The 113230-nt window shown below is 70.5% G+C and carries 103 protein-coding genes and 2 pseudogenes (1 of these 105 cut by a window edge); 40 read left to right on the forward strand and 65 right to left on the reverse strand.

Going from position 1 to position 113230, the window contains the following annotated elements; genetic code table 11:
- Positions 1-141 precede the first annotated feature (141 nt).
- On the reverse strand, positions 142-3321 hold the full coding sequence (locus ABZ939_RS16390) for a hypothetical protein (protein WP_361854615.1): 3180 nt from the start codon (positions 3319-3321) through the stop codon (positions 142-144).
- Positions 3322-3658: 337 nt separating this feature from the next.
- Here ABZ939_RS16390 and ABZ939_RS16395 point away from each other — a divergent pair, with 337 nt between their 5' ends.
- Both ABZ939_RS16395 and ABZ939_RS16400 read left to right on the forward strand, forming a co-directional pair.
- Positions 3659-3934: a hypothetical protein gene (locus tag ABZ939_RS16395; RefSeq protein WP_361854618.1), complete on the forward strand. Its 276-nt coding sequence runs from the start codon at positions 3659-3661 to the stop codon at positions 3932-3934.
- 18 nt (positions 3935-3952) lie between these two features.
- A pseudogene (locus tag ABZ939_RS16400) lies at positions 3953-4033 on the forward strand (hypothetical protein); the annotation flags it as partial.
- Positions 4034-4055: 22 nt separating this feature from the next.
- Here the strand turns inward: ABZ939_RS16400 and ABZ939_RS16405 are convergent.
- The 15 genes and pseudogenes from ABZ939_RS16405 to ABZ939_RS16475 all read right to left on the reverse strand — a co-directional run bounded on the left by ABZ939_RS16405 (position 4056) and on the right by ABZ939_RS16475 (position 24658).
- Positions 4056-5177 (reverse strand): annotated as a pseudogene (locus ABZ939_RS16405) (IS630 family transposase).
- 90 nt (positions 5178-5267) lie between these two features.
- Complete coding sequence (locus tag ABZ939_RS16410) at positions 5268-6209, reverse strand: hypothetical protein (protein WP_361854621.1); 942 nt, start codon at positions 6207-6209, stop codon at positions 5268-5270.
- A gap of 217 nt (positions 6210-6426) precedes the next feature.
- Complete coding sequence (locus tag ABZ939_RS16415; protein ID WP_361854624.1) at positions 6427-7512, reverse strand: dipeptide ABC transporter ATP-binding protein; 1086 nt, start codon at positions 7510-7512, stop codon at positions 6427-6429.
- Entirely contained in the window at positions 7505-8479 is a 975-nt protein-coding gene (locus ABZ939_RS16420) for an ABC transporter ATP-binding protein (RefSeq protein ID WP_361854627.1), read from the reverse strand. Before ABZ939_RS16420 ends, ABZ939_RS16415 begins: the two co-directional genes overlap by 8 nt.
- A 6-nt stretch (positions 8480-8485) precedes the next feature.
- A complete protein-coding gene (locus ABZ939_RS16425) occupies positions 8486-9472 on the reverse strand; it encodes an ABC transporter permease (RefSeq protein WP_361854630.1) in 987 nt (328 codons plus the stop codon).
- A complete protein-coding gene (locus ABZ939_RS16430; protein ID WP_361854633.1) occupies positions 9465-10388 on the reverse strand; it encodes an ABC transporter permease in 924 nt (307 codons plus the stop codon). The genes ABZ939_RS16425 and ABZ939_RS16430 overlap by 8 nt, the downstream gene beginning before the upstream one ends.
- A gap of 82 nt (positions 10389-10470) precedes the next feature.
- The gene (locus ABZ939_RS16435) at positions 10471-12096 is read right to left on the reverse strand and encodes an ABC transporter substrate-binding protein (protein WP_361854636.1); all 1626 of its coding nucleotides are present in this window, start codon (positions 12094-12096) and stop codon (positions 10471-10473) included.
- 176 nt (positions 12097-12272) lie between these two features.
- Positions 12273-13346, reverse strand: a complete 1074-nt coding sequence (locus tag ABZ939_RS16440) for an N-acetylmuramoyl-L-alanine amidase (protein WP_361854639.1) — start codon at positions 13344-13346, stop codon at positions 12273-12275.
- A gap of 301 nt (positions 13347-13647) precedes the next feature.
- The gene (locus ABZ939_RS16445; protein WP_361854642.1) at positions 13648-14796 is read right to left on the reverse strand and encodes a dipeptide ABC transporter ATP-binding protein; all 1149 of its coding nucleotides are present in this window, start codon (positions 14794-14796) and stop codon (positions 13648-13650) included.
- Complete coding sequence (locus tag ABZ939_RS16450) at positions 14789-15847, reverse strand: ABC transporter ATP-binding protein (RefSeq protein WP_361854645.1); 1059 nt, start codon at positions 15845-15847, stop codon at positions 14789-14791. Before ABZ939_RS16450 ends, ABZ939_RS16445 begins: the two co-directional genes overlap by 8 nt.
- A gap of 14 nt (positions 15848-15861) precedes the next feature.
- Entirely contained in the window at positions 15862-16818 is a 957-nt protein-coding gene (locus tag ABZ939_RS16455) for an ABC transporter permease (RefSeq protein WP_361854648.1), read from the reverse strand.
- A complete protein-coding gene (locus ABZ939_RS16460) occupies positions 16811-17743 on the reverse strand; it encodes an ABC transporter permease (RefSeq protein ID WP_361855207.1) in 933 nt (310 codons plus the stop codon). The genes ABZ939_RS16455 and ABZ939_RS16460 overlap by 8 nt, the downstream gene beginning before the upstream one ends.
- Positions 17744-17909: 166 nt before the next feature.
- Positions 17910-19547, reverse strand: a complete 1638-nt coding sequence (locus ABZ939_RS16465) for an ABC transporter substrate-binding protein (protein WP_361854651.1) — start codon at positions 19545-19547, stop codon at positions 17910-17912.
- 438 nt (positions 19548-19985) lie between these two features.
- Complete coding sequence (typA, locus tag ABZ939_RS16470; protein WP_361854653.1) at positions 19986-21887, reverse strand: translational GTPase TypA; 1902 nt, start codon at positions 21885-21887, stop codon at positions 19986-19988.
- 302 nt (positions 21888-22189) lie between these two features.
- On the reverse strand, positions 22190-24658 hold the full coding sequence (locus ABZ939_RS16475) for an ABC transporter substrate-binding protein (protein ID WP_361854655.1): 2469 nt from the start codon (positions 24656-24658) through the stop codon (positions 22190-22192).
- A 261-nt stretch (positions 24659-24919) separates the two neighbouring features.
- Here ABZ939_RS16475 and ABZ939_RS16480 point away from each other — a divergent pair, with 261 nt between their 5' ends.
- Genes ABZ939_RS16480 through ABZ939_RS16495 form a run of 4 tightly spaced genes read left to right on the forward strand, consistent with a single transcriptional unit; the run spans position 24920 to position 28651 of the window.
- A complete protein-coding gene (locus tag ABZ939_RS16480) occupies positions 24920-25147 on the forward strand; it encodes a hypothetical protein (protein ID WP_361854658.1) in 228 nt (75 codons plus the stop codon).
- A gap of 9 nt (positions 25148-25156) precedes the next feature.
- Entirely contained in the window at positions 25157-25996 is an 840-nt protein-coding gene (locus tag ABZ939_RS16485; RefSeq protein ID WP_361854661.1) for a hypothetical protein, read from the forward strand.
- A 1-nt stretch (position 25997) separates the two neighbouring features.
- Positions 25998-27884 (forward strand): fumarate reductase/succinate dehydrogenase flavoprotein subunit, encoded by a 1887-nt coding sequence (locus ABZ939_RS16490; RefSeq protein WP_361854664.1) that lies wholly within the window; start codon positions 25998-26000, stop codon positions 27882-27884.
- The gene (locus ABZ939_RS16495; protein ID WP_361854667.1) at positions 27881-28651 is read left to right on the forward strand and encodes a succinate dehydrogenase/fumarate reductase iron-sulfur subunit; all 771 of its coding nucleotides are present in this window, start codon (positions 27881-27883) and stop codon (positions 28649-28651) included. Before ABZ939_RS16490 ends, ABZ939_RS16495 begins: the two co-directional genes overlap by 4 nt.
- 19 nt (positions 28652-28670) lie before the next feature.
- Here the strand turns inward: ABZ939_RS16495 and ABZ939_RS16500 are convergent, their stop codons facing one another.
- Entirely contained in the window at positions 28671-29690 is a 1020-nt protein-coding gene (locus ABZ939_RS16500; RefSeq protein ID WP_361854670.1) for a hypothetical protein, read from the reverse strand.
- A gap of 166 nt (positions 29691-29856) precedes the next feature.
- Here ABZ939_RS16500 and ABZ939_RS16505 point away from each other — a divergent pair, with 166 nt between their 5' ends.
- Together ABZ939_RS16505 and ABZ939_RS16510 are read left to right on the forward strand one after the other, a co-directional pair.
- Positions 29857-31995: a TPM domain-containing protein gene (locus tag ABZ939_RS16505; protein ID WP_361854673.1), complete on the forward strand. Its 2139-nt coding sequence runs from the start codon at positions 29857-29859 to the stop codon at positions 31993-31995.
- Positions 31996-32039: 44 nt separating this feature from the next.
- Positions 32040-32747, forward strand: a complete 708-nt coding sequence (locus ABZ939_RS16510) for a PspA/IM30 family protein (protein WP_361854676.1) — start codon at positions 32040-32042, stop codon at positions 32745-32747.
- A 65-nt stretch (positions 32748-32812) separates the two neighbouring features.
- Here ABZ939_RS16510 and ABZ939_RS16515 read toward each other — a convergent pair whose 3' ends face one another.
- The 5 genes from ABZ939_RS16515 to ABZ939_RS16535 all read right to left on the reverse strand — a co-directional run bounded on the left by ABZ939_RS16515 (position 32813) and on the right by ABZ939_RS16535 (position 37795).
- On the reverse strand, positions 32813-35389 hold the full coding sequence (locus ABZ939_RS16515) for a SpoIIE family protein phosphatase (RefSeq protein ID WP_361854679.1): 2577 nt from the start codon (positions 35387-35389) through the stop codon (positions 32813-32815).
- Positions 35390-35537: 148 nt separating this feature from the next.
- Positions 35538-35957: an ATP-binding protein gene (locus ABZ939_RS16520; protein ID WP_361854682.1), complete on the reverse strand. Its 420-nt coding sequence runs from the start codon at positions 35955-35957 to the stop codon at positions 35538-35540.
- Positions 35958-36100: 143 nt separating this feature from the next.
- A complete protein-coding gene (locus ABZ939_RS16525) occupies positions 36101-36544 on the reverse strand; it encodes a (deoxy)nucleoside triphosphate pyrophosphohydrolase (protein ID WP_361854685.1) in 444 nt (147 codons plus the stop codon).
- A 32-nt stretch (positions 36545-36576) separates the two neighbouring features.
- On the reverse strand, positions 36577-36756 hold the full coding sequence (locus ABZ939_RS16530; protein ID WP_361854688.1) for an SPOR domain-containing protein: 180 nt from the start codon (positions 36754-36756) through the stop codon (positions 36577-36579).
- A gap of 286 nt (positions 36757-37042) precedes the next feature.
- On the reverse strand, positions 37043-37795 hold the full coding sequence (locus tag ABZ939_RS16535; protein ID WP_361854691.1) for a GntR family transcriptional regulator: 753 nt from the start codon (positions 37793-37795) through the stop codon (positions 37043-37045).
- Positions 37796-38020: 225 nt separating this feature from the next.
- Here ABZ939_RS16535 and ABZ939_RS16540 point away from each other — a divergent pair, with 225 nt between their 5' ends.
- The gene (locus tag ABZ939_RS16540) at positions 38021-39358 is read left to right on the forward strand and encodes a glycoside hydrolase family 18 protein (protein ID WP_361854694.1); all 1338 of its coding nucleotides are present in this window, start codon (positions 38021-38023) and stop codon (positions 39356-39358) included.
- A 52-nt stretch (positions 39359-39410) separates the two neighbouring features.
- On the opposite strand, the gene ABZ939_RS16545 is transcribed toward ABZ939_RS16540, so the two are convergent.
- The gene (locus ABZ939_RS16545; protein ID WP_361854697.1) at positions 39411-40598 is read right to left on the reverse strand and encodes a DUF4190 domain-containing protein; all 1188 of its coding nucleotides are present in this window, start codon (positions 40596-40598) and stop codon (positions 39411-39413) included.
- Between the two features lie 181 nt (positions 40599-40779).
- Here ABZ939_RS16545 and ABZ939_RS16550 point away from each other — a divergent pair, with 181 nt between their 5' ends.
- A complete protein-coding gene (locus ABZ939_RS16550; RefSeq protein ID WP_361854700.1) occupies positions 40780-42102 on the forward strand; it encodes a translation initiation factor 2 in 1323 nt (440 codons plus the stop codon).
- 75 nt (positions 42103-42177) lie between these two features.
- On the opposite strand, the gene ABZ939_RS16555 is transcribed toward ABZ939_RS16550, so the two are convergent.
- Entirely contained in the window at positions 42178-43752 is a 1575-nt protein-coding gene (locus ABZ939_RS16555; protein ID WP_361854703.1) for a S8 family peptidase, read from the reverse strand.
- Between the two features lie 178 nt (positions 43753-43930).
- Between ABZ939_RS16555 and ABZ939_RS16560 the strand changes: the two genes are divergently transcribed.
- A complete protein-coding gene (locus ABZ939_RS16560) occupies positions 43931-45064 on the forward strand; it encodes a threonine synthase (RefSeq protein WP_361854706.1) in 1134 nt (377 codons plus the stop codon).
- Between the two features lie 92 nt (positions 45065-45156).
- Positions 45157-45585 (forward strand): nuclear transport factor 2 family protein, encoded by a 429-nt coding sequence (locus ABZ939_RS16565; RefSeq protein WP_361854709.1) that lies wholly within the window; start codon positions 45157-45159, stop codon positions 45583-45585.
- A gap of 264 nt (positions 45586-45849) precedes the next feature.
- Here ABZ939_RS16565 and ABZ939_RS16570 read toward each other — a convergent pair whose 3' ends face one another.
- Entirely contained in the window at positions 45850-46320 is a 471-nt protein-coding gene (locus tag ABZ939_RS16570) for a DIP1984 family protein (protein WP_361854712.1), read from the reverse strand.
- Between the two features lie 194 nt (positions 46321-46514).
- Here ABZ939_RS16570 and ABZ939_RS16575 point away from each other — a divergent pair, with 194 nt between their 5' ends.
- Together ABZ939_RS16575 and ABZ939_RS16580 are read left to right on the forward strand one after the other, a co-directional pair.
- Complete coding sequence (locus ABZ939_RS16575; protein WP_361854715.1) at positions 46515-46781, forward strand: type II toxin-antitoxin system Phd/YefM family antitoxin; 267 nt, start codon at positions 46515-46517, stop codon at positions 46779-46781.
- Positions 46774-47037, forward strand: coding sequence for a type II toxin-antitoxin system RelE/ParE family toxin (locus ABZ939_RS16580; protein WP_361854718.1), 264 nt, complete (start codon positions 46774-46776; stop codon positions 47035-47037). Before ABZ939_RS16575 ends, ABZ939_RS16580 begins: the two co-directional genes overlap by 8 nt.
- A 138-nt stretch (positions 47038-47175) precedes the next feature.
- Here the strand turns inward: ABZ939_RS16580 and ychF are convergent, their stop codons facing one another.
- Complete coding sequence (gene ychF / locus ABZ939_RS16585) at positions 47176-48264, reverse strand: redox-regulated ATPase YchF (protein WP_361854720.1); 1089 nt, start codon at positions 48262-48264, stop codon at positions 47176-47178.
- A gap of 339 nt (positions 48265-48603) precedes the next feature.
- Here ychF and ABZ939_RS16590 point away from each other — a divergent pair, with 339 nt between their 5' ends.
- Positions 48604-49071: a DUF6542 domain-containing protein gene (locus ABZ939_RS16590; protein WP_361855209.1), complete on the forward strand. Its 468-nt coding sequence runs from the start codon at positions 48604-48606 to the stop codon at positions 49069-49071.
- Between the two features lie 200 nt (positions 49072-49271).
- On the opposite strand, the gene ppgK is transcribed toward ABZ939_RS16590, so the two are convergent.
- Both ppgK and ABZ939_RS16600 read right to left on the reverse strand, forming a co-directional pair.
- Positions 49272-50015 carry a polyphosphate--glucose phosphotransferase gene (gene ppgK, locus ABZ939_RS16595; RefSeq protein ID WP_361854723.1) on the reverse strand — a complete coding sequence of 248 codons (744 nt, stop codon included), beginning with the start codon at positions 50013-50015 and terminating at the stop codon, positions 49272-49274.
- 30 nt (positions 50016-50045) lie between these two features.
- Positions 50046-51065, reverse strand: a complete 1020-nt coding sequence (locus ABZ939_RS16600; protein WP_361854726.1) for a 4-hydroxy-3-methylbut-2-enyl diphosphate reductase — start codon at positions 51063-51065, stop codon at positions 50046-50048.
- A gap of 89 nt (positions 51066-51154) precedes the next feature.
- Here ABZ939_RS16600 and ABZ939_RS16605 point away from each other — a divergent pair, with 89 nt between their 5' ends.
- The 4 genes from ABZ939_RS16605 to ABZ939_RS16620 all read left to right on the forward strand — a co-directional run bounded on the left by ABZ939_RS16605 (position 51155) and on the right by ABZ939_RS16620 (position 54846).
- Positions 51155-52495, forward strand: coding sequence for an APC family permease (locus tag ABZ939_RS16605; RefSeq protein ID WP_361854729.1), 1341 nt, complete (start codon positions 51155-51157; stop codon positions 52493-52495).
- A gap of 162 nt (positions 52496-52657) precedes the next feature.
- Positions 52658-53878, forward strand: coding sequence for an exodeoxyribonuclease VII large subunit (xseA, locus tag ABZ939_RS16610; RefSeq protein WP_361854732.1), 1221 nt, complete (start codon positions 52658-52660; stop codon positions 53876-53878).
- Between the two features lie 10 nt (positions 53879-53888).
- Positions 53889-54128 (forward strand): exodeoxyribonuclease VII small subunit, encoded by a 240-nt coding sequence (locus ABZ939_RS16615; RefSeq protein ID WP_361854735.1) that lies wholly within the window; start codon positions 53889-53891, stop codon positions 54126-54128.
- Between the two features lie 124 nt (positions 54129-54252).
- A complete protein-coding gene (locus ABZ939_RS16620) occupies positions 54253-54846 on the forward strand; it encodes a malonic semialdehyde reductase (protein ID WP_361854738.1) in 594 nt (197 codons plus the stop codon).
- Between the two features lie 61 nt (positions 54847-54907).
- Here the strand turns inward: ABZ939_RS16620 and ABZ939_RS16625 are convergent, their stop codons facing one another.
- Positions 54908-55441: a DUF4245 domain-containing protein gene (locus ABZ939_RS16625; RefSeq protein ID WP_361854741.1), complete on the reverse strand. Its 534-nt coding sequence runs from the start codon at positions 55439-55441 to the stop codon at positions 54908-54910.
- Positions 55442-55558: 117 nt separating this feature from the next.
- Between ABZ939_RS16625 and glpX the strand changes: the two genes are divergently transcribed.
- Positions 55559-56590, forward strand: a complete 1032-nt coding sequence (glpX, locus tag ABZ939_RS16630) for a class II fructose-bisphosphatase (protein ID WP_361854744.1) — start codon at positions 55559-55561, stop codon at positions 56588-56590.
- Between the two features lie 126 nt (positions 56591-56716).
- Here glpX and ABZ939_RS16635 read toward each other — a convergent pair whose 3' ends face one another.
- Both ABZ939_RS16635 and ABZ939_RS16640 read right to left on the reverse strand, forming a co-directional pair.
- Positions 56717-57088, reverse strand: a complete 372-nt coding sequence (locus tag ABZ939_RS16635) for a WhiB family transcriptional regulator (RefSeq protein WP_361854747.1) — start codon at positions 57086-57088, stop codon at positions 56717-56719.
- Between the two features lie 149 nt (positions 57089-57237).
- The gene (locus tag ABZ939_RS16640) at positions 57238-57936 is read right to left on the reverse strand and encodes a DUF1707 domain-containing protein (RefSeq protein ID WP_361854750.1); all 699 of its coding nucleotides are present in this window, start codon (positions 57934-57936) and stop codon (positions 57238-57240) included.
- A gap of 92 nt (positions 57937-58028) precedes the next feature.
- On the opposite strand from ABZ939_RS16640, the gene ABZ939_RS16645 reads away from it, so the two are divergent.
- The 4 genes from ABZ939_RS16645 to ABZ939_RS16660 all read left to right on the forward strand — a co-directional run bounded on the left by ABZ939_RS16645 (position 58029) and on the right by ABZ939_RS16660 (position 61482).
- Positions 58029-58391, forward strand: coding sequence for a DUF1304 domain-containing protein (locus tag ABZ939_RS16645; RefSeq protein ID WP_361854753.1), 363 nt, complete (start codon positions 58029-58031; stop codon positions 58389-58391).
- Positions 58388-58972, forward strand: coding sequence for a TetR/AcrR family transcriptional regulator (locus ABZ939_RS16650; protein ID WP_361854756.1), 585 nt, complete (start codon positions 58388-58390; stop codon positions 58970-58972). Before ABZ939_RS16645 ends, ABZ939_RS16650 begins: the two co-directional genes overlap by 4 nt.
- Before the next feature lie 155 nt (positions 58973-59127).
- Positions 59128-60795: a fumarate hydratase gene (locus tag ABZ939_RS16655; protein ID WP_361854759.1), complete on the forward strand. Its 1668-nt coding sequence runs from the start codon at positions 59128-59130 to the stop codon at positions 60793-60795.
- 63 nt (positions 60796-60858) lie between these two features.
- Complete coding sequence (locus tag ABZ939_RS16660; RefSeq protein ID WP_361854762.1) at positions 60859-61482, forward strand: lipoprotein; 624 nt, start codon at positions 60859-60861, stop codon at positions 61480-61482.
- A 181-nt stretch (positions 61483-61663) separates the two neighbouring features.
- Here the strand turns inward: ABZ939_RS16660 and ABZ939_RS16665 are convergent, their stop codons facing one another.
- The gene (locus tag ABZ939_RS16665; RefSeq protein ID WP_361854765.1) at positions 61664-63193 is read right to left on the reverse strand and encodes a ricin-type beta-trefoil lectin domain protein; all 1530 of its coding nucleotides are present in this window, start codon (positions 63191-63193) and stop codon (positions 61664-61666) included.
- 105 nt (positions 63194-63298) lie between these two features.
- Here ABZ939_RS16665 and ABZ939_RS16670 point away from each other — a divergent pair, with 105 nt between their 5' ends.
- The 3 genes from ABZ939_RS16670 to ABZ939_RS16680 all read left to right on the forward strand — a co-directional run bounded on the left by ABZ939_RS16670 (position 63299) and on the right by ABZ939_RS16680 (position 67831).
- Positions 63299-64714 carry a class II fumarate hydratase gene (locus ABZ939_RS16670; RefSeq protein ID WP_361854768.1) on the forward strand — a complete coding sequence of 472 codons (1416 nt, stop codon included), beginning with the start codon at positions 63299-63301 and terminating at the stop codon, positions 64712-64714.
- 44 nt (positions 64715-64758) lie between these two features.
- Entirely contained in the window at positions 64759-65424 is a 666-nt protein-coding gene (locus ABZ939_RS16675) for a DUF402 domain-containing protein (protein ID WP_361854771.1), read from the forward strand.
- A gap of 289 nt (positions 65425-65713) precedes the next feature.
- Complete coding sequence (locus ABZ939_RS16680) at positions 65714-67831, forward strand: SpoIIE family protein phosphatase (protein WP_361854774.1); 2118 nt, start codon at positions 65714-65716, stop codon at positions 67829-67831.
- A gap of 114 nt (positions 67832-67945) precedes the next feature.
- Here the strand turns inward: ABZ939_RS16680 and ABZ939_RS16685 are convergent, their stop codons facing one another.
- Positions 67946-70123 (reverse strand): transglycosylase domain-containing protein, encoded by a 2178-nt coding sequence (locus ABZ939_RS16685; protein ID WP_361854777.1) that lies wholly within the window; start codon positions 70121-70123, stop codon positions 67946-67948.
- 274 nt (positions 70124-70397) lie between these two features.
- On the opposite strand from ABZ939_RS16685, the gene ABZ939_RS16690 reads away from it, so the two are divergent.
- From ABZ939_RS16690 to ABZ939_RS16700, 3 genes are read left to right on the forward strand one after another with little or no spacing between them, the layout of a single operon-like run.
- Positions 70398-70922: a PadR family transcriptional regulator gene (locus ABZ939_RS16690; RefSeq protein WP_361854780.1), complete on the forward strand. Its 525-nt coding sequence runs from the start codon at positions 70398-70400 to the stop codon at positions 70920-70922.
- Entirely contained in the window at positions 70919-71602 is a 684-nt protein-coding gene (locus ABZ939_RS16695; protein ID WP_361854783.1) for an ABC transporter ATP-binding protein, read from the forward strand. Before ABZ939_RS16690 ends, ABZ939_RS16695 begins: the two co-directional genes overlap by 4 nt.
- A complete protein-coding gene (locus tag ABZ939_RS16700; RefSeq protein ID WP_361854785.1) occupies positions 71599-73947 on the forward strand; it encodes an FtsX-like permease family protein in 2349 nt (782 codons plus the stop codon). Before ABZ939_RS16695 ends, ABZ939_RS16700 begins: the two co-directional genes overlap by 4 nt.
- A gap of 53 nt (positions 73948-74000) precedes the next feature.
- Here the strand turns inward: ABZ939_RS16700 and ABZ939_RS16705 are convergent, their stop codons facing one another.
- Complete coding sequence (locus ABZ939_RS16705) at positions 74001-74954, reverse strand: hydrogen peroxide-inducible genes activator (protein WP_361854788.1); 954 nt, start codon at positions 74952-74954, stop codon at positions 74001-74003.
- Positions 74955-75087: 133 nt separating this feature from the next.
- On the opposite strand from ABZ939_RS16705, the gene ABZ939_RS16710 reads away from it, so the two are divergent.
- Positions 75088-75642: a peroxiredoxin gene (locus ABZ939_RS16710; RefSeq protein WP_137993611.1), complete on the forward strand. Its 555-nt coding sequence runs from the start codon at positions 75088-75090 to the stop codon at positions 75640-75642.
- Between the two features lie 6 nt (positions 75643-75648).
- Positions 75649-76182: an alkyl hydroperoxide reductase gene (locus ABZ939_RS16715; protein WP_137993612.1), complete on the forward strand. Its 534-nt coding sequence runs from the start codon at positions 75649-75651 to the stop codon at positions 76180-76182.
- Between the two features lie 62 nt (positions 76183-76244).
- On the opposite strand, the gene ABZ939_RS16720 is transcribed toward ABZ939_RS16715, so the two are convergent.
- The 5 genes from ABZ939_RS16720 to ABZ939_RS16740 form a co-directional block, all read right to left on the reverse strand.
- Positions 76245-76925: a hypothetical protein gene (locus tag ABZ939_RS16720; protein ID WP_361854791.1), complete on the reverse strand. Its 681-nt coding sequence runs from the start codon at positions 76923-76925 to the stop codon at positions 76245-76247.
- Complete coding sequence (locus ABZ939_RS16725) at positions 76922-78427, reverse strand: AI-2E family transporter (RefSeq protein ID WP_361854794.1); 1506 nt, start codon at positions 78425-78427, stop codon at positions 76922-76924. Before ABZ939_RS16725 ends, ABZ939_RS16720 begins: the two co-directional genes overlap by 4 nt.
- A gap of 115 nt (positions 78428-78542) precedes the next feature.
- A complete protein-coding gene (locus tag ABZ939_RS16730) occupies positions 78543-79232 on the reverse strand; it encodes a transglycosylase SLT domain-containing protein (protein WP_361854797.1) in 690 nt (229 codons plus the stop codon).
- A 386-nt stretch (positions 79233-79618) separates the two neighbouring features.
- On the reverse strand, positions 79619-80944 hold the full coding sequence (locus ABZ939_RS16735) for a PhoH family protein (RefSeq protein WP_361854800.1): 1326 nt from the start codon (positions 80942-80944) through the stop codon (positions 79619-79621).
- Positions 80945-81245: 301 nt separating this feature from the next.
- On the reverse strand, positions 81246-82007 hold the full coding sequence (locus tag ABZ939_RS16740; RefSeq protein ID WP_361854803.1) for an isoprenyl transferase: 762 nt from the start codon (positions 82005-82007) through the stop codon (positions 81246-81248).
- Positions 82008-82117: 110 nt separating this feature from the next.
- Here ABZ939_RS16740 and mgrA point away from each other — a divergent pair, with 110 nt between their 5' ends.
- On the forward strand, positions 82118-83155 hold the full coding sequence (gene mgrA, locus ABZ939_RS16745) for an L-glyceraldehyde 3-phosphate reductase (protein ID WP_361854805.1): 1038 nt from the start codon (positions 82118-82120) through the stop codon (positions 83153-83155).
- Positions 83156-83436: 281 nt separating this feature from the next.
- Here mgrA and ABZ939_RS16750 read toward each other — a convergent pair whose 3' ends face one another.
- A complete protein-coding gene (locus tag ABZ939_RS16750; protein WP_361854808.1) occupies positions 83437-83790 on the reverse strand; it encodes a helix-turn-helix domain-containing protein in 354 nt (117 codons plus the stop codon).
- A 77-nt stretch (positions 83791-83867) separates the two neighbouring features.
- On the opposite strand from ABZ939_RS16750, the gene ABZ939_RS16755 reads away from it, so the two are divergent.
- Positions 83868-85016: a winged helix DNA-binding domain-containing protein gene (locus ABZ939_RS16755; RefSeq protein WP_361854811.1), complete on the forward strand. Its 1149-nt coding sequence runs from the start codon at positions 83868-83870 to the stop codon at positions 85014-85016.
- Between the two features lie 36 nt (positions 85017-85052).
- Here ABZ939_RS16755 and ABZ939_RS16760 read toward each other — a convergent pair whose 3' ends face one another.
- Positions 85053-86540, reverse strand: coding sequence for a DUF2079 domain-containing protein (locus ABZ939_RS16760; RefSeq protein WP_361854814.1), 1488 nt, complete (start codon positions 86538-86540; stop codon positions 85053-85055).
- A gap of 34 nt (positions 86541-86574) precedes the next feature.
- A complete protein-coding gene (locus ABZ939_RS16765; RefSeq protein ID WP_361855212.1) occupies positions 86575-87324 on the reverse strand; it encodes an A24 family peptidase in 750 nt (249 codons plus the stop codon).
- Between the two features lie 40 nt (positions 87325-87364).
- Between ABZ939_RS16765 and ABZ939_RS16770 the strand changes: the two genes are divergently transcribed.
- Positions 87365-87733 (forward strand): DUF192 domain-containing protein, encoded by a 369-nt coding sequence (locus tag ABZ939_RS16770; RefSeq protein WP_361854816.1) that lies wholly within the window; start codon positions 87365-87367, stop codon positions 87731-87733.
- Here ABZ939_RS16770 and ABZ939_RS16775 read toward each other — a convergent pair.
- The 4 genes from ABZ939_RS16775 to ABZ939_RS16790 are packed head-to-tail and all read right to left on the reverse strand — an operon-like array spanning position 87705 to position 90407.
- Positions 87705-88829: a hypothetical protein gene (locus ABZ939_RS16775; protein WP_361854819.1), complete on the reverse strand. Its 1125-nt coding sequence runs from the start codon at positions 88827-88829 to the stop codon at positions 87705-87707. The two genes, ABZ939_RS16770 and ABZ939_RS16775, sit on opposite strands and share 29 nt — an antisense overlap.
- 8 nt (positions 88830-88837) lie before the next feature.
- Entirely contained in the window at positions 88838-89395 is a 558-nt protein-coding gene (locus ABZ939_RS16780; protein WP_361854822.1) for a hypothetical protein, read from the reverse strand.
- A gap of 45 nt (positions 89396-89440) precedes the next feature.
- On the reverse strand, positions 89441-90049 hold the full coding sequence (locus ABZ939_RS16785; RefSeq protein ID WP_361854824.1) for a hypothetical protein: 609 nt from the start codon (positions 90047-90049) through the stop codon (positions 89441-89443).
- The gene (locus tag ABZ939_RS16790) at positions 90042-90407 is read right to left on the reverse strand and encodes a hypothetical protein (RefSeq protein ID WP_361854827.1); all 366 of its coding nucleotides are present in this window, start codon (positions 90405-90407) and stop codon (positions 90042-90044) included. The genes ABZ939_RS16785 and ABZ939_RS16790 overlap by 8 nt, the downstream gene beginning before the upstream one ends.
- Positions 90408-90520: 113 nt before the next feature.
- Between ABZ939_RS16790 and ABZ939_RS16795 the strand changes: the two genes are divergently transcribed.
- Positions 90521-91447 carry a hypothetical protein gene (locus ABZ939_RS16795; protein WP_361854829.1) on the forward strand — a complete coding sequence of 309 codons (927 nt, stop codon included), beginning with the start codon at positions 90521-90523 and terminating at the stop codon, positions 91445-91447.
- Here the strand turns inward: ABZ939_RS16795 and ABZ939_RS16800 are convergent.
- The 14 genes from ABZ939_RS16800 to ABZ939_RS16865 all read right to left on the reverse strand — a co-directional run bounded on the left by ABZ939_RS16800 (position 91444) and on the right by ABZ939_RS16865 (position 102411).
- Complete coding sequence (locus ABZ939_RS16800) at positions 91444-92043, reverse strand: OmpA family protein (protein WP_361854831.1); 600 nt, start codon at positions 92041-92043, stop codon at positions 91444-91446. The two genes, ABZ939_RS16795 and ABZ939_RS16800, sit on opposite strands and share 4 nt — an antisense overlap.
- Positions 92044-92050: 7 nt before the next feature.
- On the reverse strand, positions 92051-92632 hold the full coding sequence (locus tag ABZ939_RS16805; protein ID WP_361854834.1) for a hypothetical protein: 582 nt from the start codon (positions 92630-92632) through the stop codon (positions 92051-92053).
- Between the two features lie 21 nt (positions 92633-92653).
- Positions 92654-93298, reverse strand: a complete 645-nt coding sequence (locus ABZ939_RS16810; protein ID WP_361854837.1) for a pilus assembly protein TadG-related protein — start codon at positions 93296-93298, stop codon at positions 92654-92656.
- On the reverse strand, positions 93295-93522 hold the full coding sequence (locus ABZ939_RS16815) for a Flp family type IVb pilin (RefSeq protein WP_361854839.1): 228 nt from the start codon (positions 93520-93522) through the stop codon (positions 93295-93297). The genes ABZ939_RS16810 and ABZ939_RS16815 overlap by 4 nt, the downstream gene beginning before the upstream one ends.
- Before the next feature lie 117 nt (positions 93523-93639).
- Entirely contained in the window at positions 93640-94341 is a 702-nt protein-coding gene (locus tag ABZ939_RS16820) for a response regulator transcription factor (RefSeq protein ID WP_361854842.1), read from the reverse strand.
- Positions 94338-95501, reverse strand: coding sequence for a histidine kinase (locus tag ABZ939_RS16825; protein ID WP_361855215.1), 1164 nt, complete (start codon positions 95499-95501; stop codon positions 94338-94340). The genes ABZ939_RS16820 and ABZ939_RS16825 overlap by 4 nt, the downstream gene beginning before the upstream one ends.
- Before the next feature lie 56 nt (positions 95502-95557).
- Entirely contained in the window at positions 95558-96445 is an 888-nt protein-coding gene (locus ABZ939_RS16830; RefSeq protein ID WP_361854845.1) for a DUF5936 domain-containing protein, read from the reverse strand.
- An 11-nt stretch (positions 96446-96456) separates the two neighbouring features.
- The gene (locus tag ABZ939_RS16835) at positions 96457-97398 is read right to left on the reverse strand and encodes a type II secretion system F family protein (RefSeq protein WP_361854848.1); all 942 of its coding nucleotides are present in this window, start codon (positions 97396-97398) and stop codon (positions 96457-96459) included.
- A 13-nt stretch (positions 97399-97411) separates the two neighbouring features.
- Positions 97412-98752 (reverse strand): CpaF family protein, encoded by a 1341-nt coding sequence (locus ABZ939_RS16840; RefSeq protein ID WP_361854850.1) that lies wholly within the window; start codon positions 98750-98752, stop codon positions 97412-97414.
- A complete protein-coding gene (locus tag ABZ939_RS16845; protein ID WP_361854853.1) occupies positions 98749-99123 on the reverse strand; it encodes a TadE/TadG family type IV pilus assembly protein in 375 nt (124 codons plus the stop codon). Before ABZ939_RS16845 ends, ABZ939_RS16840 begins: the two co-directional genes overlap by 4 nt.
- Entirely contained in the window at positions 99120-99488 is a 369-nt protein-coding gene (locus ABZ939_RS16850; protein WP_361854856.1) for a TadE family protein, read from the reverse strand. The genes ABZ939_RS16845 and ABZ939_RS16850 overlap by 4 nt, the downstream gene beginning before the upstream one ends.
- A gap of 3 nt (positions 99489-99491) precedes the next feature.
- Positions 99492-100763, reverse strand: a complete 1272-nt coding sequence (locus ABZ939_RS16855) for a P-loop NTPase (RefSeq protein WP_361854859.1) — start codon at positions 100761-100763, stop codon at positions 99492-99494.
- Between the two features lie 7 nt (positions 100764-100770).
- Positions 100771-101475 carry a Flp pilus assembly protein CpaB gene (gene cpaB, locus ABZ939_RS16860; RefSeq protein WP_361854862.1) on the reverse strand — a complete coding sequence of 235 codons (705 nt, stop codon included), beginning with the start codon at positions 101473-101475 and terminating at the stop codon, positions 100771-100773.
- A 45-nt stretch (positions 101476-101520) separates the two neighbouring features.
- The gene (locus ABZ939_RS16865; protein ID WP_361854864.1) at positions 101521-102411 is read right to left on the reverse strand and encodes a hypothetical protein; all 891 of its coding nucleotides are present in this window, start codon (positions 102409-102411) and stop codon (positions 101521-101523) included.
- A gap of 306 nt (positions 102412-102717) precedes the next feature.
- Between ABZ939_RS16865 and ABZ939_RS16870 the strand changes: the two genes are divergently transcribed.
- Complete coding sequence (locus tag ABZ939_RS16870; protein ID WP_361854867.1) at positions 102718-104418, forward strand: glycoside hydrolase family 18 protein; 1701 nt, start codon at positions 102718-102720, stop codon at positions 104416-104418.
- Positions 104419-104475: 57 nt separating this feature from the next.
- On the opposite strand, the gene ABZ939_RS16875 is transcribed toward ABZ939_RS16870, so the two are convergent.
- Both ABZ939_RS16875 and ABZ939_RS16880 read right to left on the reverse strand, forming a co-directional pair.
- Positions 104476-105798: a serine/threonine-protein kinase gene (locus ABZ939_RS16875; RefSeq protein ID WP_361854870.1), complete on the reverse strand. Its 1323-nt coding sequence runs from the start codon at positions 105796-105798 to the stop codon at positions 104476-104478.
- A 21-nt stretch (positions 105799-105819) separates the two neighbouring features.
- A complete protein-coding gene (locus ABZ939_RS16880) occupies positions 105820-107097 on the reverse strand; it encodes an Nramp family divalent metal transporter (protein ID WP_361854873.1) in 1278 nt (425 codons plus the stop codon).
- A gap of 203 nt (positions 107098-107300) precedes the next feature.
- On the opposite strand from ABZ939_RS16880, the gene ABZ939_RS16885 reads away from it, so the two are divergent.
- Entirely contained in the window at positions 107301-108638 is a 1338-nt protein-coding gene (locus tag ABZ939_RS16885) for a M14 family metallopeptidase (protein ID WP_361854876.1), read from the forward strand.
- A 61-nt stretch (positions 108639-108699) separates the two neighbouring features.
- Here the strand turns inward: ABZ939_RS16885 and ABZ939_RS16890 are convergent, their stop codons facing one another.
- From ABZ939_RS16890 to ABZ939_RS16900, 3 genes are read right to left on the reverse strand one after another with little or no spacing between them, the layout of a single operon-like run.
- Complete coding sequence (locus tag ABZ939_RS16890) at positions 108700-109110, reverse strand: RidA family protein (RefSeq protein WP_361854879.1); 411 nt, start codon at positions 109108-109110, stop codon at positions 108700-108702.
- Positions 109107-109856 carry an IclR family transcriptional regulator gene (locus ABZ939_RS16895; protein WP_361854882.1) on the reverse strand — a complete coding sequence of 250 codons (750 nt, stop codon included), beginning with the start codon at positions 109854-109856 and terminating at the stop codon, positions 109107-109109. Before ABZ939_RS16895 ends, ABZ939_RS16890 begins: the two co-directional genes overlap by 4 nt.
- Complete coding sequence (locus ABZ939_RS16900; protein WP_361855218.1) at positions 109853-110896, reverse strand: sugar kinase; 1044 nt, start codon at positions 110894-110896, stop codon at positions 109853-109855. Before ABZ939_RS16900 ends, ABZ939_RS16895 begins: the two co-directional genes overlap by 4 nt.
- 129 nt (positions 110897-111025) lie before the next feature.
- Here ABZ939_RS16900 and ABZ939_RS16905 point away from each other — a divergent pair, with 129 nt between their 5' ends.
- Positions 111026-112309 carry an alanine racemase gene (locus tag ABZ939_RS16905; RefSeq protein ID WP_361854885.1) on the forward strand — a complete coding sequence of 428 codons (1284 nt, stop codon included), beginning with the start codon at positions 111026-111028 and terminating at the stop codon, positions 112307-112309.
- 9 nt (positions 112310-112318) lie between these two features.
- On the forward strand, positions 112319-113230 hold the 5' portion of the coding sequence (locus ABZ939_RS16910) for a D-aminoacylase (RefSeq protein ID WP_361854888.1). 687 nt of this gene lie beyond the right edge of the window; the window shows 912 of its 1599 coding nt (coding positions 1-912); it begins with the start codon at positions 112319-112321; its stop codon lies off the right edge, out of view.

Below are 113230 nucleotides of genomic sequence, written 5' to 3' on the forward strand. Positions count from 1 at the left end.
GGACGAGTTCGCCGAACTCCCCGACCTGTGGTGGCCGGAGGACCGCGCCTGGTGCGTGGGCGGCGACGTCGACCTGGTGAGCACCTACGTCTGTGCCCGGAGGTGGGGCCCTGCGGCACGTTCAGGTCTCCGCGTCGGGCGTCAGTTCACCACCCTCACGGAGTCGCAGCCCAGGAACGTGTACACCTGGCCGCCCGCGGCCCGGTATTTGCCCTTCAGGCAGGCCCGGGTGGAGGCGAGGGTCAGTCCCGATTCACTGGGCTTGAAGTGCATGACGTTGTCGGTGTCGCCGTCGCGGGTGCGCTCGTCCAGCTCGTAGGAGTCACCGGGGTGGCCCCTGCCGTGGACCTCCCGGGCGCCGGCGGGGGTGGCGGTGTTGAACAGCCGCTCCCGCAGGCCCCAGTACGTCTGGGACACGTCGATCGCCGTCGCGTTGAAGGCCAGCGGCAGGCCGTACTCGCCGACCCGGGTGGTCAGCGCGGCCAGGGTGGCGTCGGTGTTGAGGTTGACGGCGTTCGGGAAGCCGCCCGGCCGGACGTTGATCGCGATCGGCACCACGCAGTCGATCCGGAACGAGGTGGAGGCGGTGTTGTTGCTCGGGTCCGGGTCGACGTCCTCCGCGTTCTTCAGCGCCAGGCGGGAGTCCAGGCGTACCTGCTTCAGGCCCGGCGAGGTGCACGCGAGCTGCACCGCGTACGTGGCCTTCTGCGGAGTGCCCACGCGCAGCGCCGTCTGCTGTGCAGTCTGCGTCGCGGGTGTGACGGTGACGCCGGCGTCCGCGGCGGCCGTGGTGGTCAGCAGGGTGTCGATCGGGCTGGACGGGCCGGCGTTGGCGACGGTGACTTCCAGCGAGGCGGTGGCGGGCTCGCCGATGAGCACCTCCAGCGGGCTGGTGGCCCGGGCATCGGTGATCCGTACGTCCGCCTTCGCGATCACCCTGGTGTCGGAGGTAGTGGTGTTGTCGGCCGGCTGCGCGTCCGGGCCGGCGAGGTTGGCCACGGTGGAGGTGGCCGTGATCGTCTTCGGGCCGCCGTTGCGGTAGACCAGGTCGGCCGGGACCTGGGCGCTGATCGTGTATTCCCGGTGGGTTCCCTGCGGGACCTCGCTGAGGTTGCAGGTGACCGTCCGGCCGGAGACCAGGCAGGGGCCGGTGGTGGTGGGGTCGGTGACGTCGGCCGGCAGCTCGGTCGTGATCTGGGTGGACGTGGAGGAGTTCGGGCCGTTGTTGGTGACGCCGACCGTCCAGGTCAGGCGCTCGCCGGCGGCGACCGGGTCCGGTGCGTCGGTGAGTGCCAGGGTGAGGTCGGTGGTGTTGCGGAGTCCGCGGATCCGAGCCGCCTCCTCCGCGGTCGGCAGGGGCGGGTCCTCGTTCGCGGCCGGCGCTCCGCCGGCCTTGGGGAAGCGGTTCGGCATGAAGTCCTTGACCCGGGCCCAGTCGTTGTGGCCCGTGAGCAACTCGTCAGTGGTCATGTTGGCGCAGTCCGGCTGGCCTGTAATTGCATCGATGTTGACGATCTGCTTCGCGTCGCCGTCGTCGCCGAAGCCCGGCCAGTTGTCGCCGTTCCAGTCCGGGTTCCGGTTCAGGGGAACGGTGCGCACGGCACCCGCACCGTCCAGGAAGACGAACTGGTTCACCCCGTCCTGCGGGTCGAGCAAGATGCTCTCGTGGAGGTCGTCCTCCTTGAGGTCGGGCAGCACCTCCCGGGACCGGCCCGGCAGGTTGTCGCCGGGCGACTGGCCGAACAGGGTGATCCGGGCCGGGGAGAAGTCGACGATGTGCCCACCGCCCACGCGCGGGATGCCCTCAGACATGGAGTAGTTCATCACGCTCACGTAGTTCGGCTTGCAGTTGGGCCTCGCGTCCGTGCCCGCGTGGTTGAGCCCGAGGTTGTGGCCGAGCTCGTGCATGAGGCCCCCGGCGTCGGCGCGGTAGAGGATGATGTCCGTCCCGCCAATCGAGCCCAGGCCGCCCGCGGCGCACCCGGCGCTGTGAGTGGTGTAGAGGACGTAGTTGAACACCTTCCGACGCTGCAGCTGCATGTTGCGCGCCTTCGTGTTGTAGTACTCCGTGTCGAATTCCTCGTCGTCGCAGTTGTTCAGCGGGAACGCGATCGGGTTGCCGCCCCCCAGGTCGTCGCCGACGATGCAGTCCGGATCCTGCTCGTCCGGCCTGCCGTCCGTGTCGTCGTCGATGCCGTTGCTGCAGGTGGCCACCTTGAAGTCCTCGACGCCCAGTTCGCGGTCCCTGCAGTCCGGATCGGCGCCGTCCGCACCGTTGAGGCCATCGTTGTCCAGTCCGTCGGTGCAGGTGCCTTCGGGCGGGCCCTCCATGGCCTGCGTGTCGTGCAGGCCTCCGGAGTCGACGTGCAGCGTGATGCCGTCCGCGCCGTCGGGGTTGGACAGTGGGGCCGCCGCGAAGGCGTGCTCGACGACCTGGATCGCCTCATGGGAGGGCTGGGAGCCGTCCGAGTAGTCGAGTTCGACGAAGACGTCCTTGTGCAGCGGGTTTGCCTGGAGGGACGGCAGGTCGACGGCCATCGAACCGTCGGGGTTGCGCACGCCGAAGCGCTCGTAGCGGTCGGCGATGCCGTCCTGGTCGGCGTCGCTGTGGTTGCTGGTGGTGATGGTCACGCCGACCGCGGCCCGCTTGCCGTCGCCGGCGTTGGGGAAATTCGGGTCGCCTTCACCGACGGCGCACACCTGGCCCTGCGGGTTCCCGTCGCGGTCGTAACACGGCGGGTCCGGGGGGATGAACCCGTACGCGAGCGAGTCGCCGGTCCAGGTGTCGTTGAGGGCGTTGTACGTGAGGTTGAGGTCGATGTCCTGGTTCTGCGGGCTGATGTCCATCCGGTCGTCCGCGACGTTCGCTCCACCGTCCTCGTCCTTGATCTGGATGCCGACGGGGAACGTGGTCTGGTCGCCGGAGAGGGTGACCTGCTGCGTGAAGACCCACGGGTTCGGGATGGTGCTGGCGTGGAAGGCGTCGTCGGAGACGATCCGGCCCGTCTGGAGCGCGTTGTCCCCGATCTTCACCTCCGGGTAGAACTCGCCTTCCTCGTCGATGCCGTCGTCCGGGACCTCGAAGCGCTCGAACCAGTCCAGGCTGACGGTGACAGTCATGGCCAGCGGCGGTGGGTCGGCGGCCGCGGCCGGCGCCGGTAGCCCGGGCATCAGCCACAGGCCGGGCAGGAGCAGGGCGGTCGCCGTGGCGACCGCGACCAGGCGCCGTCCGAGACAACGCCGGAGTGACGGCGGAGCGGCCGCTGGGGCGGCCAGGCTGGTGGAAGGTGGGGTGGAGGATGGTGGGGTGGAATTCGGCATTCTGCCTCCCGCATGCACACGAATCCCCTACTAGCGCGCCAACCAGGCGAGTGCGGAGCAAGGGATCATTCGCTGACGCATCGTGCCAGCAGGTGTGGCCGCCCGTCCGCATCCCGGACTCGGGTTCCGCCCGAAGGGACGAAGCCGAAACGTTTCCGACCCGGCGAAAGGCGCAGCCGGGGGTGAGCACGAAGGCTGGACCCTCCGGGAAGCGGCCACTGTAGAGGTCCCGTCGCCGGTCCGCCGCGATCCTCTGCCGTCACGGCCGCTGAGTCGCCGCGCGGACTGCACAGGGAAACGGGAGCGTGAAACGATCAGGGTGCGCGAGACTTCCCCGATGACCACGGACTCCTGCGTGCGCCAGGCCCGCGTCGCTGACGATCCCGCTCTGGCCCGACTACGCTGGGCTTTCAAGCAAGAGGACTACGAGGGAGATCTCCCCTCACCGGCTCGGTCCATGGACCAGGCCGAGGAGTGGATCCGGGAGCGGCTCGACGGCGGACGGTGGCTGGCCTGGGTCCTCGAAATCGAGGAAGAGATCTGCGGCCACGTCTTCCTCCACCTCGTCGAGCGAGTCCCGGAGCCTTACGAGGAGAACACCCCCGTCGGCTAAGTCACGAACTTCTATGTCGTCCCCTCCCAGCGCAACCGTGGGTTCGGGACCGCCCTGCTTGAGGCTCTGAAACTGCACGCCCGGAGCCTAGCGCTCTGACCGCATGGGTTCGCCGGGTCGGTCAGGCCGCAGCGGCCAGGGGGCGTCCGCCCCAGCGGATGCCTCTCTCGCTTCGGATGCGGGCGCGTTCCTTGCGTTCGGCGGCCAGGACGTCGCGGTGGCGGGCGTTGGCGTTGCGCCAGCGGAGGTAGGCGTGCAGGGCCCGGGTCTGCACGGTGTGGTTGGGGTGGTTCGAGTTGGCGATGGTGAACTGCCTCAGCGGTCCGAAGTGCGCCTCGATCGGATTCGCCCACGAGGCGTAGGTCGGGGTGAAGCACAGCTCGACCTTGTTCTTCCCGGCCCATCGGCGGATGTCGCTGCCCTTGTGAGCGGACAGCTTGTCCATGATCACGTAGATGGGTGCTCCGTCGGGCCGGGCGGCACGGATCGACTTCAGCGCGGTCAGCGTGTTCGCGGCGCCCTTCCTGCGGCGGTTGACACCCACAGGCGGTCGTCGCCGACCGAGTAGCAGCCGTGGAAGTACCGGACCCCGTGGGTGCGGTGGTAGGTGGCCGGCAGCCGGTCGGGGCGCCTCTGTCCGGCCCAGCCCGAGCCCGCGGTGGGCCGGATGCCGAGGGGGCCGAACTCGTCGAAGGCGAATACCCGGTCCGGGAACCGGTCCAGGACATCCTCGATCCGGTCCAGTTTCGCCTCGCGCTCTGGGTCGGGTGACTCCTTCCACGTCTTGGTGCGCTGGAAGGTGACGCCGCGGCGGGCGAGCAGGCCTGCGTAACGCCTCGCGGCCGATGCGGATGATCCGGCCGTGGACTTTGCGCAGGTAGGCGGCGAGTTTGCGCAGTGACCAGCGGGTGAAGGGCTGGCCGAGCTTGGCGGGGCGGGTGGTGGCCGTCTGGACGACGAAGTCCTCGTCGTCAGTGCTGAGCAGGCGGGGACGGCCTCCCGCCCACTGAGGGTCCAGGCAGGCCAGGCCGATCTCGTTGAACCGGTGGATCACATCCCGGACGGTGTCCTCGTCGGCCTGCACCAGCTGGGCGATCACCGGCACCCGGTTCCCGCTGGCCGAGGCCAGCAGCATCATCGCACGCCGGTAACGCACCGAACTGGTGCTGCCCCGGCGCACGATCTGCTGCAGCTTCTGTCCTTCCTGATCGGTCAGTCTGCGCACACGGACAGGCTCGGCCACCGCACCTCCAGCGATCGGATCGAACGTCACCCACATCCAACCGCCACGACCACCAACCCGGCGAACCTATGCGGTCAGAGCACTAGGGGCTCACCAGCCGGGCGGGCGCGGGTACGGCGGGGTCGGCGCCAGGGCCGGGGTGCCCGGTGGGGCCGGGGCGACCCGGCGCTCGCCCCGGACGGCCAGGACGACGAGGACGGTGGCCCCCGCGAGGACGTAGAACACCGAGGAGAGGACGCTGAGTTGCTGCGTCTCGTCCCCGCGGAAGAAGTTCTCGACGAGGCCGTACCGCACGCCCATGAGGAAGCCCATCAGTCCCCCGCCGCACAGGAACGCCCCGGTGACCAGGCCGAGGGGGCGGGAGTACGGAGGGCGGGCGAAGGCGCTGCCTGCAGCGGTCAGCGTCAGCAGGACGAGGACGGCGGCGAGCCAGCCGGGCGGGGGTGCCAGCATCGGTGCGAGGACGGAGCGGCCGCCGGTGAAACGGTCGACGGTGAACTCGGCGGGGAGTTCGAGGGCCCAGTAGATCTCCCAGGCCGTCTCGACGAGGCCGGCGATGAGCAGCAGGACGGCGGCGGTGACGGCGGGGCCTGTCCGGGGACGGGTCGGGACGGCCTCGTACGCGGCGTTGGCGGGGCGCCGGCCGACGGCGGCGACGACGAGCAGCGCTGCGGCGAGCGCGAGGTGGAAGAGCGTGGTGAGGAGCGCGTCGGAGCCGGCGGCCGTCGCCCACAGTCCGGGCAGCCGCAGGGCGAGGGTGAGGGCTCCCGTGGCGGCCAGGGCGGAGGCGGCGACCGGGGAGCGCAGGGCCGCGACGGCGGTGGCGATGTAGACGCCCGTCAGGATGAGGTCGAACCCCGAGGTGGCGGACCGGCCGCGCAGCGTGCGGTGGTCGCCGGCCCAGTACCAGGCGAGCTCGGCCGGCGAGCCGCCGAGGGCGGAGAGGTCCCGCAGGAGCCACCCGGCGGTGATGAGAGCCAGTGCGGCGGAGAGGGCGGCGCCCGTGAGACGTGCTGCGCGAGTCACTGTCACGACGCAGATACTCACGGTCGCGACGCAACGAAACAAGCGATTCCGCATATGCGGGCGGGCGGCCGGCCGGGGCGACATGGCGCGTCCCGGCCGGCCTACGGCACCCGCACGGCCGTACGCTGTCGAGCGTGCCGCGTTCGTATATCGGAGCGGGGTCGGCCAAGTTGCCTGCGCGTTAAAGAATTTGACGGCGGTTTGCACGCATATGGCGATCGGGCTATTCCGGCTCGTCCGGCCTGCCCTCGCCCGGCCTGCCCTCGTCCCGCTCGCCCTCGTCCTCCGTCGGCACCACGTGCTTCTCCTCCGCGAAGTGGCAGGCGGAGTCGTGCTTCGCCGGGGTGTCCGCCAGCCGGAACTCCGCCGGGACCGCCAGCAGCGGGACCTCCAGCCGACAGCGCTCCTGGGCCTTCCAGCAGCGCGTACGGAAGCGGCAGCCCGAGGGGATGTTGGCCGGGGAGGGCACGTCCCCGGCGAGGATGATGCGCTCACGGTGCTCCCGCGCGTCCGGGTCCGGTACGGGCACCGCGGAGAGCAGCGCCTGGGTGTACGGGTGCGTGGGGTGGTCGTAGATCTGCGCCTCCGTGCCGACCTCGACGATCCGGCCGAGGTACATGACGCCGACCCGGTCGGAGATGTGCCGGACGATCGACAGGTCGTGCGCGATGAAGACGTAGGAGAGGTTGAACTCGTCCTGCAGCTTCTCCAGGAGGTTCACCACCTGGGCCTGGACGGACACGTCGAGCGCCGAGACCGGCTCGTCAGCGACGATGATCTCCGGCTGGAGCGCGAGGCCGCGGGCGATGCCGATGCGCTGGCGCTGACCGCCGGAGAACTGGTGCGGATAGCGGTTGATGTACTCCGGGTTGAGCCCGACCACGTCCAGCAGGTCCTGGACCTTCCGGCGCCGGTCGCCCTTCGGGGCCACCTCGGGGTGGATCTCGTACGGCTCGCCGATGATGTCGCCGACCGTCATACGCGGGTTCAGCGAGGTGTACGGGTCCTGGAACACCATCTGGATGTTGCGCCGGACCGCGCGCAGGGCCTTCGGGGACAGCTGGGTGATGTCGTCGCCCTTGTAGCGGATCGACCCGGAGGTCGGGCGCTCCAGGTTGACCAGCATCTTGGCCACGGTCGACTTGCCGCAGCCGGACTCGCCGACGATGCCCAGGGTCTCCCCCGCCGCCAGGTCGAAGTCGACGCCGTCGACCGCCTTGACCGAGCCGACCTGCTTCTTGAAGAGGATGCCCCGGGTCAGCGGGTAGTGCTTGTACAGGTCCCGGACCTGGAGAATCGGCTCAGCCACGGATGGCCTCCTGCCAGAAGTGGCACGCGCTGCGGCGTTCCTCCGACACTTCGTACAACGGCGGCTCGTCGGTGCGGCAGACGTCCCGGGCCAGCGGGCAGCGCGGGTTGAAGGCGCATCCGGGCGGGATGGCCAGCAGGTTCGGGGGCAGGCCCCTGATCGCGTACAGCTCCTGGCCCTTCTGGTCCAGGCGCGGGATCGAGTCGAGCAGACCGCGGGTGTAGGGGTGCGCGGGTGCCTTGTAGATCTCGTGGACGGGGGCGGTCTCGACGATCCGGCCCGCGTACATCACGGCGATCTTGTCCGCGACGTCGGCGACGACGCCGAGGTCGTGGGTGATGAGGATGAGGCCCATGTTGAGCTCGCGCTGGAGCTCGGCGAGGAGGTCCATCACCTGGGCCTGGACGGTGACGTCGAGCGCGGTCGTCGGCTCGTCCGCGATGATCAGATCCGGTTCGAGGGAGAGCGCCATCGCGATCATGATGCGCTGCCGCATACCGCCGGAGAACTGGTGCGGGTACTGCCCCACTCGTTCCTTGGCGGCCGGGATACGGACCCGGTCCATGAGCTCGATCGCCTTGGCCCGGGAGTCCTTGCGGGACATCCCCTGGTGGACCTCGAACATCTCGCCGAGCTGGTCCCCGACGGTGATGACGGGGTTGAGGGAGGACAGCGCGTCCTGGAAGATCATCGCCATCTTCGCGCCCCGGACCTTGCGCCGGTCCTCCTCCTTGAGCTTCAGGAGGTCCTGACCCTGGAAGCGGATCTCGCCGCCGGTGATCTTCCCCGGTGGGATGTCGAGGATGCCCATCACGGCCTGTGCGGTGACGGACTTGCCGGAGCCGGACTCGCCGAGCACGGCCAGGGTCTCGCCCGCGTCGACCGAGTAGCTGACGCCGTTGACCGCCTTCGCCACCCCGTCCCGGGTGTGGAACTCCACGTGCAGATCGCTCACTTCGAGCAGCATGGGCGGCTACCTCAGCTTCGGGTCGAGGGCGTCGCGCACCGCGTCGCCGAGCATGATGAACGCGAGCACGGTGATGGCGAGCGCGCCCGCCGGCCAGAGCAGCATGTGCGGGGCGTTGCGGATGTACTGCGAGGCCGAGGAGATGTCGATGCCCCAGGAGACGGTCGGCGGCTTCAGCCCGACGCCCAGGTAGGACAGCGTCGCTTCGAGGGAGATGTACGTACCGAGGGCGATGGTCGCCACGACGATGACCGGCGCGACGGCGTTGGGCGTGATGTGGCGCAGCAGCATCCGGGAGTTGGAGGCGCCGAGCGCGCGGGCGGCCTGGACGTAGTCGTTCTGTTTGGCGGTGATGACCGCGCCGCGGGCGATGCGGGAGATCTGCGGCCAGCCGAGGAGCACCATGAATCCGATGACGGGCCAGATCGTGCTGCTGGTGACGACGGACAGCAGGACGAGTCCGCCGAGGACGACCGGGATGGCGAAGAAGACGTCGGTGATCCGGGAGAGGAAGGCGTCCGAGGCGCCGCCGAAGAAGCCGGCGATGCCACCGAGTACGGAGCCGAGGATCGCGACGCCGAGGGTGGCGAGGACGCCGACGCTCACGGAGGTCCGGGCGCCGTACACGGTACGGGTGTAGACGTCGCAGCCCTGGCCGTTGAAGCCGAAGGGGTGGCCGGGCTGGGAACCCTCCTGGGCCTTGGAGAGGTCGCACTGGAGGGGGTCTCCGCTGGCGATCAGGGAGGGCCAGATGGAGATGATCACCAGGAAGATGATGATCAGTCCCGAGATGATGAAGACGGGGTTGCGGCGCAGGTCGTGCCAGGCGTCGGACCACAGGGAGCGGGGCTTGCCCGCGGTGCCGGTGCCCAGGGGACCGCCGGGGGTCTTCTCCAAGGATTCGCCCTCTTCCATGGCGAGATCCGTGGCGCCACCCGCCCCCGTGTGGTCGATGGCGCGGCCGTCGTCGAACGGCTCAAGCGGCTCAGGCATAGCGGATCCTCGGGTCAAGGACGGCGTACAGGAGGTCGACGAGCAGGTTCGCCACCAGGAAGACCAGGACGAGGACGGTCACGAAGCCGACGACGGTCTGGGTGCTCTGGCGCACGATGCCCTGGTAGAGCTGGTAGCCGACGCCATGGATGTTGAAGATCCGCTCGGTGACGATGGCGCCGCCCATCAGCGCGCCGATGTCGGCGCCGATGAAGGTGACCACCGGGATGAGCGAGTTGCGCAGCAGATGGCGGCTGATGACCCGGCGGCGCGGCAGGCCCTTGGCGATGGCGGTGCGGACGTAGTCGGCGCGCTTGTTCTCGGCGATGGAGGTGCGGGTGAGCCGGGTGACGTAGGCGAGGGAGACGGAGGCGAGGACGAGACCGGGGACGATGAGCTCGTCGAAGGTGGCCTCGGGCGAGACGGCGGGCTTGATCCACCCCCACTTCACTCCGAGCAGCAGCTGGAGCAGCAGACCGGTGACGAAGGTCGGGACGGAGATGACCACCAGCGTGAGCAGCAGCACGCTGGTGTCGATGGGGCGGCCGCGGCGCAGGCCGGTCAGGACACCGAGGCTGATGCCGATGACGATCTCGAAGAGGATCGCGACGATGGTGAGCCGGATGGTGACCGGGAAGGCGCTCGCCATCAGCTCGGTGACCGGCTGGCCGTTGAAGGCCGTACCGAAGTCCCCGGTGAAGAGATTGCCCATGTAGATCAGGTATTGCTGCCAGACCGGCTTGTCGAGGCCGAACTCCTTCTCCAGCTGGGCGGCGGTCGCCGGGTCGCAGGCGCGGTCGCCGCAGAGGCCGGCGATGGGGTCGCCCATCACGTTGACCATGAGGAAGATCAGCAGGGTGGCGCCGATGAAGACCGGGATCATCTGCAGCAGACGCCGGATCACATAACGTCCCATGAGGGGCTCCGAGGGTGGAGGGAAGTCGTACGGCCCGGCACGCGGGGGGACGCGGGGCCGGGCCGTACGCCGACGAGCTGCGTCAGCCGACCTTGATCTGGTCGTAGACGGGGACGCTGAAGGGGTTCAGCGTCACGTTGGATACACGCTCGGAGTAGCCCGCGCTGCCGTTCTGGTACCAGAGCGGGATGGCCCCCATGTCGTCACGGAGGACTTCCTCCGCGCTCTGGAAGGTCTCGACGGCCTTGTTGATGTCGGACTCGGCGTTGGCCTGGTCGACGAGCTTGTCGAACTCCGGGTCGGTGTACTTGCCGTCGTTGGACGAGGCGTCGGTGTAGTACAGCGGCTGGAGGAAGTTCTGGATGAGCGGGTAGTCCATCTGCCAGCCGGCGCGGAACGGACCCTTCATCTTCTGCGTGCTGACCTGGCTGCGGAAGTCGGCGAAGGTGCCGATCGGATTGCCCACGCAGGCCCGGTTGTTGCCGAGGGCGTTGTTGATGGAGTTGCAGACGGCGTCCACCCACTCCTTGTGGGAGCCGGTGTCGGCGTTGTACGAGATCGTCATCGTGCCGCCGGGGATACCGCCGCCCTCGGCCACCAGCTTCTTCGCCTCTGCGGCGTTGTACTTGCAGAAGTCGCCGCAGATGTCCTTGTAGCCGCCTTCCTCGCCGAGGACCGGGGAGGTCCAGTCGATGGCGGGGGTCCGGGTCTTCTGGAAGATCGTGTCGGTGATCTGCTCGCGGTTGATCGCCATGGACAGGCCCTGACGGAGCTTCTCCTGGCCGGGCTTGTTCCACGCAGGGTCGTAGAACGGGAAGCCGAGGGTCTGGATGATGCCCGCCGGGACGTTGATGTACCGGTCGCCGAGGTCCGCCTCGACGTTCTTCAGCTGGGAGGCGGGGACGTCGTCGACGAGGTCGAGGTTTCCGGCCGTCAGGTCCGTGTAGGCGGTGTTGTTGTCGGTGTAGACCTTGAGGGTCACACCGCCGTTCTGCGCCTTGTCGGACCCGGGGTAGCCGTCCCAGCGCTTGAGCTCCATCTGTGAGCCCTTGGCGTACGAGTCGACGGTGTACGGGCCGTTGCCGACGGGCTTGGCCAGCCAGCCGGCGTGGTCGTCGAAGAAGGACTTGGGCAGCGGGGCGAAAGCCGCGTAGCCGAGGGTGTCCGGCCAGGTGGAGAACTTCTGGGTGAGCTTGACCGTGAAGGTCTTGTCGTCGACGACCTTGAGCCCGGACATGGTCTGGGCGGTGGGCTCGCCCTGCGCGGGATGGACCTGGTCGTAGCCCTCGATCTGGCCGAAGAAGGAGGCGTTCTTCTGGTTGTTCTTCAGACTGGCCCCGTAGTTCCAGGCGTCCACGAAGGAGGACGAGGTGACGGGCTCCCCGTTGGAGAAGGTCCATCCGTCCTTGAGGGTGATGGTGAAGTTGGTCGAGTCGGTCGTCTCGATGTTCTGGGCGAGCATGTTCTTGGCCTCGCCGGTCTTCGGGTCGTACTGCTTGAGCCCCCGGAAGATCATGGAAAGGACCTTGCCGCCCTGCACCTCGTTGGTGTTCGCGGGCTCGAGCGGGTTCTGTGGATCACCCCACGAGGAGCTCACGATCCCGTCGGCACCACCACCGCCGCCGTCGTCGCCGCCACCGCAGGCGGTCGCCACGAGGGCGACGGCGGCGGCCAATGCGGCCCACTTGGCGTGCGTGGCTCCGCGCATGAGGTGCCTCCTGAGTGTCCTAAGTCGCACTTAGGCCCCAATATCACCTCGAATCGCGCATCCCGCACGCCATCCACACCCGTTCAGGGCTGGACGGCTCCCACGGGTCATTCGAACGGCTTCCGCTCGGGCGACACGGCGGCGAACTCCTCGTCGGCGGCCGTGCCGGGTGTCGGTCAGCCGAGCAGGCGGCTGAAGGTGCGGGCGTCGACGAGGCCGTCGGCAGGCAGCCCCGCGCTGTTCTGGAAGGTGGTGACCGCCGCCTGTGTGCCGGGGCCGAACCCGCCGCCCACCGTGGTCGGAACCCCCCGGGCCGTCAGCAGGAGCCGGACCGCCTTGACGGCCTCGCCGCCGGCGCCACGCCGTACGGGCGCGACGAGTTGGTGCCAGGTCTGGTTGCCGGCGTGACCGTCGGGTGTCGCGGTCACGAGGGACTGGAAGTTCCGTACGGCATTCTCCGTCGCCGGCCCGAATGCGCCGTCGGGGGTGATCGTGGCGCCGCGCTCGACGAGCAGGTGCTGGAGCGCCCGTACCCGGGCACCGGAGTCGCCGTTGCGCAGCAGCGGCCACACCGGAGCCGTCGGGTCCCCACCGATGAGCGAGGCGACGTCCCGCCGCAGCCGCGGAAGCATCGCGTAGAGGCGGTCGCCGGGGCAGAGGGTGGCGTTGAAGTCCCGGTGGCCGTAGATCTGATAGGTCCGCAGCCCGTACTGGCGGCAGATGTGCGCGCACAGCTCGACCAGCGCCGCGTACTGCGGGCCACGCAGGTCCACGGAGGTGTAGGTGCCCTCGTTCTCGATGCCGATGGCGATCGTGTTCTGGCCCGTGCAGTGGGCCGCCTCGACCGTCCGGCTGCCGCCCCGCAGGGTGGCCAGACTGCTGTGGCGGCCCTCCATGACGTGGGCGCCGCGGCTGACGGTGAAGTGCTGGCCGGTGTCGTTCCAGTGCCGGTCGTCCATCGCCCAGTTCTGCATGGCGCGCGCGAGCTTGAACGCATGGGACAGGGAGTGGTCGGTCACGTTCGGCGTGGCCGTGTGGTGCACGATGATCTTCTGTGGCGGGGTGGGAAGGATCCTGCCAGGGCTGCTCGACGGGCGTGCGCCCCAGGCCGTGCAGTCCGCGATGGCGGGTCCGTCGGCGGCCCTGGCCCGTCCGGCCGCGCCCAGGGGGAGCGCGGTGGCCGCGCCGAGGGCGAGTGCGCCGGTGAGCAGGGAACGGCGACGGGGGGTCGATTCGGTGACCGGTGTCATGAAGCGTCAGTCCTCGATCGCTGTCGGTGGCTTCAGTGGGACGCCCTCGCAGGCCCGCGCGAGGATGTCCCTGTCGTTCACCATCTGCGCGTACGCCCTGCCCCTGCCGCCGTAGTACACGCCGTGGGAGGCCGGTCCAGCACCAGCCGTCACCCGCGGGACGGCGCCCCGGTGGGGGAACGCACGGGCGTACCGCGGCCCACGTCACGGCAAGAGCAGTCCCCCGGGCAGCGAAACGGCCGGTCCCCGGCGCCGTATGGCGCCGGGGACCGGCCGTGATGATCCGAGGATCGAGCGGGCGTCAGGCCGCGTGGATGACGTCCTTCTCCTCGGCGAAGTGGCACGCCGACTCGTGCGCGGCCGGGGTGTCCTGACCCTGGAACCGCTCGGGGATCGCCAGGAGCGGGACCTCCGTGGAGCACTTCTCCTCGGCCTTCCAGCACCGGGTGCGGAAGCGGCAGCCCGACGGCGGGTTGGCCGGCGAGGGGACGTCACCGGTGAGGATGATCCGCTCGCGGCCCTCGCGGGCCTCCGGGTCCGGAACCGGGACCGCCGACAGCAGCGCCTGGGTGTAGGGGTGCGTCGGGTGGTCGTAGATCTGCGTGTCCGTACCGATCTCGGCCATCTTGCCGAGGTACATCACGCCGACCCGGTCGGAGATGTGCCGGACGATCGACAGGTCGTGCGCGATGAAGACGTAGGAGAGGTTGAACTCGTCCTGCAGCTTCTCCATCAGGTTGATGACCTGCGCCTGGACTGAGACGTCCAGGGCCGAGACCGGCTCGTCGCAGATGATGATCTCCGGGTTGAGCGCGAGGCCGCGGGCGATGCCGATGCGCTGGCGCTGACCGCCGGAGAACTGGTGCGGGTAGCGGTTGATGTACTCGGGGTTCAGACCGACCACATCGAGGAGCTCCTGCACCTTGCGGCGCCGGTCGCCCTTCGGGGCCACCTCGGGGTGGATGTCGAAGGGCTCGCCGATGATGTCGCCGACCGTCATACGCGGGTTCAGCGAGGTGTACGGGTCCTGGAACACCATCTGGATGTTCCGGCGGACGGCCTTCAGCGCGCGGCCGGACAGCCGGGTGATGTCCTGGCCCTTGTAGAAGACCTCGCCCGCGGTGGCCCGCTCGAGGTTCATCAGCAGCTTGGCGACCGTGGACTTGCCACAGCCGGACTCGCCGACGATGCCGAGGGTCTCGCCCTGGTAGAGGTCGAAGGAGACCCCGTCCACGGCCTTGACCGCGCCGACCTGCTTCTTGAACAGGATGCCCTGGGTCAGCGGGAAGTGCTTGACCAGGTTGCGCACCTGCAGGATCGGCTCACCGCGCTCGACCGGAGCCTCGATGGCGGCTACGGCCTCCGCCTCGCTCGCGGCTTCGACCGTGTGCACGTCGGTGACGTTCGGAGTCGCGTCCGCGGCCTCACCGTTCTTGCTGAGCTCAGCCATGGATCGTCTCCTTCCAGAAGTGGCAGGCGCTGCCGCGGCCCGGCAGCTCCGTGCCGTCCTGCTCGGTGACCGGGGCGAGGGCCGGGATCTCCGTGCGGCAGATGTCGTCGGCCTTCGGGCAGCGCGGGTTGAAGGCGCAGCCGGCGGGCACGCGGAGCAGGTTGGGCGGCAGGCCCTTGATCGCGTACAGCTCCTGGCCCTTCTGGTCCAGGCGCGGGATCGAGTCGAGCAGACCCCGGGTGTACGGGTGGGCCGGGCGCTTGTAGAGCTCGTGCACGGGCGCGCACTCGACGATCCGGCCCGCGTACATGACCGCGATCTTGTCCGCGACGTCGGCGACGACGCCGAGGTCGTGGGTGATCAGGATCAGGCCCATGTTGTATTCCTGCTGGAGCTCCGCGAGGAGATCCATGACCTGGGCCTGGACGGTCACGTCGAGCGCCGTGGTGGGCTCGTCCGCGATGATCAGGTCAGGCTCCAGGGCGAGTGCCATGGCGATCATGATGCGCTGGCGCATACCGCCGGAGAACTGGTGGGGGTAGTCGTTGACCCGCGCCGCGGCGGCGGGGATCTTGACCTTGTCCATCAGCTCGATGGCCTTGGCCTTGGCCTCCTTCTTGGAGAGGCCGTGGTGCACCCGGAACATCTCGCCGAGCTGGTAGCCGACGGTGAGGACCGGGTTGAGGGACGACAGCGCGTCCTGGAAGATCATCGCGATCTTGCGGCCGCGGATCTTCCGGCGCTCCTCGTAGGACATCTTGAGCATGTCCTCGCCGCGGAAGAAGATCTCGCCCTGCGGGATCTTGCCGGGCGGCATGTCGAGGATGCCCATGATGGCCTGCGCGGTGACGGACTTGCCGGACCCGGACTCGCCGAGCACGGCCAGCGTCTCGCCGGCGTTCACGCTGTAGTTGACTCCGTTGACCGCCTTGGCCACACCGTCGCGGGTGTGGAACTCCACGTGCAGGTCACGGACTTCGAGCAGTGGACCGTTGTAGTCGTCGCCCCCGCGCGGGGCGGGGACGCTCGCGGTCTTGTCAATAAGGCTCACGATGTACGCCCTCCTCAGCGCAGCTTGGGGTCGAGGGCGTTGCGTACGGCTTCGCCGAGCATGATGAACGCCAGAACGGTGATGCTGAGCATGATCGACGGGTACAGCAGGATGTGCTGCGACGTACGGATCGCCTGCACACCCGCCGACACGTCGACACCCCACGAGACGGTCGGGGCGGCGAGGCCGAGACCGAGGTACGAGAGGGTCGCCTCGGCGGAGATGTAGCCACCGAGGGCGATGGTCGCGACCACGATCACCGGAGCCATGGCGTTCGGCAGGATGTGCCGGAACAGGATCCGGGTCGTGCCGGCGCCGAGGGCCTTCGCCGCGTGGACGTAGTCCGCCTGCTTGACGGTGATCACGGCACCGCGCATCACGCGGGTGATCTGGGTCCAGCCGAGGAACGCGAGGGCGAAGACGACGACCCACACGGTGCGCTCGGTGAAGGACTGCAGGACGACCATGGCGCCGAGCAGGAACGGGATGCCGAAGAAGATGTCGGTGATCCGGGAGAGGACCGCGTCGACGACGCCGCCGAAGTAACCCGCGATCATGCCCATGATGCCGCCGACGACGGTGACGATCAGGGTGACGCAGACGCCGACGATGATCGAGGCACGGGTGCCGTAGATCAGGCGGGCGTACACGGAGCGGCCCTGGATGTCGTAGCCGAGCCAGCCCGGGGAGCCGATGTTGCCCAGTTCGGGCTTGCCGACGTAGTGCTTGACGAGGTCACCGGCGGTCGGGGACGCGCTGGTGAACAGGCTCGGGAAGACGGAGATCAGCAGCAGGAAGAAGATCAGCACCGACGACACGAGGAAGTACGGGTTGCGGCGCAGGTCACGCCAGGCGTCGCCCCAGAGGCTGCGCGCCTTCTCCCGCTGCACCACCGGCGTCGGATCCGCCGCGGAGGGGGGTGCGACGGCATCCTCGACAGCGGTGGCTGCGGTCTTGGTCACGTCAGGCATAACGGATCCTCGGGTCCAGGACCGCGTACAGCAGGTCGATGAGCAGGCTGGTGACGAGGTAGACGATCACCAGGATGGTGACGAGGCCGACCAGGGTCGTGCCCTCGCGGCGGGTGATCGACTCGTAGATCAGGCCACCGACACCCTTGATGTTGAAGATGCCTTCGGTGACGACCGCGCCGCCCATCAGGGAGCCGATGTCGGTGCCGAGGAAGGTGACGACAGGGATCATCGAGTTGCGCATCAGATGGACGCCGATGACGCGGCGCTTCGGCAGACCCTTTGCGACCGCGGTGCGCATGTAGTCGGCGCGCAGGTTCTCCGCCATCGAGGTACGGGTGAGGCGAGCGACGTAGGCGAGGGAGAGACCGCCGAGGACGATGGCCGGGGCGATCATCTCGGAGAGCAGCTGGTCGTTGCTGACGTTCGGGGCGATCCAGTCGAGCTCGAAGGCGAACACCATCTTGATGATGAAGCCGAGCACGAAGACCGGGATCGAGATGATCAGCAGGGTGAAGATCAGGATCGCGTTGTCGGCCAGACGGCCGGCCTTGAGGCCGGCGATGATGCCGAGACCGATGCCGAACACCATCTCGAAGGCGAAGGCCAGGGCGGCCAGTTGCAGCGTGACGGGGAACGCGTCACCCAGCACCTCGGTGACCGGGCGACCGTTGCGGATCTGGTTGCCGAAGTCGAAGTGCAGGATGATGTTGGTCATGTAGTCCCAGTACTGCTTGAGCAGCGGCTGGTCGAGCCCGAGCTCGTGTCTGATCTTCGCGAGCGTCGCCGGGTCCGCGCCCTTGTCGCCGAACAGACCCGCGACGGGGTCGCCGGGCAGGCTGTAGACCATGAGGAAGATCAGCAGGGTTGTCCCGATGAAGACCGGGATCATCTGGAGCAGTCGTCGTGCGACATAGCGCCCCATCATGCCTCCGTTGAGATGTCACAGCGGCAGCCGGACGGGCCCTCCCTCGTCAGCCGCGCCCCGGTGGGTACGCGACTGTCATGGAAGGGCCCCCCGGCCACTGCGTAGGGTGCCGATGCGGGGCGACGGTCTGCCCCGCATCGGCGTGCGGACTACGCGGACGTGGTTACTTCGTAACCTCGATGCCGTGCAGGATCGGGTCGCCGGCCTGGTCGTACTTGACGCCCGAGACCTTCTCCGAGTAACCCGCGTTGACCTTGTAGTACCAGAGCGGGATCGACGGCATGTAGTTGACCAGGGACTTCTCGGCCTCCTGGAACAGCTTCACCGACTCGTCGAGCGTCGCGGCGCTCTCGGCGGCCGCGAGCTTCGCGTCCAGGTCCTTGTTGGAGAAGCCACCCTGGTTACCCGCGGCACCCGTGCGGAACAGGTCGCTCAGGAAGTTGCCGTTGATCGGGTAGTCCAGCGACCAGGCGGAGCGGTACATGGACTTGACCTGCTTGCCCTTGCGAGCAGCCAGGTCCGCCTGGAAGTCCGGCTTGCTGTCGCCGGTGCACTTGACGCCCGTGGACTGGGTGATGCTGTTGCAGACAGCGTCGACCCACTCCTTGTGACCACCGTCCGCGTTGAACTGGATGGTGATCGCGTTGTTCGGGACACCGCCGCCGGCCTTGATGAGCTCCTTGGCCTTGGCCGGGTCGAACTTGGTGACGTCGCCCGCCGCGTTCTCCTGGTAGCCCAGGACGCCCTTGGCGACCCAGCCGGTCGCCGGCTCACGCGTACCCTGCAGGACCGTCTTGGTGATGGTGGCACGGTCGATGGCCATCGACAGGCCCTGGATGACCTTGACGTCGACCGGCTTCGGCTTCGACCACTGGTCGGCGTAGAACGCGACCGCGATGGACTGGATGGCGGAGTGGTCCGCGTCCACGGCGCGCTCGCCAAGGTCCTGGTGGTACACCGGGAGGTCCTTCGGACCGATCTGGCGCAGGACGTCGAGGTTGCCGGACTTCAGGTCCTCGTACGCGGCCTCGAGGCCGGTGTAGTTCTTGAAGACCACACCGCCGTTCTTCGCCTTGTTCGGGCCCTTGTAGGCGTCGTAGCGGACGATCTTGATCTGCTTCTTGTGGTCCCAGGACTCGAACTTGTAGGGACCGTTGCCGACCGGCTTCTCACCGGCAGCCTTGGGGTTCTTGTAGAACGACTCCGGCAGCGGCGCGAAGGGGATGTACGCGAGCTTGTGACCGAAGGCCGGAACCGGGCTCTTCAGCTCGATGGTGAAGGTGTTGTCATCGACGATCTTCAGGCCGGTGAGCTTGTCGGCGGTGGGCTTGGCGCCCTCCTTCTCCGGCAGCAGAGCCTCGGAGCCCTTGATGTCGGAGAACCACGAGGCAAGGCCCATGGCGTTGTTGACGTTGGCGTTCCAGTTCCACGCGTCCACGAAGGACTTCGAGGTCACCGGGGTGCCGTCGTGGAACGTCCAGCCCGGCTTGAGCTTGACCGTCCACGTCTTCGAGTCGGTCGTGGTGAGCGACTCGGCGTTGATCATCTCCAGCGAGCCATCGGCCTTGTAGTCGACCAGGGTCGAGAACAGACCGGACATGACCAGGGAGCCGTTGGACTCCATCGTGTCACCGGTGTGCAGGAGCTTCTCCGGCTCACCGAGCTCGACCGAGAAGATCCCGTTCGGGTCCACGGCGCCCTTGGCGTCGCCGCCGTCGCTCTTACCCCCGCCACAGGCGGTCGCTGCCAGGGCGACGACGATCGCGCCCACTACCCACTTGGCGCTCTTGGCACCGCGCATGGGTTCCTCCTCATGAGTCCACTTGTCACTACAAGAGGGGGTACTTCGAGTCCGCCGACACCCCTGACGGCGATTCACTCACGTACCCCGAGTGTGCTCGTGAGTCGGCACTCCCCACAGTGCGTGACCCATTGACCCGAGCTCAATGGAGCCAACTATTAAGTACGTCAGGGCTGTAAACCACACTTAAGTGGTCTCGGTTTGACAACATCACCCCGGCCCTTGAGACCGAAATCCGGACAAAGCGATCACAGACAGACACACGCGAAACGGACCGTTAACACACGTTCCGGAGAGCGACGGTCGATATACGGACACCGGGGCCATGAAATGGATTTGACGAAAGGCCCGGACCCCCACAGTGTCTGCGGGGGTCCGGGCCCTTGTCCGATCTTGCGTCCGCACTACGTCAGTTCGACGCGGCGAAACTCACAGAGGTCAGCCGTTCTTGGCGCGCGAGGCCGAGCGACCGCGCTCCTTCTGGTCCAGGACGACCTTCCGGATGCGCACGGCCTCCGGGGTCACCTCGACGCACTCGTCGTCGCGGCAGAACTCCAGGGACTGCTCCAGGGACAGCTTGCGCGGCGGGACGATCGCCTCGAAGGAGTCGGCCGAGGAGGAGCGCATGTTGGTGAGCTTCTTCTCCTTGGTGATGTTCACGTCCATGTCGTCGGAGCGCGAGTTCTCGCCGACGATCATGCCCTCGTACACCTCGGTGCCGGGGTCGGTGAACAGGACACCGCGCTCCTGGAGGTTGGTCATCGCGAAGGCGGTGACCGCGCCCGCACGGTCGGCGACCAGCGAACCGTTGTTACGGGTCGTCAGGGTGCCGAACCACGGCTCGTGACCCTCGTGGATCGAGTGGGCGATACCCGTACCGCGGGTGTTGGTCAGGAACTCCGTACGGAAGCCGATCAGGCCACGGGACGGAACGACGAACTCCATGCGGACCCAGCCGGAGCCGTGGTTGGACATGTTGTCCATGCGGCCCTTGCGGACACCCATGAGCTGCGTGACCGCGCCCATGTGCTCCTCGGGCACGTCCACCGTCAGACGCTCGACGGGCTCGTGGATCTTGCCGTCGACCTCCTTGGTGACGACCTGCGGCTTGCCGATGGTCAGCTCGAAGCCCTCGCGGCGCATCTGCTCGACCAGGATGGCGAGCGCGAGCTCACCACGGCCCTGGACCTCCCAGGCGTCCGGGCGCTCGGTGTCGAGGACGCGGAGCGAGACGTTACCGATGAGCTCGCGGTCCAGGCGGTCCTTCACCTGGCGGGCGGTGACCTTGCGGTCCTTCACCGCGGACTTGGCGTCCGCGCCCTTGCCCGTGCCACCACGGCCGACGAGCGGCGAGGTGTTCGTACCGATCGTCATGGAGATGGCCGGCTGGTCGACCGTGATCAGCGGCAGCGCGATCGGGTTCTCCGGGTCGGCCAGGGTCTCGCCGATCATGATGTCGGGGATACCGGCGACGGCGCAGATGTCACCGGGGCCGGCGACCTCGGCCGGCTTGCGGGTGAGCGCCTCGGTCATCATCAGCTCGGTGATGCGGACGTTGGAGATCGTGCCGTCCCGCTTGATCCACGCGACCGTCTGGCCCTTGCGCAGCTCGCCCTGCTCGACACGGAGCAGCGCGATACGGCCGAGGAAGTTGTCGGCGTCGAGGTTGGTGACGTGGGCCTGGAGCGGCGCGTCCTCGTCGTACGACGGGGCCGGGACGTGCTCGAGGATGGTGGAGAAGAACGGCTCCAGGTTCTCGCTGTCGGCCGGGACGGTGCCGTCCTGCGGCTTGGTCAGCGAGGCGATGCCGTCACGGCCGCAGGCGTAGACGATCGGGAACTCGATCTGGTCCTCGTCCGCGTCCAGGTCGAGGAAGAGGTCGTAGGTCTCGTTGACGACCTCGTCGATCCGGGAGTCCGGGCGGTCCGTCTTGTTGATGCAGAGGATGACGGGCATCCGGGCCTGGAGGGCCTTGCGAAGCACGAAGCGCGTCTGCGGCAGCGGGCCCTCGGAGGCGTCGACGAGCAGGACGACCGCGTCGACCATCGACAGACCGCGCTCGACCTCGCCACCGAAGTCGGCGTGACCGGGGGTGTCGATGATGTTGATCGTGATCGGGGCCCCGCCGTCCTTGGGGTGATACTTCACCGCCGTGTTCTTGGCGAGGATCGTGATGCCCTTCTCACGCTCCAGGTCGTTCGAGTCCATCATGCGGTCGTCGAGCTGCTGGTGGGCGGCGAAGGCACCGGCCTGCTTGAGCATGGCGTCGACGATGGTCGTCTTGCCATGGTCGACGTGGGCGACGATGGCGACGTTACGGATGTCGTGGCGCGTGGGCATGGGTGCTTGCGCTTCTCTCGGATCGTGGGATGCGGCGTCAGTTCCTCTTACGCCCGCCGGGCGGACGCGCCACGGCTATGTCCTATGGTACGGGGCCGCCGCGCAAGGGGCTTCCCCGCCCGGATTCGAGAGGGTCTACTAGGAGGTTTGGGGGGCCTCGGTGGTGCGGTGCACTGGGGTGAGGAGGAGCACTGAGCGTGCGGAACCGGCCGGGTCAAGGGGCCGGACGTGATCCTGCCCGCCGGGATCACCGGCGGGCAAGGAACTTGAGCTGCATCTGAGGTTGTGACCTGCACTTTCAGCTATTTCTCGGTGTTGCGCTCCGCACCCTTGGCCGATTCGGGCTTCTTGAACCCGATGTCCTGGTAGCGCGGGGCCACGAAGCCCCAGGCACCCGCGTTCACCACCTCGGGCTTGGCCGCCACCAGCTGCGGGCGCTGATAGAGAGGAATCGATCCGGCAGCGGCCCAGATCCGGGCGTCGGCCTGGCGGACCAGATCGCGGGCCTCCTCCTCGTCGAGCGTGGCCACCGCCTGGTCGAAGAGCTGGTCGATGCGGTCGGTGCCGACCCGGGCGTAGTTCTGCTCGACCAGGAGGGAGCCGTCCGAGGCCGGCTCGGGCTTGGCGAAGATCGGCCGGGCGTCGGTCGCCGGGAAGGCGGACGCGGGCCAGGAGTAGAGGGCCAGGTCGTAGTTGCCGGAGGCGATGTGGTCCTTGAAGAAGCTGTCGTCGGTGACCTTGGTGACCTCGGTACGGATGCCGATGGCGTCCAGCATCTGCACGATCTTGTCGCCGACCGTACGGATCGACTCCGAGCCCGGACCCGAGGGCAGGACGAAGCGGAGGCTGAGCGGCTTGCCGTCCTTGCCCAGGGCCTGGTCGGCGGCAGCCGGCCCGGCGGGGGCGGCGGTGCCGCGCGGGGCGTAGGCACCCGCGGCGCCGCTGTCGGGCTTGGCCGGGTTCTGGGCCTTGGACTCGGTCGTGGTGCCGGCGTCGGTGTCCGCGGGGGCGCCGGCGGTGTCGAGCAGGGCGGCCTGGCGGAGCACCGCCATGCTCTGCAGGGCGGCGCCGGGGGCCGGGGCGAGGACATGGGTGCCGTTCTCGGGGCCGGCGGCGCCGATCACGGGCCCGCTCACCTCGCCGTCCTCGCGGGCGGCGATGCCGCCCGGCTTGTCGTCGCCGACGACGTAGAGGCCGTCGTCGGAGGCGACGTCGGCCTCGGGCTTCTTGCCGCCCGGCTTCTCGCTCTTCTTCTCCGCGGCATCCTTCTTCTCGGCGGTGTCCTTGTTCTCCGCCGTCGCCTTCTCGGCCTTCTCGGCCTTCCCGGCCTTCTCCGCCTCGCCGCCGGCCTTCGTCCCGCCCGGCTTCTTGGCCGCGCCGCCCGGCACCCAGCCCGCGTCCGCGAGCAGCGCCCGCGCCTCCTTGGTGTCCTGGCCGCCGAGCGCGTCGCTGCTGTCCGCGTACGCCGCCTGCCCGGCCAGGGCCAGGTGGCTGCCGGGCGGGTCGGCGGGCAGCCCCAGCGGCTTGAGTACGGATTCGGCCAGTTCCCGGCGGTCGAGCGCGCGGGCCACCGCCCGGCGCACCCGCTCGTCGGCGAGCGGACCGCTCTCGCCGTTCAGCGAGAGCTGTGTGTACGCGGGCTCGAGCGACTTGCGCACCACGAACTTCCCGAGCCCGTTCTGCTCCGCCGCGTACCGCTCGATGGCCTGCTGGTTATTCTTCCGGGCGGCCTGGACGGCCTCCGCCTTCTCCTCGCCGGAGCCGTACGCCGGCGCCCAGGACTTCAGGGCCGCCGCGGGGGTGACCGCGGCGGCGGGGCCGTGCGCGACCGGCTGACCGCCACCCTGGCCGGCCCGGGCGTCCCGTGCCGCGAGCGCGATACGGTCCGCCGCGGCCGGATCGATTTCGGCCAGATCGAGCTTGCCGGCGGCCAGCGCGGTGAGGCGGTCGGCGCGGGGCACGGCCTTCAGGACGAGCTGGTCGAGCTTGGCGCGCTGGCCCCACCAGCGGGGGTTGCGGACGAGCGTGACGGTGCCGGCCCCCCGGTCGGCCGTCTTGAGCTGGAACGGGCCCGCGGTCGACTTCAGCGTGGTGCGCGCGCCGTCGTTGAAGGCGGCCGGGGTCCCCATCACCTCTTTCGGGTAGAGAGGGGTGAAGAGGGACTTCCAGTCGGCGTAGGGCTTGCCGAAGGTGACCCGCACCTCCAGATCGTCCTTGCCGCGCTCGATCTTCTCGATCCGCTCGTAGCCGGAGTTGCGCGCGGTCCAGTACGCGCTGTCGCGGCCGCTCAGGGCCCGCCACTGGGCGACGAAGTCGGGGGCGCCGATCTCCCGGCCGTCGTTCCACACCGCCTGCTGGTTGAGCTTGTAGAGGACGACCTGCTTCGGCTCCGTCTCGACCACCTGCGCGGACTCCAGGTAGTCCGGGTTGCGCTGCGGCCGGCCGCGCTCGTCGAGGGTGTAGAGGGCCGGGAGCACGGCCCCGGCGATGCGCGAGGTGCTGCCGTCGGCGTCCGCCTGGAAGGTGTTGAGGGTGCTGGGCATCGCGTCCACGGCCCAGTTCAGGGTGCCTCCGTCGGCCACCCGGTCGCGTGCGGCGGGCGCGTGGTCGGGGGCGGCGGCCGGGGTCTCGCCGGCTCCGTCGTCGGAGCTGCAACCGGCCAGGACCGAGATCGCGAGCACCGCGCTGGTGACGGTGGCGACGGAGCGGAGCGTGCGGGAGCGGGGGCTCCTGGAGCATGTCCTCCCGCGAGGGGCGCCGACCTGGGACATGACTTGTACCCCTTCGTCCAGTTTTTATGGCATTTGGCGATGATCACACCTATTGCTCATACACTGAAAAGGAAGGAGCGGATCGGGCGTCGGCGACACGGCGGCAGGGCGGACAAACCCCACCCGTGCGGCCCAACCGCCGGGCGGCGCGGCTCTCCGGACGAGTGGAATCCCGTACACATGGCTTCACAAGCGGGATGTGACGCGCGACACTCACAGGCGCGTGTTCGCCACCCGCAATCGCGGAAGTGAGGGCAACCCATGTCCCTTCAGGACGATTTGGCGGCCGTCAAGCGCTGCCTCGAAGACCTGGTCCGGACGGTCGGACAGCTGGAACGCAGCATCGCGGCGGAGCGGGGCGGCCCCCCGCCACCGGTCCCGGGCCGACCCGAGAACCTCGTGACCATCCCCGACACCCCGTACGACAGCGGGCTGTGGACGGACTCGGACGACGAGGGCCTGGGAGCACGCGACCGGCACGCGCCCTAGGAGACCTTCTTGGCCACAGGAACCGAACCGCCCTCCACCGGAAGGGGAGTGCCCGCCACCACCGGGGTGCACTCCCCCTCCCGTGCGGCGATCGCCCCGCGCCATCTACGGACCGACCGCTGGTGGCTGGCGCCCGCCGCCACCGCGGCCGGGCTGCTCGCCTTCATCGCCTACTCCACCTGGCGGGCCTTCGCCAACAGCCACTACTACGCCGCCCCCTACGTCTCGCCGTTCTACTCGCCCTGTCTGGCGGAGAACTGCGTCCCGATGAAGGCCGGGCCCAACTGGGAGATCTTCGGCAGTTGGTGGGGCCTCTCCCCCGCCCTGCTGATCCTGGTCTTCCCGCTCGGCTTCCGGCTGACCTGCTACTACTACCGCAAGGCGTACTACCGCGGCTTCTGGGCCTCTCCGCCGGCCTGCGCGGTCGCCGAACCGCACGCCACGTACACCGGTGAGACCCGTTTCCCGCTGATCCTGCAGAACCTCCACCGGTACTTCTTCTACGCCGCGCTCCCGGTCGCCGCGATCCTCACGTACGACACCGTCCTGACCTTCCGGGACGCCTCGTACGCATGGGGCCACGCGGGCCTGGGAACCGTGATCTTCCTGGTCAACACCGTGCTGATCTGGGCGTACACCCTGTCCTGCCACTCCTGCCGGCACATCGTCGGCGGGCGGCTGCGGCACTTCTCCCGGCATCCGGTGCGCTACCGCATGTGGAGCCTGGCCGGGCGGCTGAACGCCCGTCACATGCTGCTCGCGTGGGCCTCGTTGGTCTCGGTCGCGCTCTGCGATCTGTATGTGTACCTGCTCGCGACCGGCACCTTCGACGACCCGAGGATCTTCTGACATGGCTCAAGTCGAACGGCAGCAGTGGGACGTGGTCGTGGTCGGCGCGGGCGGTGCCGGGCTGCGGGCCGCGATCGAGGCGCGTGAGCGGGGCGCCCGTACGGCAGTGATCTGCAAGTCGCTCTTCGGCAAGGCCCACACGGTGATGGCCGAGGGCGGCATCGCCGCGTCCATGGCCAACGTCAACGCCCACGACAACTGGCGGGTCCACTTCCGCGACACCATGCGCGGCGGGAAGTTCCTCAACCAGTGGCGGATGGCGGAGCTGCACGCGCGCGAGGCTCCGGAGCGGGTGTGGGAGCTGGAGGCCTGGGGCGCCCTCTTCGACCGGACGCCGGACGGCCGGATCTCCCAGCGCAACTTCGGCGGACACGAGTACCCGAGGCTCGCGCACGTCGGCGACCGGACGGGCCTGGAGCTGATCCGCACGCTCCAGCAGAAGACCGTCGCGCTCCAGCAGGAGGACTTCCGGCAGAGCGGGTCGTACGAGTCGCGGCTGAAGGTCTTCCAGGAGTGCACGGTCACCCGGATCCTCAAGGACGAGGCCGGGCGGGTCAGCGGGGTCTTCTGCTACGAGCGGGAGACCGGGCGCTTCTTCGTCATGGAGGCGCCGGCCGTGGTCCTGGCCACCGGCGGCATCGGCAAGTCCTTCAAGGTGACCTCCAACTCGTGGGAGTACACCGGCGACGGGCACGCGCTCGCGCTGCTCGCGGGCGCGCCGCTGGTGAACATGGAGTTCGTCCAGTTCCACCCCACCGGCATGGTCTGGCCCCCGTCCGTGAAGGGGATCCTGGTCACGGAGTCCGTGCGCGGGGACGGGGGTGTGCTGCGCAACTCCGACGGCAAGCGGTTCATGTTCGACTACGTCCCCGACGTCTTCAAGGAGAAGTACGCGCAGACGGAGGAGGAGGGCGACCGCTGGTACGAGGACCCTGACAACAACCGGCGCCCGCCCGAACTGCTGCCGCGCGACGAGGTGGCGCGGGCCATCAACGCCGAGGTGAAGGCGGGGCGGGGATCGCCCCACGGCGGGGTGTTCCTGGACGTGTCGACGCGGATGCCGGCCGAGGTGATCAGGCGGCGGCTTCCGTCGATGTACCACCAGTTCAAGGAGCTGGCGGACGTCGACATCACGGCGGAGGCGATGGAGGTCGGGCCGACCTGCCACTACGTGATGGGCGGCATCGCGGTCGACTCGGACTCGGCGGCGACGCTGGGGGTCCCGGGGCTCTTCGCCGCCGGTGAGGTCGCAGGCGGGATGCACGGCTCCAACCGTCTCGGCGGCAACTCGCTCTCCGACCTGCTCGTCTTCGGGCGGCGGGCGGGGTGGCACGCGGCGGAGTACGCGAGCGCCGCCGGCCGTCCGGTGGTGGCGGAGGCGGGGATCGAGGCCGCGGCCGCGGAGGCGCTGGCGCCGTTCGGTGCGGCGGAGGAGGCGTCCGCGGAGAATCCGTACACCCTCCACCAGGAGCTCCAGCAGACGATGAACGACCTCGTCGGCATCATCCGGCGCGAGGGTGAGATGGCCGAGGCCCTGGAGCGCATCGCCGAGCTGCGGGTCCGGGCGCGGCGGGCCGGGGTCGAGGGGCATCGGCAGTTCAATCCCGGCTGGCACCTCGCGCTCGACCTGCGGAACATGCTGCTCGTGAGCGAGTGCGTGGCCCGGGCGGCGCTGGAGCGGACCGAGAGCCGGGGCGGGCACACGCGGGAGGACTACCCGTCGATGGACCGGGCGTGGCGTCCGGTGAACCTGCTCTGCCACCCGGCGGAGGACGGCGGGATCGAGCTGGAGCGGACCCGCACGGAGGCGATCCGTTCGGACCTGCTCGCGCTGTTCGAGAAGGAGGAACTGGCCAAGTACCTCGCCGAGGAGGAGCTGTACCAGTGAGTACCTATGACGCGCGCTTCAGGGTGTGGCGGGGCGACACCGACGGCGGGGACCTGACGGACTTCACGGTCGAGGTGAACGACGGCGAGGTGGTCCTCGACATCATCCACCGGTTGCAGGCCACACAGGCTCCGGATCTCGCTGTGCGCTGGAACTGCAAGGCGGGCAAGTGCGGTTCGTGCTCGGCCGAGATCAACGGCCGGCCGCGACTGATGTGCATGACCCGGATGTCGACCTTCGAGCGGTCGGAGACCATCACGGTGACCCCGATGCGGGCGTTCCCGGTCGTACGCGACCTGGTGACGGACGTGTCGTTCAACTACGCCAAGGCGCGTGAGGTGCCGGCCTTCGTGCCCCCGGAGGGGCTCGCGCCGGGCGAGTACCGGATGCGGCAGATGGACGTGGAGCGCTCGCAGGAGTTCCGCAAGTGCATCGAGTGCTTCCTGTGCCAGGACACCTGCCATGCGGTGCGGGACCACGAGGAGAACAAGACGGCGTTCGCCGGTCCGCGCTTCCTGATGCGGGTGGCGGAGCTGGACATGCACCCGCTGGACGCCGCGGCGGAGACGGGCCTCGACCGGAAGCGGTCCGCCCAGGAGGACCACGGCCTCGGGTACTGCAACATCACGAAGTGCTGTACGGAGGTGTGCCCGGAGAACATCAAGATCACCGACAACGCGCTGATCCCGCTGAAGGAGCGGGCCGTGGACCGCAAGTACGACCCGCTGGTGTGGCTGGGGAACAAGATCCGCAGGCGCGGGGAGTAGGACCCGGCCACCGCAGGGGTCAGTGCCAGTCCTCGCGGTAGGACTTCCAGTCCTCCTCCTTCGCGGCGAAGTCGACGTAGAGCGCGACGCCGAACCGTTCGCGGTCGTGGTCCGTGCGCCCCAGGCCGAGCCGGGTGCCGCGGATCGCGGCCGCGACCGTCTCCGCCGAGTCGTGGTGACCGAGGTCGTCCTCGTGGAAGAACGGCAGACCCATGAGCAGGTCGGTGTCCTCGGGCGTGACCTCGAGGGCGAGGCTGGTCTGCTGGGCGACATAGCCGCCGTACAGGCTCTCCAGCGGCATCCAGGTGTCGTACGACATGACGGCGATCTGGTCGACGCGGCGGGCGACCTGTCCGAAGAACTCCTGCGACCACCACTTCTCGCTGCCGCTGACGGCGCCGTTCACCGAGTGCAGGGCGGGCAGCGGGTCGATCTGGTGGGCGGCGACGGAGAGCGGGGCCTTGCGCGCCCTGGTCAGCTCGCCCAGGTCGTCGAGCAGGGACAGGTAGTTCGCGTCGTCCGACAGCAGGGGCTCCAGGTCGAAGTGGACCCCGTCGAAACCGGCGTCGAGGATCTGCCGGGCCGATCCCACCACGGCCGCGCGGGAGGCCGCGTTCTCCAGGCGCAGTCCGTCGGGGCCCTCGGTGGCCAGAACGTCACCCAGCCAGGCGTGCACCCGTATGCCGGGCATCGTCCGGTGGACGCTCTCGATCATCCACTTCGCGCGGGGGTAGCGGGCCGCGGGCAGGGTGCCGTCGTGCTCCAGCGGGCCGGCGTGGACGTAGAGGTCGCGTATGCCCGTCCCCTTGATCCGCTCGGCGAACGCCGCGAGGTCGGCATCCTTCTTCCGTCCGTCCACCCAGGCGTGGCCGAGCCAGATGGCGTCCTTGCCGCGGGACTGCGTCCCTTCGCGGAGGTCGCCCGCGTAGTTGATCCGCAGGGCGAGCGCGCTGCCGGTCGTCGGCAGCACCAGGAGCAGGACGAGGCCGAGGACGACCCACCGCCCCCGCCGCCACCAGCCGCGTACGCGTCCGTTCACCTGAGCTCCCGAGATCGTCGACGTCGTGATCACCACCCTAGAGGTGGCTACCGACAGTGACGCTCGGGGCAGAGGAACGGTTTCCGACCCGTCGCAGATGTGGAGCCCGGTCTGGAGCCCGGTCGCGGGTGCCCAGATCGGGACATAACCTCCCCATGTGACGCGAATGGCCACCCGAATCCTCCTTGCGGTGCTGGTGGCGGCGTGGTGGCTGGTCGTGCCCGCCGTGCACGACGCCCGCGCCGAAGACCCCGTCGTCCTGGCCCGGGAGGGGCAGATCACCGACAACGTGGGGGCGCTCGGCGACCGTCGCAGCGCGGTCACCCAGGCCCTGGACCAGCTCTACGACGACCGGCGGATCCAGCTCTTCGTCGTCTACGTACGGGACTTCTCAGGGCGCTCGGGCCAGAGCTGGGCCGACGCGACGGCCTACCGCAACGGTCTCGGCATCAACGACGTCCTGCTCTCGGTTGCCACCCACGACCGGCAGTACGGCTACTCGGCGGACCCCGCCTCCCGCTTCACCCAGGCACAGCTCGACGACGTGGCGCAGACCGCGATCGAGCCCGCGCTGCGACAGAACGACTGGGCCGGAGCCGCGATCGGCGCGGCGAACGGCTTGGGCGCCCTGCTCGCCGGACAGCCCGTGCCCACGCCCACCCTCACACCGGGCGCCGTCGACCCCGGCGGCGCGGTGGACGAAGGCACCTCGGGGACGGACCTGGTTCTTCCGGTGGTCCTCATCGGCGGGGCGGGAGCCGTCGCCGCGTACGCCTGGAGCAAGCGCCGCCGGCCGACCGGGGCGGGCGCGGGGCCGGGCGCTGGGGCGGGCGCGGGGGCGGGGAGCGGCACGAAGCCGCAGGCCGGGCCGGGCTGGGGCGCGCCGAAGGAACCCGCGCAGCTCCCGCTGGACCAGTTGGACGGACAGGCCCGGCAGGCGCTGGTGGCCACCGACGACGCCGTCCGCACGAGCCAGGAGGAACTCGGATTCGCGAGCGCCCAGTTCGGCGACGAGGCGGTGAAGCCGTTCACCGAGGCGCTGGCCTTCGCGAAGCAGGAACTGACGGCCGCGTTCCGGCTGCGGCAGAAGCTCGACGACGCCTTTCCCGAGGACGACGCGACCCGGCGGTCGATGCTCGACGAGATCATCGGACGCTGCGACGAGGCGAACACCCGCCTCGACGCGGAGTCCGAGGACTTCGACCGGCTGCGGGCCCTGGAGCGCAACGCCCCCGAGGCGCTGGCCGGCGCGGAGGCCGCGTTCCACGAGCAGACCGGGCGGGTCGGTACGGCGGAGGCGGCGCTGACCGCGATGCGCGAGCGGTACGCCGAGTCGGCGGCCTCCCCCGTCGCGAGCGATGTCGAGCAGGCCAAGGACCGGCTGGTGTTCGCGACCACCAACCTGGACCAGGCCCGGCAGGCGGTCGACGCGGGTGACAACGGCGTCGCCGCCGTGCACATCCGGGCCGCCGAGGGAGCCCTCGACCAGGCGGCGCGGCTCAGCGAGGCCGTGGACCGGCGGGCACAGGAACTCGCGGAGGCCGTGGGCAGACTGCCGGTCGCCCTCGCCGAGACCGAGGCCGACCTCGCCGACGCCCATGGTCTGCTCGGGGGCACGGCCGAGGAGGTCTCGACCGCCGACCTCCAAGGGCGCATCGCACGGGCGGAGTCCGTCGTCGCCGATGTACGGCGGACGGTGGAGGCGGGCCGCTACGACCCGATCGACGTGCTGCGCCGCATCGAGCAGGCCGACACGGCGCTCGACGAGGCGCTGGAGGGCGCCCGGGAGCGCGAGTCCGGCACGCGGCGCGCCCGCGCGCTCCTCGATCAGACGATGCTGACCGCCCGTTCGGCGATCGGGGCGGCGGCCGACTACATCACGACGCATCGCGGGGCGGTCGGGGCCGAGGCCCGTACGCGACTGGCCGAGGCCGAGCGCCGGCTGGAGAAGGCCGGTGCGCTCACGGCCGCCGAGGATCCGCAGGCGGCCCTCGCCGAGGCCCAGCAGGCGGGTGCGCTCGCCCGGCGGGCGCAGGACCTCGCGGAGCAGGACGTCCGCACGTATGGGAACCCGAACGGCCTGGGCGGTGTATCAGAGCTAGGAGGTGGCGGCGGCGGGCTCGGCGGTGCGGTGCTCGGCGGCATCATTCTCGGCGGACTGTTCGGCGGAGGTTCCGGAAGGGGATCCGGAAGCGGCGGAGGGGGTTTCGGTGGTGGTTTCGGGGGCGGAGGTTTCGGCGGCGGGCCCGGCCGCTTCGGCGGCGGGGGGACCCGCGGCCGGCTGGGCGGCGGCGGCCGGTTCTGACCATGTCGACCATGGCTCGCTCATCGCGTTCAAGGAGACCAGGCATGACCAAGCAGACCGTCCTCGGCCGCGTCGCCCAACTGGCGAAAGCGAACATCAACGCCCTGCTGGACCAGGCCGAGGACCCGCAGAAGATGCTGGACCAGCTGATCCGCGACTACACCGGCAACATCGCGGAGGCGGAGGAGGCGGTGGCGGCGACGATCGGCAACCTGCGGTTGATGGAGCAGGACCACCAGGAGGACGTCGACGCGGCGAGGGAGTGGGGCGAGAAGGCCCTGGCCGCGAGCAGGAAGGCGGACGGGCTGCGGGCGGGCGGACAGACGGCGGAAGCGGACAGGTTCGACAACCTGGCGAAGGTGGCGCTGGGACGCCAGCTCCAGTCGGAGAAGGAGGCGAAGACGGTCGAGCCGACGATCGCCTCGCAGACCGAGGTGGTGGAGAAGCTCAAGAGCGGCCTGGACCGGATGAGGACCAAGCTGAACGAGCTGCGGGCGAAGCGGGACGAGCTGGTGGCGCGGGCCACGTCCGTGCAGGCGCAGAACCGGATGATGGACGCGGTGAAGAACATCGACGTCCTGGACCCGACGAGCGAGCTGAGCCGGTTCGAGGACAAGGTGCGGCGCGAGGAGGCGAAGGCGATGGGCAAGCAGGAGCTGGCCGCCTCCTCGCTGGACTCCCAGTTCGAGCAGCTGGACGCCCTCGGCGACACCGCGGAGATCGAGGCCCGGCTCGCGGCGCTCAAGGGCTAGGACCTGTTCCGCGGGCCCGTGCCCTGGCGCTGATCGCCCGGACCCGCGAGGTGCTGCGGCGCTGGTCAGAACATGCTCAGGAGCTGCTCCACGGTCGGCTCCGCGGCATCGTCGCCGTCCGGCAGGGGCAGTTCGAACCAGACGGTTTTGCCCCTAGGGGTGCGGCGCGAGCCCCAGGCGGCGCTGAGGAGTCCGACCAGCTGGAGTCCGCGCCCGCCCTCGTCGGTGTCCCGGGCCCGGCGACGCCTCGGCTGGACCAGGCCGGCGTCCCAGACCTCGCAGACCAGGGTGCGGTCGCGCAGCAGCCGCAGCCGGATCTCGCCCTCGCCGTAGCGCAGGGCGTTGGTGACCAGCTCGCTGACGAGCAGTTCGACGGTGTCCACCAGCGGTTCGAGCTCCCAGGCGGTGAGCTGGGCCCGGGCCAGTTCACGGGCCCGGCCGACCGAGCGGGGTTCTCGCGGCAGCCGCCAGTCCCCCACCGCGTCGCACGGCAGACCCTGGATACGGGCCATGAGGAGGGCGATGTCGTCCTCGCCGTGCCCGGTGTCGAGGGTGGTCAGGACGCCGTCGCAGACATCCTCGAGGGGGCGGGACGCGTCGGTGAGCGCGCTGCGGAAGGCGCTGAGACCCTCGTCGAGGGGATGGTCGCGGGACTCGACGAGTCCATCCGTGTAGAGGGCGAGGAGCGAACCCTCGGGAAGTTCGACCTCCACCTCCTCGAAGGGCTCGCCGCCGACGCCGAGCGGCATCCCCGGGGGCACGTCGAGCAGCAGGGCCTTCTCGCCGGGCTCGACGAGGACCGGCGGCAGATGGCCGGCATTGGCGAAGGTGCAGCGCCGGGTGACGGGGTCGTAGACGGCGTAGACGCAGGTGGCGAGGTAGACCTCGGAGAGTTCGGGTCCGCGGGCCTTGTGGGCGCGTGCGCTCTGCTGGGCTCCGGCGGGGGCGCCGAGGCCGCGGGCGATCTCGTCGAGATGGGAGAGGACCTCGGCGGGTTCGAGGTCGAGCTGGGCCAGCGTACGGACGGCGGTGCGCAGTTCGCCCATGGCGACGGCGGCGCGCAGGCCGCGGCCCATGACGTCCCCGATGACCAGCGCGGTGCGGTGGCCGGGGAGTTCGATCACGTCGAACCAGTCGCCGCCGACCTCGGTGGCCGTGGTGCCCGGGAGGTAGCGGCAGGCGATGTCCAGGCCGGCGGCCTCGGGGTCGCCGGGCGGGAGCAGGCTGCGCTGCAGGATCAGGGCCCGCTCGTGCTCGCGGCGGTAGAGGCGGGCGTTGTCGATGCAGACCGCCGCGCGGGCGGCCAGTTCGACGGCGAGCGCCCGGTCCCGCTCGCCGAAGGGCTCGCTGCCCTTGGCGCGGGAGAACTGCACGAGGCCCACGACGGTGTCGTGGGCGACCATCGGCACGACCAGGGTGGAGTGGACGAGGCTGCCGTCGCTGCCCGGCACCGTTCTCACCCGTCCGGTGCGCAGGGCTCCGGCGCAGGGCGAGTTGAAGGGGTAGCGGTGGACGGAGCCGACCTCGACGGGTCCGGTGCCGCAACAGTCGTCCGCCCCGCCGCCTTCGGTCGTACCGGGAGTCCTCAGCGGGGTGTCCGAGACGGCGCTGGCGAAGGCGACCCGGCGCAGTTCGGCGCTGCCCGCCCCATAGCCCACGTCGTGGGAGTTGCCCCACCGTCCGGGCGGGGCCTCGTCGCCGGTCAGCAGGCCCTGGTAGAGGTCGACGGAGGCGAGATCGCAGAAGCCGGGGACGGCGACGTCGAGCAGTTCGCGGGCGGTTGCCTCCAGGTCGAGGGAGTTGCCGATGCGGGCACCGGCCTCGTTGAGGAGGGCCAGGTTGCGCCGGGCGTTCGCCGCCTCGCGGGCGGCGTTGTGGCGGCGGGTCACGTCGATGCCGAGGCCGGCGACGCCGACGGGGCGTCCGGAGCCGCCGTGCACGCGGTAGAGGTTGATCGACCAGTGCCGCCGGTCGCTGGAACCCGGGGGCGCTCCGACGATCTGGAGTTCGGTGACGGACTCGCCGGTCTCCAGGACCCGCTGGAGCGCGGCGGTCATCCGCTCCGCCTCGGGTCGCGAGAGGTAGTCGTGGACGGTACGGCCCCGGTGGTCGTCGGCCGACCCGCCGAAGACGGCGGCGAAGCGCTGGTTGGCGCGCTTCACCGTGAGGTCGGTGTCGAAGAGGAGAAAACCGAAGGGCGATTGGCCGAAAATGGCCTGCGAGGCGGCGAGGTCGGTCTCGATGTGCCGCAGGGCCCGCACATCGACCACGATGCACAGCGCGGCCCGCTCCCCCGACGGCGTCTCGCTCGGCATGACGTACATCTCGGCGATTCCGTCGGGGCGGCTCTGCCCCGGTATACGGAAGGGGACGAGGCCCGTCCATTCCTTGCCGTCGAGGATCTCCGCGACGCGGCGCCGACCACGCTCTCGCAGGTCGGGCGGCATGAACGCCTCGACGGGGTCCTTGCCCATCGCCTCTTGGGCGGGCACGCCGAAGAGGTCGACGGCCCGGCGGCTCCACTGGTCGACGAGCCCGTCGGGCCCTATCGAGAAGGAGGCGACCCGGATGTAGTCATAGATCGAGCCGGGCGGGCTGCTCTGCCACACGACGCCGCTCGCCGTCTCAGGTATCTCGCTCACGCGACCGTCCCCTCCAGCTCACCGCACCGGACCGGCCATGCCCGCAGTATTCAGCACTACGGCCCCCGACGGCACGACGTTCACGATCACAGGCTGGTCTCGTTCATTTCCGGCCGAGCCCCCGTTGATCGTTGTCCCTCCCCGTCTTCTAACCCGGCAGGGCAAGCTCGAACCACACTGTCTTGCCCGTCCTGCCTTTGCGGGTCCCCCAGCGACGGGCAGAACAAGCCACGAGCTGCAGCCCGCGACCGCCCTCGTCATCGGGGCCGGCGGGGCGCTCGGTGGGCGGATCCGGAAGCGGATCGGAGACTTCCACGAGAAGGGCGGGGTGGTGGGCGGTGTCGCCCCCGTCCGGCTGGAGGTGGACGATCCGGACGCCGATCGGGCCGGAGGCGTAGCGCAGGGAATTGGTCACCAGCTCGCTCACCAGCAGGACGGTGACGTCACCCACCGCCGGGTCGATCCGCCAGGCTCGGAGTGTGTCGCGCACCGCGTGACGCGCGGTGCGCACGGCATTGGCCTCCGCCGGGAAGTTCCACTCGGCGCAGTCGCCTTCGGTGTCGATCACGCCTGATCACTTCCCCAGCCCATCACCAGAAGGAAGGCCCGCGTCCTATTTCGGGGGGTTAATCAGCACATACCCGATATTCAGGACGAGATATCGCGGGGAATGGACCAGTGGGCGCATGGTGGCACGAACGGCGTAGGGCCTCAGCCGTGCACTCCGTCCGCGGGGACGGCCGGCAGCCGCCGTCCGGCCTCGGCGACGGCGGGCCGGTCCTGGTCGAGCCAGTCGACGGAGTTCAGCTCGTGGCGGGCCAGCCAGCGCAGCTCGTCGTGATCCTCCAGCGGGCGCGGTTCGCCGGAGAGCAGCCGGACGGTCCACACCTGGAGGACATAACCGGGCTTCAGCGGCCACTCACCGGGGATGCGCTCCCCGGGCTCGGTCTCCACGCCGAGTTCCTCGCGCAACTCCCGGACCAGGGCTTCTTCGGGGCTCTCCCCCGGCTCCAGCTTGCCGCCGGGCAGCTCCCAACGGCCCGCGAGCTCGGCGGGGGCGCTGCGGCGCGCGGCCAGCAGACGCCCCCGGTCGTACACGGCTCCGGCGACCACGACCACGTGGTCGGCCACGTGGTCGGCACGGCGATCTGTCATGGTCCGGAGCTTAGGCGGTCGTGCCGCGGGGGTCAGACCGCGGGCTGGCCGATGCGTTCAACCCAGTAGAGCTGCTTGTGTCCACGATCGTCGAGGCTGTCGGCGACCTTCTGCGCCTCGTCCTGCGTTGCGTACCGCCCGACGCGATAGCGGTTGCCGTTGTCGTCCTGCCGTATGACCAGCCAGGACAGGACAGGGCCACTGTCGGTCATCGGGCTTCTCCCTCCGCCGGTCCGGTCGTCTCTAAGGATCTCCCTGAAATGGCAATCCGCATATGCCCGACCTTACGCCTGACCTTTACACAGCGGATACGGGTTTTCACAAAGAGGTACGGATCCGGCCGGGAACCGACGGAGGGCGGCCGAAGATCGGGCCCCGGGGGCCGCCTCGGGCGGCCCGCGATTGCCCCTCACCTACGGAATCTGATCTTCCGTCAACTTCCGATCACGGCCCACGGACGGACTGGGGCGCCCCTCCCCCCGGTCAACGCTCCCCCGGTCACCGCACCGGGAGGTGGTACGCGATCCGGTAGCGGTCGGCCGGGACGACGACGTCGGCCGTCTCCACCGCCCGCCCCGAGGCGTAGTAAGTCCGCTCGACCACCATCACGACATGGCCCGGCACACCGCCGAGCGCCAGGAGCTCCTCCGCAAGCCCCGGACGCGCGCCGACCTCCTCCACCACGTTGTCGACCACCACGTCGATCGCCGCCATCCGCTCGACGACCCCGCAACCGCCCAGCGGCCCCTCCTCGGGGAGCATCACGGGCGTCCGGCCGGTCACCGCGAGAGGCTCCCAGGAGGTGGAGAGCATCATCGGCTCACCGGCGTCCCGGTACACGTACCGGGTGCGCATCACCCGCTCCCCCGGCTCGATACCGAGTCGGGCGGCCACGACCGCGCTCGCCTGCTCCTGCTCGCTGCTGGATTCCCAGGTGCCCCGCGCACCCTCGGCCGCCTGCTCCTGCCGGAACGGGTTGGCTCCTGTCGGCGGCCGGTAACCGGAGCGGGCGATCCGGCGTGGCACCGGCCGCTCCCGTACATACGTCCCCGAGCCGGAGCGGCCCTCGACGAGCCCCTCGGCCATGAGCACCTTGCGGGCCTCCAGGGCCACGGTGTCCGAGACCCCGTACTCCTCGCGGATGCGCGCCTGCGAGGGGAGTCGGGTATGCGGCGGCAGCGAGCCGTTGGCGATCTTCTCCCGGAGATCGCTCGCCACACGCAGATAGGCGGGCTGCTCACCGAACGTCACTGGACACTCCCCTCAGGTTGACGGACAGCTACAGAGTGACAACCCTCGGTGTCCACCCGCAAGCATGGGCCAAGGTTTCACCCGAAGTGATGATTTGCCTTTACGCCTGCGTTTACCGCAGGTATAGGCGGCCGATTGAGGACGATGCCTTGACCTCAATGGTCCAGACCAATACTTTCCTGTGAGCACAGCTCCCTTCCGGCACCCGCACAGGAAACGAGCCTCATGCGTCCAAGAACCCTTTCCCGGCTGACGATCGCCGCCGTCTCCCTCGGCCTCATGGCCACCCTCGCGCCCTCCGCCGGCGCCCACCCCGGCCCCGCGAAGACCGAGTACAAGCGCGTCGGCTACTTCACCCAATGGGGCGTCTACGGACGGAACTTCCAGGTCAAGGACCTGGAGACCAGCGGCACCGCGGCCAAGCTCAGCCACATCAACTACGCCTTCGGCAACGTGAGTCCCGAGGGCAAGTGCTTCACCGGCAACATCCCCGGCGAGGCCGACGCCTGGGCCGACTACGTCCGCCCGATCGACGCGGCGGGCTCGGTGGACGGCGTCGCCGACACCGCCGACCAGCCGCTCGCCGGCAACTTCAACCAGCTGCGCGAGCTCAAGGCCAAGCATCCCGACCTCAAAGTCATGATTTCGCTGGGGGGTTGGAGCTGGTCCACCCACTTCTCCGACGCGGCCCGCACCCCCGCCTCGCGCAAGGCGTTCGTCTCCTCCTGCATCGACCTGTACATCAAGGGCAACCTGCCCACCGACGGCGCCCGTGGCGGCGCGGGAGCCGCCGCGGGTCTCTTCGACGGCATCGACCTCGACTGGGAGTGGCCCGCGTCGGCCGGCGACGTCGACACCGTCTTCCGCCCGGAGGACAAGCAGAACTTCACCGCGCTCGTAAGGGAGTTCCGCACCCAGCTCGACGCCTACGCGAAGTCCCGGCAGCGCAGCGGCGAGGGCCGGCCCAAGCACTACGAGCTGACCGCCTTCGTCCCCACCGCCCCCGCCAAGATCGACGCGGGCTTCGAGGTCCGAAAGATCATGCGCGACCTGGACTTCGTCAATCTCCAGGGGTACGACTTCCACGGCTCCTGGGAGTCGACCACCGCCCAGCAGTCCGCGCTCTTCGCGAAGAACGACTTCAGCGTCGACCAGACCGTGAACGACTGGCTGCGGCGGGGCGCGCCCGCCCGCAAGCTCGTGGTGGGGATGCCGTTCTACGGTCAGGGCTGGACGGGCGTCACGGGCGGGGGCAACGGCCTCGGCCGGCCGGCGACCGGCCCCGCCCCGGCGACCTGGGCGAACGGCTACGAGGACTACAAGGCGCTCAGGAAGCTCGCGGACTCGGGGGCGTACACGCTCCACCGCGACCGGAGGAACGGCCACGCCTGGCTGTTCGACGGGACGACCCTGTGGACGTACGACGACCCGCAGGTGCTGCGCACCAAGTCGGCGTACGTACGGGCCAGGGGGCTCGGCGGCGCGATGTTCTGGTCGCTGGACGGCGACACCGCCGACGGCGAGCTGATCACGGCTGTCGACGGCGTTCTCGGCCGCCGGTAGCCACGGCGGGGCCGGGACTCCCCCAAGGAGCCCCGGCCCCGCGGTCCGGAGGTCAGGCGGACTCGCTGTCCTCCGCGTCGCGGGCCAGCCCCAGGGCCGCCCGGGCGTCCGCGCCGAGGTCCGCGGGCAGGGCCTCGAAGGCCACGTCGTACATCTCCCAGTAGGCGTCCGCGTCCGCGGACCTGGCCAGCTTGTCCCACTGCTTCGCCGCCGCGTCGAGATCCTTGCCCAGCTCCGCGACCGGCTGCGCCGACGTACCGGACCAGTGGTGGCCCCTGAGCCCCTTGCCCGCCTCCACGATCGAGGTGTGGACCCGAGCGGCCCACGCCTTGTTGGCCGCGAAGTCCTCGTCCGCGTCCTCGTCCGGCTCCTCGAAGACGGCGTTCTCGACGCGGTTGAGGTTCTGCAGGTAGGTCAGCTGGTGGGGGTCCAGGGTGGACTCGTCGGCGCGCAGGGAGCCCTTGAGCGGCTCGCCGTCCTCGACGGCGAGCGTGCAGGTCACGGAGCGGTCGCCGGTGCGCCAGCTCTGCCGGCTCGGGATGTAGTAGTAGTCCCAGACGTGCTCGGGGATCGCCCAGCTGTCCATCGCGTACGCGCTGCTGATCTCGGCGCAGCGCTCCTCGGCGAGCTTGTCGATCGGGTCCTCGCCCGGCCACTTGTCGAAGCCGGTGACCTTGAAGCCGCCGACGACCTCGCCGTCGTGCGGCTTCGCGCAGTCGACGATCTCGACGTCCGTGGTGTACGCCTCCAGCTTGCCGTCGACCTCGAAGCACTCGCCCTTGCGCAGGGAGAACGCGGACTTGGACTTCGCCGCCTCGTCCATGCCCTCCTTGAAGCCCTTCCACATCTCGCCGAAGCCGCCGGTGACGAGCCCGAGCACCATCAGCAGGCAGCTGATCGAGGACAGGACGATGCCGGCGACGGCGAGTCCCTTGCCGGTCTGGTTCTTCTTCTTGATCTGCGGAAGGGCGATCAGTCCGAAGATCAGGCCGAGGGGCGGGAGACAGCAGACGATGCCGGAGACCAGGGAGGCGATGGCCATGCCGTTGGTGGTGGGCTGCGGGGCGGCGCCGTACGGGCCGGGGCCGAGGCCCGCGCCGGGGCCGTAGGGCGCGTACGGGCCGTAGGGGCCGGGGTTGTACGGCGATCCGGCCTGCGGCCCCATCGGGTTCGACGGTTCCGGGGCGGGCCACCCCTGCCGGGGCTGCTGAGGATCCTGGGGCGGCTGGGAGGGCTCCACGGGTACGGTGCTCCTGTTGGGGCGGGCGCTACGACGGCTGGTACGAACATGCGAACGGGCGCGCGCATCGTACGTGGTCCGGGGGCGGGGGCGGTATGCGGGCGACATCCACGGCGATCCGGGCGGAGACGGTACGAGCCGTCGACCGGCGCCTCGACCTCGGCTTCGACGGGGACGAGGCGTGAGCGCGGCTCTGGAGGGCCTCGCTCTCAACCCGGCCGCTCCCGTGGACATCCTCCTCCGGCTCCTCGACTCGGGCGACGGGCCGGTGCATTCGGCGCTGTGCGCGCAGCGGCGGGAGATCCCCGAGGAAGTGGTGGACGCGATCGTCGCGCACCCGCTGCCACGCGTGCGTGGCGGGCTCGCGCGGAACGCCCAGGTGTCCGGAGAGCTGCGAGGGCGCGTGGTCGACGACGAGGACTGGTTCGTACGGTTGGGGCTGGCGCGCGGTCCCCGGCGGGAGGCATGGCCCCGGCATCTGCCGGACGGGGTGATCGACCGGATGTACGCGACCTATGAGGCCGAGGCTCTCCAAGAGCTGTCCTTCTCCCGCCAGGTGCCGGGACGCTTGCTCCGCGCCTCCGCCGAGAGAGAGCCGGTGGAGGACGACGCGGAGGAGATGGAACGGCGCCTGCGGGCGCTGCCCGGGACTCGTTCACACGCGCACAGCCACATCCTCGTCAACTGCCGCCTCTCCCGGGCCGTCGTGGACGAACTGCTGCTCTCGCGCGAGGACGACGACCTCTGGTGCCTCGCGCACAACTACAGCACCCCGCCGGACGTCGTCGCGCACGTCGCGCGGGTCGGCGACCCCACGGCCCGCCTGGCGGTCGCCCGGCGCGCGGACCTCCCGCGCGACCTGGTGGAGCTGCTCGCGCGTGACCCGGATCCCGCCGTCCGTACCGCCGTCTCCGTACGCCCCGAGCTCACCGAGGACGAGCGCGCGGCCATCGACTACGTCGTCGAGCCGCTCGACCTCGTCGAGCTGGGCGAGGATCCGTACCGGGCACCGCTCTCCCACGCCCGGTCGGCGCATCCCCTCCTGCGCCGCCGCGTCGCGCACAACCCGGAGCTGCCCGACGAACTCGTCGCACTCCTCGCCGGCGACGACGATCTGGGGGTCCGGGTCCTCCTCGCGCAGTACCACCCGAAGGCGGCGCCTCAGCTGCTCCTCCGCTGCTATCTGGAGTACGAGGGGCGGAACCGCAATCGGCTGCTCGGTCTGCCCCAATTCCCGACCACCGGGCTCGGCGTCCGCTTCGGGTCAGCAGCGGACCCCGCCGTACGGCTGCTGGCCACGCACGATCCGGCGTTGGACCCCGCTGTCGCCGTCGCGCTCACGCGCGACGCGGATCCGCGCATCCGGGCGGCTGCCGCCCGGAATCCCACGTTGCCGCGGAGACGCCTTCATCAACTCCTTGAAGACGAGGAGTTGTCCAAGGCCGCGGCCGCCAACCCGGCCCTCCCTGTGGAGACGATGTACCGGCTCCTCGCCGAGGCATGACGAAGGGGCGGTCGCCCGTCGGCGACCGCCCCTCACTCACGCGTCACTCACTCGGAACCGCAGGGACTCCGTACCTCAGAACTGGAGCGCCCAGGAGTCGATCTTCCCGGTGTCGATGCTCGCGTTGTCGCTGACCCGCAGCTTCCACGTGCCGTTCGCGACCTCGGAGGAGGCGTTGACCGTGTACGTGGTGTTGATGTTGTCGGCGCTGCCGCCGGTGCCGTAGCCCTTCAGCGTGTACGCCGTGCCGTCGGGGGCGATCAGCTGGACCTGAAGGTCACCGATGTACGTGTGAACGATGTTCACGGGCACCTGCAGCGCGGAGGGCGCGTTGCCCGAGACGCCGCTGACGGTGACCGGGGACTCGACCGTGGAGTGGTCGGCGATGGCGTAGTCCGCGGTGTTCTCGAACTTCGGGCCGGGCGGCGGGGTGGTGCCGCCGCCACCGACGAACAGCAGCTTGTTCGGCGAGCCGGTGCCGGGGCTGGTCACGACGCCCGTCGTGGCGGCGTTGGTCAGCGCCGTCGACACCTGCGCCGGGGTGGACGTCGGGTTGTCGGCGAGGTAGACCGCGGCCGCGCCCGCGACGTGCGGGGTCGCCATCGACGTACCGGAGATCGTGTTGGTGGCGCTGTCGCTGCTGTTCCAGGCCGAGGTGATGGAGGAGCCCGGGGCGAAGATGTCCAGCACGCTGCCGTAGTTGGAGAAGCTGGAGCGGGCGTCGCTGCTGGTCGTGGAGCCGACCGTGATGGCCTCGGAGACCCGCGCGGGCGAGTAGTTGGAGGCGTTGGAGTTGTCGTTGCCCGCGGCGACCGCGTAGGTCACGCCCGAGGCGATCGAGTTACGCACCGCCGTGTCGAGGGCCGAGTCGATGCCACCGCCGAGGCTCATGTTGGCGACGGCCGGCTTCACGGCGTTCCGCGTGACCCAGTCGATGCCGGCGACGACCTGCGCGGTCGTTCCGGAGCCCTGGTTGTTGAGCACGCGGACACCGACGATCTTGGCCTTCTTGGCCACACCGTACGAGGAGCCGGCGACGGTGCCCGCGACATGCGTGCCGTGGCCGTGGCCGTCCTGGGCGACGTTGTCGTTGTCGATGGCGTCGTAGCCGTTGAACGCGCGGCCGCCGAAGTCGCTGTGGCTGATGCGGACACCCGTGTCGATGATGTACGCCGTCACGCCCTGGCCCGCGCTGTCCGGGTAGCTGTAGCTCTGGTTCAGCGGGAGGGCCTTCTGGTCGATCCGGTCCAGGCCCCAGGACGGCGGGGAGGGCTGCGTGCCGCTGACCGTGAAGACGCGGTTCTGCACGACGGACGCGACCGCGGGGTCGGCCGCGAGCTTCTTCGCCTGCGCCTCCGAGAGCTCGACGTTGTAGCCGTTGAGCGCGGAGGTGTACGTCTTCTTGATCGTCGCGCCGTGCTTGGCCGCGACCGCCCGGCCCTTGGAGGTCTCCGCGGGCGCGGACTCCTTCAGGGTGACGATGTAGCTGCCCGCGATCGTCCCGGGGGCTCCGGCGTTCTGGATGACACCCTCCGGGGCGGCCTCGGCCGCGGTGGCCGGGAGGGCGGAGACGGTGCCGAGAGCGAGGGCCGCGACGGCCATGGCGCTGGCGGCGACGAGTCTGCGCCGCGAGTCACGCATCACTGACATGTGAGGGATCCTCCTCATTGGTGGTGCGTTGCTGTGGGGGAACGGCAGGGACATGTCAAAACGACGTGAAGTGTCCACGCCGTTTCGAATGTCCGGCTGCCGAGCGAAAGATTGACGGATCCATAGGAATCACACAAGGCCTCCGAGCGCCCCGTAACACGTGCGCCACACCGCTGCCATGCTGACGACCATGACCGCCTACGTCTGCCCCCGATGCCGGGTCCACGCCCCCGCCGACGCGCTCACCTGGTGTTGTCCGCAGTGCCGAGGTCCGTGGGATCTGGAATTCACCAGCGCACCCGTGTCACTCAAGTCCCTTGCGTCACGTGTGAATTCATTGTGGCGTTACGAGGAGGCGCTGCCGCTGGCCACCGAGATCCCGCATGTGACCCTCGGCGAGGGCCGCACGCCCCTGGTCCCGCTCACCCACACGGTTTCGGCCAAACTCGACTTCCTCATGCCGACGTTGTCCTTCAAGGACCGGGGCGCGGTCATGCTCGCCGAGCTCGCCCGCAGGCTCGCGCAGGGCGGCGGCCTGCGCCGCGTCCTCGCCGACAGCAGCGGCAACGCGGGTACGGCGATCGCCGCGTACTGCGCGCGCGCCGGCCTCGACTGCGTGGTCTACGTACCGGACGGCACCTCCCCCAAGAAGCTGGAACAGATCCGTGCGCACGGCGCACGGCTGACCGTCGTCCCCGGCGACCGCGAGGCCACGGCGCGGGCGGCGCGCGAGGCCGCCGACGAGCCCGGCACGTTCTACGCCTCGCACGTGCACAACCCGCACTTCCTGCACGGCACCAAGACGTACGTGTACGAGCTCTGGGAGGACCTCGGCGGCCGGCTCCCGGACACGCTCGTGGTCCCGGTCGGCAACGGCACCCTCCTCCTGGGCACCGCGCTGGCCGTCGAGGAGCTGTACGGCCACGGGCTCGTCGACACGCGCCCCGCCCTGGTCGCCGTACAGGCCGAGGCGGTGTCCCCGCTGGCCGCGGCGTTCCACGCCGGCGCGGAAGAGCTGACGGAACCGGCGCCCGTACGCCCGACCCTCGCGGAGGGCATCGCGATCCCGAACCCGCCACGCGCCCGCCAGATCCTGCGCGCGGTCCGCGGGACGGGCGGGACGTTCCTCACGGTGACGGAGGATCAGATCCACGCGGCCCAGGTGGATCTGGCGCGCCGGGGACTCTTCGTCGAGTCGACGGGGGTGGCCTGCTGGGCCGCCGTACGCGCGACGGCCCCGCGCCCGGGGCTGACAGTCGTACCGCTGTGCGGGGCGGGCGCGAAGAGGGGCCTCGGCGAACGTCGAGGATGAGGAGGGTCTCCGATCTCTCGCTCATGGCCCCTCGGTGAGAAAATGAGGCGAACCGGACAGGAGAAATTGATCCCGGACCACGGAGGTGGATCATGGGAGAGGCACGCACGGTCATGGACCGTCTCACCGAGGCGCTGACCACGAATCCGGACCTCAGTGTCGCAGCGGACCTGTACGCGGAGGACGCGGTGGCGTACTTCCCGGACGTGGGCGAGGTACGGGGACGCGAGGCCATCATCGAGCAGTGGCGCGCGATGACCGAGTCCATCCCGGAGGCCACGTACACCCCCCTGAACAGGTACGAGATCGGCGACACGGCCATCGACGAGGGCTCCTTCAGCGGCAAGAACACGGGCCCGATCCTGCTCCCCACCGGGGAGACGCTGCCGCCGACGGGCAAGGAGGTCAGCATCCAGGGGATCGACCTCGCGACCGTCAAGGACGGCCGGATCGTGAGCTACCGGCTGTACTTCGACCAGATGCAGTTCCTGGACCAGCTCGGCCTGCTGCCGGAGGCCTGAAGGAACCGTCTGCGGACCCGCCGGCGTGCCGATGACGTGGTGATGTGGAGATACCCCGATCCCGCCCTCACCGTCACGGATCTGCACACGGTGGTGAACTGTGCGCTGTGCACCATCACCTGTGCGCCGTGCTGAGCTGCGGTGTGATTCGGGGAATCGAACCCCTGCGCTGCTCTCCACGCACCAGGAGGGACCGGATGAACCGCCGGCCCGCGGCTTGTGCACGCCTCCGTGACGACTACCTGCTCCACATCGAGCCCCGTTTCAGTCCAGCAGATCGACCTCCCAGTTCGACCGCTGGATCAGTACGTCGATCTCACGGATCTCCCGGGCGAGGACATCCGCCCGGGCACGCAGCTCCGCGACCGGCAGCGCCGAGAGCATCTTGAGCTCGGACCGCAGTTGCCGGACCCTGCCCTGCTGATCACGACCGGCAGCGGCGTCGGCCGCCGAGGTGATCACGGCATGCCGCAACCGCAGCACGTCCCTCCGCGCGAGCGCGTCCGTGAGGGTCCCGCCCCCGTCGACGACCGCCTGAGCGTTGGTCCGATTGATCCGCCGGATCAGCGACTCGAGCTCATCGAGCACCTCCCCCGCCTCCCCCAGCAGGGCCGCCGCGTCCTCCGCCGGCGCTTCACCCTCCTGATACCGGGCGTTCCCGACCACTCGCGTGCGCAACTGTTCCACCCTGCGCACCGCGTCCGCCCGCAGCGCCAGCCCCTCGGCAAGCTTCAAGGCTCCGCACCTCCCTCACGATCAGTGGGTGAAGTATGCCTGTGCCCCTCTCGTCGCTCGCCGATGGGGCGCTCATCGGGCACGTTGATGGCCGCGACGTACGCCGTGCGAGTCCATTCAGCCCTTGCGACCACGCGCCGCACTCTCGACCGTTCACCTTGTGTACACATGCGACACTCGGTACGCTTGGGCGCATGAGTCAGATGCCCATAGAGTCCATCCGCGATGTACGTGCCCACCTGGCCGAGGTCGTCGAGCGGGCCGACCGGGACGACGTGCCCACCGTCATCACGCGGCGCGGCAAGCAAGTGGCCGCCGTGGTGTCGATCGAGGTGCTGCGCAAGTACCAGGAGTGGGAGGAGCGCGAGATCAACCGGATCATCGACGAGCGCATGGCGAACCGCTCGGCCGGCGTCCCGATCGAGGACGTCATGAAGGAAACGCTGGCGCGCGGTGAGTGAGTACCGCACCGTCTTCCGACCCGAGGCTCAAGCGGAGCTACGCAAGATCCCCCGCGACATGGCGCTCCGCATCCTCGCCAAACTGACCGAGCTGGAGAGCGACCCCTTCGGCTTCAGCACCACGGCTCTCGTGTCCCAGCCCGATCGTCGCCGCCTCCGGGTGGGCGATTACCGCGTCATCTACACGATCGACAACGGGGAACTGGTGGTATGGGTCGTCCACGTCGGACACCGATCCACCGTCTACGGGACGTGACCTGCTCGGTGCCGGGCCGCGGATCGGGCACTCCGCGCCGCGGCGGCGGGGAAGCGAGGCCCGAGTTCTGCGGACTGCTGCGGACAGCAAGGCGCCCTGGCCCGCATTCTCGCAGGTCAGGGCGCCTCTGGGTGTCGATCAGACGTTGAAGCGGAACTCCACCACGTCGCCGTCCTGCATCACGTACTCCTTGCCCTCCATGCGGGCCTTGCCCGCCGCGCGGGCGTCGGCGACCGAGCCCGTTTCCACGAGGTCGGCGAAGGAGATGACCTCGGCCTTGATGAAGCCCTTCTGGAAGTCGGTGTGGATCACACCGGCCGCCTCTGGGGCCGTCGCGCCCTTCTTGATCGTCCAGGCGCGGGATTCCTTCGGGCCGGCCGTCAGGTACGTCTGGAGGCCCAGGGTGTCGAAGCCGACGCGGGCCAGGGTCGCGAGGCCCGGCTCCTCCGCGCCGACGGACTGGAGGAGCTCCATGGCGTCCTCCTCGTCCAGCTCGGCGAGGTCCTGCTCCAGCTTGGCGTTGAGGAAGATCGCCTCCGCCGGGGCGACCAGCGCGCGCTGCTCGTCCTTGAAGGAGTCGTCGGTCAGCTCGTCCTCGTCGACGTTGAAGACGTAGAGGAACGGCTTCGTGGTCAGCAGGTGCAGGTCGTGCAGGAGCTCGGCCTTGTCCGAGCCCTGGAGGATGCCCTGGGAGAAGAGCGTGTCGCCCCGCTCCAGGATCTCCTTGGCCGCCTCGACCGCCGCGACCTTGGGGGCCACGTCCTTCTTGATGCGGGCTTCCTTCGCCAGCCGCGGCAGGACCTTCTCGATCGTCTGCAGGTCGGCGAGGATCAGCTCGGTGTTGATCGTCTCGATGTCGTCCTTCGGCGAGACCTTGCCGTCGACGTGCACGACGTTCTCGTCCTTGAAGGCGCGGATGACCTGGCAGATCGCGTCCGACTCACGGATGTTCGCCAGGAACTTGTTGCCCAGGCCCTCGCCCTCGCTCGCGCCGCGGACGATACCCGCGATGTCCACGAAGTCGACCGTCGCCGGCAGGATCCGCTGCGAGGCGAAGATCTCCGCCAGCTTCGTCAGACGGGCGTCGGGGACACCGACGACGCCGACGTTCGGCTCGATCGTGGCGAACGGGTAGTTGGCCGCCAGGACGTCGTTCTTGGTCAGGGCGTTGAACAGGGTCGACTTGCCGACATTCGGCAGACCGACGATTCCGATCGTGAGCGACACGGTGGCGACTTCCTGGAGTACGGATGGGGGGTGCGGTGGGTGGGCCGATCCACCAGTTTACGGGGGGTCCGAACCGGCCTGCGACGCCGACCTTCGGCCGTTCTCGACGGCAACGTCACCCAAAGGGCGTGTCCTGGGCCGCTCCCCCGGGCCTTCCCGACCTACGTTGGTGTAGTGGAGCAGCAAAGGACAAGTCAGCCTCAAGGCCGCCGACGGCCGCAAACGCCCCTCACGCCGCCCGGAGCGCTCGTGGAGGGCGCCGCCGTCTACCGGGTCGCCGCCCGTCCGGGTCGCCCCGGCAGCGGCCGGGTCGAGCGGGCCGTACCCGTACAACGGCCCGTGCCGCCCGTCGTCCTCGCACTGCGGCGGCTGCCCAACCCGAGGCTGACCGGTCTCGGCGCCGGGCTCTTCGCCTCCGCCGTGATGCTGGTGCTCGGCTTCCTCGACCAGCTGATCCTCGACGGCTCGCCGATCGCCTTCGGTCTGCTGTTCCTGCCGGTCAGCGCGCTGACCGCGCTCTGGGTGCGCACCGCCGACCTCGTCACCGCCCCGATCAGCGTGCCGATCGCCTTCGCGGTCGGAGTGGTGCCGATCTCGGGCGGCACCGGGGGCTTCGGCGGGCAGGCGATGGCCGTCGTCACCGCCCTCGCCGTGCACGCCGGGTGGCTCTACGGCGGCACTCTCGTCGCCGGTCTGATCACCAGCGTCCGGAAGGTACGGGACATGGGGCGCCGCCAGCGCGCCATCGCCACCGCCCCGGCCAGGGCCCCGCGCGCCCCGCAGGGAGCCCGGCGCCCCGCCCCGTAACTCCCGGCCGCCCTGTCTCGTAACCCCCGAGCTCCTCGCCCCGTAACCCAGGCACCCGCCCGAAGCCCCGCGGAACCCGCCCCGAAGCCCCGGCCGCCCGCCCCGTAGCGCCGACCGCCAGCCCCCGTAACCCCGCGGCCCCCGTGCCCCCTGCGGCCCCGTGCCCCCCGCAGCCCCCGCAGCCCCCGCAGCCCCCCGGCTCAGCGTGCCCGTGCCGCCATCGCCGCGCCCACGATCCCCGCGTTGTTCTGCAGCTCCGCCGGGACGATCTCCGCCCTGATGCCCTCGATCAACGGCAGGAACTTGTCGGCCTTCCGGCTCACTCCCCCGCCGATGATGAACAGCTCCGGCGAGAAGAGCATCTCCACATGGGCCAGGTACTTCTGCAGGCGCCGCGTCGCCCAGTGCTCCCAGCTGAGGCCCTCGTCCTCCTTGGCCTTCGTCGAGGCCCGCTTCTCCGCGTCGTGGCCCTTCAGCTCCAGGTGGCCCAGCTCCGTGTTCGGCACGAGCCGGCCGTCCAGGAAGAGCGCCGAGCCGATGCCCGTACCGAGCGTCAGCAGGATCACCGTGCCCTTGCGGCCCCGGCCCGCGCCGAAGGTCATCTCGGCGACGCCGGCCGCGTCCGCGTCGTTCAGGATCGTCACCTGGCGCCCGCCCAGGCGTTCGCCCAGCAGTCTGCCGGCGTCGACGTCGATCCAGGCCTTGTCGACGTTCGCGGCCGTACGGATCGTGGAGCCGGTGACGACACCGGGGAAGGTCACGCCGATCGGGCCCGACCAGCCGAAGTTCTCCACGACCTCCGCGACGCAGCCCGCCACACCGTCGGGTGTGGCGGGCTGCGGGGTCAGTACCTTGTGGCGGGGCTCGGCCAGCTCTCCGCGCTCCAGGTCGACGGGAGCGCCCTTGATGCCCGAGCCGCCGATGTCCACTCCGAAGACGTTCATGGACTCAACGTTACGGGCTGATGCCGGCAGTTACTCCTTGGCGAGCTTGGCGGCCTCGGCGCGCAGGTCCTTGTTCCGGAGCTCCTTGGGGAGCGAGAACGTGAGCGACTCGTCGGCCGTCTTGACGATCTCCACGTCCACGTAGCCACGCTCGGAGAGCCAGGCCAGGACCTCCTGGACGAGGACGTCCGGGACCGAGGCGCCGGACGACAGGCCGACCGAGGTGACGCCCTCAAGCCATGCCTCGTCGATCTCGCTGGCGAAGTCCACCAGGTACGCGGCCGGGACGCCGGCCTGCTTGGCGACCTCGACCATGCGGATCGAGTTCGAGGAGTTCTTCGAGCCGACGACGATCACCAGCTCGGCCTGGCCGGCGAGCTCCTTGATGGCCAGCTGCCGGTTCTGCGTGGCGTAGCAGATGTCGTCGGACGGCGGGGAGATCAGCTGCGGGAACTTCTCCTTCAGCGCGTCCACCGTCTCCATCGTCTCGTCGACCGAGAGCGTGGTCTGGGAGAGCCAGACGACCCTCGACGGGTCGCGGACCTCGACCTTGGCCACGTCGTCGGGGCCGTCGACGAGCTGGATGTGGTCGGGGGCCTCGCCGGAGGTGCCGATGACCTCCTCGTGGCCCTCGTGGCCGATCAGGAGGATGTCGAAGTCCTCCTTGGCGAACCGGACGGCCTCCTTGTGCACCTTCGTGACGAGGGGGCAGGTCGCGTCGATGGTCTTGAGGCGGCCCTCGCGTGCCTCCTCGTGCACGGTCGGGGCCACGCCGTGCGCGGAGAACATCACGATGTTGCCCGGCGGCACCTCGGTCGCCTGGTCGACGAAGATGGCGCCCTTCCGCTCCAGGGTCTGGACGACGTACTTGTTGTGCACGATCTCGTGGCGTACGTAGATCGGCGCGCCGTACTGCTCCAGTGCCTTCTCCACGGCGATCACGGCACGGTCCACGCCCGCGCAGTAGCCGCGGGGAGCGGCGAGCAGGACACGCTTCGGGCGGTTCGTCGTGGTCGCGGTCTCGGGCGTCGACGCGGGCGTAGCAGTCATGCGTCCCATCGTAAGGCCGGGTGGTGGCACGGCCCGCTGCGGCCGCGTCGCTCCGGCGGGTGATCGACATCGTGGCCGAGACTGGGCGCATGGCCGAGGAAGCACGGGTGGCACCGCACACCGGACTGCGACGGACTCTCGGGTTCCGCGACCTTGTCGTCTACGGGCTGCTCTTCATCGCCCCCATGGCCCCCGTCGGGATCTTCGGCACCCTCGACGCGAAGTCGCACGGTGCGGTGGCGCTGGTCTACATCGTCGCCACCGTCGCGATGGCGTTCACCGCTTTCAGCTACGCCCAGATGGTGCGGGTCGCCCCGCTGGCCGGCTCGGTCTTCACGTACGCCCGCAAGGGCCTGGGCGAGGGGCCGGGGTTCGTCGCCGGGTGGATGGCGATGCTCGACTACATGCTGATCCCGGCCGTGGCGTACCTCTTCTCGGGGATCGCGATGGAGGCGCTGGTTCCGGAGGTGGACCGGTGGGTGTGGACCGCGATCGCGGTGGTCGTCACGACGCTCCTCAATCTGTGGGGGGTACGGGCGGCGGCGCGGGTCGGCTTCGCCGTGCTCGCGATGGAGATCGTGGTGCTGCTGGTCTTCGTGGTGTCGGCGGTGGTCGTCCTCGTGCAGGACGGGGCGCGGCGCGACTGGTGGTCTCCGTTGACGGGGGACGGGACGTTCTCGACGGCGGCCGTGCTGGGCGCGGTGTCGGTGGCCGTGCTCTCGTACCTCGGCTTCGACGCGATCGCCTCGTTCGCGGAGGAGGTCACCGGAGGGTCGGAGAAGGTGGCGCGGGCGGTGCTGTTCTGTCTGACGCTCGCGGGCGGGCTGTTCGTGGCCCAGACGTATCTGGTGGCGCTGCTCGAACCGCTCTCCTCGGCCGAGCTTGCTGCGGACCCGGCGAAGCAGGGTTCGGCCTTCTACGACGCGGTGGACGCGTCCGTGGGGACCTGGCTGCACGACCTGGTGGCGGTGTCGAAGGCGATCGGCGCGGCGTTCGCCGCGCTCGCGGGGCAGGCGGCGGCGGGCCGGCTGCTCTTCGCGATGGCCCGGGACCGGCGGCTGCCGCATCTGCTGGCCCGTACGGACTCGGGCGTGCCGCGGCTGGCGCTGCTCCTCGCGGCGGCGGTGACGATGGTGGCGGCGGTGTGGGCGGCCCAGCAGGACGAGGGTCTCGACCACCTGGTGTCGGTGGTCGACATCGGGGCGCTGACGGCTTTCGTGCTGCTGCACGCGAGCGTGGTGGGGTGGTTCGCGGTGCGCCGGATGGAGGGGCCGCCGCACTGGCTGCGCCATGTGGTGATGCCGGTGGTGGGGGCGGCGATCCTGGTGGCGGTGATCGCGGAGGCGTCGGTGTCGGCGCAGGTGGTGGGGGTGGTCTGGCTGGGGGTGGGTCTTGTGGTGCTCGCGCTTCAGGGAGCGGCCCGCCCTTGAGCGGGCGGCGGACCCGGCACGCGAGGCGCTTGGGCTGAACGCACCTAGAGAGGGCGACGCCCCGGTGGGTTGTGCCCACCCGTTCCGCCTGGGTCCCCGCGGACGAAGTCTGGGGGGCGGATGCCCACCACGCATGTCCTAGGTGGCCACTACGCTCGGCGCATGGGTCTCAATACGTCCGCCGAAGCGCCGCTGCCCGTGGGAGAGGTCTCCCGGCTGATCGGGGGCTGGATCGACCGGCTCGGGGCCGTGTGGGTCGAGGGGCAGATCACGCAGTTGTCGCGGCGACCGGGGGCCGGGGTCGTCTTTCTGACGCTGCGGGATCCCTCGTACGACATCTCGATCGGCGTCACATGCTTCCGCCAGGTCTTCGACGCCGTCGCCGACGTCGTCTCCGAGGGCGCCCGGGTCGTCGTGCACGCCAAGCCCGAGTGGTACGCGCCGCGAGGGCAGCTGTCGCTGCGGGCGGTGGAGATCAAGCCGGTCGGCATCGGGGAGCTGCTGGCCCGTCTGGAACAGCTGAAGCGGAGCCTGGGCGCCGAGGGTCTCTTCGCGCTCGACCGCAAGAAGCCCCTGCCGTTCCTCCCCCAGCTCGTCGGCCTCGTCGTCGGCCGTGCCTCGGCCGCCGAGCGGGACGTCCTGGAGAACGCGCGGCGGCGCTGGCCCGCCGTCCGCTTCGAGGTGCGCAACGTCGCCGTGCAGGGTGTGAAGGCGGTGCCCCAGGTCGTCCAGGCCGTGAAGGAGCTGGACGCGCACGAGGGGGTCGACGTGATCATCGTGGCGCGGGGCGGCGGCAGTGTGGAGGACCTGCTGCCGTTCTCGGACGAGCAGCTGATCCGCGCGGTCGCCGACTGCCGTACGCCGGTGGTCTCCGCGATCGGCCACGAACCGGACTCGCCGCTGCTCGACCTCGTCGCCGACCTGCGCGCCTCCACGCCGACCGACGCCGCCAAGAAGGTCGTGCCGGACGTCGGCGAGGAGCTGGACCGGGTGCAGGGCCTGCGGGACCGGGCGCTGCGGACCGTGCAGGGGCTGCTCGACCGGGAGGAGCGCGGGCTCGCGCACGCGCTGGCACGGCCGGTGATGGAGCATCCGCAGCGGATGGTCGAGCAGCGCGAGGACGAGCTCGACGCGCTGCTCGGGCGCAGCCGGCGGACGCTCGGGCATCTGCTCGACCGGGCCGACTCGGAGCTGTCGCACACGCGGGCGCGGGTCCGTGCGCTGTCGCCGGCCGCGACGATGGAGCGTGGGTACGCCGTGCTCCAGCGGGCGGACGGATCGGTCGTGCGCTCCCCGGAGGAGGTCGCGGTGGACGAGGAGCTGCGGGCCCGGGTCGCTGCGGGCGAGTTCGCGGTGCGGCGCGTTGTCGGACCCGGCGCATAGGGTGGTTCCCATGGCAGCCACCACGGAAGAGGCGCTCGGGTACGAGCAGGCGCGCGACGAGCTGATCGAGGTCGTTCGGCGCCTCGAGACGGGCGGGACGACCCTGGAGGAGTCGCTGGCGCTCTGGGAGCGTGGCGAGGAATTGGCGAAGGTCTGTCGGCGTTGGCTGGAAGGCGCGCGGGCGCGGCTCGACGCCGCGATGTCCGCGCGCGAGGGCGACGAGGGCGACGCGACCGAAGGCGCCGAGTAGCGGCTCCGGAACCCCGGCGATGTGAAGCGGATCACTATCCGCATAGATTAGTTGAAAGTTAACCAATCACCGTCGTACGGTGAGGGCATCGCTTGACCCCCCTTGCAGTCCGGAAGGTACGCGCATGTCCCTCGCTCTTGACCCCGCCGCCCAGGACCTCCTCTTCCGTGAGGCCCGCACCGCCAACACCTTCACCGACGAGCCGGTGACCGACGAGCAGGTCCAGGCGATCTACGACCTGGTCAAGTTCGGGCCCACCGCCTTCAACCAGACCCCGCTGCGCGTGACCCTGGTCCGCTCCCCCGAGGCCCGCGAGCGCCTGGTCAAGCACATGGCCGAGGGCAACCAGGCGAAGACCGCCGCCGCCCCGCTGGTCGCGATCCTCTCCGCGGACAACGAGTTCCACGAGGAGCTCCCGACCCTGCTGCCGCACTTCCCGCAGGCCAAGGACATGTTCTTCGCCGAGCGCCCGGTCCGCGAGGGCTCCGCCCTGCTGAACGCCGCCCTCCAGGCCGCCTACTTCATCGTCGGCGTCCGCGCCGCCGGCCTGGCCGCCGGTCCGATGACCGGTCTGGACTTCGCGGGCCTCCAGAAGGAGTTCCTGGACGACGACCACACCCCGCTGATGGTCGTCAACATCGGCCGGCCGGGTGAGGACGCCTCCCCGTTCCCGCGCTCCCCGCGCCTGGCCTACGACGAGGTCGTCACCACCGTCTGAGCCCCACCGCACACGCGAAGAACCCCCGGACTCCACGAGTCCGGGGGTTCTTCGCGTTTCGCTACGCCTTCTTCGACTGCAGAGCGCCCGCCATCTCGGCCAGCCGCTCGAACGAGGCCGTCCCGGTCACCACGGTCGTGGCACCGCCGTCCGTGCGGACGAGGGCGTCGTACTTCGGCCCTTCCCAGCGCTGCCAGACCTGACCGGCGACCGTCTGGGTCTTCCCGGAGTCCTTGGCCTCCTGGGTGACGTCGGGGACGAACTTCTTCGGCTCCGCCGTCGACTGGTGGATCGCCACGTACTGGGTGTCCGGGTCGAGGAAGCCCAGCTGCCAGGCGTCGTTCTGCTCGCGCTTGTACGAGACCACGGTCGCCTTCCAGCCCTCGCCGAGCCCCTCGGGGGCCAGCACCGGGTACGGCGCCGCCCGCTGTGCCGTCAGGAGCTCGACCCGGTAGTCCTTCGCCTGGACCGGGTTCGCGTCCTCGTCGTGCGGGATGAAGAGATACATCACGCCCGCGGCGACCATGATCACCCCGAGGGACTGGAACATCCCGCGTACCGTCTGCCTGCCTCGCATACCTGCCACGCCCCCCATGGTCGCATCATGGTGTTGTGCTCATACGTGGGCCCCTCTGCTCAATTTGTCGACGTACCGATAGAGTCGCAGCACCCTCTTTATTCCGGCCGTCGCCGTACAGAAAGGTGCGCTCCGATGACCGAGCATTCCCTGCCGTCCGAGCTCGAGGTCTCCCCCGAGGCCCCTGACCGCAACCTCGCCCTGGAGCTGGTCCGGGTGACCGAGGCCGCCGCCATGGCAGCCGGCCGCTGGGTCGGGCGCGGCGACAAGATCGGCGCGGACGGCGCCGCGGTCAATGCGATGCGGACGCTGATCTCGACCGTGTCGATGAACGGCGTCGTCGTCATCGGCGAGGGCGAGAAGGACGAAGCCCCCATGCTGTTCAACGGCGAGCGGGTCGGTGACGGGACCGGCGCCGAGGTGGACATCGCCGTCGACCCGATCGACGGCACCACGCTGAACGCCAAGGGCATGCCGAACGCGATCGCCGTCCTGGCCGCCGCCGACCGCGGCACCATGTTCGACCCCTCCGCGGTCTTCTACATGGACAAGCTCGTCACCGGCCCCGAGGCCGCCGACTTCGTCGACATCAACGCGCCCGTCTCGGTCAACATCCGCCGGGTCGCCAAGGCCAAGAACATGTCCCCCGAGGACGTCACGGTCGTGATCCTGGACCGTCCGCGCCACGAGGGCATCGTCAAGGAGATCCGCGAGACCGGCGCCCGGATCAAGTTCATCTCGGACGGCGACGTCGCCGGCTCGATCATGGCCGTCCGCGAGGGCACCGGCGTGGACCTGCTCCTCGGCGTGGGCGGTACGCCCGAGGGCATCATCTCGGCGTGTGCCATCAAGTGCCTCGGCGGTGTCATCCAGGGCAAGCTGTGGCCCAAGGACGAGGCCGAGCGCCAGAAGGCGATCGACGCGGGGCACGACCTGGACCGTGTGCTCTCCACGAACGACCTGGTCAGCGGCGAGAACGTGTTCTTCGTCGCCACCGGCATCACGGACGGCGAGCTGCTGCGCGGCGTCCGCTACCGCTCGGAGACCGCGACCACGTCCTCGCTGGTGATGCGGTCGAAGTCCGGCACGATCCGGCAGATCGACTCCACGCACCGGCTGTCGAAGCTGCGCGCGTACAGCAAGATCGACTTCGACCGGGCGAAGTAACCCCCGGAAGCAGCAGCGGTACGAAGAGGGGCGCCCCCATGTGCGGTGGGGGCGCCCCTTCCCGTACGGCCGGAGCCCGGAACCCGAAGCCCCGAACCCGAGGCCCGGAACCGGTACCCGGAGCCGTCAGCCCGCCGCGGCGATCCGGTCCGCCGCGGCCGCCTTCTTGAGTTCCACCTCGCGCCGCCGTCGCCGGGCGAGCACGACACGGCGCTCGGCCGCGGTGAGCCCGCCCCACACGCCGTACGGCTCCGGCTGGAGCAGTGCGTGCTCCCGGCACTCGACCATCACGGGACAGCGGGCACAGACCCGCTTGGCGGCCTCCTCACGCGACAGCCTGGCGGCGGTCGGCTCCTTGGAGGGGGCGAAGAACAGCCCGGCCTCGTCCCGGCGGCACACCGCCTCCGTGTGCCAGGGGCCGGCCTCGTCCTCCCGCGCGGGGGCGCGCTGGGGCGGCACGGCAGCGACCTGGAGGGGCTGATGCGGCGGTTGCAGCACGGTCTACTCCTGACGACGGCTTCGCGAGCGAGAGACGATGCAGCAGCCCTACCCGCTGTGCGCGCGCCTATGCACTGCGTGCCGTCGAGTTCCGGAGTGCGGAACCTCAGGGGCGGATTCCGGTCACCGGTCCGCGGCGCAGGATCCGGTCAGTGGCCGAGGTGCTTGCGCAGCTGGTTCTGCAGGTCGGTGATCCACTTGCCACGCTTCGGCTTCGCCTCCACGCTGCCGAAGACCGAGTAGCCGTTGATCACGACGACCGGCGCCTGCGGGTCGGCGGCCTCCATGGTCACGACCTCGAAGAGGCCGAAGATCCCGGTGCCGTTCCCGCGCAGGGTGATGTTCTCCGGGACGCGGACCTCGACGTTGCCGAAGATCGACGTGGCGTTGATGGTGGTCAGCCGCTGCGCGAACAGCGCCTCGGTCAGATCGATCTCGATGTTGCCGAAGAGCGAGAAGGCGTTGGTCCTGCGGCCCACCCGCCAGCGGCCCTTGCGCGTGGTGCTGGAGAAGACGGCGACCAGGTTGTCGGCCGGGCCGGAGGTGTCCTCGGGGCCGTACGCGTAGGCCTGCTCGGTCTCCCGACGGGCACCTGCCCCAGCGGGGAGGTCGCGGACGATCGGCTCCAGCTCGCCAACGGTCTTGGCGCGGTAGACGGCGTCGATCCGCTCCGAGTGCTCCTCGGCGTCGAGCCGCCCCTCGGCCAGGGCGTCCCGGAGGATGTCCGCGATCCGGTCCCGGTCCGCGTCCGAGGCGCGCAGGGAGTCCCCCGGAGCGGCGGGAGCCGGCGGAGCAGGAGCGGGCTCGGCGGGGGCGACCGGCTTCTGGGGCTGCTTTTCGAGGTCCACGACGTCAAGCGTAGCGAAACGCGATAGATCGCGACTAGGGGGCGCGGCCGAGACACGCCACTCCTGGACACCCGTCCATGTATGCTGGACAGGTGTCCATCATCGCGAACGTCCTCGTCGGCCTCGTCGCCGCTCTGCACGCCTACATCCTCGTCCTGGAGATGTTCCTCTGGGAGCGTCGTCCCGGCCGTCAACTCTCCGGCTTCGACGCCGACATGGCCCGCGCCACCGCGCCCCTCGCCGCCAACCAGGGCCTGTACAACGGCTTCCTCGCCGCCGGTCTGGTCTGGGGCCTGATCGCCGACGACCCCACCGGGTACCGGGCGCAGATCTTCTTCCTCTCCTGCGTCGTGATCGCCGGGGTGTACGGGGCGCTCACCGCCAACCGCCGGATCCTGTTCGCGCAGGCCCTGCCCGGGGCCCTCGCCCTGGCCGCCGTACTGTGGGCGGGGTGACCAGCCCGAACACCGACCTCCGCGCGACCACGGACCCCCGCGCGGCCCGCACGCGCGCCAAACTGCGCGCCGCCCTCCTGGCGGAGTGCGCCGAACGCCCCCTCGACGAGGTCGGGGTCGCCGCGCTGGTCCGCCGGGCCGGGATCGGCCGGGCCACGTTCTATCTGCACTACCCCGACCTCCAGGCCCTCGCCGTGGACGCCTGCGCCGATGTCGTACGGGACGCGGTCGACGCCCTGCACGCCTGGCGCGGCACGCCCGCCCCGGACGCCCCGCCGGCCGCCCTGCCCGCCTTCTTCGCCGAGGTCGCCCCGCACGCGCCGCTCTACCGGAGCCTGTTGCGGCCCGGGGGCGGCGGGCCGCTCGGCGAGCTGCTCCACCGGGAGCTGCGCGCGTACAGCAAGCGCGAGCGCGAACTGGCCGGGGCCCCCGAGCCCGGCATCGTGGCGTCGGCGGTGGCGGCGGCGTTCGCGGGGCTGCTCGCGGACTGGCTGCACGGCCTGATCGACGCCTCCCCCGAGGAGATCGCCGGCCGCACCTGGAGGCTGCTGATCGCGCTCCACCGCACCCCGCTGGCCTGACGCCCCGCGCGTTCCGCATGCTCCACAACGGCGTGGTACGACCTCCAAGTGAGCCTTACCTCACAGGATCGGGGCCGCGCCCGCGTTCTACGCTGGAGGGCGCGCCGCCAATGGAGGTGGCGCTGCTGTCTGCCGAGTGAGGAATGGCTGCCGTCATGCCAGAGTTTGCGTACTCCGATCTGCTCCCCCTGGGAGAGGACACCACGCCCTACCGCCTGGTGACCGCGGAAGGTGTCTCCACCTTCGAGGCCGACGGCCGTACGTTCCTCAAGGTCGAGCCGGAGGCGCTGCGCAAGCTGGCCGCCGAGGCGATCCACGACATCCAGCACTACCTGCGCCCGGCCCACCTGGCCCAGCTGCGCCGGATCATCGACGACCCGGAGGCGTCGAGCAACGACAAGTTCGTCGCGCTCGACCTCCTCAAGAACGCCAACATCGCCGCCGCGGGCGTCCTCCCGATGTGCCAGGACACCGGCACCGCGATCGTCATGGGCAAGCGCGGCCAGAACGTGCTCACCGAGGGCGGCGACGAGGAAGCCCTGTCGCGCGGCATCTACGACGCGTACACCAAGCTCAACCTGCGGTACTCGCAGATGGCTCCGCTGACCATGTGGGAGGAGAAGAACACCGGCTCGAACCTGCCCGCGCAGATCGAGCTGTACGCGACCGACGGCGGCGCGTACAAGTTCCTCTTCATGGCCAAGGGCGGCGGCTCCGCGAACAAGTCCTTCCTCTACCAGGAGACGAAGGCCGTGCTCAACGAGGCGAGCATGATGAAGTTCCTGGAGGAGAAGATCCGCTCGCTCGGCACGGCCGCCTGCCCGCCGTACCACCTGGCGATCGTCGTCGGCGGCACGTCGGCCGAGTTCGCGCTGAAGACCGCGAAGTACGCCTCCGCGCACTACCTGGACGAGCTGCCGGCCGAGGGTTCCGAGCTCGGTCACGGCTTCCGGGACAAGGAGCTGGAGGAGAAGGTCTTCGAGCTCACGCAGAAGATCGGCATCGGCGCGCAGTTCGGCGGCAAGTACTTCTGCCACGACGTCCGCGTCGTCCGGCTGCCGCGCCACGGCGCCTCGCTGCCCGTCGCGATCGCCGTGTCCTGCTCCGCCGACCGTCAGGCCGTCGCGAAGATCACCGCCGAGGGCGTCTTCCTCGAGCAGCTGGAGACCGACCCGGCGCGCTTCCTGCCGGACACCACCGACGAGCACCTCTCCACCGAGAGCGACGTCGTCAAGATCGACCTGAACCAGCCCATGGACGCGATCCTCGCCGAGCTGACGAAGTACCCGGTGAAGACCCGCCTCTCGCTGACCGGCCCGCTGGTCGTGGCCCGCGACATCGCGCACGCCAAGATCAAGGAGCGGCTCGACGCGGGCGAGGAGATGCCGCAGTACCTGAAGGACCACCCGGTCTACTACGCCGGTCCGGCCAAGACCCCCGAGGGCTACGCCTCCGGCTCCTTCGGCCCGACGACGGCCGGCCGGATGGACTCGTACGTCGAGCAGTTCCAGGCGGAGGGCGGCTCCAAGGTCATGCTCGCCAAGGGCAACCGCTCGAAGCAGGTCACGGACGCGTGCGGCAGCCACGGCGGCTTCTACCTGGGCTCGATCGGCGGCCCGGCCGCGCGCCTCGCGCAGGACTGCATCAAGAAGGTCGAGGTCGTCGAGTACGAGGAGCTCGGCATGGAGGCCGTCTGGAAGATCGAGGTCGAGGACTTCCCCGCGTTCATCGTCGTGGACGACAAGGGGAACGACTTCTTCCAGAACCCGGCCCCGGAGCCGACCTTCACGCACATCCCGGTCCGCGGTCCGGGCCTCGGCTGATCCTCGTCCTGTCCGGGCGGACGCGCCGGTAAAGGGCCAGGTCACCCCGGATACCCTGCGCGCATGAGACATCCGATACGGATCATGGTCCCGGCCGTCGCCGCGTTGGCGGCGGCCGGGCTGCTGACCGGCTGCCTGGGTACCGAGGCGAAGCCCGACAGGCCGGCCGGCAAGCCGGAGGCGAAGGCGACGTCCGCCGCGCCCAAGGCGACCCTTGGCGGGCCCGGGACCGCCTGCGCCCTGCCCGTCTCCTTCGAGCTCGCCGCCGACTGGAAGCCGAACGCGATCAAGAACCCGGAGGACCCGGAGTTCGCCGCGCTCACCCGGCGCGGTCCGGTCTTCTCGGTCTGCGAGATCGACGCCAAGCCGGCCGGTCACCTCGGGTATCTGCGGGTGTGGACGGGCAAGCAGGGCGATGCACGCGCGACCCTCGAGGCCTTCGTGAAGGCGGAGAAGAAGACCTCGAAGGTCTCCTACAAGGAGACGAAGGCGGGCGCGCTGCCCGCCACCGAGGTCACGTACACGGTGTACAACGAGATCATGGAGGAGTCCAAGGAGGAGCGGGCCTTCGCCGTCTCCACCCCCAAGGGCCCGGTCGTCGTGCACCTGGGCGGGCTCGACTCCGAGGAGCACCGGGCGATGCTGCCTGCCTACGAGCTGGCCCGCACCACACTCACCGCGAACTGAGCGCACCGAGCGAGCCGAGCCATCCGATCGGCCCGGGTGAGCCGAGCGGCTCGAGTCGGCCGAACGAGCCGGGCGAGCCGGAAGAGCCGGAAGAGCCGGAAGAGCCGGAAGAGCAGAACGAGCCGGGAAGTGCCGTGGCCCCCGCCCTCCTCGAGGGACAGGGGCCACGGCGTTCGCGCGGCTAGGCGAACTTCTGGTTCGCGGAGCCGTCGCAGTTCTGGATCCGGATCGGCTGTCGCGCCGCCGCCTGCGTCAGGCAGAGCCCGGTCGCGGCCGCCGGCCGGATCGTCGCCCCGTCCCGTACGAACTTCTGGTTCGCCGCGCCCGAGCAGTTCCAGACGATCAGCGCCGTGCCCGCCTGGTACTTCGCGGCCGGCACGTCCAGGCACCGGTCCTGGGTGAGTTCGGTGTGGACGGTCTGCCGCGCGGAGTCGTGCCACCAGCCCTGGTTGCGGCCGCCGTGGCAGTCCCAGCCGAGCACGGCGGTGCCGTTCGCCGAGGTGGACGCGTTCAGGTCCACGCAGTTCCCCGTGGCCTGGTTCTTCAGCGGCTTGTAGGCGTCGTCCCAGGCGAACGGCACCAGGGTCGGCGTGCCGCTGGAGTTGACGTCCGCGCAACCGGCTTCACGCAGGCCGGAGTTGTAGATCTGCGTCAGACAGGACGCGAAGGCCGCGTGGCCGCGCGCGTTGGGGTGGAAGGACTGCCGGACGGAGTTCTCGTCCGGGGTGCCGGGCTTGGAGAGGTCGATGTACAGGCCCCGGGCCCAGGGGTCCTCCATGCAGACCTCGTGGCCGTGGAAGAGCCGCGAGTTGTCGAGATAGGTCGCTCCGGTGCTCGCGGCCGCCTTACGCATCCCGCGTTCGAAGGCGGGGACCGCGGTGTTGCGGCCCCAGACGGTGTCGGAGTCGTAGCCGAGCCCGCCGCAGGAGAGCTTGCCGGGGAAGTTCGGGTTGTCGTGGAAGTCCGGGCCGATGGGGCTCGGGTATCCCATGACGACGAGCTTGTAGTCGCCGTCGGCGTACCCGGCGTCGCGCATCACGGTCCTGAGGTCGCGCACGGTCTGCTCGACCTTGGGGACGAGGGCGTCGACACGGGCCTGCCAGCCGGGGGCGTACTTGGGCTCGCAGGGGCCCTGCAAGGTCAGATACCGCGTGACGCAGTCCGTCATCACGGGGCCGAACTGCAGGTCGTCGTTGGCGCCCGCGACGAGCAGCACCATCTTGATCCGGGTGTTACGGGCCTTGATGGCCAGGTTGTCGCTCTGGACGAGTTCGTCGGCGTACTGCTTCGAGCCGCCGATCCTGATGTTGCCGCTGTAGGCACCGGAGCAGGACACGTTGAACGTGAGGTCCGCGGGGATTCCGGTGCGGTGGACGGCGGCTTCGGGTGAGCGGTGGCACCAGTTGGTCGGTCCGTTGGTCGGCGGTTCGTAGGTGCCGACGCCCTCGCCGGAGATCTCGCTGTCGCCGAGCGAGATCAGGCCGGTCCTGCGCTGCGCGAGCGGTCGCTCCTCCGGGCTGCCGTAGATCTTGGTGGCCTCGGCGGCGCGGACGGCCTCGAGCTCGGGCGTGAGCGGTACGGAGGAGATTCCCGACGTCGTACGCGTGTCGGCCGCGCCGGCGGGGGCGGCGGCCGCCATGGATCCGAACGCCGCGGCGGCCGCGGCCGTGGCCGCGATCGCCCAACGGAGTCTGTACCTGGTGCGCTTCATTGCGCCTCCTGGAAGTGGGGTTACCCACGGTTTTTACTGGCCGGTAAGCGCAATGGGAATAGCCGGAACAAGACAAGTGCTCAACTTTGTATGGAGGTTGACGACATGACCGACAACAGCAGCGACGACCGCACCGCGTACCGGATCGAGCACGACTCGATGGGTGAGGTGCGGGTTCCCGCGCACGCCAAGTGGCGGGCCCAGACCCAGCGGGCGGTGGAGAACTTCCCCGTCTCGGGGCAGCGGCTCGAACGGGCCCACATCGAGGCCCTCGCCCGGATCAAGGCCGCGGCGGCCAAGGTCAACGCCGACCTCGGGGTGATCGACAAGGACCTCGCGGACGCGATCCGGGGCGCCGCCGCCGAAGTCGCCGAAGGCCGCTGGGACGAGCACTTCCCGGTCGACGTCTTCCAGACCGGCTCGGGCACGTCGTCCAACATGAACACCAACGAGGTCATCGCCACGCTGGCGGGCGAGCGTCTCCCCGAGGGCCGGGACGTCCACCCCAACGACCATGTGAACGCCTCCCAGTCGTCCAACGACGTCTTCCCGTCCTCGATCCACATCGCCGCCACGGCCGCCGTCGCCCATGACCTGATCCCCGCGCTGGAGCATCTGGCCGCCTCGCTGGAGCGGAAATCAGCCGAATTCTCGGACGTGGTGAAGTCCGGCCGTACGCATCTGATGGACGCCACCCCGGTGACGCTCGGGCAGGAGTTCGGCGGCTACGCGGCCCAGGTCCGGTACGGGATCGAGCGGCTGCAGGACTCGCTGCCCCGGCTCGCCGAACTCCCCCTCGGCGGTACGGCGGTGGGCACCGGTATCAACACGCCGCCCGGCTTCGCCGCCGCGGTCATCGCCGAGATCGCCGACGCGACCGGTCTGCCGCTCACCGAGGCCCGCGACCACTTCGAGGCCCAGGGCGCCCGCGACGGCCTGGTGGAGACGTCCGGCCAGCTCAGGACCATCGCCATCGGCCTCACGAAGATCTCCAACGACCTGCGCTGGATGGCGAGCGGCCCGCGCACGGGACTCGCCGAGATCAACCTCCCCGACCTCCAGCCCGGTTCGTCGATCATGCCCGGCAAGGTGAACCCGGTCATCCCGGAGGCCGTCCTGATGGTCGCGGCGCAGGTGACGGGCAACGACACCACGGTGGCGGTCGCGGGCGCGGCCGGGAACTTCGAGCTCAACGTGATGCTCCCGGTGATCGCCAAGAACCTCCTGGAGTCCGTACGGCTGCTGTCGAACGCCTCGCGCCTGCTCGCGGACCGGACGGTCGACGGCATCACCGCCAACGTCGCGCGGGCCCGGGAGTACGCCGAGTCCTCGCCGTCCGTCGTCACCCCGCTGAACAAGTACATCGGCTACGAGGAGGCCGCGAAGGTGGCCAAGAAGTCGCTGGCGGAGCGGAAGACGATCCGCCAGGTGGTGCTCGAGTCCGGATACGTGGAGCGGGGCGACCTCACCGTCGAACAACTCGACGAAGCGCTGGACGTGCTGCGTATGACTCATCCGTGACCTGTGCCGCAGCGCCGCCGGAGGCCCGCCCCTAAGATCTGCGCATGACAGGATCGGGCGGCCCTCAGCACTGGGCGCCGGGGGAGCACATCCTCTGGCGCTACCGCGGCAACGGCTCCGGCGCGGTGCACATCTGCCGGCCGGTGACCGTCGTCCAGGACACCGACGAGCTGCTCGCCGTCTGGATGGCCCCGGGCACCGAGTGCGTCCGGCCGGTGCTGACCGACGGAACTCCCGTGCACGAGGAGCCGCTCGCCACCCGGTACACCGCCCCGCGCACCACCGCCCGCTCGCGCTGGTTCGGTTCGGGCGTCCTGAAGCTGGCCCGGCCGGGAGATCCCTGGTCGGTCTGGCTGTTCTGGGAGCGCGGCTGGCGCTTCCGCAGCTGGTACGTGAACCTCGAGGAGCCGCGCACCCGGTGGGCCGGCGGCGTCGACTCCGAGGACCACTTCCTCGACATCTCCGTCTACCCCGACCGCAGCTGGCTGTGGCGGGACGAGGACGAGTTCGCGCAGGCCCAGCGGGCCGGTCTGATGGACGCGGCGCAGGCCGCGCGGGTCCGGGCCGCGGGTGGCGCCGCGGTCGAGGTGATCCGGGCGTGGGGCGCGCCGTTCTCCGACGGCTGGGAGGACTGGCGGCCCGATCCGGGATGGACCGTGCCAGAGCTGCCCGCGGACTGGGATCGCACTCCCGCGCACACGGCACCGTGAGACCCTTGATGCGCCCCCGGGGTGCAAACGTAGGATCGTCCTCCGCAAGGCGGTGATCAACCGACGAGGCGTCAACCACAGAGCACAGCGCAGGACCTGACCGTAAGTCATTCTTGAGGGGGAGAGCAGTGCCGGACGTGTGCCCGGGTGTTCCCACCCCTGTCGTAGCCGCTGCTCGCGGGGCATTCACATCCACCCCGTGCCAGGGGTTTATCCCCGGTGAAGGCGCGGCATCGGCGAGAAGAGCGAGTGCATCGCACCACCGGCCCGGACGGACGGAATCCCACGCGTGACGGAGCATCCCACCTCCCACGAAGGCCGGCAGCCGCTGGCTGCCCGGTCGCACGAGCGCACCCGCCCCCGCCAGGAGGCGGCCGAGTCGGGCACGCCGGGTACGGGCGGCCGGTCGGGCCGTGCCGACGCCCGGGACGCCTCTCGCTCGCCGGCCCGCCACGGCGAGTCCGCTGCCGCCGAGGCGCCGGTGCCGGCGCAGCCCGGCCCCCGGTCCGGTGACACGCCGGGCGCGAGCCGTTCCGGCGCGGGTGCCCCCGTGCCCGGGCAGACGACGTCGCCGGCCGCGCCCGCCGACGGTGAGCACCTCACCGGCGGGACGGGTGGCGACACCGGCCGTCCCGCGCCCGGGCAGGGCGCCGCGGCCGCCGTGGTGGCCGTGGCGGGGCCCGGCGGCGGCGTCCCGGCACAGGACCTCGCCGCGGCGCGGCGCGAGGGCGACCGGCTGCGGTTCGTGGGCGCGGCGACCCGGCGGATCGCGCGAGGGATAGACCTCGACGAGATCGTGCTCGGTCTGTGCCGGGCGACCGTGCCGACGTTCTCCGACGCGATCCTGGTCTATCTGCGCGACCCGCTGCCGGTGGGCGACGAGCGGCCGGTCGCGCCGTTCGTGCTGCGGCTGCGCCGCACCGACCGGCTTCGTTTAACGGACGTGGAGGGCGAGGAGCTCATGCTCGTCCCCGATCCCGACCCGACCCCGGCCGCCGAACTGTGCGAGGTCCGTTCCGGCGGCGCGCTCGCCGAGGTGCTGCGCGGGGTGCGGCCGGTCTTCGGCGACTCCGCCGCCGCCCGCGCCGCGCTGCCCGAGCTGCTCGGCCCCGAGCACGTGCTGCCCGGCGGGCACCGGGCGATCCTCGCCCCGCTGCGGGGGCGCCGCCGGGTGATCGGCGCCGCGGTCTTCCTGCGCCGGCCCGAGCGGCCCGGCTTCGAACCCAACGACCTCCTGGTCGCGGCGCAGCTGGCGACCCACACCGCGCTCGGCATCGACAAGGCTGTGCTGTACGGCCGCGAGGCGTACATCGCCGACGAGTTGCAGCGCACGATGCTCCCGGACTCGCTGCCGCAGCCGACCGGCGTCCGGCTCGCCTCCCGTTATCTGCCGGCCGCCGAGACGGCCCGGGTCGGCGGTGACTGGTACGACGCGATCCCGCTGCCCGGCAGCCGGGTCGCCCTCGTCGTCGGCGACGTCATGGGCCACTCCATGACCTCCGCGGCGATCATGGGCCAGCTGCGCACCACGGCGCAGACCCTGGCCGGGCTCGACCTGCCGCCGCAGGAGGTGCTGCACCACCTGGACGAGCAGGCCCAGCGGCTCGGCCAGGACCGGATGGCGACCTGCATGTACGCGGTGTACGACCCGGTCTCGCACCGGATCACCATCGCCAACGCCGGCCATCCGCCGCCGATACTGCTCCACCTCGGCGGTCGGGCGGAGGTCCTGCGCGTTCCGCCCGGGGCGCCGATCGGCGTGGGCGGGGTCGACTTCGAGGCGGTCGAGCTGGACGCCCCGGCAGGCGCCACGCTGCTCCTCTACACGGACGGCCTCGTCGAGTCCCGGCTGCGAGACGTGTGGACCGGGATCGAGCAGCTGCGGGAGCGCCTCGCGGCGACCGCGCAGCTGACCGGCCCGGATCACTCGCCGCCCCTGGAGGCGCTCTGCGACGACGTCCTCGACATGCTCGGCCCGGGCGACCGGGACGACGACATCGCGCTGCTCGCGGCCCGTTTCGACGGGATCGCGCCCAGCGACGTGGCGTACTGGTTCCTCGAACCGGAGGACGCGGCCCCGGGGCGGGCGAGGCGGCTCGCGCGGCGGGCGCTCGCCCGCTGGGACCTGGAGGAGCTCTCGGACTCGGTGGAGCTGCTGATCAGCGAGGTCGTGACGAACGCCGTGCGGTACGCGGAGCGGCCGGTGACCCTGCGGCTGCTCAAGACCGATGTCCTGCGCTGCGAGGTCGGCGACGACTCCCCGCAGCTGCCCCGGCAGCGCCGGGCGCGGGACACCGACGAGGGCGGGCGCGGGCTCTTCCTGGTGAACCGGCTGGCCAGGCGGTGGGGAGCGACGCGGCTCTCGGGCGGCAAGGTGGTCTGGTTCGAGCTGCCCACTCGCCCGTAGACACGGTCGGGTGTCGTCCGCGGAGCTGACGGACGGCGGCCGAGACCCCGCACACGAGGAAGGCCGGACCCGTCGGGTCCGGCCTTCGTCAGGTCACTGCAGGGGGCGCGGTTCTCACTGCAGAGGGCGCTGATCGCCGTCGCTGTCGACCGGCGGTTCGATCGTCGGCGGCCTCGGGTCCGTCGTCTCCGTCGGGGGCGGCGGCACGGTGATCGTGTCCGTCGGCCGCGGCGGCGTGGTCGAGTTGGAGGTCGGCGGCGGCGTCGGGTCCGGGGCCCCGGTGGTGGGCGGCGGGGTCGAGGTCGGGGCCTGGGTGGTCTCGGTCGGCGTCGGGTCCGGCTCCACGATCGACGTGTCGTCGGTCTCCAGGTCGAACTGGGTGTCGGAGCCGCCGCCGAGCGCGGCGGTGGTGTAGTCGCCCCAGATCTGGGCGGGGGTCCGGCCACCGTTGGCGCGGCCGACGTTGATCGTGTCGGTCAGGGTGACCTGGTTGCCCTTGACGTCCTCGCCGAAGAGGCCGACGGCGGTGACCAGCTCGGGGGTGTAGCCGACGAACCAGGCGGAGCGGTTGTTCTCCGAGGTGCCGGTCTTGCCCGCGGCCGCGTAGTCGCCGGCCGCCCGGAAGCCGGAGCCGCTGCTGACGACGCCCGTCATGGCCTTGGTGACGGTGTCGGCGGCCTCGCGGCTGATGACCTGGTCGCCGATCGGCTTCACCGGATCGGCCTTGCGGTCCTTGTGCTCGGCGGACTTCACGATGGTCGGGGTGACCTTCACACCGTGGTTGTCGAGCGTCGCGTAGGCGGCGGCCATGTCCCAGGTGGAGGCGCCCATGGTGCCGAGCGACATCGCGGGGCCCTCGCCGAAGTCCTGGCCGTCCTTCATACCGAGGTCGAGGGCGGTCTTCTTCACGTTGCCCGGGCCGACGTCCACGATCATCTGGGCGTAGACCGAGTTGATCGAACGGTTGGTGGCTGTCTGGACGGTGACTGGGCCGTAGCTCCTGTTGTCCTCGTTCTCCGGGGCGAACGCCCGGTCTCCGCCCACGACCGGCCGCTTGCTGGTGCCGTCGTAGATGGTGCCGAGGCCGATCGGCCGGTCGTCCTGGGTCTTGGCGCCGTTCTCCAGCGCGGAGGCGAGCACGATCGGCTTGAAGGTCGAGGCGGGCTGGTAGTCGCGCCGGGTGGCGTTCGACGTCCAGTGCTCGGTGGCGCCGATGCCTCCGTACATGGCGACGACCTTGCCGGTCTTCGGGTCGACGGAGGTGGCGCCGGCCTGGACGGTGGCGTCCTTCTTGTCGCCCTTGCGGTCGAGCTTCTCCTCCAATTGCCGCTCGACGGCCTTGACCAGGGCGTTCTGCTTCTTCTCGTCGATGTTGAGGGTGATCGTCCAGCCGCCGGCCTTGATGTCCTCTGCGCTGATGCCCTGGCGCATCAGCTCCTGGTTGGCGGCCTCGACGAGGTAGCCCCGCTGGCCCTCCATGCCGGGAGCGGCCTTCTCCTTCTGCGGGACGGGGAACTTCTGCGTGGCGCGCGTGGTCGCGTCGAGCCAGCCCTCCTCGACCATGTTGTCGAGGGTGTAGTTCCAGCGCTCCTCGACCAGCTTGCGGCCGGTCGGGGTGGCGGCGGTCCAGTCGTACTGGTTGGGGGCCTGGAGCAGGGAGGCGAGGTAGGCGCCCTGGGCGACGGTCAGCTTGGGGGCGTCGACACCGTAGTAGGACTGGGCGGCGGCCTGGATGCCGTAGGCGCTGCGTCCGTAGTAGCTGGTGTTGATGTAGCCGGCGAGGATCTCGGGCTTCGCCATGCGCTGGTCGACCTTCAGCGCGATCACGATCTCCTTGAGCTTGCGCGTCGCCGTCTGGTCCTGGCTCAGGTAGTAGTTCTTGACGTACTGCTGGGTGATCGTCGAGCCGCCCTGCTTGCCCTTGCCGGAGACGGTGTTCCACGCGGCCCGGGTGGTGCCCTTGATGTCGACGCCGTTGTCCTTGTAGAAGGTCTTGTTCTCCGCGGCGACGAAGGCCCTCTGCACCTCCAGCGGGATCTTGTCCAGGCCGACGATCTCACGGTTGATCTCACCCGTACGAGCGAGGATCTTGCCGTTCGCGTACTTGTACACGTTGCTCTGCATGGTCGCCTGGGCGTTGGCCGTCGGTACCGGGACCATCAGGTAGACCGCGTAGAAGGCGCCCATCACGAGCAGGCAGCCGACGAAGAACGTGCCCAGGAGCTTCCTCCAGGTGAAGAGTCGGCGTATGCGCCCGCCCTTCTTCCCCTGGCCCTTGTCCGGTCGGCCCATGTGCTTCGTCGCTCCGCTCGTCGTGGTCGCAGGGCAGGTGCCTGCGCCGGATCAGCTCAGCAAGCTAACACCGCTGATGCTGACAAAGGGCAATCGATCCGGTCTTTTCCGGACGTGACAATCAGCACCCGCCCCGATGGAACCGACGCTCCTGGGCCCCGGATGGTTGTGCGGCGCGGGTCACATAGCCGTCATCGTCTGTTCGCGGGCCTGGTCAGGGGCCTGATCCGGACAGCTATACACCGTGCGTATACACCGGGTGTAGAGTGACGGCATGTCAATCGGTCACACCCTTCTCGGGCTCCTGGAGTCCGGCCCGCGCCACGGTTACGACCTCAAGCGCGCCTTTGACGAGAACTTCGGCCACGACCGGCCGCTGCACTACGGGCAGGTCTACTCGACCATGGCCCGGCTGCTGAAGAACGGTCTGGTCGAGGTGGACGGCATCGAGGCGGGCGGCGGCCCCGAGCGGAAGCGGTACGCCATCACCGAGGCCGGCGTCACCGATGTCGAGCAGTGGCTGCGCCGCCCCGAGAAGCCGGAGCCGTACCTCCAGTCCACGCTCTACACGAAGGTCGTCCTCGCGCTGCTCACCGGACGCGGGGCGGCCGAGCTGCTCGACGTCCAGCGCGCGGAGCATCTGCGGCTGATGCGGGAGCTGACCCGGCGCAAGAAGGACGGCGACCTCGCCGACCAGCTGATCTGCGACCACGCGCTGTTCCACCTCGAAGCCGATCTGCGCTGGCTCGAACTGACCGCCGCCCGTCTCGACCGGCTCGCCGAGGAGATCCGCCGATGACCGCCACACCCCTGCTCCGGGCGAGCGGCATGGACAAGGCGTACGGACCGACCCCGGCGCTCTCGGGAGCCGAGTTCGCCATCCGGGCCGGCGAGGTCGTCGCCGTGATGGGCCCCTCGGGCTCCGGCAAGTCCACCCTGCTGCACTGTCTTGCCGGAATCGTCCGGCCGGACGCCGGCACGATCACCTACGACGGGCGCGAGCTGACCGCCCTGTCGGACGGCGAGCGCAGCGCGCTGCGCCGCACCGACTTCGGCTTCGTCTTCCAGTTCGGCCAGCTGGTGCCGGAGCTGACCTGCGTCGAGAACGTCGCCCTTCCCCTGCGTTTGAACGGCGAGCGGCGCAAGAGCGCCGAGTCCCGGGCGCGCGAGTGGTTGACGCGCCTGGAGGTCGACGACATCGGCGCCAAGCGGCCCGGTGAGATATCCGGCGGCCAGGGCCAGCGGGTCGCGGTCGCCCGCGCGCTCGTCGGCGCCCCGCGGGTGATCTTCGCCGACGAGCCGACCGGCGCGCTCGACTCGCTCAACGGCGAGCGGGTGATGGAGCTGCTCACGGACGCGGCCCGGGAGACCGGCGCCGCCGTCGTCCTCGTCACCCATGAGGCCCGGGTCGCCGCCTACTCCGACCGCGAGGTCGTCGTCCGCGACGGCTCCGTCCGGGACACGGAGTGGGCGGTATGACCCTGCGCACCTGGTCCCGCGACCTGGCCCTCGGCGCCCGGTTCGCGGTCACCGGAGGCCGCTCCGGCCTGCTCCGCACGCTGCTGACCGCGACCGGCGTCGGCTTCGGCGTGGCCCTGCTGCTCCTCGCCGCCTCCCTGCCGAACATGCTGTTCCAGCGGGAGGTACGGGAGGCGACCCGCTCCGTCGACGGCAGCGAGCAGGAGACCGGCGCCCGCCCCGACACCTTTCTCCACCTCGGACAGACCACGCTCTACCGGGGAGATGCCGTCACCGGGCTCCTGCTGCGTCCCGAGGGCACGCGGACCCCCCTCCCGCCCGGCGCGGCGAAGCTGCCCGCGAGCGGCGAGATGCTGGTCTCGCCCGCGCTCCGTGAGCTGCTCGACTCCCCCGAGGGCACCCTCCTCAAGGAACGGCTCCCCTACAAGGTCGTCGGGACGATCGGCGAGGCGGGACTCATCGGTCCTGCCGAACTTCGGTACGTCGCCCAGGTCGACTTCCTCACCACCGACAACTACGACGGGCGCGGCTCGCGCTACGGCTGGTCGGTGCCCGGGGAGCCGATGAACGCGTTCCTGATCCTCCTCGTCCTCGTCGCCTGCGTCGTCCTGCTGCTCCCGGTGCTCGTCTTCATCGCGACCGCCGTACGCTTCGGCGGCGAACAGCGGGACCGACGGCTCGCGGCGCTCCGCCTGGTCGGCGCGGACACCGCCATGACCCGGCGGATCGCGGCGGGCGAGTCCCTCGCGGGCGCGCTCCTCGGCCTCGCGGTCGGCGCCGGACTCTTCGCCGTGGCCCGGCAGTTCGCCGGCACGGTCACCATCTGGGACGTCAACGCCTTCCCGTCCGACGTCGTGCCGATGCCCTTCCTCGCCGCGCTCGTCCTCGCCGTGGTGCCGGTCGCCTCGGTCGTGGTCACCCTCTTCGCGCTCCGCGGGGTGGCGATCGAACCGCTCGGCGTCGTCCGGTCCTCCACGCCGCGCCGCCGCCGGCTGTGGTGGCGGCTGCTGCTCCTGGCGGCCGGTGTGGCCCTGCTCGTTCCGCTCTTCGGGCAGGTGGAGGTGCAGCAGACCGCCGTCGACACCGTGGGGATCGCGACCGGCGTCACCGTCGCCCTGATCGGCCTCACCACCCTGCTGCCCTGGCTCGTCGAAGCCGGGGTGAAGCGGCTGCACCGGGGGCCGGTGTCCTGGCAGCTCGCCGTCCGCAGGCTCCAGTTGAGCAGCGGCACGGCGGCCCGCGCCGTGAGCGGCATCGTGGTCGCGGCGGCCGGCGCGATCGCGCTCCAGATGCTCTTCCAGGCGATGGAGAACGACTTCACACAGGCCACGGGCGAGGACTCCACACGGGCCCAACTCATGGCCGAGACCGAGGCGAAGACCGGCGACGAGGCCAGGGAGATGATCGCCCGCTTCTCGAGGACCAAGGGTGTCGACGGTGTGTCCGGCACCATCACGTCGCACGTGTGGCGGCCGGGCCCCCTGAAGTCGGGCGAGGAGTTCTCCCCGCTCACCTCGGTCAAGGTCGGCGACTGCGCCTCCCTCCGCGAGTTCGCGAAGCTGCCCTCCTGCACGGACGGCGACGTCTTCATCGCCCTCGCGCACGGCACCCAGGGAGCGCCGCCCGACAGCTGGGTCACGGACACCGCGCAGCCGGGCGCCACGGTCGCCCTGCGGGACCCGGCCGAGCACAAGGGCCCGCTCCCCCGGTGGCGCATCCCCACCACCGCCCGGACCGTGGACTCCCGCCCCGACCCGATGGGCACGTACGAGTTCGGGGTCCTCGCCACCCCGTCGGCCGTCGACGCGGCCCGTCTCGACGACCCCGCCGCGCTGGCGCTGGTGCGGCTCGACCCTGCCGTGCCGGACGCCGCCGAGTACGTACGGAACACGGCGGTGGCCCTCGACCCGACCTCGTGGGTCCGCACACTGAAGAACACCGAGCAGAACTCCCAGTTCAGCAGCGTCCGCACCGGCATCCTCGTCGGCTCCACCCTGACGATGCTCCTGGTGGCGGCGTCACTCCTGGTGACGACGCTCGAACAGCTCAGGGACCGCAAGCGGCTGCTGTCCTCGCTGGTCGCCTTCGGAACCCGGCGCACCACGCTGAGCTGGTCGGTGCTGTGGCAGACGGCGGTGCCGATCGTGCTCGGTCTCGTCCTCGCCGTGGCGGGCGGGCTCGGCCTCGGGGTCGTCCTGCTGAAGATGACGGGGCAACAGGTCCTGGACTGGTGGGTCTTCCTGCCCGTCACCGGGATCGGGATCTCGCTGATCGCGGCAGTGACGCTGCTGAGCATGCCGGTGCTGTGGCGGCTGATGCGGGCGGACGGGCTCAGAACCGAGTAGCGGTACGGGGGTGGGTGCGGAACCGGGCCGTGACGGAAGGGGCGCCGGGAACGTCAGGCGCCCGTGCCCACCACCCGGACCGGAAGGCGCTTCATCGCGCCCCGCAGGGCCTCGGCCAGTTCCTCGAACTCGGCCTGCCGCGCCGCGCCCGTCCGCATGGCGAGGGCGACCTGCCGCGAGGGCGCCGGACCGGCGAAGGAACCGGTGAACAGGGCCGTGTTGCGGGCGGTCTCGACCTTGACGGCCGTGCGCGGCAGCAGCGTCACACCGAGCCCGCCCGCCACCAGCTGGACCAGCGTGGACAGCCCGGCCGCGGTCGTGGTGACCGGCGCCCCTTCGGTGCGGCCGGCCTCGCGGCAGATGTCGAGGGCCTGGTCGCGCAGACAGTGCCCCTCGTCCAGGAGCAGCAGGTTGAGCTCCTTCAGCGCCTCGCGCGGAATGTCGTCGCGGCCCGCCAGCGGATGGCCCTCAGGGGCGACGAGCACGAAGTCCTCGTCGAAGAGCGGCAGTTCGGTCACGCCGGGAACACCGAGCGGCACCGCGAGCAGCAGCAGGTCGAGCCGCCCGGCCGCGAGCCCCTCCAGGAGCGAGGACGTCTGCTCCTCGTGGACCTGGAGGTCGAGGTCCGGGTAGCGGCGATGGACCAGGCTCAGGACGGTGGGCAGCAGGTACGGGGCGACGGTCGGGATCACGCCGAGCCGGAGCACCCCGGTGAACGGGGCCTGCGCCGCCTCCGCCTCCTCCATCAGCTCCGCCACGGCGTCCAGGACGGCCTTCGCCCGCACCGCGAGCCGCTCGCCCGCGGGCGAGAGCAGTACCTTGCGCGTCGTACGCTCGACGAGCTGGACACCGAGTGCCTCTTCGAGAGTCGAAACCGCGGCCGAGAGCGCCGGCTGACTCATCCCGATCGACGCCGCCGCGTCCCTGAAGTGCAGGCACTCCGCGACCGCCGCGAAGGCTCTGAGCTGGGAAAAACTGGGCTGCTTCACACGCCGTGCAGGGATCACTGATAACCACCTTCGATCAACCCAACCGAGTGTAGCTATTTCACTGATCAATGCACTCCGTGCCAGGATGAGACCACGTCCAACCCCCCTCGGAAGGCCCCAAAAGGGACTTCCTCCTGTGCAAGGAGAGCGCGTGCTCACTGTCGGTGACCAGTTCCCCACCTACGACCTGACCGCCTGCGTGTCGCTGGAGAGCGGCAAGGAGTTCGAGCAGATCGACCACAAGTCCTACGAGGGCAAGTGGCGTGTGGTGTTCTTCTGGCCGAAGGACTTCACCTTCGTCTGCCCCACCGAGATCGCCGCCTTCGGCAAGCTGAACGACGAGTTCGCGGACCGCGACGCCCAGATCCTCGGTGTCTCCGGCGACTCCGAGTTCGTGCACCACGCCTGGCGCAAGGACCACGCCGACCTGCGTGACCTGCCGTTCCCGATGCTCGCCGACTCCAAGCACGAGCTCATGCGCGACTGCGGCGTCGAGGGCGAGGACGGCTTCGCCCAGCGCGCCGTCTTCATCGTCGACCCGAACAACGAGATCCAGTTCACCATGGTGACCGCGGGCTCCGTCGGCCGTAACCCCAAGGAGGTCCTGCGGGTCCTCGACGCCCTGCAGACCGACGAGCTGTGCCCGTGCAACTGGAACAAGGGCGAGAACACCCTCGACGCGGCCGCGCTCCTGTCGGGCGAGTGATCTGACATGGCTCTCGACGAACTCAAGTCCGCCATACCGGACTTCGCCAAGGACCTGAAGCTGAACCTCGGTTCGGTGATCGGCAACAGCGAGCTCCCGCAGCAGCAGCTCTGGGGCACGGTCCTGGCCTGCGCGATCGCCTCGCGCTCGCCGAAGGTCCTGGCCGAGCTGGAGCCGGAGGCCAAGGCCAACCTCAAGCCCGAGGCGTACACGGCGGCCAAGTCCGCCGCCGCGATCATGGCGATGAACAACGTCTTCTACCGGACCCGGCACCTGCTGTCGGACCCGGAGTACGGGACGATGCGCGCCGGTCTGCGGATGAACGTCATCGGCAACCCGGGTGTCGAGAAGGTCGACTTCGAGCTGTGGTCGCTGGCCGTCTCGGCGATCAACGGCTGCGGCCAGTGCCTGGACTCGCACGAGCAGGTCCTGCGCAAGGCCGGTGTGGACCGCGAGACGATCCAGGAGGCGGTCAAGATCGCCTCGGTGATCCAGGCGGTCGGCGTGACGCTCGACGCGGAAGCGCTCATCGCCGAGTGAGGCGTGTGACGTGACGAGAAGGGCCCCGGGGTACGTACCCCGGGGCCCTTCTCGTGGTTCCGTCACTTCTTGAGCGCCGCCATCAGGGCGTTCATGTCGTCGGCGAGGTGCACGTCGATCCCGGACAGGTCGCGCCGCTTGGTCTCCTGGAGCGGCGTGCCGTCCGCGTCGTACGCACCGGTCTCGCTGACCGAGATCGACAGCTCCGCCTGGCCGTCCAGGACATGGAGCGAGGCGCCGCCGCTGTCCTCCTCGCGGTCGAAGAACGCCTTCTCCCCGATGCCCGTCATCGGCGTGAGCTCGTCGGTCGTGAACTCGCCGACACGCACCTCGAACTCCGGCTCCGGGTCGGTCACCCGGTGCAGCTGGTAGGAGACCGAGACCGAGTAGCCGGTCTCCTCGGGGCCGAGGGTCAGATAGCAGTACGAGACGTCCAGCGCGTCGTTGCGCTCCGTGGACCCGGGCGAGTCCAGGGACCGCTCACCGAGCGCCGTCGAGAGCGCCTTCAACTCCACCTTCTGACACAGGTTGTCGACCCTCCCGTACCCGCCCAGGTCCACGCCCCGGTCCTGGGTCCGCTCGTACGCGTACAGTCCGCCGGCCCACACCGCCGAGGCAACCACCGCGCCGCCGACCGCCCACAGCCAGGGGCTGCGGGGGCCGCGCGGGGCCCTCGGCTCGGGAGCGAGCACCTGGCCCGCCGGGAAGTCGACCTCGCCCACCAGCTCCGGCTCGGAGATCACGCGTCGCCCCGATCCGCCGCACCGGCCGCCGGGGGCGGCGCGACCTCGTACGCGCTCGCCCCGCGCGGATCCAGCGCACTGAGCATGGCCTGCTCCTGGCTGTACGCGCGGAGGTAGCCGACCACGGTGTTGGTCACCGCCACCAGCGGCACCGCCACCACCGCGCCGCCGATGCCGGCGGTCAGCCCGCCGGCCGCGACCGCGAGGACGACGGCGAGCGGGTGGACCCGGACCGCCCGGCCCAGGATGAACGGCTGGAGCACATGGCCCTCGATCTGCTGCACGGCGAGGACGACGACGAGGACCATCAGGGCGGTGAACACCCCGTTGGTGACCAGGGCGACCACGACCGCGAGGGCGCCGGAGATCACGGCACCGACCAGCGGGATGAAGGCGAAGAGGAAGATGAACACGGCGAGCGGCACGGCCATCGGGACGTCGAGGAAGTAGAGCCCGAGGCCGATGAAGACCGCGTCGATCAGCGCGACGAGCACCGTGCCGCGCACATAGGCGGTCAGTGTCCGCCAGGCCCGGGGTCCCGCGCCCGCGACGCCGGGGCGGGCCTGCGCGGGCACCAGCTTCAGCGTCCACTGCCAGACCTTCTTGCCGTCGTACAGCAGGAAGAGCGTGGAGAACATCGCGAGCAGGATGCCGGTGAGCGCCTCGACGATCACGGTCACGCCCTGGAGTCCGGCGGAGGTGATCTGCTCGGTGTTGGCGCCGACGGTGTCGCTGAGGTTCTTGGCGATGTCGTTGATCTGCTTCTCGGTCACATGGAACGGACTGTCGAGCAGCCACTGCTTGAGCTCTTCGATACCGTCCCGGACCCGGTCGGACAGGTTGTCGATGTTGTCCATCACCTGCCAGACCACGAACCAGCCGACCAGACCCATGATCACGAAGCCGGAGACGGCCGTGAGAGCCGTGGCCACGCCGCGCGGCAGCCCGGCCTGGCGCAGCCACTTCACCGTGGGCTGGAGCAGCGCGGTGATGAGCAGCGCGGCGACGAAGGCGAGGACGACGAGCTGGACCGAGCTGATCACCTTCATCAGCACCCAGACCGTGCCGGCGAGCACGAGCAGCCGCCAGCCGGCCTCGGCCGCGACCCTCATGCCCCACGGGATCGCGGCGACCGGGTCGGGCCGCGCGGCGACGGCGGGGGCGTAGGCCGGCGGGGCGGGCACGGAGACGGCGCTGCTCCCGGTCCACGGCGCCCGCCGCCCGGGCCACCGCGCGGACTCGAAGCTGCTGCCGGCGGCCGGTTCGGTGACCGGCTCCGGGGCCGGTTCGGTGGTCGGCGCCTGCTCGGATGTCTGCGCGGGCTCGGACGTACCGACGCTCTCGTCGGGCACGGCCGACTGCTCGTCCCTCTCGGCGCCTTCGGCGTACGGCTCGTCGAGTCCGCCGGCCCGCTCCGCACGTGCGCGGCGCTCGTCCAGGCGGGCGCCCATGCGGCTCAGGCCGTCGCCCAGCCGGTTCAGCCATCCTGGCAGTCTCGACATGATCTTCCCTCTTCCCCCCGCTCACTCCCCCGGGAGCCCGTGGACCAGAAACCTACACGCACGAAGCCCCCCACCGTAGGACGGTGAGGGGCTCCGCGAGGTTGAGCTCGCCGGTCTAGTACCAGCGGTTGGCCTGCCAGAAGTTCCACGCGCCACAGGGGCTGTCGTAGCGGTTGTTCATGTAGTTCAGGCCCCACTTGATCTGGGTGGCCGGGTTGGTCTGCCAGTCGGCGCCTGCCGTCGACATCTTCGAACCCGGGAGCGCCTGGACGAGACCGTACGCGCCCGAGGACGGGTTGGTCGCGCGGTAGTTCCAGCCGGACTCGTGGTCCACGATGTTGCTGAAGCACTGGAACTGCGAGGCCGGGATCATCTGGCGGGCGATCGCCTTGACCTCGGCGATGGTGTACGACCCCTGGGCGGAGAAGCTCGACGCGTCGCGGACCGAGGAGCGTTCGGCGCGCGCGGCGGCCTCCTTGCGCTCCTGCTCCGCCTTGTCGGCGGCCTTCTTCTTGGCCTCGGCGTCCTTGGCGGCCTGGATGCGGGCCGCTTCCTCCGCGGACTTCTTCACGGCCGAGTCGGCCGCGGCGGCCTGGACGGCGGCCTGCTCCGAGAGCGAGGAGACCTGTACCTGGGCCTGCTCGCCCGCGGGGATGTCCGCGAGCAGCGTGGTGTCGGCCGCGGTGGCCTCGAAGTTGTCGTCCGAGGGCTGGGTGTTGCCCGAGGCAACGCCCACGACGGCGCCGACGGTGGTGACCGCAGTGGCCGAAGCCACCGCGAATCCCCGGACCGAGATCCGGCTCACACGGTTTCCTTCCAGCATCGCCCACGCAGGTGACCAAGCGGGCGAAAATCGTGCCCCTGGCGCTGGTCTCCGACGTAATGGGTCACAGAAGACACGGGCCCGTGGTGCTGTGGGCGGCATACGGCGAACGGTTGTTGAGTTGTGTGGTGCGACACCCCTGAGGGTGCACGTGTGCCGTATGCGGGGCCTGACGGAAGCAAGACTCTGCCGGACGCCGACGCCGCAAGGCAATTCTGCGTTGCGTGTGAAAGCTCACACCTCGTAAGTCACAAGAGTTTTGGCCGATTGGGCGGACAGCACGACGCCGCCCGGCTAAGCTCCTGCGCTTTGCCGGGCGGCGCCAACTCCCGTACGGGTACGGGACTGTATGAACCGGACTTATCGGCTCAGATCTGACCGTCCTCCAGCATCTCGGTCACGAGCGCGGCGATCTGCGAGCGCTCCGAGCGGGTGAGGGTCACGTGGGCGAAGAGCGGATGCCCCTTCAGCTTCTCGACCACGGCGACGACTCCGTCGTACCGGCCGACCCTGAGGTTGTCGCGCTGGGCGACGTCATGGGTCAGCACCACACGGGAGTTCGCCCCGATCCGGGACAGAACGGTCAGCAGGACGTTCCGCTCCAGGGACTGGGCCTCGTCCACGATGACGAAGGCGTCGTGGAGGGAGCGGCCCCGGATGTGGGTGAGCGGGAGGACCTCCAGCATCCCGCGGCCGAGCACCTCCTCGATGACCTCACGGCTCGCCACCGCAGAGAGCGTGTCGAAGACCGCCTGCGCCCAGGGGCTCATCTTCTCGGCCTCGCTGCCCGGCAGATAGCCGAGCTCCTGGCCGCCGACCGCGTACAGCGGACGGAACACCATCACCTTCTGGTGCTGCCGGCGCTCCAGGACCGCCTCCAGGCCCGCGCAGAGCGCCAGCGCGGACTTGCCCGTGCCGGCCCGGCCGCCCATCGAGATGATGCCGACGTCCGGGTCGAGGAGCAGATCGAGTGCGATCCGCTGCTCGGCGCTGCGGCCGCGGATGCCGAACGCCTCCCGGTCGCCCCGGACCAGCCGCACGTTGCCCTCGGCCGTGATCCGGCCGAGCGCCTTGCCCCGCTCGGACTGCAGGACCAGGCCCGTGTGCACCGGAAGCTCGGCGGCCTCCGGGACGTACAGCGTGTCCTGGTCGTAGAGGATGTCCACCTGGTCGGCGGAAAGGGCCAGTTCGGACATTCCGGTCCAGCCGTTGTTGTCCGTGATGGCGAGTTCCGCGCGGTACTCCTCGGCGAGGAGACCGACCGAGGACGCCTTGATGCGCAGCGGCAGATCCTTGGAGACGACCGTGACGTCGTACCCCTCGGCCTGCAGATTCCGCGCGACCGCCAGAATCCGTGAGTCGTTGTCCCCCAACCGGTAGCCGGCCGGGAGCACGCCGGGGTCGGAATGGTTCAGCTCGACACGCAGGGTGCCGCCCAGGTCCCCGATGGGGAGCGGGGCGTCCAGGCGTCCGTACCGGACCCGGAAGTCGTCCAGGAGGCGCAGGGCCGCCCGGGCGAAGTAGCCGAGTTCGGGGTGGTGCCTCTTGGCCTCCAACTCGGTGACCACGACGATCGGGAGCACGACCTCGTGCTCGTCGAAGCGGGACACGGCGTTGGGGTCGGCCAGCAGGACGCTGGTGTCGAGAACATAGGTGCGCCTGTCGGACAAGCGGCGCTTAGTGCTGGTCACCACGGAAGGACAGACCCCCTTTGACGACCCTTGTGAGGTCGGGGCGCGACGGAAGCGGTGTCGCTGCGGGATGGGACCGGGCTCTGGCCACGATGCGCGGGCCGAGCTCCGGCCCTCCGCTCCGTCCGTACATGTCCTGCACGGTCGTCCTGGTGCAACGGGCCTCCCGGGTGGCGGTCTCCGTGCCGCTCACTCTGGAAGGGGTATTCCCTCGAACACCCGCCGCCATGCCATGGCATATGACGACGTGTTCATGAACGACAGGTGACCCGCCCCGCGACGGACTCCCGGCTTCCGGTTTCCCTCAGGTGCCGTAGCGGCGGTGCCGGGCCGCGTAGTCGCGCAGCGCCCGCAGGAAGTCGACCTTGCGGAAGGCCGGCCAGTGGACCTCGCAGAAGTAGTACTCGGAGTGGGCGCTCTGCCACAGCATGAACCCGGACAGCCGCTGCTCACCGCTCGTGCGGATCACCAGGTCCGGGTCGGGCTGGCCGCGCGTGTAGAGGTGCTCGGAGATGTGTTCGACGTCGACGATCTCGGCGAGTTCCTCGAAGCTCGTCCCCTTGTCCGCGTGCTCCAGGAGCAGCGAGCGGACCGCGTCCGCGATCTCCTGGCGGCCGCCGTAGCCCACGGCGACGTTCACGAGTATCCCCGTGTTGTCGTGGGTGGACTGCTCGGCTTCCTTCAGCACGGACTGGGTGCGGGCGGGCAGCAGGTCGAGCGTGCCCACGTGGTTCACCCGCCAGCGGCCGTCGGAGGCCAGGGCGCGCACGGCGTCCTCGATGATGGCGAGCAGCGGGACGAGCTGCTCCTCGGGCCGGTTCAGGTTGTCGGTGGAGAGCATCCAGAGCGTGACGACCTCGACGTCGGTCTCGGCGCACCAGCCGAGCAGCTCCTGGATCTTGTCCGCGCCGGCCTTGTGGCCCTGCTCGGGGGTTCCTCCGGAGGCCTTGGCCCAGCGCCGGTTGCCGTCGAGGATCACACCGATGTGCTTGGGCACCTGGGCATGGTCGAGGCGGCCTTCCACCCGGCGTGCGTAGAGCCCGTACACCAGGTCGCGCAGGTTCACTGTTCTTAACCCCTCCATGCCGCGGCGGTCCCCGAAGCCGCCACATTACTGCGCACGGGTCAATGGCTCCCAGCCCGGGACTGTCACAAGTCCGTGATAAGCAGAGATACGTGACTGATTCCCCCCTGTACCGCGCCTCCGCGGACCGCTACGAGCACATGGAGTACCGCCGCACCGGCCGCAGCGGGCTCAAGCTCCCCGCCGTCTCCCTGGGCCTGTGGCACAACTTCGGCGACGACCGCTCGCTCGATTCGCAGCGCGCGATCCTGCGCCGCGCCTTCGACCTGGGTGTGACCCACTTCGACCTGGCGAACAACTACGGGCCGCCGCCCGGCTCGGCCGAGCTGAACTTCGGCAAGATCTTCGCCCAGGACTTCGCGCCCTACCGGGACGAGCTGATCGTCTCGACGAAGGCGGGCTATCTGATGCACCCCGGCCCGTACGGGGAGTGGGGCTCACGCAAGTACCTGATGTCGTCGCTGGACGCCTCGCTGAAGCGGATGGGTCTCGACTACGTCGACATCTTCTACTCGCACCGCTTCGACCCGCACACCCCGCTGGAGGAGACGATGGGGGCGCTCGCCTCCGCCGTCCAGCAGGGCAAGGCGCTGTACGTCGGTGTCTCCTCCTACAACAGCGAGCAGACCGCCGAGGCCGCCCGGATCCTCAAGGAGATGGGTGTTCCGGCGCTCATCCACCAGCCGTCGTACTCGATGATCAACCGCTGGACCGAGGAGGACGCCCTCCTGGACACGCTGGAGGCGGCCGGCATGGGCTGCATCTCCTTCGTGCCGCTCGCCCAGGGCCTGCTCACGAACAAGTACCTGAAGGGCATCCCGGAGGGTTCGCGGGCCACGCAGGGCAAGTCCCTCGACCCGAACCTGCTCTCCGACGAGGTGCTGCGGCGGCTGCTCGGTCTGGCGGACATCGCCGAGCGGCGCGGTCAGTCGCTGGCGCAGCTCGCGCTGTCGTGGGTGCTGCGCGACGAACGGATGACCTCCGCGCTGATCGGCGCGTCCAGCGTCGGGCAGCTGGAGGAGAACGTGGCCGCGCTGTCCGGGCCGCCGCTGACGGAGGAGGAGCTGAAGGAGATCGACTCCTTCGCCGTGGACACCGAGGGCACCAACATCTGGGCCGGACGGAACTGATCCGCCGCCTCCGGGCACAAAAAACGGGCCGGTCCGTGGGGGGGATACGGACCGGCCCGAGGGGGGGTTTCCACCATAACCCTTCAGAAGGGGAGGCGCGTGCCACGCGTCGCCAATGGTCTCTCTCGGAATTGCCGGACCCCAGTCGGGACAAGGGCCGTGGGGTCTGTTGGCGGGTTTGCGCCCCGGCGTGGCGGCGGGTTCCGTACCTCCCAAGAGGGACCCCCCGGGACGGGCCCGTGGTTGACGGAACCGGGCCGGCCACCGGCCGCGGATCGGCGTCAGGCGGCCTGGGCGGCCTTACGGGCGAGGATCTCGGCCATGAAGCGGTCGCCCCACTCCCCGAGCGGCAGCAGCGCCGTGTTCAGCGCCTCGCCGAGATCCGTCAGGGAGTACTCCACCCGGGGTGGGACCTCCGGGTAGATCTCCCGGTGGACGATGCCGTCCGCCTCCAGCTCGCGCAGCTGCTGGATCAGCACCTTCTCGCTGACGCCCGTGATCCGCCGCTTGAGCTCCCCGAAGCGGGTCGTGCCGTGCGCGTGCAGCGCCCACAGGATCAGTGGCTTCCATTTGCCGCCGACGACGTCGACGGCCGCGTCGAGCCCGCAGTCGTACCCGGTCTTCCCCTTGGCCATCGCCAACTCCTCGATTCGTCCCGACTGTTCGGTCAAGGCGGACAGCCCCTGACCTATTCCGCGCTTACGGTCGATTCATGACCACCCCACCACAGGTCGGCTGGGCGCAGGCCGACGCCCGAAGGATCCACCGCCAGTTCCTGGACGAACCGACCGGCGCCCCGCCGGCGGCGGTGGCCGCCGCGTTGCTCGGCGCGCACGCCCAGGTCCTGTCGGCCGCCGAGCTGTCCGTGGCGCTGCGTACGACGGGGGCGACGCGGGCGGAGGTGCGGGCGGCGCTCTGGGAGGACCGCACGCTGGTCAAGACGTACGGCCCGCGCGGCACCGTGCACCTGCTGCCGGCCGCCGATCTGCCGTTGTGGACGGGGGCGCTCTCCGCGATCCCGTCCGGCGGCGGTCAGCAGCCGCCGGACGTCCGGATGACGGCGGCGCAGACGGACGAGGTCGTGGCGGCGATCGCGGACGCGCTGACCGGGGTGGAGCTGACCGTGGACGAGCTGACGGACGCGATCGTGGCACGCACGGGCTCCTGGGCGGGCGACCGGGTGATGGAGGCCTTCCAGGACAAGTGGCCCCGCTGGCGGCAGGTCACCCACACGGCCGCCCACCGGGGGGTGCTGTGCTTCGGCCGCGACCGGGGCCGCAAGGTCACGTACACCAACCCGGAGGTCCGGCCGCAGGAGGGGACGCGGGCGCTCGGCGAGCTCGTGGAGCGCCATCTGTACGCGTACGGCCCCGCGACCCCGCAGCAGTTCGCCAAGTGGTTGGCGGCACCGGCGGGCTGGGCCACGGGGCTCTTCGCCTCGCTCGCCGGGGACGGCCGGATCGAGGAGGTCTCCTTCGAGGGCGGCACGGCGTGGGTGGTCGCCGGGGACACGGACTTCCCGGACGCCCCGGCTCGGGGCGTCCGGCTGCTGCCGTACTTCGACGCCTTCACGATCGCCTCGCAGCCGCGCGAGCGGCTCTTCCCGGGCGAGGCGTACCGGCGGGCGCTGGCGGGCGGCCAGGCCGGGAACTTCCCGGTGCTGCTGGTCGACGGGGACGTCGCCGGGGTGTGGCACCAGCGCCGGTCCGGGAAGCGGATCGCGGTGACGGTCGAGCCGCTGAAGCGGCTGACCGCGGCCCGGCTGCGGGAACTGGAGGAGCAGGCCGGGCGGGTCGGGGAGGTCCTGGAGGGAAGGGCGGAGCTGACGGTGGGCGAGGTGACGGTGGGGCCCCACGCGTAGTCGGCGAGGTGTCGGTGGGTCCCCACGCGTAGCGCCTCAGGCGCGGCCCCGGCGCAGGAGCGTCACTCCGTCGCGCGCCGCGACGAACTCGTACCCGTACTTCTCCCGCGCCGCGACCAGCTCCGCCTCCTGCTGGTCGAGCGGGTACGGCCAGTGCCCCGGCTTGTACGGCCATGCCTCCGGCGTCCGGTTGTCGTACACGATCCACTCGGCCGTCGGCGGCGGCAGCTGCTTCCGGTCGTACTCGTACAGCCTGCTGTCCACCGGGAAGGTCGGGAAGATCACCACCTCGCAGCGCGAAGTGAGCTGCGGGGCGAGCCGGTTGGACGCGGCGACCGTCGCGCCGTCCGGGATCCGCGCCAGCAGGGCGCGCGCGGCCTCGATGTGTGGGGTGGTCCGCCAGGTGGCCCGCTGGGCCAGCTGCGCCAGGGGGAAGGACGGGATCATCACGACGGTCACGGCGAGCACGGTGGCGAGCGAGGCGCGGACGTTCCGGGCCGAGGTCTCGCGGCTCAGGACGTCGATCAGCCCCGCGAAGACGATCGGCATGAGGATCGCGCTGTAGTGGAAGGCCGTTCCCCAGTGGAAGCCGTTCTCGGAGACCATGCGCCAGGCGAGGGTGGGGACGGCGATCGTCGAGAGCGGTGAGCGCAGGGCGAGCAGCGCGGACGGGGCGAAGACCAGGATCAGGGTCATGGCCTTGATGTCCGGGCGCAGGACGTCGAGCGGGGCGTGGGCGAGCGTGGAGAGCAGCGAGCCGTAGCCGTCGGAGAGGTTGCCGCCGTGGGCGTAGTCCCCGCCCGGGTTGAACGCGGGGAGCAGGAGCTTGATCTCGATCAGGGAGCCGAGCAGACCGGCCGCGGCGGTGGCGATGCCGAGCCGGCGCGGTCCCTTGACGGCGATGAGGACGCCGACGGCGGCCAGGGTCAGCCCGAGATCCTCCTTGACGAGAAGGAGCGGCGCGGCCCAGGCGACGGCGCTGCCCCAGCGCCGGCGGCCGAGCGCTTCGAGGGCGAACGCGAGCAGGGGTACGGCGAGCGCGACCTCGTGGAAGTCGAAGGCGGCGGCGGAGGCGATGCCCCAGCTGAGCCCGTACGCGACGGCGATCGCATGGGCGGCCCGGCGGCCGAGCGCGCGGACGGCCCAGCGGGCGAGGGGGACGACTGCAAGGGCGAGGAGGGCGGACTGGGCGATCAGCAGACAGAGGGGGGAGGGCCAGAGGCGGTAGAGGGGGGCGAGGGCCGCGAGGAGGGGGTGGAAGTGGTCGCCGAGCAGGTTGAAGTCCGGGCCGCGCAAGGGGACGACAGGGGCACGGAATGCGGCGTAGGCGCGGACGGCCTGCTCGAAGATGCCCAGGTCGTAGCCGGTGGTCCGCAGCAGCAGATGGCGGCGCACGGCGACCGTCGCATAGAGGAGGCACAGGGCCGCGGCCCATCCCCAGGGGAGGAGGCCGGGCCGCAGGAGCCGGCGGGTGGGCTGCGCGGCGGCCTCCGCCCGCGACTTGACGGGCAGAATGTCAGTCATTGTCCGCATATGCCTGGATGCTAGGTCGCAAACCTCAGGGGGTCGCGGAGAGCGCGCCGAGAAGCAGTCCGAGCAGGGCGCCGCCGATCATGAAGGGGCCGAAGGGGATCGCGGACTTCCGGTTTCCGCGCCGCGCGACGACGAGGCCGAGCCCGTACAGCGAACCCAAGAGGAAGCCCGCGAACGTACCGGCGAACAGGACGCCCCATCCGTACCAGCCGAGGACCGCCCCGAGGGAGACCGCGAGCTTCACGTCCCCGAAGCCCATGCCGTTCGGGTGGATCAGGAAGAGCACGAAGTATCCGCCGCCCAGGACGAGTCCGCCGAGCAGCGCGTGGAGCCAGGAGCCGGCGTCGTACGGCAGGAGTTCGGCACCGAGGAGGAGCAGCGGGGTGATGGCGGCGAGCGGGAGCGTGAGCTGGTCGGGCAGCCGGTGGACGCGGATGTCGACGGTCGCCAGGAGCACGGCGAAGGGCGCGTACAGGAGCCAGACGGCCAGTTCGGGGCGGGGGCCGGTGGCGGCGGCGAGGGCGGCGCAGGCGAGGCCGGTGACGAGGGACGGGACGAAGGGCGCGGCCAGGGGGCGCTCGGTGGGGGACGCGCAGGCGCCGCACCCCGGGCCGCCGAGCCAGCCGCGCGCGGGGCCCACCAGGGCGTGCCCGGCCTGACAGCTGTCCCGCCACGGCTCCTCCGGCTCGACCGACAGCCGGTACGCGGCGCGCGGCACGAGCAACCCGGCGACGGCGCCCCACAGGGCGGCGACGGCGATCAGCGTGGCGAACACCCGCCGCACCCTACCCAGGGCCGCCGCTACCGTCTCCCCCATGGGGAGACCGGGGAGATGGCGCGACGGAACGGGAAGCCTGCTCGTCGGGGAGGACGCGGTCCCGCTGGAGATCGCGGCCTCCTACCGGGCGCGGCGGCGGGGCCTGCTCGGCCGGGACGGCATCGCGGGCGCCATGCTCATCACCCCGACGAACAGCGTGCACACCTTCGGTATGCGCTTCGTCATCGACGTCGCCTATCTGGACCGGTCGTTCACCGTCCTCGACGTGGTCACGATGCGGCCGGGCCGCCTCGGCATGATCCGCCTGCGGGGCCGGCACGCGCTGGAGGCGGAGGGCGGCGCGATGGCGGGCTGGGGTCTGCGGCCGGGCGTACGGGTCACGGCGGTCCCGAACCGAGCAGAGTGAAGGCGCCGTAGCCGGCCGAGGCGAGGGCGAGCCCGGCGAGGACAAGGACGCGGTTGCGCACCCGGAGCCGTACGAGCGCCACCGCGGCGGGCAGCAGCAGCCCGAACGCGGGCATCATCAGACGCGGCCGGGAGCCGAAGTACGCGGCGCCGATCAGCGAGACGACCACGACCGCGATCGTGTACACGAGCAGCGGCAGGGGATGCTTCTGCCGTACGCAGAGGACCACGAGCCACGCGAGCAGCCCGAGCGCCGCGCACAGCCCGAGGCCGGCCAGCGGTGGCAGCCCCCAGATGAAGCGGGCGAGGGCGACCCCGCCGTCGATGGAGTTCCCCCAGGCGGCCTGGACGTCGAAGTACGCGGTCGGGCTGCCCTCCCGCACCCCGACGTAGACGATGTACGCGAGCCAGCCCAGCGGGGCGATCAGCACCCCGGCCACCATGCGGGCGGGCAGCTTCCGTTCGCGGACGACGGTGACGAGCGCCGTGATCCCGAGGGCGGCGATGAGCGCGGCGGCGGTCGGCCGGGTGAGTCCGGCGAGCACACAGAGCGCACCGGCCAGGATCCAGCGGTCGCGCAGCACGGCCAGGATCGACCAGGCGGCGAGGGCGGTGAAGAGCGTCTCCGTGTACGCCATGGACTGCACGAACGCGGTCGGATACACGCCCCAGAGGACGGCGAGAGCGACGCCGGCCTGCCGGCCCGCCGCATGGCTGCCGACCGCGTAGATGCCCCAGGCGGCGGCGAGCGAGGCGGCCCACGACACGAGCAGGCCGGCGGTGGCGGCGTCGACGGGGAGGACGGTGGACAGTGCCCTCTCGAGCGCCGGGAAGAGAGGGAAGAAGGCGAGGTCGGAGTGGACACTGCCGTTCGGCAGGGTGACCTGGTAGCCGTAGCCGTTCTCCGCGATACGGACGTACCAGACCGCGTCCCAGCGTCCCGTCAGCCGGTGCATCCCGTCCTTGCCCACCACGGCGGCGGCGACGGCGAGGACCGCGAGGCCGATGACGCGGGTGGCGGCGTAGCCGCCGAGGGCGGCGGCGAGTGATTCCTGGGGACGGGGTCGGGTACGAGGACGGGGTCGGTCTGCGGACATGCGCTCGATTATGTCGGTGTCACTCCCAGGGGATCTGCGCCGGTCGTGGGCAGCTCGATCGGCTCGCTCCGGTACACCTCGGGGAGCAGCTGGACGCGGGCGCCGGGAAGGTGCGGGACGCGGGCCTCCACGGCCTCGACGGTGAGGCGGGGCTCCGCCGGATCGTCCGACTCCTCGACGCGGGCCCGGGTCACCAGGCCGTCGGGGGTCGCGGCCCAGTAGGCGGACGGGTTGCGGAGGTCCGTCGCCGGATACAGCACGGTCGTGCCGCTCAGGACGGCGAGACGGAGGGCGGCGGTGGGCTCGTTGGGGGCGGTCGGAGCGCCCGGGGCGGTCGGAGCGTCGGGGGCCGTCGCGGCGTCGCGGGCGGTCCGAGCGTCAGGGGTCGCCGGCGCGTGGGGGGTCCAGACGTCGAGGGAGAGGGCGAGATCGCCCGCGACCGTCTCGTACCCGCAGAGGACAGGGGCGTCCCAGTCGCGGGGTGTCGGGGTCGGTGTCGGGGCCCGCGACGTCCACCCGGCCGACGGGTACGCCGAAGACGTCGGCGAGCGCGGCCGCGAGGGCATGCGGCGCGACCCGGTGGGTGGTCAGGAAGTTGTACGCCGAGCCGCTCATGGAATCCGACGGTCCTGTCCACGGGAGCGGACCATCGGGCGAAGCCGTTCGAGCGCCGTGCGCCGCGCCTTCTTCGTCCGTCCCGTCCGGGCGAGGAGGGTCAGCACGCGCTCCTCGTCGAGGCCGAGTGCGGCCCGGCGTTGCAGCCAGTCCGACCACCCCTCGATGTCGTCCGGGCCGAAGTCCTCGGGCACGACCCCTGCGCACAGCCTCTCGTACACGGCGAGTTCGCGGAGGCGGACGAGCGAGAACGGGCGGGCGGTGGGGGCGAGGGCCGAGACCCAGCTCTTCCGTTCGGCGCCCGGGACCTTCTCCAGCATCAGCACGACGACCGCGGACGCGAGGGCCAGGTCCGTCTCCCACCGCACGGCGCGCAGCAGCAGAGGCCAGGCGGTGGGGGCGGAGGCGGCCCGCCGGTAGAGGGCCCACCGGTCGTGGCCGGGGTCGTGGAGGGCGTCGTGGGCGATGTCGTCAGCGGTGGTGCCGTGGACGTCGGCCGGAGCGGGCTCCCGGGCCGGCTCGTCCTCGGCCAGCCGCTGCCGCAACTCCTCGACGACCTGACGCAGGCGCCCGTCCACGTCGGGGTTCTGACGTGGTTCACCCACCGGGGCGGATCCTTCCGAACTTGGCCGCCATGACCGGACCGAGCTCCTGGACGATGGCGTATCCGGGCTCATGGGGATACGGCAGGTCGTTGAGGAACGAGGTGACGATCACCTCGTCGACCGCGAGGACGCCGCGGCCGATCTGCTCCTCCAGGAAGTCGAGCGTGCGGCGCCAGTCGGCCGCCGCCGGATCCTCCCCGAGGAAGGAGCGCACGGTGTCCTGGACGACGTCCCAGAAGAACACATGCGGCAGCACACCCCCCTGGTTGAACACATGTGCGTCGAACACGCCCCGGAATTCGGGAATCCGGGTCACGAGGTCGCTGACCAGTTGCACGCTCGGGGTCGTCGTCGTCATCAGCACTCCACTCCGGAGCAGTCCTGGCGCCCATTTGCACCAGGATGCGGCATGAGGGGGCCTGTTATCCACAGGGGATGCGAACAGTCCCTCGTCCGTGGATCGTTGGGTCCATGCACGACTTGGCGAGACTGGCCCGCGGCGGGGTGCTCCTGACCGAGTGGGCGTACGCGGCGGGCTGGCAAGGCGGCCGATTGGGGAGGCGACTGCGCGACGAGGGGTGGCAACGGATCTGCCGGGGAGCCTGGGCCGTCCCGGGGAAGGAGGTGGACTGGAAGGTCCGGGCGAGGGCGGTCCAGCTGCTGCGTCCGGAGCTGGTGTGCAGCCACGGCACGGCGGCGGCACTGCACCGTGTCGAGGTCCTGGACGCGACCCGGGAGGTACTGGAGTTCACCGCGAGTCGGCGGGGCGGGGGTGGCTCCGGACGGGCCGATCTGCGCGTCCGCACGACGGGCCGTCTCACCGACCGGGACACCTGCGTCCGGGCGGGGCTGCGGGTCACGAACCCCGCGCGGACGGTGGGCGACCTCATACGGAGCTGCCGCACGCGCGAGGAGGCCGTGGTCGCGGCGGACTCGGCGCTGTCCCGCCGTACGGTCCGGGGCATGCGCCGTGAGCCGCTCGTCCAGCACGACGACCTGGCCGCCGAACTGATCCCGCGTCGCCCGGGCGGCGCACGGGCCCGCCGCTGGCTGCCCCTGACGGATGCGGCCTCCGGCTCCCCGGCGGAGACGGTCGCCCGCCTCCGCATGCACGACGCCGGCCTGCACCCGGAGTGCCAGCCCCTGCTCAGGTCGCGCTCCGGCCGTTCCCTCCACCCGGACTTCTTCTTCCGCGAGGCCGGCCTCGCCATCGAGATCGAGGGCTACGCCTTCCACGGCACGCGCCATGCCCACGACCGCGACGTCCGCCGCTTCAACGACCTCGCGGACTGCCCGGGCGTGCGCCGCGTCCTCCGTTTCACGGCGACGGACGTCTTCCAGCACCCTCAGCGCGTGATCGCGACGATCCGGTCGGCGCTGGGGAGCCTGGGACGCTAACCGCCCGTCGTCCGGGGGAAGGAGATCTCGACCCGACGGTTCTTGGTGCGGCCTTCCTCTGTGCTGTTGTCGGCGATGGGGTAGTCCTCGCTGTACCCACGGATGTCGAACGTCTTCCCCGGGTCCAGGCTCTTCGCCAACTCCTGCTGTACGGCGTCGGCGCGCTGCTTGGAGAGCTTGAGGCCGTGCTCGTACGTACCGAGGTTGTCGGTGAAGCCGAAGACGCGGACCTTGCTGGAGTTCTGCTTGTTGATCTCCACGGCGATGGCGGCGATACGGGCGGTGGCGGCGGGGCCGAGCTTGGCACTGTCCTTGCCGAAGAGCACCTCGGCCTGAAGGGCGAAGGTGACGTCGACGTTGGTGTCCTCACGACGCTGCTCACCGCCTTCCTCCTCGACGATCTGCTTGATGTCGAGGACCTTGGCGGGCGCGAGGGTGGCGCCGTCGGGAAGCATGAGCTCGGGGGAGTTCGCGTCGATCTCGGGGAGTGGGGAGGAGGTGGAGGTGGAGTTGGGGGGATCGTCGGCGAGGGCGGGGGTGGCGGTGGCGAGGAGGAGGACTGCGGTGAGGACGGCGATGCGGCTCGATGTCGTCATGGCTGCCTCAGGAGAGTTTGATGGTGCCTGGGCGGAAGGTGGGCAGCTGGAACGTCACCTCGGCCGTGTTGGCGGGCGGGGCGGGGAACTGCATGAAGACGTTCGTCGAACGGCCCGCTCCGAGATTCGACAGACCGGTCGTGGTCAACGGACGGCCGTCCGTGTCACGCAGGACGTAGTAGCGCTTCTTTCCGACCGAGTCCACGAGAGTCGCACCGCCCAGCGAGCTGCCATGCTTGACGACCTCAGTCTCGTCACCAGCGAGTTGGGACGGAATGACCTGAGTCCCGTCAGAGGTGTTGGACAGCTTTCCGCTGACGGTCAGGAACCCCCCAGCGTCGCGCTTCGCCGACTGGACCGTGAACTCAAGCCCCTGCTGGCCCTTGAGAACCGCCAGCACTTCCGTGGGCTCCTCGGTCTGGGCCCCCTTGTTTCCTTCAGGGGCCCTGGACGTCTGGGAACTCGCGGAAGGCTTCCCCTGCGGAGGCTCGTCCTCGCTGCCGCAGCCGCCGGCGCCGACGGCCAGTCCGGTCGCAATGACGACCGCGAGCATCCCCCTACGGGCCTTCGTCGCGTACCGAACACTCATGAGTTGGGATTCCTCCGCTTGTCAGTCGGCCAGTCGAACAGTGAAGAGATCAGCGGCACTGGGCAGCCGCGGTCGTTCCGGGTCGATCTCCCAGGGATCACCGTCGCATGACAGGCCGAGAATCGGGCCGGGTTCCGTCGGAGTGGGCTCCGGCTCCGGCTCGGGCTCCGGTTCTGACGGGGGTTCGGGAGCTGTGAACGAGCAGCGCGGCTCGAGCACCGCCGTGGCCTCCGCGGTAGCGTGCTGGCCCTCTGTGCCCGGAATGATGGATTCACCCACGGTGTAACGGGTGCGCACCTGCACACGAAATCCCTCGTCTCCAAGGGGCAGGCGCGCACAGCCATCACCCCAGAGGTCCGCGTCGTTCTTGGCGGCGAACGATGCAGCCCGCTCGCAGGCGCGTGACGTCACGTAGCTCTCGCCGTTGAGGAAGCGTTCCCATGCGGTGGGGTCAAGAATGACCTCGAGCCAACCGTCGCGAAGCTGCTCCCGAGCGTCCTGGGCCGCCGCCAACGCGGCAGCGTCGGCAGCCGTCTGTGCCCCGTTGCGGGTCGCGGCCGCCTGACCTACCGCGAAATACGCGAACGCAAGGAAGAGCAGGCCAGCCACCACCGTGATGTAGATGGGGAAGGCCTGCCCAGCGTCGCCGGTTCGGCGATCGGTCACTCGCCTCCGCCACCGCCGGTCAAGCTCGCGATCTTGGTGCTGATCGCATTCTTGATGTCCTGACCAATGCTCGTGCCCGAGATCGCGATCACGATCGCCACCACGACCACGATGATCCCCAAGTACTCGACCGCCGTCTGCCCCCGGTCCCGGGACCTCTCGCGCACCCAGCCGCCGAAGCGCACCTTCGCCTTCGTCACGGCCTTCAGCATGACGTCGCTCATGGTGGTCCCCTCCGGATGATTCGTACGTCCCCGTGCCGATGCCGATCGCGGCCCGCGCACGGTACGCCCCCACCCCCTCCTCCCCCAAGGGCCCGTAGGCCCAAACGCGGGCCCATTTCACGACGCCGTCCTCGTGCCCAGCCAGACCGCTATCGCCTCGCTGCGCGTCGCGCTGTGGAGCTTCGCGAAGATGCGGTTGATGTGGTTCTTGACCGTCTTCTCGCTGATGAAGCAGGTGTCGGCGATCTGGCGATTGCTCAGGCCCGATGCGATCAAGTCCATCACCTCCCCCTCCCTCACACTCAGTCCGAACCGTGCCACATCCGATTGCATCTGCGAAGCGATTCCGCGAAATCGCAATGAATTCGAGACGATTGGCCCCGCGCCACCATGTGCAGTCGCACCCCGCACCACCCCGAGCACCGCGTTCGCCGCCGTCGGTGTGAAGCGGGCGCGGCCGGACGCCACGTCGTGGACCGCCGTCAGGAGTTCCTCCGAGGTGAACTCGCCGTGCACCAGGTAGCCGCCCGCCCCCAGCCTCAGCGCCTCCCGCACGATCTCGCTCTCCCCGCTGTACGTCAGCATCAGCACCGCCGACAGGCGGACCAGGTGCGGCAGGGCCGTCAAGCCGTCGACGACCGGCATGCGGACGTCCAGCAGCACCACGTCCGGGCGGTGGTGTTCCGTCAGGGCCACCGCCGTGCGGCCGTCGGCGGCCTCGGCGACCACCCGGAGGTCCCCGTCGGCGCCGAGCAGGGACCTCAGGCCCGCCCGTACCACCGGGTTGTCGTCCGCGACGAGCACCGTGACCGTCCTCACCGCGCCACCCCCTCGACCGGGAGCTCCAGCCGGACCTCCGTGCCCTTCACGGCCCCGCCCCGTCCGATCCGGAGCCGCGCCCCGACCCCCGCCGCCCGTTCCACCATGCCGACCAGGCCGAAGTGGCCCGTCCTGCGCAGGCCGTCCAGGGTCGTGCCCGGGGGCAGGCCGCGGCCGTCGTCGCGCACGCTGATGCGGAGCAGGCCCGCGACGACGCCGGCCGAGACCTCGACGCGCGTCGGCCGGGCGTGCCGGCCCGCGTTCTCCATCGCCTCCGAGGCGATCGTGAGCAGCTGCCGGGCCACCGCGTACGGCACGGGGGGTACGAATCCGGACCCGACCCCCTGGTAGTGGGCCTCGATGCCCGAGCGACGCGCGAAGTCCGCCACCCGGGAGGTCAGTTCCGACGGAAGGTCGATGTCCACTCCTCCGTACGACTGTCTCCGCAGGTCCGCCAGGAGCTCGCGCGACTCGGCCGCCGCCCTCCGCGCCGAGCGCGCCACGACCTGCGCCTGCTCCCGCGGATCCGGCGCCCCCGCGAGACCGTCCGCCGCCAGCGCCAGGCCGTGCAGGGTCTTGGCCACCGAGTCGTGCATGTCACGGGCGAGCCGGGCCCGTTCCTCCTCGACCGCCTGGGCGGCGGCGAGGCGGGCCCGTGCGTCCGTGAGGGCCTGCGTGGCCGCCCCGAAGCGGAGCAGCAGGTTCCTGAGCGTCACCCCGAGCGCGCCCGTGATCACGCACAGGCCGGGGAGCAGGGTGGCCTCCCCTACGCTCATGGCCGGGTGCCGTGGGTCGGCGGCGTGGATGGCCAGCAGGATCAGCGACTGGAGGCAGGCGAAGAAGGCCGCGCCGCGCCAGCTGTAGGCGAGGCCCGCGAGCAGGGGCGTGCAGACACTGACGTACCCCAGGGTGCTCTGCGGGCCGGCCGTGACGAGGAGCAGCGAGCCGAAGAGGGTGTCCGCGGCGAGCAGCGCCGGGTGCCTGAGCAGCAGCGGGCCGAACCGTTCCCAGTCCCGGAACATCACGTACGAGCCCATGAAGGTGATGAGGACGGCGGCGCCGACGAGCCAGGTCGCGAGGCCGTCCGCCGCCCCGAGCAGGGCCACCGGGCTCGCCAGAGCGATCATGGCCAGGCGGAAGCCGAAGACCTGGCGGCACATCGCCTGGAGGGCGTTCACCTGGAGGTCCGCCCCGGGAGCAGGGACCGTCACCGTCCTCACTCTCCCGTGATCGAGCCGAAGTTCGTCCCCGTCCCCAGGAACAGCCCCGCGCCCAGCAGGATCATCGTCGCCGGGACCATCAGCGTCGTGATCACCATCGTCGCCTTGGGGACCGCCTTCGCCGCCTTCCGCCGGGCGTTCTGCGCGTCCGTCCGCCGCATGTCGTTGGCGATCTGGATGAGGGTCTCGACGATCGGCGCGCCGAGTTCCTCGCCCTGCTGCAGCGCCGTGACGAACTGGGCGACCTGCTCGCTGTCGTTCCGTCGGCGCAGTTCGTCGAAGGCCTGCCGGCGGCTCACGCCCATGTCCATCTGGCGCAGTGTGATCCTGAGTTCGTCCGCCCAGGGGCCCTCGTACTTGTCGGCCACCCGGTCGAGCGCCTGCCGGAATCCGAGCCCGGCCGAGACCACCACCGCCAGCACGTCGAGGAAGTCCGGCAGGGTCCGCTCGATCTGGTCCTTGCGGATACGGATCGCGGACCAGATGCCGACCTCGGTCCAGAAGGCTCCGAAGGCGAACAGCAGCAGCGCGACGATCACATCGCCGTTGGAGAGCATGACGAGACCGCCGAGGCCGCCGAGGAACCCGTAGACGGCTCGCCGGGCTCCGTACCGGTCTATGGTCAGGCCACCGGGGTTGCCCGCCAGGTCGATCCGGCGCCGGACGGCGTTGACCCGCTTGGGTCCCATCGCGCGCAGCACCGCGGCCGAGTACCGCATCCCGAGCCGGTCCACGGCGGAGTCGACGGCCCCGGTGCGGGTGGAGCCGACCTCCAGGGCGAGCTGCAGGTCGCCGGGGAGCTTGGCGTCCGCGCGGTAGAGGCGGATGCCGTAGAAGATTCCGGCGACCGACAGTCCGGCGCACAGGGCGAGGAGAAGATCCATGGGCCGGCCCCTCAGACGTCGATCTTCGAGAAACGGCGGATGACGACGAAGCCGACCACGTACAGCGCGAACGCGGCGACGACGGCGAACTGGCCGAGGCCCGAACCGGTCATCCGGTCCAGGGCGCCCGGCTGCATGTTGTCGATCAGGAGCAGCGAGCCGATGCCGATGACCGGCACCGCGTACGCCGTCATGCTCACCTGCGACAGCTGTGTACGGACCTCCCGCCGCGTCTCCTTACGCTCCTCCAGCGTCTCCGTGAGATTGCGCAGCGAGGAGACGACCGTGCCGCCCGCCTTGTTGGCGAGGACGAGGGTGGTGACGAGGACGACGAGTTCGCGGGAAGGGAGGCGTTCGGCGAGCTCGCCGAGGGCGTCGTCGATGGAGGTGCCGACCGCGAGCTGCTGGGCGACCTTCTCCAGCTCGTCGCCGGCCGGCGACTCCATCTCGTCGGCGGCCATGCTGAGCGCCATCCGCAGCGCGAGTCCGGCCTGGGTGGCGTTGGCGAGGATGCGGGAGAGCTCGGGGAGCTGGTTGATGAACTTCTCGATCCGCTTCTGCCGCTGCCAGTTGAGGAAGCCGATGGCCACCCACACACCGAGGAAGCCGCAGATCGGGCCGAAGAACGGCGACAGGACGGCCTGACCGATCGCCCACAGCGCGGCCACGGTGGCCGTCATGGCGACGACGAACTCTCCCGGGGTCAGGTCCAGGCCGGTGGCGGAGATCCGCAGCTCCAGCTTCCGCCCGAACGCGGTGCGCCGGACGCGCCGGTCGATGCCCCGGAAACGGCGTCTGCGACGGCCCGTGCCCTCCGGTTCGCCGGTCTGGGTGAGGCGGGCGACCAGGGCGGCACGCTGGGCGGCCCCGCTCGCGTACGTGTGGACGCCGAGCACGCCGAGGACGCAGCAGAGCAGCGCGACGCCGACCACCAGCCAGGTGAGGTCGTTCATGTGGAAGGTCCCCCTACTTCGCTTCTCGGGTGGCGAGCTGCTCGTCGGTCGCGGCGACGCCGAAGGCCTGGGGGATCGGCTGGCCCGCCATGTACAGCCGGTCGGCGACCCGTCGTGGCAGCGGGTGGTACTCGTAGGCCCCGTACACCCGTCCGTCGGCCGCGAGCGGCTGGGCGCGGAAGCGGCAGACGGTGGCGAGGGTGAAGCGTTCGCGCCCGTTCGACGCCAGGATGGCGATCTCGGTGATGCGGCGGGTGCCGTCGGCGTGCCGGGTGAGCTGGACGAGGACGTCGACGGCGCTGTTGATCTGGTCCCTGAGCGCCTCGAAGGGGACCTTGACCTCCGACATCGAGGCGAGGGTCTGGAGCCGCATCAGCGCGTCCTCCGCCGAGTTGGCGTGGACGGTGGCGAGCGAGCCGTCGTGTCCGGTGGACATGGCCTGGAGCATGTCGAGGGTCTCCCCGCCGCGGACCTCTCCGACGATGATGCGGTCGGGGCGCATGCGCAGGGAGTTGCGGACGAGGTCGCGGATGGTGACCTGGCCGCGGCCCTCGATGTTCGGGGGCCGGCTCTCCAGGCGGATGACATGGGACTGCTGGAGCTGGAGTTCGGCCGAGTCCTCGATGGTGATGACCCGCTCGCCCTCCGGGATCAGCCCGGAGAGCGCGTTGAGGAGGGTGGTCTTTCCGGTGCCGGTCGCGCCGGAGACGATCACGTTGAACTTCGCCTGGACGAGGCCCGCGAGCAGGAACAGCATCTGTTCGTCGAGCGAGCCGAGGCCGATCATCTCCCGCAGGGTGTACGCGCGGGGGAAGCGTCGGATCGTCAGCGTCGCCCCGGTCAGCGAGAGCGGCGGGATGATCACGTTGACGCGTTCGCCGGAGGGCAGCCGGGCGTCGACCATCGGATTGGACTCGTCCACACGCCGGTTGACGGTGGAGACGATGCGTTCGATGGTCTGCATCAGCTGCTCGTGGGAGGCGAAGCGGAGCGGCAGCAGCTCGACCCGGCCCGCCCGCTCGATGAAGATCTGGTCGGGGCCGTTGACCATGATCTCGGTGATGGAGGCGTCTTCGAGGAGGGGTTCCAGGACGCCGAGGCCGAGCGCCTCGTCGACGACGCGGCGGATCAGCTGGGCCCGCTCGACGGTGGAGAGGACGGGGCCCTCACGGCTGATGATGTGCCCGAGGACGCGTTCGAGGCGGGCCCGCCGCTCGGCGGCGGCGAGGGCCGACATCTCGGTGAGGTCGATCTCCTCCAGGAGCTTGGCGCGGAAGGAGGCGACGAGATGACCGTCCTCGCGGCCTCCCGGGCCGTTCTCCTCGGGGGTGCTGATGCGTGCCCGCAGGCTCATGGCTGATCCTCCTCGGGCAGGGGCAGGGTGGCGCTCTTCCGTACCGTTCCGAAGTCCCAGAAGGGGACGACGGACGGGATGTCCACGGTCACCGTGGCCGTGACCTCGTCGCCCTCCCCGGCCGCGGCGTGGACGGAGCTGCGTCCGGCGATCCAGCCGCTCATCGCGGACAGACCCGCCGTCTGGGGATCGAGCGTGGTCTCGTCGTGCGAGGCGGCCCGGGCCGCGGCGCGCGCCCCCGTCCCCGCCTGCTGGGCGGCGTACGCGGCGAGTCCGAGCTGGATTCCGGCGAGGGCGACGAGCAGCAGGACGGGCAGGAAGCCGAGGTACTCGACGGCGGCCTGGCCCCGGTCGCGGTCCGCGCGCCTCACGACCCGTCCCTGTCTTCCCGTACGGCTCCGGCCTCACCGGTCACCGTGAAGGGGAAGCTGATGGCCCCCGGGAACAGCACGGGCACCTTGAGCCGTACCGTCGCGTGGACCATCCCGCCCTCCGGCGCGCACCCCACGGAGGCCCCGGACGCCCACGCCCCCTCCAGGTGTCGCATCCCCGCCCCCTGGCAGTCGCCCTCCACCGCCCCGGCCCGTACGGCCTCGTCGGCCGCGTTGCCCGCCAGCGTGAAGGTGTATCCGACCAGGACGCACTGCCACAGCAGTACCAGTGTCAGCACGATGAGCGGCACCATGCCGAGGAACTCGATCGCCACCTGCCCTTTGTCGTCCCGGTACGCCGGCATGGCTCAGCGCCCTTTCCCGCGGCGTCGCAGGCCGACCGATCCCCGGTCGTCCCCGCGAGTGAGGGCGAGCTGCCTGCCCGGACCGCGCGGAGCACCGCCGTCGGGTGCCTGGACGAGGCCCAGTTCCCCGGCGAGCGACCACAGCGCCTGCTTCACCGTCGAGCGGGCGTCCAGCTCGTGCATCCGGCCCGCGTCGACGACGCCCTGGAGTTCCTTGAAGTTGGCGGGGACCACGACGCCCGCCAACCGGGTGCCGGTGATCTTCTGGATGAGGGCGGGCTGGATCTCGGTGGAGCGCGTGTACCGGTTCACCAGGACGGTGCTCTCCTCCGCCTTGCGGATCTGGAGGCGGTCCCACATCCGTACGATCCGCTTCGCGGCCCGCACCGCGACCACGTCGGGGGTGGTGACCAGGAGCGCCGTGTCGGCCATCTCGACGGCGACGGCGCTCGCCCCGGTGACGTGGGTTCCGCAGTCGACGACCACGACGTCGTAGCGGGAGCGGAGCGCGCCGACGATCTGGCGGGCGGAGCGGTCGGCGACCTCCTCGCCGCGTTCGCCCTCGGCGGGGGCGAGGAGCAGGGCGATACCGGTCTCGTGGGTGTAGAGGGCGTCCTGGAGGACGCGGGGCGAGATGTCGTCGACGGCCGCGAGGTCGGCGACCGAGCGGCGGAACTGGACGTCGAGGTAGGAGGCGATGTCGCCGCCCTGGAGGTCCATGTCGACGAGGGCGACGTTCCGTCCGGACGCCCGGGCGGCAAGGGCGAGTTGGACGGCGGTGACCGTGGTCCCGACGCCGCCCTTGGCGCCGCTGACGGTGACGACGGTGCCGCCGGGTCCGGCGAGGACGTCGGCGCCCGCGCCGAGGTGGCGCCGGACACCGGCGGACCACTGGGCGGCGGCCTGGACGCGGCTGGCCAGCTCCTCGTAGCCGAGCGGGAGGGTGACGAGGCCCCGCGCGCCGGAGTCCATGGCGGCCGAGAAGAGCACGGGGCTCGCGTCGGCGGTGATGAGGACGACGCCGACGGCGGGGAAGCGGAGCGCGACCTCGCGGACGAGTTCCAGGGCCGGGACCGGGCCGATCCGCTCGTGGACGAGGACGACTTCGGGCAGCTCGTCGAGGGACTCGGCGGCCAGCCTGGCGAGGGTGTCGACGAGATGGGTGGAGTCGGCGACGGGGGCGGCGGGTTCGGCGTCGGGGAGCTGGCTGAGCAGCGTGACGACCGCCCGGGCCGCGTCGGGGTCGGCGACGGCCGGCAGGATCCTGGTGGTCATACCGGCCTCACTTGTCCTTGTCGAGCGTGTAGGTGCGGTCGCGCGGGTCGACGGTGGGCTCGCTGCCGGGTGCGACGAGGGCGAGGCGTACGTGCTGGGCGAAGGACTCGGCGTAGGCGACGCGCTGGGTGTCGAGCGTGGAGAGCGCGAAGGTGATCGGGACGGCCTCGGTGGCGCGGCTGCCCCGGTCGTCGCGGTCGCTGATGGGGGTGAGTTTGCCGACGTCCAGGACGCGGGCGTTGCTGACGATCATCTTCGACTGGGCGGGCTGCCCGTTCTTCTCGCCCTCGAAGGTGGCGTAGATGTTGACCGTGGCGCCGGCGGTGATCTTGCCGGCGACTCCGGTGGCGGCGTCGATCATGATGGCGATCTCCTGCTGGCCGGGCTGGAGCGCCGGGCGCTTGACGATCATGTCGGACTGCAGCAGGGAGCCGGCCTCGAGGGTGGTGACAGCGATCTTGCCCTCGATCTGGGCGAGGTCGGTGACGGCGTTGTCCGAAAGCCATCGCTTCGGCATCGAGATCTCTTCGAACTGCCGGGCGTTCAGAGGGGTGTAGGGCGCCACTTCGCTCTTGACCTGGTACGCCTTCACCTCGGGTCCGACCTTGGAGTTGACGTCGCCGATGACCGACAGGACTCCGGCGAACGCGCCCAGGGCGCACAGGACGGACAGCAGCAGCAGTATGACGCCACGACGCTGGCGGGAGTTCATGCCGTACAACCTCGATCGGTTCCGTGTGACTCGGCGGACAGGGGGTCAGCGGACAGGGGATGTGAGCGCCCGGGGTTCGGCCGAGGCGGTGGGCGGCGCGGTGGTGGGCGGTACGGGGGCGGGCAGCGGGGCGGAGCAGAATCCGCAGCGGTCGCCGATGAGTTCCATCCGGCACCAGTGGCAGGTCTCGCGCCGTACCGAGGAGACCAGGTGGTGGAGGACCGCGATGTCGGGCAGGTGGGCGGCGAACTCGACCAGCCGGCCGGTGCCCCACCAGCGCGGCGACTCGGCGGGCAGCGGGGCCTCCTGGACTCCCTGGACCTGCCATCGGGGTGCGAGGGTGCCGGTGGGCCAGTCGGTCTGCAGCTGTCCCCTGGCCAGGAGGAGCTGGGTGGCGAACTCGGGTCCGGCGGGCGGCTCGGCGCCCGGTGCGATCCGGACGAGCTGCGGGACCGGCCCGGCGAGCACGGCGAACTGCGCGCCCGGCATCCAGCCCTTGAGGTGGGACTTCAGGCTGACCGGTACGCGGTCGAGCTTGGCGACGGAGCCGAGGACGGCCCCGGCGTAGATGTAGTGGGCGAGCAGCCGGGCGGCCGAGGCGACGACGCCGGGGCTGAAGTCGCAGACGGACAGCTGCCGCAGCTGCCGGGCGAGCACGGCGGTGCCCAGCGGCGGCAGATCGGTCTTGACCAGCGCGATCCGGTCGCTCTCCAGGAGGGCCCGTACGGCGTGCAGCCGCTGCTCCGTGGCGGTCGGCAGGGAGGAGGGGCAGACCACGACCACATGCCCGTACCGGTCGAGGAGGAGCTGCAGATCGGCGACCGCGGAGGCGAGGGGCTGGGTCCCAGGTGCGGGCAGGACGGCTGCGGTGGGCGTCTGCTGGTCGGTCGGTGGCAGCACCAGATCGGCACTGGTGACCGCGATCGCTGTCGGCACGTCGGGCTCCCCGTCCCCATGTCCCCATGACTCACTGCGTTCACTGCGTTACTGCACAGCGCGATGCTTCTGCACCTTATCCACGACCTGCGGGCTGGTGAACACACAATCCGCCAAGCGCGGGGAGATTTCTGGGCCCGCGCGGCCCTTGCACTGGGCCCGGCGGTGGGTCCCAGGGCCCAAGCGCCAACTCCCCGCTCCTTCCAGAGGTCTTGACAACTCGATTGGTCTGGACCAGCTTGTCCCCCAGCGGTGGCCACCGTTCCGACCCCTCCACACCCCCAACTCCCCCACCGGAGGCAGCAAGTGGACCGCACCACCACACGCTCCCGCAGATGGATCGGCGGCGCCCTGGCGCTGGCCGTCGGCTCCGGACTCGTCCTCGTCGGCGGCGCAGGCACCGCTCAGGCCGCGGACGTCAACGTCGCCAAGAACGCGGGCTTCGAGTCCGGGACCGCCAACTGGACCTGCTCCGCGGGCAGCGGCACCGCGGTCTCCTCACCCGTGAGGACCGGGGCCGGCGCCCTCAAGGCGACCCCGGCGGGCCAGGACAACGCCCGGTGCAGCCAGGTCGTCACGGTCAAGCCCAACTCGACGTACACCCTGAGCGCCTGGGTGCAGGGCGGGTACGCCTACCTCGGCGCGAGCGGCACCGGGACCACGGACGTCTCCACCTGGACCCCCGACAGCTCCTCCTGGAAGGAGCTGACCACCAGCTTCACCACCGGCGCGAACACCACCTCGGTGACCGTCTACACCCACGGCTGGTACGGACAGGCCGCCTACCACGTCGACGACGTCTCCGTCTTCGGCCCCGACGGGGGCGGCGGAACCGACCCCGACCCGGTCGTCCCGGCGACCCCGGCCGGCCTCGCCGCCGGCACCGTCACCTCGTCCTCCGTCGCGCTGAGCTGGAACGCGGTCTCCGGAGCCACCGGCTACAAGGTGTACCGCGACGGCGCCCTCGCGCAGACCGTCTCCGGCACCTCGGCGACCGTGACGGGCCTCACCGCCAACACGACGTACCAGTTCCAGGTCTCCGCGACGAACGCGGCGGGCGAGTCGGCCAGGTCCACCGCCGTCTCCGCCCGGACCGGCACCACGAACCCCGGCCCCGGCCCGTCCGTCCCCAAGCACGCGCTGACCGGCTACTGGCAGAACTTCAACAACGGCGCGACCGTCCAGAAGCTCCGGGACGTCCAGGCGCAGTACGACATCATCGCCGTCTCCTTCGCCGACTCGACCACCACGCCGGGTCAGATCGTCTTCAACCTCGACCCGGCCGTCGGCTACGCCTCCGTCGCCGACTTCAAGGCCGACATCGCGGCCAAGAAGGCGGCCGGAAAGTCGGTCATCGTCTCGGTCGGCGGCGAGAAGGGGAACGTCACGATCAACAGCGACGCCTCCGCGACCGCCTTCGCGAACAGCGCGTACGCCCTCATGCAGGAGTACGGCTTCAGCGGCGTCGACATCGACCTGGAGCACGGCATCAACTCCACGTACCTGACCAAGGCGCTGCGTCAGCTCTCCGCCAAGGCCGGCTCGGGGATGGTCCTGACGATGGCGCCCCAGACCATCGACATGCAGAACACGGGCACCGAGTACTTCAAGACCGCGCTCGCCGTGAAGGACATCCTCACGGTGGTCAACATGCAGTACTACAACAGCGGTTCGATGCTCGGCTGCGACGGCAAGGTGTACAGCCAGGGCTCGGTGGACTTCCTCACCGCGCTCGCCTGCATCCAGCTCCAGGGCGGCCTCGACGCCTCGCAGGTCGGCCTGGGCGTGCCCGCATCGACGCGTGGCGCGGGCAGCGGCTACGTGGACCCGTCGATCGTGAAGAACGCATTGGACTGCCTGGCCCGTGGCACCAACTGCGGCTCCTTCAAGCCCTCGCAGACCTGGCCGAACCTGCGCGGCGCGATGACCTGGTCGACCAACTGGGACGCCACGGCCGGCAACGCCTGGTCCAACGCGGTCGGCCCGCACGTCCACAACCTCCCGTGACGACGGGCGCGAATCAGCGCAGCGCCGCCGCTCCCCCGGCGGCGCTGCGCCGTGCCCTCACGGCTGCCAGTACCGGTTCAGGACCACGTCCAGCTGCAGCGCCCACTCGTCGACCCGGGCGGCACGGCGGCCGTCGAGGTCGCAGGCGTAGGTGGAGCCGTCGTACAGGCTGACGGTGACGCGCAGGCCCCGGCCGCGCCGGGTCCGCTCGTACGCCACGGCTCCGATCTCCGCCCAGGCGAACTCGGCCTCGACGTCCGAGACCATGAAGACCACTCCGTCGGCGTCGACGTCGATCCCCGACGTCCTGTCGGCGGCGACGAACGTCGGCGCGGGCCCGGGCGGAACGAGGGGCTGCGGCGGTACGACGACGGTGGGCTGCGCGTGCACGGGAAGCGGGACGGCGTCCTGGACACCGGATCCCATGGCGGGGACGGCGTCCTGGACATCGCGTCCCGCGTCCCCGGCATCCGGCCCGGGCACCGGGAACGGAGCAGGAGCCGGGGTCGGAGCAGGAGCCGGGGTGGAAGCAGGAGCAGGAGCCGGGGCCGGAGTCGGAGTCGGAGTCGACACCAGCGTCGGCACCGGCGCCACCGCGAGGTCCCCGTCCCCCGCCAGCGCGTCGAGGAGCTGCTCCGGCGTGGGCCGTTCGGCGGGGTTCTTGGCGAGACAGCGCCCCACAAGACCGCGCAGCGCCTCCGGTACGGAGCCCAGGTCCGGTGCCTCGTGGACCGTGCGGTACATCAGGCCCATCGGGGTCCCGTCCCCGAACGCCCGCCCCCCGGCCGCCGCGACGAGGACGCCACCGAGCGCGAACACGTCGGCGGCACCCGTCACCTCCTCGCCTAGGGCCTGCTCAGGGGCGAGGTATCCGGGGGTGCCGAAGGCCGATCCCGTGGCGGTGAGACGGGTCGACTCAAGGGCCCGGGCGATCCCGAAGTCCAGGACCCGGGGGCCGTCGGGGGCCATGACGATGTTGCCGGGCTTGAGGTCGCGGTGGACGAGCCCGCAGGCGTGGATGGCCTCCAGTGCCTCGGCGAGCGCGGCGCCCAGCATCCGGAGCCGCCGCTCGTCCATCGGTCCCTCGGCGGTGACGAGTCCGGCGAGGGTGGGTCCCGGGACGTAGGCGGTGGCGAGCCAGGGCGCCTCGGCGTCGGCGTCCGCGTCGACGACCTGCGCCGTGTGGAAGCCGCCGACCCTGCGGGCGGCGACGATCTCGGCGCGGAAGCGTTCGCGGAAGCCGGGGTCGGCGGCGAGTTCCGGCCGGGCGACCTTGACGGCGACCGCGCGGCCGCCGCGCGAGCGCGCCAACCAGACGGTCCCCATGCCGCCTTCGCCGAGCTTGCGTTCGATCTCGTACGTGCCGATCAGCGTCCCCACGCGGGACAGTATCGCCGACGCCTACCAGGGCAGTTCGCGCACCTGCTGGACGCACAGCACGACGAAGAGCAGCCCGGCCGCGCCGAGCATGACGTTGCTCAGCGGCCCGTTGCGCCATGCGGCGGGTGTACGGGAGGAGTTGAGGAGCCGGATCAGGGTCAGCGCCAGGAACGGCATGAAGAACGCGCCGATCACGCCGTACACGATGACCAGGCCGAACGGCTGGTCCAGAAAGAGCAGCGCGATCGGCGGGAAGGTCAGCCAGAGGAGGTACGCGCGGAACGGCAGCGACTTGTCGCGGTCCGTGCCGGCGGGCACGAGCGCGGGCCGGTAGTGGGCCACGAAGTCGGCGAACATCAGGCTGACGCCGTGCCACACCCCGATGAGCGAGGTGAAGGAGGTGGCGAAGAAGCCGACCAGGAAGAGCTTGGCGGTGGCGTCCCCATACCGGTCGGACAGAATGCCGGTGAGGTCGAGCAGGCCCTTGTCGCCCTTGGCGATGGCGACGCCGGAGGAGTGCAGCAGCTCGGCGCCGACGAAGAGCATCGCGACGACGAAGATGCCGGTGGTGAGGTAGGCGACGCGGTTGTCGAGCCGCATCACCTTCATCCAGCCACTGTCCCGCCAGCCCTTGGCGTTGATCCAGTAGCCGTACGCGGCCAGGGTGATGGTGCCGCCGACACCGCCGATCAGACCGAGGGTGTAGACGAGGGAGCCGTCGGGGAGCACGGGGGCGAGACCGGCGAACGCCTCGCCGAGGTGGGGCGTGACCCGGATGGCCAGATAGACGGTGACCACGAACATCACGCCGACCAGGACGGTCATGACCTTCTCGAAGACGGCGTACCGGTTGAACCAGACGAAGACGAGACCGACCAGACCGCACAGCACCGCCCATGCCTTGAGGTCCATGAGGTCGGGGAAGAGCGCGCCGAGCGGCAGGGCGCTGGAGGACATCGCCGCCGCACCGTAGACGAAGCCCCAGACGACGACGTACCCGACGAAGTAGACGGTGGTCCACGAACCGAGGCTGCGCCAGCCGTCGAAGAGGGTGCGGCCGGTGGCCAGATGCCAGCGGCCGGCGGCCTCGGCGAGGGAGATCTTGACGAGGCAGCCGATGACGGCCGCCCAGAGCAGGGTGTAGCCGAACTTCGAGCCCGCGACCAGGGTCGCGACCAGGTCACCGGCGCCGACACCGGTGGCCGCGACCACGATGCCTGGGCCGATGTACCGCCAGGAAGCCTTGCGCGGGCGGGCGTCGGCGTCGCCGGTGCCCTCCTCCTGAGCGACCTCCGCCATGTCCGACCGCCTTTCACCCGCCCGATGTGGTCTGCTGTGTGACCTGTTGCGTGATCCAGGTCACCAAAGCGGCTGTGGCGCGACGGCGCAAGAGGGCATGGCCGAACCGCGCTCTTGACCAGTCCATGTCACGGCCGCACGATGTGCCCGGACACCCCGCACAGCCTGTCGCACACCCCCACACTCCCCACCCAGGAGACAGCATGCGACTTCGAACCCGCGGAAGAAGGTCCGCCACCCTCGCGGCCCTTCTGGCGCTCGCCCTCGCGGCGCCGCTCTCCGCAGGCGCGTTCCCGGCCGGAGCCGACTCGGAACCGACCGCCGCCACCGAGGAAGTGATCCGCCAGTACGAGATCCATGGCCCGTCCACCGTCGCCGAGCGCACGGCCCTGGCCGCGACCGGCGTCTCCATCGACGAGACCGACGACCACAGCGTCGTCGTCAGCGCCAACTCCGCCCAGCTGCGCAAGCTCCGCGCGCTCGGCCACCGCCCCGAGGCGCTGCCGGCGCCGCCCGACCGGTCGATCGCGGGCCGGGCCGCCGAGCCCTTCGACTTCCCCTCGGCCGACTCGAAGTACCACAACTTCGCGGAGATGAACGCGGAGATCGACCAGCGCCTCGCCCAGTACCCGAACATCATGAACAAGCGGGTCATCGGCAAGACGTACCAGGGCCGCGACATCGTCGCCATCAAGATCAGCGACAACGTCGGTACGGACGAGGCCGAGCCCGAGGTCCTCTTCACCCACCACCAGCACGCCCGCGAGCACCTGACCGTCGAGATGGCGCTCTACCTGCTGCGCGAGCTGGGCGCGGGCTACGGCACGGACTCCCGGATCACCAACGTGGTCAACAGCCGCGAGATCTGGATCGTGCCCGACCTCAACCCGGACGGCGGCGAGTACGACATCGCCACCGGCTCCTACCGCAGCTGGCGCAAGAACCGGCAGCCCAACTCCGGTTCCAGCTACGTCGGTACGGACATGAACCGCAACTGGGACTACAAGTGGGGCTGCTGCGGCGGCTCCTCGGGCTCCAAGAGCTCCGAGACCTACCGGGGAACGGCCCCCGAGTCCGCCCCCGAGGTCAAGGTCGTCGCCGACTTCGTCCGCTCACGCGTGGTGGGCGGCAAGCAGCAGATCAGGGCCGCGATCGACTTCCACACGTACAGCGAGCTGGTGCTCTGGCCGTTCGGCTGGACCACCGCGAACACCGCGCCGGGCATGACCCAGGACGACCGCGACGCGTTCGCGGCCGTCGGCCAGAAGATGGCGGCCAGCAACGGCTACACGGCCGAGCAGTCCAGCGACCTCTACATCACGGACGGCTCGATCGACGACTACCTCTGGGGCGCGCAGAGGATCTTCGGATACACGTTCGAGATGTATCCGGCCTCGTCCTGGAACGGCGGCTTCTACCCGCCCGACGAGGTGATCGAACGCGAGACGAGCCGCAACAAGGACGCGGTGCTCCAGCTTCTGGAGAACGCGGACTGCATGTATCGCTCGATCGGCAAGCAGTCGCAGTACTGCACCACCTGACATGCCGGCAGGGGCGCCCCGGGAACTCCGGGGTGCCCCCGCGCCGTGACGGGGGTCGGACTCAGCCGAGGACTGCCAGGGCGTCGATCTCGATGAGGAGGCCCTTGGGCAGGCCGACGTAGACCGTCGTACGGGCCGAGGCGGGCGCCTTGAGGCCCTGCTCCTCGAAGTACGCGTTGTAGATCTCGTTCATCTCGGCGAAGTGGTCCACGTCGGTGAGGTACACGCGCATCATCATCACGTCGTCCCAGCTCGCGCCGCCCTCCTCCAGGATCGCCTTGACGTTGGCGAAGGTCTGGAGGGTCTGCTCGCGCAGCGTCGGGCCGGCCGGGGTGGGTGCCTGGCCCTCGACGGCGGGCAGGAAGCCGACCTGGCCGGCGACCTGGAGGATGTTGCCCTTCTTGACGCCGTGCGAGAACTTCGCCGGCGGGGCGGTGTGGGTGGCGGGGGTGAGCGCGATCTTCTCGGTCATGCGTGGTCCTTGCCTGAATAGTCACGGCTGATGGCGTCGGCGGTGCGACGCACCAGCGGGAGCAGGGTGAGGAGTTCCTCGGCCGTCACGACGACATTGGGTGCCGAGACCGACATGGCGGCGACGACGCGGCCGTCGGCTCCGCGGATGGGGGCGCCGACGCAGTTGATGGACTCCTCGTGGCCACCGAGGTCGGTGGCCCAGCCCTGTTCGCGGACGGTCGCCAGCTCCTTGAGGAAGGCGGCGGCGTTCGGGATCGAACGGGGCGTGTACATGGGGTAGTCGAGCTTGGCGGCGATGGCGCGCCGCTCGGGCTCGGGGAGGTCGGCGAGCAGCAGCTTGGCGACGGCGGCGACGGTGATCGCGACGGGCTTGCCGATGCGCGAGTACATGCGGACCGGGTAGCGGCTCTCGACCTTGTCGATGTAGAGGACCTCACTCTCCTCGTACACCGCGAGGTGGACGGTGTGCCCGATCTGCTCGTTGAGCGCGGCGAGGTGGGGGTGCGCGATCTCGCGGATGTCGAGGTTCTCGACGGCTTCCTGGGCGAGGACGAAGAGGCGGGCGCCGAGGCGGTAGCGCTGGTCCTGCTGGCGGTAGACGAGCCCGTGCTCGTGCAGGGTGCGCAGCAGCCGCAGCGCGGTGGACTTGTGCACCCCGAGCCGGTCGGCGACCTGGCCGAGGTCGGCGGGGCCCTGCGCGAGCAGTGGCAGGATGCTCAGTGCGCGGTCGACGGTCTGGCTCATGACGTACGTACCTCCTGGTCCTCCCCCGTCCAGCCGGGGCCGAGGTGAAGTCTCCCCCAGCCCTCGTCGTCCAGGGCGACGAGCCGGTCGGCGTGTGCGGTCGTGGCGGGCGCGCCGAGGTCCCCGGGAACGGTGAGCGCCGCGGCGGCCATGAGATGCCCGTGCCGCATCCGTTCCCGCACGTCCAGCCCCCGCAGGGTCGCGGACAGGAACCCCGCGGCGAACGCGTCCCCGGCCCCGACGGCGGCGACGACGTCGACGCGGGGCGCGGGGACGACGGTGACGGCGTCGCCGCCGTGGCCGCGGCGCTCGAACACGGCGGCACCCGCACCGCCCCGCTTCACCACCAGCACGGCAGGCTCCGGCAGAACCGCCCGCACCGCGTCCGGCCCGACCACCCCCCATGCCTCCTCCGCCTCGTCCTCGCCCACGAACACCAGGTCCGCGCCCCGCGCGAGCTCCAGGAGCAGCCGGGGTCCCGACCCGTCGCGCCACAGCCCGGCGCGGAAGTTCACGTCGAAGGAGACCAGCGGACGGCCCGCCCGCGGCGCGGTCAGGACGCGCACCAGGCCCAGGCAGTCCTCCGACAGCGCCGCCGTGATCCCCGACAGGTGCAGGATCCGCCCGTCGGCCACGGAGTCGTACGGCACGGTCGCGGGCGACATCGCGGACGCCGCCGACCCGGCCCGGTAGTAGGCGACCTCGTGGGCCTCGGTCGCCCGGTCCGTCGCGGTACGGAAGTAGATGCCGGTCGGCCGCACGGCGTCGCGCCGTACTGCGGACACATCGACCCCGTGTGCGGCGATCGTCGCCACCAGGTGGTCGCCGAAGCCGTCGTGGCCGACCCGGCTGACCCACTTGGTTCGGTGCCCCGCCGCGGCGAGCGCGCACGCCACGTTGGACTCGGCGCCGCCGATGGTGCGGGTGAACGAGGGGACGTCGGCGAGGCGGCCCGGCCGGGAGGGCAGAAAGGTGACCATGGACTCGCCGAGGCAGACGACGTCCACGGGTGACGCGTCCACGGGCGGGTTTCCGGTCACGGTCACCGTCGGGCTCCTCGTCGGTCATGCGGGTCCATTGACCCGGTGTTGGCCCGGATGTTAGACAGCATCAAGCGATACACGCAATGACTGTTGCACACAATGCAACACCCTCGACGAGGAGGATCCATGCCCGCCGACCGGCCCACCCCTCAGCTGGCCAACGAGCGTGTCGACCACCGCTTCAAGGCCCTGCCCCCGGACGCCGAGGGTCTGACCGTCGGCGAGCTGGCGGCCCAGCGCCGCAGTCTGTTCACCGGCGGCTTCACCACCCCCGTCCTCGCCCTCTCCGCCGAGTCCGTCGAGCACAACCTCCGCCTCCTGGAGAGCTACGCCGAACACCACGGCCTCGCCTTCGCCCCGCACGGCAAGACCTCCATGGCCCCCCAGCTCTTCGACCGCCAGCTGGAGCACGGCGCGTGGGGCATCACCGCCGCCGTCCCGCACCAGGCCCGGGTCTACCGTGCCCACGGCATCGCCCGGATCTTCCTCGCCAACGAGCTCGTCGACGCGCCCGCACTGCGCTGGCTCGCCGCCGAGCTCGACGCCGACCCGGACTTCCGCTTCGTCTGCTACGTGGACTCCGTGCGCGGGGTCGAGCTGATGGACGCGGCGCTCACCGAGGCCGGCGCCCGCCGCCCCGTCGACGTCGTCGTCGAGCTCGGCGCCGGCGAGGGAGCCCGTACCGGAGCCCGTACGGAGGCCGACTGCACCGCCGTCGCCGACGCCGTCGCCGCGACGACCACCCTGCGCCTGGTCGGCGTGGCCGGCTACGAGGCACAGGTGCCGCAGGCCACACCCGAGCGCGTCCAGGCCTGGCTGGACCGCCTCGTCTCCCTCACCGCCGCCTTCGACAAGGCCGGCCTCTTCTCCCCCGAGATCGAGGAGATCGTCGTCAGCGCGGGCGGCAGCGAGTGGTTCGACACGGTCGCCGACGTCTTCGCGGAGATCCCCGAACTCTCCCTGCCCGTACTGAAGTTGCTCCGCTCAGGCGCATACGTCTCGCATGACTCGGGCCACTACCGCGAGCTCACCCCCTTCAACCGGGTCCCCGAGGAGGGCGCGCTCCAGCCCGCCTTCCGGCTCTGGGCACAGGTCGTCTCCCGCCCCTCCCCCGAGGAGGCGTTCACCAACGCGGGCAAGCGCGACCTCGCGTACGACCTCCGCCTCCCGGAGGCGGAGGTCGTACGCGACGCCCGCACCGGCGCCGTCCGCCCCGCCGACGGCATCGCGGTCACCGCCCTCTCCGACCAGCACGGCTGGCTCCGCACGGAGCCGGGCGCCGCGATCGAGGTCGGCGACTGGCTCGGCATGGGCATCTCCCACCCCTGTACCGCCTTCGACAAGTGGCAGTTGATCCCACTGGTCGAGGCGGACGGCACGGTCGTCGACTACATCCGCACCTTCTTCTAGGAGCCCGCCGTGGACCTCGTCATCCGCGACGTGGACGTCATCGACGGCTCCGGCGGGGACTCCTACCGCGCCGACGTCGCCGTCGACGGCGGCCGGATCGCCGCCATCGTCAAGGAGGGCGCGGCGGCCGGCTGCCAGCGCCCCACCGCCCGCCGCGTCCTGGACGCCGAGGGCCTCGCCCTGTCCCCCGGCTTCATCGACATGCACGCCCACAGCGACCTCGCGCTGCTCCGGGACCCGGACCACAGCGCGAAGGCCGCACAGGGCGTGACCCTCGAAGTCCTCGGCCAGGACGGTCTGTCGTACGCGCCGGTCGACGACCGTACGCTCGGGGAGGTCCGCCGGGCGATCACCGGCTGGAACGGTGGTGCGCCCGGGGATACCACCATCGACTTCGACTGGCGCACGGTCGGCGAGTACCTGGACCGCCTCGACCGCTCCCACGGCGGACAGGGCATCGCCGTCAACGCGGCCTACCTCGTCCCCCAGGGCACGGTGCGGATGTACGCGGTCGGCTGGGACGACCGCCCCGCCACCGAGGCCGAGCTGAACCGGATGCGTCAGCTCGTCGCGGAGGGCATGGAGCAGGGCGCGGTCGGCATGTCCTCCGGGCTGACCTACACCCCCGGGATGTACGCCCCCGACACCGAACTCGCCGAGCTGTGCAAGGTCGTGGCCCGGTACGACGGCTACTACTGCCCGCACCACCGCTCGTACGGCGCCGGTGCGCTCCAGGCCTACGAGGAGATGGTCGCCGTCACCCGGGACGCGGGCTGCGCGCTCCACCTGGCGCACGCGACGATGAACTTCGGCGTGAACAAGGGCAGGGCCCCCGACCTGCTGGCCCTCCTCGACGAGGCGTTGGAACAGGGCGCCGACATCTCCCTCGACAGCTACCCGTACACCCCAGGCTGTACGACG

Source organism: Streptomyces sp. NPDC046712, assembly GCF_040645695.1.
GTDB lineage: Bacteria > Actinomycetota > Actinomycetes > Streptomycetales > Streptomycetaceae > Streptomyces.

Bases quoted from the DNA above. Each gene is read 5' to 3' on its own strand.
- ABZ939_RS16390 (WP_361854615.1), bottom strand. From the start codon at position 3,321: ATGCCGAATTCCACCCCACCATCCTCCACCCCACCTTCCACCAGCCTG.
- ABZ939_RS16395 (WP_361854618.1), top strand. From the start codon at position 3,659: ATGACCACGGACTCCTGCGTGCGCCAGGCCCGCGTCGCTGACGATCCC.
- ABZ939_RS16420 (WP_361854627.1), bottom strand. From the start codon at position 8,479: ATGCTGCTCGAAGTGAGCGATCTGCACGTGGAGTTCCACACCCGGGAC.
- ABZ939_RS16425 (WP_361854630.1), bottom strand. From the start codon at position 9,472: ATGCCTGAGCCGCTTGAGCCGTTCGACGACGGCCGCGCCATCGACCAC.
- ABZ939_RS16430 (WP_361854633.1), bottom strand. From the start codon at position 10,388: ATGGGACGTTATGTGATCCGGCGTCTGCTGCAGATGATCCCGGTCTTC.
- ABZ939_RS16435 (WP_361854636.1), bottom strand. From the start codon at position 12,096: ATGCGCGGAGCCACGCACGCCAAGTGGGCCGCATTGGCCGCCGCCGTC.
- ABZ939_RS16440 (WP_361854639.1), bottom strand. From the start codon at position 13,346: ATGACACCGGTCACCGAATCGACCCCCCGTCGCCGTTCCCTGCTCACC.
- ABZ939_RS16445 (WP_361854642.1), bottom strand. From the start codon at position 14,796: ATGGCTGAGCTCAGCAAGAACGGTGAGGCCGCGGACGCGACTCCGAAC.
- ABZ939_RS16455 (WP_361854648.1), bottom strand. From the start codon at position 16,818: ATGCCTGACGTGACCAAGACCGCAGCCACCGCTGTCGAGGATGCCGTC.
- ABZ939_RS16460 (WP_361855207.1), bottom strand. From the start codon at position 17,743: ATGGGGCGCTATGTCGCACGACGACTGCTCCAGATGATCCCGGTCTTC.
- ABZ939_RS16465 (WP_361854651.1), bottom strand. From the start codon at position 19,547: ATGCGCGGTGCCAAGAGCGCCAAGTGGGTAGTGGGCGCGATCGTCGTC.
- typA (WP_361854653.1), bottom strand. From the start codon at position 21,887: ATGCCCACGCGCCACGACATCCGTAACGTCGCCATCGTCGCCCACGTC.
- ABZ939_RS16475 (WP_361854655.1), bottom strand. From the start codon at position 24,658: ATGTCCCAGGTCGGCGCCCCTCGCGGGAGGACATGCTCCAGGAGCCCC.
- ABZ939_RS16480 (WP_361854658.1), top strand. From the start codon at position 24,920: ATGTCCCTTCAGGACGATTTGGCGGCCGTCAAGCGCTGCCTCGAAGAC.
- ABZ939_RS16490 (WP_361854664.1), top strand. From the start codon at position 25,998: ATGGCTCAAGTCGAACGGCAGCAGTGGGACGTGGTCGTGGTCGGCGCG.
- ABZ939_RS16505 (WP_361854673.1), top strand. From the start codon at position 29,857: ATGGCCACCCGAATCCTCCTTGCGGTGCTGGTGGCGGCGTGGTGGCTG.
- ABZ939_RS16510 (WP_361854676.1), top strand. From the start codon at position 32,040: ATGACCAAGCAGACCGTCCTCGGCCGCGTCGCCCAACTGGCGAAAGCG.
- ABZ939_RS16525 (WP_361854685.1), bottom strand. From the start codon at position 36,544: ATGACAGATCGCCGTGCCGACCACGTGGCCGACCACGTGGTCGTGGTC.
- ABZ939_RS16530 (WP_361854688.1), bottom strand. From the start codon at position 36,756: ATGACCGACAGTGGCCCTGTCCTGTCCTGGCTGGTCATACGGCAGGAC.
- ABZ939_RS16540 (WP_361854694.1), top strand. From the start codon at position 38,021: ATGCGTCCAAGAACCCTTTCCCGGCTGACGATCGCCGCCGTCTCCCTC.
- ABZ939_RS16555 (WP_361854703.1), bottom strand. From the start codon at position 43,752: ATGTCAGTGATGCGTGACTCGCGGCGCAGACTCGTCGCCGCCAGCGCC.
- ABZ939_RS16560 (WP_361854706.1), top strand. From the start codon at position 43,931: ATGCTGACGACCATGACCGCCTACGTCTGCCCCCGATGCCGGGTCCAC.
- ABZ939_RS16565 (WP_361854709.1), top strand. From the start codon at position 45,157: ATGGGAGAGGCACGCACGGTCATGGACCGTCTCACCGAGGCGCTGACC.
- ABZ939_RS16575 (WP_361854715.1), top strand. From the start codon at position 46,515: ATGAGTCAGATGCCCATAGAGTCCATCCGCGATGTACGTGCCCACCTG.
- ppgK (WP_361854723.1), bottom strand. From the start codon at position 50,015: ATGAACGTCTTCGGAGTGGACATCGGCGGCTCGGGCATCAAGGGCGCT.
- ABZ939_RS16600 (WP_361854726.1), bottom strand. From the start codon at position 51,065: ATGACTGCTACGCCCGCGTCGACGCCCGAGACCGCGACCACGACGAAC.
- ABZ939_RS16605 (WP_361854729.1), top strand. From the start codon at position 51,155: ATGGCCGAGGAAGCACGGGTGGCACCGCACACCGGACTGCGACGGACT.
- xseA (WP_361854732.1), top strand. From the start codon at position 52,658: ATGGGTCTCAATACGTCCGCCGAAGCGCCGCTGCCCGTGGGAGAGGTC.
- ABZ939_RS16615 (WP_361854735.1), top strand. From the start codon at position 53,889: ATGGCAGCCACCACGGAAGAGGCGCTCGGGTACGAGCAGGCGCGCGAC.
- ABZ939_RS16620 (WP_361854738.1), top strand. From the start codon at position 54,253: ATGTCCCTCGCTCTTGACCCCGCCGCCCAGGACCTCCTCTTCCGTGAG.
- ABZ939_RS16625 (WP_361854741.1), bottom strand. From the start codon at position 55,441: ATGGGGGGCGTGGCAGGTATGCGAGGCAGGCAGACGGTACGCGGGATG.
- glpX (WP_361854744.1), top strand. From the start codon at position 55,559: ATGACCGAGCATTCCCTGCCGTCCGAGCTCGAGGTCTCCCCCGAGGCC.
- ABZ939_RS16655 (WP_361854759.1), top strand. From the start codon at position 59,128: ATGCCAGAGTTTGCGTACTCCGATCTGCTCCCCCTGGGAGAGGACACC.
- ABZ939_RS16660 (WP_361854762.1), top strand. From the start codon at position 60,859: ATGAGACATCCGATACGGATCATGGTCCCGGCCGTCGCCGCGTTGGCG.
- ABZ939_RS16665 (WP_361854765.1), bottom strand. From the start codon at position 63,193: ATGAAGCGCACCAGGTACAGACTCCGTTGGGCGATCGCGGCCACGGCC.
- ABZ939_RS16670 (WP_361854768.1), top strand. From the start codon at position 63,299: ATGACCGACAACAGCAGCGACGACCGCACCGCGTACCGGATCGAGCAC.
- ABZ939_RS16675 (WP_361854771.1), top strand. From the start codon at position 64,759: ATGACAGGATCGGGCGGCCCTCAGCACTGGGCGCCGGGGGAGCACATC.
- ABZ939_RS16685 (WP_361854777.1), bottom strand. From the start codon at position 70,123: ATGGGCCGACCGGACAAGGGCCAGGGGAAGAAGGGCGGGCGCATACGC.
- ABZ939_RS16690 (WP_361854780.1), top strand. From the start codon at position 70,398: ATGTCAATCGGTCACACCCTTCTCGGGCTCCTGGAGTCCGGCCCGCGC.
- ABZ939_RS16695 (WP_361854783.1), top strand. From the start codon at position 70,919: ATGACCGCCACACCCCTGCTCCGGGCGAGCGGCATGGACAAGGCGTAC.
- ABZ939_RS16700 (WP_361854785.1), top strand. From the start codon at position 71,599: ATGACCCTGCGCACCTGGTCCCGCGACCTGGCCCTCGGCGCCCGGTTC.
- ABZ939_RS16715 (WP_137993612.1), top strand. From the start codon at position 75,649: ATGGCTCTCGACGAACTCAAGTCCGCCATACCGGACTTCGCCAAGGAC.
- ABZ939_RS16725 (WP_361854794.1), bottom strand. From the start codon at position 78,427: ATGTCGAGACTGCCAGGATGGCTGAACCGGCTGGGCGACGGCCTGAGC.
- ABZ939_RS16750 (WP_361854808.1), bottom strand. From the start codon at position 83,790: ATGGCCAAGGGGAAGACCGGGTACGACTGCGGGCTCGACGCGGCCGTC.
- ABZ939_RS16755 (WP_361854811.1), top strand. From the start codon at position 83,868: ATGACCACCCCACCACAGGTCGGCTGGGCGCAGGCCGACGCCCGAAGG.
- ABZ939_RS16760 (WP_361854814.1), bottom strand. From the start codon at position 86,540: ATGACTGACATTCTGCCCGTCAAGTCGCGGGCGGAGGCCGCCGCGCAG.
- ABZ939_RS16770 (WP_361854816.1), top strand. From the start codon at position 87,365: ATGGGGAGACCGGGGAGATGGCGCGACGGAACGGGAAGCCTGCTCGTC.
- ABZ939_RS16775 (WP_361854819.1), bottom strand. From the start codon at position 88,829: ATGTCCGCAGACCGACCCCGTCCTCGTACCCGACCCCGTCCCCAGGAA.
- ABZ939_RS16780 (WP_361854822.1), bottom strand. From the start codon at position 89,395: ATGCCCTCGCGGCCGCGCTCGCCGACGTCTTCGGCGTACCCGTCGGCC.
- ABZ939_RS16790 (WP_361854827.1), bottom strand. From the start codon at position 90,407: ATGACGACGACGACCCCGAGCGTGCAACTGGTCAGCGACCTCGTGACC.
- ABZ939_RS16795 (WP_361854829.1), top strand. From the start codon at position 90,521: ATGCACGACTTGGCGAGACTGGCCCGCGGCGGGGTGCTCCTGACCGAG.
- ABZ939_RS16800 (WP_361854831.1), bottom strand. From the start codon at position 92,043: ATGACGACATCGAGCCGCATCGCCGTCCTCACCGCAGTCCTCCTCCTC.
- ABZ939_RS16805 (WP_361854834.1), bottom strand. From the start codon at position 92,632: ATGAGTGTTCGGTACGCGACGAAGGCCCGTAGGGGGATGCTCGCGGTC.
- ABZ939_RS16815 (WP_361854839.1), bottom strand. From the start codon at position 93,522: ATGAGCGACGTCATGCTGAAGGCCGTGACGAAGGCGAAGGTGCGCTTC.
- ABZ939_RS16825 (WP_361855215.1), bottom strand. From the start codon at position 95,501: ATGTGCCGCCAGGTCTTCGGCTTCCGCCTGGCCATGATCGCTCTGGCG.
- ABZ939_RS16830 (WP_361854845.1), bottom strand. From the start codon at position 96,445: ATGGATCTTCTCCTCGCCCTGTGCGCCGGACTGTCGGTCGCCGGAATC.
- ABZ939_RS16835 (WP_361854848.1), bottom strand. From the start codon at position 97,398: ATGAACGACCTCACCTGGCTGGTGGTCGGCGTCGCGCTGCTCTGCTGC.
- ABZ939_RS16840 (WP_361854850.1), bottom strand. From the start codon at position 98,752: ATGAGCCTGCGGGCACGCATCAGCACCCCCGAGGAGAACGGCCCGGGA.
- ABZ939_RS16850 (WP_361854856.1), bottom strand. From the start codon at position 99,488: ATGCCGGCGTACCGGGACGACAAAGGGCAGGTGGCGATCGAGTTCCTC.
- ABZ939_RS16855 (WP_361854859.1), bottom strand. From the start codon at position 100,763: ATGACCACCAGGATCCTGCCGGCCGTCGCCGACCCCGACGCGGCCCGG.
- cpaB (WP_361854862.1), bottom strand. From the start codon at position 101,475: ATGAACTCCCGCCAGCGTCGTGGCGTCATACTGCTGCTGCTGTCCGTC.
- ABZ939_RS16880 (WP_361854873.1), bottom strand. From the start codon at position 107,097: ATGGCGGAGGTCGCTCAGGAGGAGGGCACCGGCGACGCCGACGCCCGC.
- ABZ939_RS16885 (WP_361854876.1), top strand. From the start codon at position 107,301: ATGCGACTTCGAACCCGCGGAAGAAGGTCCGCCACCCTCGCGGCCCTT.
- ABZ939_RS16890 (WP_361854879.1), bottom strand. From the start codon at position 109,110: ATGACCGAGAAGATCGCGCTCACCCCCGCCACCCACACCGCCCCGCCG.
- ABZ939_RS16895 (WP_361854882.1), bottom strand. From the start codon at position 109,856: ATGAGCCAGACCGTCGACCGCGCACTGAGCATCCTGCCACTGCTCGCG.
- ABZ939_RS16905 (WP_361854885.1), top strand. From the start codon at position 111,026: ATGCCCGCCGACCGGCCCACCCCTCAGCTGGCCAACGAGCGTGTCGAC.